General features: G+C 73.9%; 102 protein-coding genes, 2 pseudogenes and 1 riboswitch (1 of these 105 only partly in view). Of the genes and pseudogenes, 56 read left to right on the forward strand and 48 right to left on the reverse strand.

What is annotated here, in order from left to right:
- The 3 genes from AC3EN4_RS10580 to AC3EN4_RS10590 form a co-directional block, all read left to right on the forward strand.
- Positions 1-1014, forward strand: the 3' portion of a protein-coding gene (locus AC3EN4_RS10580) for a hypothetical protein (RefSeq protein ID WP_435205753.1). It extends 510 nt beyond the left edge of the window; the window shows 1014 of its 1524 coding nt (coding positions 511-1524); its start codon lies beyond the left edge, outside the window; it ends in the stop codon at positions 1012-1014.
- A 51-nt stretch (positions 1015-1065) separates the two neighbouring features.
- The gene (locus tag AC3EN4_RS10585; protein WP_422740512.1) at positions 1066-1404 is read left to right on the forward strand and encodes a hypothetical protein; all 339 of its coding nucleotides are present in this window, start codon (positions 1066-1068) and stop codon (positions 1402-1404) included.
- A gap of 202 nt (positions 1405-1606) precedes the next feature.
- Complete coding sequence (locus AC3EN4_RS10590; protein WP_435205754.1) at positions 1607-2191, forward strand: hypothetical protein; 585 nt, start codon at positions 1607-1609, stop codon at positions 2189-2191.
- A gap of 16 nt (positions 2192-2207) precedes the next feature.
- On the opposite strand, the gene AC3EN4_RS10595 is transcribed toward AC3EN4_RS10590, so the two are convergent.
- Complete coding sequence (locus AC3EN4_RS10595) at positions 2208-2498, reverse strand: DivIVA domain-containing protein (RefSeq protein ID WP_435205755.1); 291 nt, start codon at positions 2496-2498, stop codon at positions 2208-2210.
- Between the two features lie 195 nt (positions 2499-2693).
- Here AC3EN4_RS10595 and AC3EN4_RS10600 point away from each other — a divergent pair, with 195 nt between their 5' ends.
- Genes AC3EN4_RS10600 through AC3EN4_RS10610 form a run of 3 tightly spaced genes read left to right on the forward strand, consistent with a single transcriptional unit; the run spans position 2694 to position 5085 of the window.
- A complete protein-coding gene (locus tag AC3EN4_RS10600) occupies positions 2694-2933 on the forward strand; it encodes a winged helix-turn-helix domain-containing protein (RefSeq protein ID WP_355239263.1) in 240 nt (79 codons plus the stop codon).
- Positions 2933-3481, forward strand: coding sequence for a hypothetical protein (locus tag AC3EN4_RS10605; protein ID WP_435205756.1), 549 nt, complete (start codon positions 2933-2935; stop codon positions 3479-3481). Before AC3EN4_RS10600 ends, AC3EN4_RS10605 begins: the two co-directional genes overlap by 1 nt.
- Positions 3482-3540: 59 nt before the next feature.
- Positions 3541-5085: an NAD(P)-binding domain-containing protein gene (locus AC3EN4_RS10610; RefSeq protein WP_435205757.1), complete on the forward strand. Its 1545-nt coding sequence runs from the start codon at positions 3541-3543 to the stop codon at positions 5083-5085.
- Here the strand turns inward: AC3EN4_RS10610 and AC3EN4_RS10615 are convergent.
- The 4 genes from AC3EN4_RS10615 to AC3EN4_RS10630 form a co-directional block, all read right to left on the reverse strand.
- Entirely contained in the window at positions 5069-5668 is a 600-nt protein-coding gene (locus AC3EN4_RS10615; protein WP_435205888.1) for a nitroreductase family protein, read from the reverse strand. The two genes, AC3EN4_RS10610 and AC3EN4_RS10615, sit on opposite strands and share 17 nt — an antisense overlap.
- 130 nt (positions 5669-5798) lie before the next feature.
- Positions 5799-6956, reverse strand: a complete 1158-nt coding sequence (locus tag AC3EN4_RS10620) for a carboxylate-amine ligase (protein WP_435205758.1) — start codon at positions 6954-6956, stop codon at positions 5799-5801.
- A 74-nt stretch (positions 6957-7030) separates the two neighbouring features.
- Positions 7031-8161 (reverse strand): M20/M25/M40 family metallo-hydrolase, encoded by a 1131-nt coding sequence (locus AC3EN4_RS10625; protein ID WP_435205759.1) that lies wholly within the window; start codon positions 8159-8161, stop codon positions 7031-7033.
- Positions 8162-8252: 91 nt separating this feature from the next.
- The gene (locus AC3EN4_RS10630) at positions 8253-8813 is read right to left on the reverse strand and encodes a carboxymuconolactone decarboxylase family protein (protein ID WP_435205760.1); all 561 of its coding nucleotides are present in this window, start codon (positions 8811-8813) and stop codon (positions 8253-8255) included.
- A gap of 263 nt (positions 8814-9076) precedes the next feature.
- Between AC3EN4_RS10630 and AC3EN4_RS10635 the strand changes: the two genes are divergently transcribed.
- Positions 9077-10021 carry a DUF559 domain-containing protein gene (locus AC3EN4_RS10635; RefSeq protein ID WP_435205761.1) on the forward strand — a complete coding sequence of 315 codons (945 nt, stop codon included), beginning with the start codon at positions 9077-9079 and terminating at the stop codon, positions 10019-10021.
- Between the two features lie 73 nt (positions 10022-10094).
- Here the strand turns inward: AC3EN4_RS10635 and AC3EN4_RS10640 are convergent, their stop codons facing one another.
- Positions 10095-10865 (reverse strand): hypothetical protein, encoded by a 771-nt coding sequence (locus tag AC3EN4_RS10640; protein ID WP_435205762.1) that lies wholly within the window; start codon positions 10863-10865, stop codon positions 10095-10097.
- A 230-nt stretch (positions 10866-11095) separates the two neighbouring features.
- On the opposite strand from AC3EN4_RS10640, the gene AC3EN4_RS10645 reads away from it, so the two are divergent.
- From AC3EN4_RS10645 to AC3EN4_RS10725, 17 genes are all read left to right on the forward strand, one after another.
- Entirely contained in the window at positions 11096-11545 is a 450-nt protein-coding gene (locus tag AC3EN4_RS10645; RefSeq protein ID WP_435205763.1) for a ribonuclease domain-containing protein, read from the forward strand.
- Between the two features lie 36 nt (positions 11546-11581).
- Entirely contained in the window at positions 11582-11896 is a 315-nt protein-coding gene (locus AC3EN4_RS10650) for a barstar family protein (RefSeq protein ID WP_435205764.1), read from the forward strand.
- 295 nt (positions 11897-12191) lie between these two features.
- Positions 12192-13133: a hypothetical protein gene (locus AC3EN4_RS10655; RefSeq protein ID WP_435205766.1), complete on the forward strand. Its 942-nt coding sequence runs from the start codon at positions 12192-12194 to the stop codon at positions 13131-13133.
- Positions 13134-13168: 35 nt separating this feature from the next.
- Positions 13169-14338 (forward strand): hypothetical protein, encoded by a 1170-nt coding sequence (locus tag AC3EN4_RS10660; RefSeq protein ID WP_435205768.1) that lies wholly within the window; start codon positions 13169-13171, stop codon positions 14336-14338.
- 16 nt (positions 14339-14354) lie between these two features.
- Positions 14355-14783 (forward strand): hypothetical protein, encoded by a 429-nt coding sequence (locus tag AC3EN4_RS10665; RefSeq protein WP_355051244.1) that lies wholly within the window; start codon positions 14355-14357, stop codon positions 14781-14783.
- A gap of 28 nt (positions 14784-14811) precedes the next feature.
- Complete coding sequence (locus AC3EN4_RS10670; protein WP_435205769.1) at positions 14812-15066, forward strand: hypothetical protein; 255 nt, start codon at positions 14812-14814, stop codon at positions 15064-15066.
- 2 nt (positions 15067-15068) lie between these two features.
- Positions 15069-18284, forward strand: a complete 3216-nt coding sequence (locus AC3EN4_RS10675; RefSeq protein ID WP_435205770.1) for a hypothetical protein — start codon at positions 15069-15071, stop codon at positions 18282-18284.
- Complete coding sequence (locus AC3EN4_RS10680; RefSeq protein ID WP_435205771.1) at positions 18281-19759, forward strand: hypothetical protein; 1479 nt, start codon at positions 18281-18283, stop codon at positions 19757-19759. The genes AC3EN4_RS10675 and AC3EN4_RS10680 overlap by 4 nt, the downstream gene beginning before the upstream one ends.
- A 2-nt stretch (positions 19760-19761) precedes the next feature.
- Entirely contained in the window at positions 19762-20262 is a 501-nt protein-coding gene (locus AC3EN4_RS10685) for a hypothetical protein (RefSeq protein ID WP_053659787.1), read from the forward strand.
- Entirely contained in the window at positions 20262-20909 is a 648-nt protein-coding gene (locus AC3EN4_RS10690) for a hypothetical protein (protein WP_435205772.1), read from the forward strand. The genes AC3EN4_RS10685 and AC3EN4_RS10690 overlap by 1 nt, the downstream gene beginning before the upstream one ends.
- Positions 20906-22933 (forward strand): hypothetical protein, encoded by a 2028-nt coding sequence (locus AC3EN4_RS10695; RefSeq protein ID WP_435205773.1) that lies wholly within the window; start codon positions 20906-20908, stop codon positions 22931-22933. Before AC3EN4_RS10690 ends, AC3EN4_RS10695 begins: the two co-directional genes overlap by 4 nt.
- Before the next feature lie 10 nt (positions 22934-22943).
- Positions 22944-23267 carry a hypothetical protein gene (locus AC3EN4_RS10700; RefSeq protein WP_435205774.1) on the forward strand — a complete coding sequence of 108 codons (324 nt, stop codon included), beginning with the start codon at positions 22944-22946 and terminating at the stop codon, positions 23265-23267.
- A gap of 1 nt (position 23268) precedes the next feature.
- Positions 23269-23772, forward strand: a complete 504-nt coding sequence (locus tag AC3EN4_RS10705; protein WP_435205775.1) for a hypothetical protein — start codon at positions 23269-23271, stop codon at positions 23770-23772.
- Positions 23765-25201: a baseplate J/gp47 family protein gene (locus tag AC3EN4_RS10710; RefSeq protein WP_435205776.1), complete on the forward strand. Its 1437-nt coding sequence runs from the start codon at positions 23765-23767 to the stop codon at positions 25199-25201. The genes AC3EN4_RS10705 and AC3EN4_RS10710 overlap by 8 nt, the downstream gene beginning before the upstream one ends.
- 12 nt (positions 25202-25213) lie before the next feature.
- Positions 25214-27559 (forward strand): hypothetical protein, encoded by a 2346-nt coding sequence (locus AC3EN4_RS10715; RefSeq protein ID WP_435205777.1) that lies wholly within the window; start codon positions 25214-25216, stop codon positions 27557-27559.
- Positions 27560-27572: 13 nt separating this feature from the next.
- Complete coding sequence (locus AC3EN4_RS10720) at positions 27573-28700, forward strand: hypothetical protein (protein ID WP_422740484.1); 1128 nt, start codon at positions 27573-27575, stop codon at positions 28698-28700.
- 137 nt (positions 28701-28837) lie between these two features.
- A complete protein-coding gene (locus AC3EN4_RS10725) occupies positions 28838-29632 on the forward strand; it encodes an AfsR/SARP family transcriptional regulator (RefSeq protein WP_422740483.1) in 795 nt (264 codons plus the stop codon).
- Between the two features lie 15 nt (positions 29633-29647).
- Here the strand turns inward: AC3EN4_RS10725 and AC3EN4_RS10730 are convergent, their stop codons facing one another.
- The 9 genes from AC3EN4_RS10730 to AC3EN4_RS10770 all read right to left on the reverse strand — a co-directional run bounded on the left by AC3EN4_RS10730 (position 29648) and on the right by AC3EN4_RS10770 (position 40947).
- Positions 29648-31150, reverse strand: a complete 1503-nt coding sequence (locus AC3EN4_RS10730) for an FAD-binding oxidoreductase (protein WP_435205778.1) — start codon at positions 31148-31150, stop codon at positions 29648-29650.
- A 138-nt stretch (positions 31151-31288) separates the two neighbouring features.
- Positions 31289-31999, reverse strand: coding sequence for an HD domain-containing protein (locus AC3EN4_RS10735; protein WP_435205779.1), 711 nt, complete (start codon positions 31997-31999; stop codon positions 31289-31291).
- 82 nt (positions 32000-32081) lie between these two features.
- The gene (locus AC3EN4_RS10740; RefSeq protein WP_435205780.1) at positions 32082-33434 is read right to left on the reverse strand and encodes a pectate lyase family protein; all 1353 of its coding nucleotides are present in this window, start codon (positions 33432-33434) and stop codon (positions 32082-32084) included.
- A 112-nt stretch (positions 33435-33546) separates the two neighbouring features.
- A complete protein-coding gene (locus AC3EN4_RS10745; protein ID WP_435205781.1) occupies positions 33547-33879 on the reverse strand; it encodes a hypothetical protein in 333 nt (110 codons plus the stop codon).
- 213 nt (positions 33880-34092) lie between these two features.
- Positions 34093-35268 carry a Gfo/Idh/MocA family protein gene (locus AC3EN4_RS10750; RefSeq protein ID WP_435205782.1) on the reverse strand — a complete coding sequence of 392 codons (1176 nt, stop codon included), beginning with the start codon at positions 35266-35268 and terminating at the stop codon, positions 34093-34095.
- Positions 35269-35380: 112 nt separating this feature from the next.
- Positions 35381-36874: a mannitol dehydrogenase family protein gene (locus AC3EN4_RS10755; protein WP_435205783.1), complete on the reverse strand. Its 1494-nt coding sequence runs from the start codon at positions 36872-36874 to the stop codon at positions 35381-35383.
- Positions 36865-38169, reverse strand: a complete 1305-nt coding sequence (locus AC3EN4_RS10760) for an enolase C-terminal domain-like protein (protein ID WP_435205784.1) — start codon at positions 38167-38169, stop codon at positions 36865-36867. The genes AC3EN4_RS10755 and AC3EN4_RS10760 overlap by 10 nt, the downstream gene beginning before the upstream one ends.
- Positions 38166-39599: a glucuronate isomerase gene (gene uxaC / locus AC3EN4_RS10765; protein WP_435205785.1), complete on the reverse strand. Its 1434-nt coding sequence runs from the start codon at positions 39597-39599 to the stop codon at positions 38166-38168. The genes AC3EN4_RS10760 and uxaC overlap by 4 nt, the downstream gene beginning before the upstream one ends.
- Before the next feature lie 19 nt (positions 39600-39618).
- Positions 39619-40947, reverse strand: a complete 1329-nt coding sequence (locus AC3EN4_RS10770; protein ID WP_422740474.1) for a Gfo/Idh/MocA family protein — start codon at positions 40945-40947, stop codon at positions 39619-39621.
- A gap of 239 nt (positions 40948-41186) precedes the next feature.
- Between AC3EN4_RS10770 and AC3EN4_RS10775 the strand changes: the two genes are divergently transcribed.
- The 6 genes from AC3EN4_RS10775 to AC3EN4_RS10800 are packed head-to-tail and all read left to right on the forward strand — an operon-like array spanning position 41187 to position 47101.
- Positions 41187-42317, forward strand: coding sequence for a LacI family DNA-binding transcriptional regulator (locus AC3EN4_RS10775; protein ID WP_422740473.1), 1131 nt, complete (start codon positions 41187-41189; stop codon positions 42315-42317).
- Between the two features lie 19 nt (positions 42318-42336).
- Complete coding sequence (locus AC3EN4_RS10780; protein WP_435205786.1) at positions 42337-43680, forward strand: ABC transporter substrate-binding protein; 1344 nt, start codon at positions 42337-42339, stop codon at positions 43678-43680.
- A gap of 32 nt (positions 43681-43712) precedes the next feature.
- Complete coding sequence (locus tag AC3EN4_RS10785) at positions 43713-44696, forward strand: carbohydrate ABC transporter permease (RefSeq protein WP_422740471.1); 984 nt, start codon at positions 43713-43715, stop codon at positions 44694-44696.
- Positions 44696-45568 (forward strand): carbohydrate ABC transporter permease, encoded by an 873-nt coding sequence (locus AC3EN4_RS10790; protein WP_435205787.1) that lies wholly within the window; start codon positions 44696-44698, stop codon positions 45566-45568. Before AC3EN4_RS10785 ends, AC3EN4_RS10790 begins: the two co-directional genes overlap by 1 nt.
- Entirely contained in the window at positions 45552-46235 is a 684-nt protein-coding gene (locus tag AC3EN4_RS10795) for a hypothetical protein (RefSeq protein WP_435205788.1), read from the forward strand. Before AC3EN4_RS10790 ends, AC3EN4_RS10795 begins: the two co-directional genes overlap by 17 nt.
- Positions 46232-47101, forward strand: a complete 870-nt coding sequence (locus tag AC3EN4_RS10800) for a DUF6807 domain-containing protein (protein WP_435205789.1) — start codon at positions 46232-46234, stop codon at positions 47099-47101. Before AC3EN4_RS10795 ends, AC3EN4_RS10800 begins: the two co-directional genes overlap by 4 nt.
- A gap of 39 nt (positions 47102-47140) precedes the next feature.
- Here the strand turns inward: AC3EN4_RS10800 and AC3EN4_RS10805 are convergent, their stop codons facing one another.
- The 16 genes from AC3EN4_RS10805 to AC3EN4_RS10880 all read right to left on the reverse strand — a co-directional run bounded on the left by AC3EN4_RS10805 (position 47141) and on the right by AC3EN4_RS10880 (position 61567).
- A complete protein-coding gene (locus tag AC3EN4_RS10805) occupies positions 47141-47911 on the reverse strand; it encodes a hypothetical protein (protein WP_422740467.1) in 771 nt (256 codons plus the stop codon).
- Between the two features lie 45 nt (positions 47912-47956).
- Positions 47957-48415 carry a hypothetical protein gene (locus AC3EN4_RS10810; RefSeq protein ID WP_422740466.1) on the reverse strand — a complete coding sequence of 153 codons (459 nt, stop codon included), beginning with the start codon at positions 48413-48415 and terminating at the stop codon, positions 47957-47959.
- Positions 48412-49344 carry a carbohydrate-binding protein gene (locus tag AC3EN4_RS10815; protein WP_435205790.1) on the reverse strand — a complete coding sequence of 311 codons (933 nt, stop codon included), beginning with the start codon at positions 49342-49344 and terminating at the stop codon, positions 48412-48414. The genes AC3EN4_RS10810 and AC3EN4_RS10815 overlap by 4 nt, the downstream gene beginning before the upstream one ends.
- 9 nt (positions 49345-49353) lie before the next feature.
- Positions 49354-49899 (reverse strand): phage tail protein, encoded by a 546-nt coding sequence (locus tag AC3EN4_RS10820; RefSeq protein WP_435205791.1) that lies wholly within the window; start codon positions 49897-49899, stop codon positions 49354-49356.
- Complete coding sequence (locus AC3EN4_RS10825; RefSeq protein WP_435205792.1) at positions 49880-52528, reverse strand: putative baseplate assembly protein; 2649 nt, start codon at positions 52526-52528, stop codon at positions 49880-49882. Before AC3EN4_RS10825 ends, AC3EN4_RS10820 begins: the two co-directional genes overlap by 20 nt.
- Complete coding sequence (locus AC3EN4_RS10830) at positions 52525-52956, reverse strand: GPW/gp25 family protein (protein ID WP_422740462.1); 432 nt, start codon at positions 52954-52956, stop codon at positions 52525-52527. Before AC3EN4_RS10830 ends, AC3EN4_RS10825 begins: the two co-directional genes overlap by 4 nt.
- On the reverse strand, positions 52953-53291 hold the full coding sequence (locus AC3EN4_RS10835) for a hypothetical protein (RefSeq protein WP_422740461.1): 339 nt from the start codon (positions 53289-53291) through the stop codon (positions 52953-52955). Before AC3EN4_RS10835 ends, AC3EN4_RS10830 begins: the two co-directional genes overlap by 4 nt.
- Complete coding sequence (locus tag AC3EN4_RS10840) at positions 53291-54883, reverse strand: contractile injection system protein, VgrG/Pvc8 family (protein ID WP_435205793.1); 1593 nt, start codon at positions 54881-54883, stop codon at positions 53291-53293. The genes AC3EN4_RS10835 and AC3EN4_RS10840 overlap by 1 nt, the downstream gene beginning before the upstream one ends.
- Positions 54880-55902, reverse strand: a complete 1023-nt coding sequence (locus AC3EN4_RS10845) for a CIS tube protein (protein WP_435205794.1) — start codon at positions 55900-55902, stop codon at positions 54880-54882. Before AC3EN4_RS10845 ends, AC3EN4_RS10840 begins: the two co-directional genes overlap by 4 nt.
- Complete coding sequence (locus tag AC3EN4_RS10850) at positions 55902-57245, reverse strand: hypothetical protein (RefSeq protein WP_435205795.1); 1344 nt, start codon at positions 57243-57245, stop codon at positions 55902-55904. Before AC3EN4_RS10850 ends, AC3EN4_RS10845 begins: the two co-directional genes overlap by 1 nt.
- Positions 57220-57702, reverse strand: coding sequence for a phage tail protein (locus AC3EN4_RS10855; protein ID WP_422740457.1), 483 nt, complete (start codon positions 57700-57702; stop codon positions 57220-57222). Before AC3EN4_RS10855 ends, AC3EN4_RS10850 begins: the two co-directional genes overlap by 26 nt.
- Before the next feature lies 1 nt (position 57703).
- Positions 57704-58936 carry a phage tail sheath family protein gene (locus AC3EN4_RS10860; RefSeq protein WP_435205796.1) on the reverse strand — a complete coding sequence of 411 codons (1233 nt, stop codon included), beginning with the start codon at positions 58934-58936 and terminating at the stop codon, positions 57704-57706.
- Positions 58937-58960: 24 nt separating this feature from the next.
- Positions 58961-59659: a carboxypeptidase-like regulatory domain-containing protein gene (locus tag AC3EN4_RS10865; protein WP_435205797.1), complete on the reverse strand. Its 699-nt coding sequence runs from the start codon at positions 59657-59659 to the stop codon at positions 58961-58963.
- Positions 59656-60264, reverse strand: a complete 609-nt coding sequence (locus AC3EN4_RS10870; RefSeq protein ID WP_435205799.1) for a glycine zipper family protein — start codon at positions 60262-60264, stop codon at positions 59656-59658. Before AC3EN4_RS10870 ends, AC3EN4_RS10865 begins: the two co-directional genes overlap by 4 nt.
- Positions 60265-60276: 12 nt before the next feature.
- Positions 60277-60612: a hypothetical protein gene (locus AC3EN4_RS10875; RefSeq protein WP_435205800.1), complete on the reverse strand. Its 336-nt coding sequence runs from the start codon at positions 60610-60612 to the stop codon at positions 60277-60279.
- A 145-nt stretch (positions 60613-60757) separates the two neighbouring features.
- Positions 60758-61567, reverse strand: coding sequence for an LppM family (lipo)protein (locus AC3EN4_RS10880; protein ID WP_435205802.1), 810 nt, complete (start codon positions 61565-61567; stop codon positions 60758-60760).
- Between the two features lie 208 nt (positions 61568-61775).
- Here AC3EN4_RS10880 and AC3EN4_RS10885 point away from each other — a divergent pair, with 208 nt between their 5' ends.
- Both AC3EN4_RS10885 and AC3EN4_RS10890 read left to right on the forward strand, forming a co-directional pair.
- Positions 61776-62615, forward strand: coding sequence for a helix-turn-helix domain-containing protein (locus tag AC3EN4_RS10885; protein WP_435205803.1), 840 nt, complete (start codon positions 61776-61778; stop codon positions 62613-62615).
- Between the two features lie 64 nt (positions 62616-62679).
- Complete coding sequence (locus AC3EN4_RS10890) at positions 62680-63273, forward strand: dihydrofolate reductase family protein (RefSeq protein ID WP_435205804.1); 594 nt, start codon at positions 62680-62682, stop codon at positions 63271-63273.
- Positions 63274-63417: 144 nt separating this feature from the next.
- On the opposite strand, the gene AC3EN4_RS10895 is transcribed toward AC3EN4_RS10890, so the two are convergent.
- Positions 63418-64581, reverse strand: coding sequence for an FAD-dependent oxidoreductase (locus AC3EN4_RS10895; RefSeq protein ID WP_435205805.1), 1164 nt, complete (start codon positions 64579-64581; stop codon positions 63418-63420).
- Between the two features lie 68 nt (positions 64582-64649).
- Here AC3EN4_RS10895 and AC3EN4_RS10900 point away from each other — a divergent pair, with 68 nt between their 5' ends.
- Both AC3EN4_RS10900 and AC3EN4_RS10905 read left to right on the forward strand, forming a co-directional pair.
- Positions 64650-65279, forward strand: a complete 630-nt coding sequence (locus tag AC3EN4_RS10900) for a TetR/AcrR family transcriptional regulator (RefSeq protein ID WP_435205806.1) — start codon at positions 64650-64652, stop codon at positions 65277-65279.
- Positions 65280-65621: 342 nt separating this feature from the next.
- On the forward strand, positions 65622-66539 hold the full coding sequence (locus tag AC3EN4_RS10905; protein WP_435205807.1) for an FUSC family protein: 918 nt from the start codon (positions 65622-65624) through the stop codon (positions 66537-66539).
- A gap of 7 nt (positions 66540-66546) precedes the next feature.
- Here AC3EN4_RS10905 and AC3EN4_RS10910 read toward each other — a convergent pair whose 3' ends face one another.
- The gene (locus AC3EN4_RS10910) at positions 66547-67248 is read right to left on the reverse strand and encodes an alpha/beta hydrolase (RefSeq protein WP_435205808.1); all 702 of its coding nucleotides are present in this window, start codon (positions 67246-67248) and stop codon (positions 66547-66549) included.
- Positions 67249-67325: 77 nt separating this feature from the next.
- Positions 67326-68315, reverse strand: coding sequence for a LacI family DNA-binding transcriptional regulator (locus tag AC3EN4_RS10915; RefSeq protein WP_435205809.1), 990 nt, complete (start codon positions 68313-68315; stop codon positions 67326-67328).
- Between the two features lie 161 nt (positions 68316-68476).
- Between AC3EN4_RS10915 and AC3EN4_RS10920 the strand changes: the two genes are divergently transcribed.
- Together AC3EN4_RS10920 and AC3EN4_RS10925 are read left to right on the forward strand one after the other, a co-directional pair.
- The gene (locus AC3EN4_RS10920; RefSeq protein ID WP_435205811.1) at positions 68477-69739 is read left to right on the forward strand and encodes an MFS transporter; all 1263 of its coding nucleotides are present in this window, start codon (positions 68477-68479) and stop codon (positions 69737-69739) included.
- A gap of 73 nt (positions 69740-69812) precedes the next feature.
- Positions 69813-70709, forward strand: coding sequence for an aldo/keto reductase (locus AC3EN4_RS10925; protein ID WP_435205812.1), 897 nt, complete (start codon positions 69813-69815; stop codon positions 70707-70709).
- A 64-nt stretch (positions 70710-70773) separates the two neighbouring features.
- Here AC3EN4_RS10925 and AC3EN4_RS10930 read toward each other — a convergent pair whose 3' ends face one another.
- The 3 genes from AC3EN4_RS10930 to AC3EN4_RS10940 all read right to left on the reverse strand — a co-directional run bounded on the left by AC3EN4_RS10930 (position 70774) and on the right by AC3EN4_RS10940 (position 74239).
- Entirely contained in the window at positions 70774-71442 is a 669-nt protein-coding gene (locus tag AC3EN4_RS10930; RefSeq protein WP_435205813.1) for a hypothetical protein, read from the reverse strand.
- A 10-nt stretch (positions 71443-71452) separates the two neighbouring features.
- Positions 71453-73609, reverse strand: coding sequence for an RNA polymerase recycling motor ATPase HelR (helR, locus tag AC3EN4_RS10935; protein ID WP_435205814.1), 2157 nt, complete (start codon positions 73607-73609; stop codon positions 71453-71455).
- A 126-nt stretch (positions 73610-73735) separates the two neighbouring features.
- Positions 73736-74239: a hypothetical protein gene (locus tag AC3EN4_RS10940; protein WP_435205815.1), complete on the reverse strand. Its 504-nt coding sequence runs from the start codon at positions 74237-74239 to the stop codon at positions 73736-73738.
- 242 nt (positions 74240-74481) lie between these two features.
- Between AC3EN4_RS10940 and AC3EN4_RS10945 the strand changes: the two genes are divergently transcribed.
- Positions 74482-76746, forward strand: coding sequence for an ATP-binding protein (locus AC3EN4_RS10945; protein ID WP_435205816.1), 2265 nt, complete (start codon positions 74482-74484; stop codon positions 76744-76746).
- Between the two features lie 22 nt (positions 76747-76768).
- On the opposite strand, the gene AC3EN4_RS10950 is transcribed toward AC3EN4_RS10945, so the two are convergent.
- Both AC3EN4_RS10950 and AC3EN4_RS10955 read right to left on the reverse strand, forming a co-directional pair.
- Complete coding sequence (locus AC3EN4_RS10950) at positions 76769-77488, reverse strand: hypothetical protein (RefSeq protein ID WP_435205817.1); 720 nt, start codon at positions 77486-77488, stop codon at positions 76769-76771.
- Complete coding sequence (locus tag AC3EN4_RS10955; RefSeq protein WP_435205818.1) at positions 77481-78056, reverse strand: RNA polymerase sigma factor; 576 nt, start codon at positions 78054-78056, stop codon at positions 77481-77483. Before AC3EN4_RS10955 ends, AC3EN4_RS10950 begins: the two co-directional genes overlap by 8 nt.
- Positions 78057-78180: 124 nt before the next feature.
- Between AC3EN4_RS10955 and AC3EN4_RS10960 the strand changes: the two genes are divergently transcribed.
- The 13 genes and pseudogenes from AC3EN4_RS10960 to AC3EN4_RS11020 form a co-directional block, all read left to right on the forward strand.
- Entirely contained in the window at positions 78181-78516 is a 336-nt protein-coding gene (locus AC3EN4_RS10960) for a hypothetical protein (RefSeq protein WP_435205820.1), read from the forward strand.
- Between the two features lie 319 nt (positions 78517-78835).
- Positions 78836-79012: riboswitch (cobalamin riboswitch) on the forward strand.
- 258 nt (positions 79013-79270) lie between these two features.
- Complete coding sequence (gene cobN, locus AC3EN4_RS10965) at positions 79271-82939, forward strand: cobaltochelatase subunit CobN (protein ID WP_435205821.1); 3669 nt, start codon at positions 79271-79273, stop codon at positions 82937-82939.
- Positions 82936-85233 (forward strand): VWA domain-containing protein, encoded by a 2298-nt coding sequence (locus AC3EN4_RS10970; protein ID WP_435205822.1) that lies wholly within the window; start codon positions 82936-82938, stop codon positions 85231-85233. The genes cobN and AC3EN4_RS10970 overlap by 4 nt, the downstream gene beginning before the upstream one ends.
- Positions 85234-85324: 91 nt before the next feature.
- Entirely contained in the window at positions 85325-85936 is a 612-nt protein-coding gene (gene cobO, locus AC3EN4_RS10975; protein ID WP_435205823.1) for a cob(I)yrinic acid a,c-diamide adenosyltransferase, read from the forward strand.
- Positions 85930-87285, forward strand: coding sequence for a cobyrinic acid a,c-diamide synthase CobB (locus tag AC3EN4_RS10980; protein WP_435205824.1), 1356 nt, complete (start codon positions 85930-85932; stop codon positions 87283-87285). Before cobO ends, AC3EN4_RS10980 begins: the two co-directional genes overlap by 7 nt.
- On the forward strand, positions 87282-88022 hold the full coding sequence (cobI, locus tag AC3EN4_RS10985; protein WP_435205825.1) for a precorrin-2 C(20)-methyltransferase: 741 nt from the start codon (positions 87282-87284) through the stop codon (positions 88020-88022). Before AC3EN4_RS10980 ends, cobI begins: the two co-directional genes overlap by 4 nt.
- Positions 88019-88843, forward strand: coding sequence for a precorrin-4 C(11)-methyltransferase (gene cobM / locus AC3EN4_RS10990; protein ID WP_435205826.1), 825 nt, complete (start codon positions 88019-88021; stop codon positions 88841-88843). Before cobI ends, cobM begins: the two co-directional genes overlap by 4 nt.
- Positions 88840-89991, forward strand: coding sequence for a cobalt-precorrin-5B (C(1))-methyltransferase (locus AC3EN4_RS10995; RefSeq protein ID WP_435205827.1), 1152 nt, complete (start codon positions 88840-88842; stop codon positions 89989-89991). Before cobM ends, AC3EN4_RS10995 begins: the two co-directional genes overlap by 4 nt.
- Positions 89992-90107: 116 nt before the next feature.
- Positions 90108-91538: pseudogene (gene cbiE, locus AC3EN4_RS11000) on the forward strand (precorrin-6y C5,15-methyltransferase (decarboxylating) subunit CbiE); the annotation flags it as partial.
- A complete protein-coding gene (gene cobJ / locus AC3EN4_RS11005) occupies positions 91535-93262 on the forward strand; it encodes a precorrin-3B C(17)-methyltransferase (protein WP_435205828.1) in 1728 nt (575 codons plus the stop codon). The pseudogene cbiE and the gene cobJ, both read left to right, overlap by 4 nt.
- The gene (locus tag AC3EN4_RS11010) at positions 93250-93447 is read left to right on the forward strand and encodes a DUF362 domain-containing protein (RefSeq protein WP_435205829.1); all 198 of its coding nucleotides are present in this window, start codon (positions 93250-93252) and stop codon (positions 93445-93447) included. Before cobJ ends, AC3EN4_RS11010 begins: the two co-directional genes overlap by 13 nt.
- Positions 93444-94040, forward strand: coding sequence for a precorrin-8X methylmutase (locus AC3EN4_RS11015; protein ID WP_435205831.1), 597 nt, complete (start codon positions 93444-93446; stop codon positions 94038-94040). The genes AC3EN4_RS11010 and AC3EN4_RS11015 overlap by 4 nt, the downstream gene beginning before the upstream one ends.
- A pseudogene (locus tag AC3EN4_RS11020) lies at positions 94037-94921 on the forward strand (sirohydrochlorin chelatase); the annotation flags it as partial. The gene AC3EN4_RS11015 and the pseudogene AC3EN4_RS11020, both read left to right, overlap by 4 nt.
- Before the next feature lie 23 nt (positions 94922-94944).
- On the opposite strand, the gene AC3EN4_RS11025 reads toward AC3EN4_RS11020, so the two are convergent.
- The 6 genes from AC3EN4_RS11025 to AC3EN4_RS11050 all read right to left on the reverse strand — a co-directional run bounded on the left by AC3EN4_RS11025 (position 94945) and on the right by AC3EN4_RS11050 (position 100041).
- Positions 94945-97101: an ABC transporter permease gene (locus tag AC3EN4_RS11025; protein ID WP_435205832.1), complete on the reverse strand. Its 2157-nt coding sequence runs from the start codon at positions 97099-97101 to the stop codon at positions 94945-94947.
- Entirely contained in the window at positions 97098-97778 is a 681-nt protein-coding gene (locus tag AC3EN4_RS11030) for an ABC transporter ATP-binding protein (RefSeq protein WP_435205833.1), read from the reverse strand. The genes AC3EN4_RS11025 and AC3EN4_RS11030 overlap by 4 nt, the downstream gene beginning before the upstream one ends.
- Positions 97775-98299, reverse strand: coding sequence for a PadR family transcriptional regulator (locus AC3EN4_RS11035; RefSeq protein WP_422740425.1), 525 nt, complete (start codon positions 98297-98299; stop codon positions 97775-97777). Before AC3EN4_RS11035 ends, AC3EN4_RS11030 begins: the two co-directional genes overlap by 4 nt.
- Positions 98300-98389: 90 nt before the next feature.
- Positions 98390-98752: a fluoride efflux transporter CrcB gene (gene crcB, locus AC3EN4_RS11040; RefSeq protein ID WP_435205835.1), complete on the reverse strand. Its 363-nt coding sequence runs from the start codon at positions 98750-98752 to the stop codon at positions 98390-98392.
- Positions 98749-99225 carry a fluoride efflux transporter FluC gene (locus tag AC3EN4_RS11045; protein ID WP_435205836.1) on the reverse strand — a complete coding sequence of 159 codons (477 nt, stop codon included), beginning with the start codon at positions 99223-99225 and terminating at the stop codon, positions 98749-98751. Before AC3EN4_RS11045 ends, crcB begins: the two co-directional genes overlap by 4 nt.
- 57 nt (positions 99226-99282) lie before the next feature.
- Positions 99283-100041 carry a class I SAM-dependent methyltransferase gene (locus AC3EN4_RS11050; RefSeq protein ID WP_435205837.1) on the reverse strand — a complete coding sequence of 253 codons (759 nt, stop codon included), beginning with the start codon at positions 100039-100041 and terminating at the stop codon, positions 99283-99285.
- Positions 100042-100300: 259 nt separating this feature from the next.
- Between AC3EN4_RS11050 and paaK the strand changes: the two genes are divergently transcribed.
- The 3 genes from paaK to AC3EN4_RS11065 are packed head-to-tail and all read left to right on the forward strand — an operon-like array spanning position 100301 to position 103393.
- Positions 100301-101608, forward strand: coding sequence for a phenylacetate--CoA ligase PaaK (gene paaK / locus AC3EN4_RS11055; protein WP_435205839.1), 1308 nt, complete (start codon positions 100301-100303; stop codon positions 101606-101608).
- 53 nt (positions 101609-101661) lie between these two features.
- Positions 101662-102771 carry a nucleotide disphospho-sugar-binding domain-containing protein gene (locus AC3EN4_RS11060; protein WP_435205840.1) on the forward strand — a complete coding sequence of 370 codons (1110 nt, stop codon included), beginning with the start codon at positions 101662-101664 and terminating at the stop codon, positions 102769-102771.
- A gap of 55 nt (positions 102772-102826) precedes the next feature.
- Positions 102827-103393, forward strand: a complete 567-nt coding sequence (locus AC3EN4_RS11065; RefSeq protein ID WP_435205841.1) for a dienelactone hydrolase family protein — start codon at positions 102827-102829, stop codon at positions 103391-103393.
- Between the two features lie 46 nt (positions 103394-103439).
- On the opposite strand, the gene AC3EN4_RS11070 is transcribed toward AC3EN4_RS11065, so the two are convergent.
- The gene (locus AC3EN4_RS11070) at positions 103440-104132 is read right to left on the reverse strand and encodes a hemerythrin domain-containing protein (protein WP_435205842.1); all 693 of its coding nucleotides are present in this window, start codon (positions 104130-104132) and stop codon (positions 103440-103442) included.
- Positions 104133-104227: 95 nt separating this feature from the next.
- Positions 104228-107509: an ATP-binding protein gene (locus AC3EN4_RS11075; protein WP_435205843.1), complete on the reverse strand. Its 3282-nt coding sequence runs from the start codon at positions 107507-107509 to the stop codon at positions 104228-104230.
- Positions 107510-107614: 105 nt separating this feature from the next.
- Here AC3EN4_RS11075 and AC3EN4_RS11080 point away from each other — a divergent pair, with 105 nt between their 5' ends.
- Positions 107615-108433, forward strand: a complete 819-nt coding sequence (locus AC3EN4_RS11080) for a class I SAM-dependent methyltransferase (RefSeq protein ID WP_435205844.1) — start codon at positions 107615-107617, stop codon at positions 108431-108433.
- An 86-nt stretch (positions 108434-108519) separates the two neighbouring features.
- Here the strand turns inward: AC3EN4_RS11080 and AC3EN4_RS11085 are convergent, their stop codons facing one another.
- The gene (locus AC3EN4_RS11085) at positions 108520-110577 is read right to left on the reverse strand and encodes an AAA family ATPase (protein WP_435205845.1); all 2058 of its coding nucleotides are present in this window, start codon (positions 110575-110577) and stop codon (positions 108520-108522) included.
- Between the two features lie 193 nt (positions 110578-110770).
- Here AC3EN4_RS11085 and AC3EN4_RS11090 point away from each other — a divergent pair, with 193 nt between their 5' ends.
- Together AC3EN4_RS11090 and AC3EN4_RS11095 are read left to right on the forward strand one after the other, a co-directional pair.
- A complete protein-coding gene (locus AC3EN4_RS11090) occupies positions 110771-113671 on the forward strand; it encodes a helix-turn-helix transcriptional regulator (protein ID WP_435205846.1) in 2901 nt (966 codons plus the stop codon).
- A 136-nt stretch (positions 113672-113807) separates the two neighbouring features.
- Positions 113808-114578 (forward strand): DUF5995 family protein, encoded by a 771-nt coding sequence (locus tag AC3EN4_RS11095; protein ID WP_422740413.1) that lies wholly within the window; start codon positions 113808-113810, stop codon positions 114576-114578.
- Positions 114579-114938: the final 360 nt, after the last annotated feature.

The raw sequence follows: 114938 nt of genomic DNA on the forward strand, positions 1-114938 counted from the left end.
CTGGAAGAGGAGCTTGCCGCCCTGCAGGACGCCAACATGATCGTCTTCGACGGAGCCGCGGGCAGCCCGTTCGTCGGCAGCGGCACCGAGATCGGCCGATGGGCCCTGCCACCCGTCGACGTCAGCCGTAGCCGGGAAGAGAGTCGAGACGATACGAAACCACCTGCGACCTTCTCCATCCGAGAGCTGCACGACGATCTGTTGAGGCTCGCTCCGTCACGGCTCGGCCTGAGCGACATCGAGGTGACCAAGCGGATCTATGTGCGGGGGGACGTGCTGCCGGATTGTGAGGGCCTGTTCCATCCCGACGAGGTACGTCCGCCCTCCCGGCTGGACCAGACCTGGGTCGATCTGGGCAGCGACGCGCCCGGGGAGCAGGCCAGGACGTACGTGTGCCTGGCCAAGAGCCTCGTCGGTGGCGAGATCGTCGTCACCCTCTTCGTCCGCTACACCCTCGAACAGGGCATTCTGTCCTGCGAGTTCGCCGCGTTCGTCCTGCCGCCCATCTACCGCGGCCCAGCGCCCGCCACCGGGTTCCACGGGCTGTTCGACGATGATCTGACCCCGTTGCACGGGCGCTCCACCACCTGGGCCCTCGCCATCGCGGCGTGGCGCACCTACGTTGCCGAGCTGTTCCTGCGCTCAGACCGGGGCATCGATCTGGACGAGGCGCACGAGGACCGGACCCGGCATCACTACGAGGCACTCAAGGAGGGTCGACGCTACGACTACGGGGCGGCGTTCAGCGCCCGGGAACTGGCGGCGACCACGAGCATCGAGAACTATTTCGAAGTCGCGGATGTGCGTGACTGTCTGTTGCGGATGCAACGAGGCGTGATCGATTGTCTGGTCGGTTTCCTGCGGGACAAGGGGATCGACACGTCCGAGCTGGTCGCCGGACGGCAGCGGATCATCAACAACATCACCAACATCGGGGAGGTGTCCGGCCGGGGGAACATCTTCGGGAACCACGGACGGGTGTCCAATGTCGACCGCGTTGACCAGTCGGATTGATCGCTTGTCGCTCTGCTTCTGTTCTGCAGATCCGGCTGGAAGGATGAGTAGATGAGCCAGTTCAACTTCAGTGGTGACATCAGCGGCGAGGCGAACGTATTCGGGGACCACGCGCAGGTGCACAACCGGAGCAACGACTTCAGCCGAGGCTCGGACCTCGCCGGGCTCGTCGCCGCCCTGATCGAGGAGATCGCGAAGCACCGGACGGAAGTCCGCGAGGCCGATCGGCTGACAGAGCTGGCGGGCGCGGCAGCGGTCTACGCCGCCGAGCCGCGACCCAACGTGGAGGGCATCCGCAGCCTGCTACCGGCTCTGCTGGCCGGTGCCGGAACGGTGACCGCCGTCGCCGATGCCGTTCTGCGCGTCTCCCAAGCCGTCAACAGTCTGTGATGCACGTGCGCGTTGACCCGGCGCCCGCAACTCCAGCCGCCCGAGCGCGCCGATCTCGGGCGGCAGCGTGTCGATCTCGTTGCCGTGCAGGGACAACACCTCGAGGTCGGTCCGCTTCAGCAGGTCGGCCGGAAGCGACGTCCCGTACCGTCCGCCGGCGGCGGGTTGGCACGGCCCGCGCCGGTACGGCAGCCTCGGCAGCGTGGGCACCTTCCTGACGCAACTTCCGGCGCTCCTCGGTGTGCTGGTCGGCACCCTGGGCACGATCCTCGCCACCTCACTCGCCGATCGTCAGCGCTGGCGGCGCAGCCAGAGCGTGCGCTGGGACGAGCGCCGCCTCGACGCGTACGTCGAGTTCGCGCACGCCCTCAAGGAGAGTCACGCAGTGGCGTTGCGGATGACGGCCCACCTGCGGCCCGCCTCGCACAGCCACCCGATCAACCGGGAGGAGGGCCTGGCCCGACTCGCCGAGTCGGACGCGCGGCGCACCATCGTCTGGGAGAACCTGCTGCTTCTCGGCGACGAGCCGACGGTGCTGGCCGCCGCGAACTGGCGCGACGCGATCTGGCGGCTGGAGCGGCTGGCCCGGGGGATCGTCGACGTTCCGGACGACATCGTGGCGCAACTGGACGCCGTCAACGAGGCCCGCGACGGCTACTACCGGGCGGCCCGGCGGAGCCTCGGCGTCCGGGGTGGTTCGGTGGAGCAGTCCGCCGCGCTACGTCAGGCGCTCGCGAGCCGGACGCCCGAACCGGCTGAGAGCACCGTACGCGCCGACGACGTGTAGGGCCCGGGGAGCATGGTCACCAGTGGCCGGAGTTGGGTTGATCATGCGGCGGTCGGCACTCGCGAGCATGCATGGTCTGCCAGTCCCGCAGCGCCCGTCCGAGCCGGTCGTTCTCCTGACTGAGCAGCCGTACCGTCTCGTTCAGCGTGCTCAGCTCGTCGGCCACGCGGGCCTGGAACTCGCGTACCTCATCGGGGTCGACGCCGCACCGACGGGCGGCGAACTCGCGGGTCCGCACCTCGTACGGCGTCAGCCGGGCGGGGTAGCCGGCCGGCTGGGGTTGGCTTCCTCGATACACCTGAGACACGGCGCTCCTCCCTGTGGGCAGGTGGGGTCGGGGCGGGCGCACGCACCCGCCCCGACCGAGGGGAATGAGCCGCACTCGTTGCCACGCGAGGACCGGCTCGCACTTAAACATATATGCCTAAGCGAGCCATCGCAACGCTTAGTTGTCTGGCCAGTGCGTGTCGTGATCAAATTGGCGTGCCACGCGAGGAGTGCCATGCCACAGACACCGGACTACATCCGGATCTCGGAAGAGATCATTGGGGACCTGCGCAGCGGGAAGGTCAAGCCGGGGGACAAGTTGCCCTCGATCGCTGACATGTCTGACCGCTTCGACGTCAGCTCGTCCACCATCCAGATGGTCTACGTCCGTCTGGAAGCGCTGCGCGTGATCCGGCGGCACCAGGGCAAAGGCATCTTTGTGACCGATCCGAAGACCTGGATGCGCGAGCCGTAGTGGCGTGGGACATCTCGGAACACGCCGCCTACGCGGGTGGTCTCGCCACACGAGTGGCGGACCTGCGGCAGCGTTTTCCCGACGCGCTCGTGACGTGCGACGTTGCCGGCGACTTCTCCGGCCCGGAGCTCATCTGTTGGAACGCGCACCCGCGCGAGATCTGGGTGTGGGTGTTCGAGCCGGATGACGCTGCGGGGGCGCGGCGAGCTTCGGTCCGCCTGGAGCAGCTTCTCGCGGCTCCGCACGAGCTGACCGCTGTCTTGGACAAGCCGGTGGCGGCCGGTCCGAACGACGTCTTCGAGAGCGACTCCGTCACCGCGTCCAGTTATTTCGACGTGGATGGGCGGATTGAGGTCCGGAACGGGCACACAGACGGCATTCAGCTGTTCCGGGCCTTCGGTATCGACGGCTTCGACGACATCGACCAGCGGGTCGCGATCAACCTCGTGCTGGGTGCCGCCTACAAGGCGGACCGTGACTCCCGGAGGGCGCTGGGTTTCCAGCGCGATGGTCTCTCCGTGCACTCGCGCGGTGACGAACAGCATTGACACGCGTCGCTGGTCATCCCATGGTCGATAGATCTATCCCTCCGTCGAAGGGCCACAGGATGCTCAGCAGCGAACACCGGTACGTCATCGTCGGGGCGGGGCCCGCCGGCCTGCAACTGAGCTACTACCTGCACCAGCAGGGCGCCGACTACCTGACCCTGGAGAAGGGTGACGAGCCCGGCGGCTTCTTCCGGCGGTTCCCGCGTCACCGGCGGCTCATCTCGCTGAACAAGGTGCACACCGACAGCACCGATCCGGAGATCCGCCTGCGGTGGGACTGGAACTCGCTGCTCAACGACTCACCGGACCTGCTGTTTCCCCGCTTCAGCCAGGAGTACCTGCCGGCGGCCGACGACCTGGTGCGCTACCTCGCCGAGTTCCAGCGGGTGCACCAGCTCAACATCCGGTTCGGCACGACCGTCGAGCGGATCACGCGGACCGGCGACGGCTTCGTCGTGGCCACCGACCGGGGCGAGGTCCGCGCGCGCTGCCTGGTGGTCGCGACCGGCTGGGGCCGGCCCTTCGTCCCGGCCATCAAGGGCATCGAGCATGCCATCGGGTACGAGGACATGGTCGTCGACCCCACGGAGTACGCCGGACAGCGCGTCCTGATCATCGGTAAGGGGAACTCCGCGTTCGAGACGGCGTCGGCCATCCTCGGTCAGGCGTCGATGGTGCACCTCGCCAGCCGGCAGCCGCTGCGCCTCGCCTGGAACACCAAGCATCCCGGGGACGTGCGCGGCCAGTACGGCGCGATCCTCGACAGTTACCAGTTCAAGACCCTGCACTCGGTGCTGGACTGCACGATCGACGAGATCCGGCCGGTCGACGGCCGGTTCCGGGTGTCGATCACGTACACCCACGCCGAGGGGGAGACCGCCGAGCTGGACTACCACACGGTGCTGCGCTGCACCGGCTTCCGGATGGACACGAGTGTGTTCGACGAGTCGGCCCGACCCGACCTGGTGCGTGACGGCCGGATGCCCGGGTTGCGCCCGGACTGGCAGTCCAGCAACGTCGACGACCTGTACTTCGCCGGCACCATCGCCCAGGCCCGGGACGTCAAGCACGCGTCGTCGCCGTTCATCGACGGCTTTCGGTACAACCTTCGCACCTTCACCCGGCTGCTGCGCGAGCGGTACGACGGCGTGCCGCTGTCGTACACGACGACGCCGGCCGACCCGGTGTCGCTGACCAAGCTGATGCTGGACCGGGTCAACTGGTCGTCGGCGCTGTGGACCCAGTTCGAGTACCTCTGCGACGCCTTTGTCCGCGACGACGCCACCGGCGACCTGCGCCACTACGAGGACCTGCCGGAGGACTACGCGGTGCAGCGGTTCGCCGGGTCGCCGCAGTGGTACACCCTCGCCCTGCGGTGGGGACGCGACGACTACGGTGACGTCTTCGCCATCGACCGGCATCCGACCCCCGACCGGGCCCGGGAGAGCGCCTTCATCCACCCGGTGATCCGGCGCTACCGGGGCACGGAACTCGTGGCCGAGCAGCACCTGCTGGAGGACCTGCTGGCCGACTGGCGACGCCCGGACCGACACGTCGAGCCGCTGGTCGAGTTCCTGACCGGGGACCTCACCAGCGCACCATGATCTCGTCGAGGGGCTTGCGGGTCAGATCGGGGACGTGGGCGTCCGGGGTGGGGTAACCGACGGGCATCACCAGGTACGGGCGTTCCTCCGGCGGACGCTCGCACACCTCGTTGAGGAACCGCATCGGGCTGGGCGTGTGCGTCAGGGTGACCAGGCCGGCGTGGTGCAGCGCGGTGATCAGCAGCCCGACCGCGATGCCGACGGACTCCTTCACGTAGTACGGCTTCGGACTGTGCGGCCCCTGGTGCACCTCGAACACGACGATGACGGCGGGCGCGGTCTCCAGGAACGGCTTGTGCCAGTCGGTGCCGAGGCCGGCGATCGCGTCCAGCCACTCGGCCGAGGCGCGGCGGTCGTAGAAGGCCCGCTCCTCGGCCTCGGCCGCCTCGCGCAGCCGGCGCTTGCGGGCCGGATCGGTCAGTACGACGAACCGCCAGGGCTGCACGTTCGCGCCGCTGGGGGCGGTCGACGCCGCCCGGATGGCCGCTTCGATCACCCCGTCGGGCAGGGGGTCACTGGCGAAGTCCCGCACCGATCGGCGCTGCGCCATCCGCTGCGCGAACGCCTCCGCCTCCCGCACCATCTCCGCCGGTGGCCGACGGTGGTGCGGGACGGGGACCCTGGGTACCAGGTCTGTGTCGTTCACCTGTGGCCTCCCACGCTGTGCCGGTCGCCGGTGCGTCCAGCATCGCGGAGGCGGGGGTGACCTGTCGTTACGCAGACGTGCCCTCTTGGCCCGCGAGCACCTCGGGCGCGGTCCGGCCGGCGATCTCGTCGACCACGTCGGAGAGTCGCCCCCGCACCGCCCGAGCGGCCCGCTGACGGGTCGCGCCGTCGCCGTCGGTGGCCAGCCACGCCAACCAGGCCCGCACCCGCTCGCGGTCACCCGCCTCGTCGAGCGCCGGTCCGGCGCGGTCGACCAGGCGCTCGGCGAGGGCCGCCGCCGGGAGCAGCCGGCCGGTGGTGACGTCCACGCCGTGCCCGCCCATCCCGTCGCGGGCGGCCCGCCAGTACGCGAGCCGCATCAGCTCGGGCACCAGCTCCGGCCCCTCGTCGCCCCGGTCGACGGCCTCCCCGGCCACCACCACCAGGGCCCGCACCAGGGCCGCGAGGGCCGCGGACTCGGCAGCGGCCAGGGGTACGTCGGCCACCCGTACCTCGATCGTCGGATGGTTCGTGGACAGCCGCAGATCCCAGAAGATGGTGCCGGAGTCGACGATCGCGCCCGCCTCCAGCAGCGTGTCGACGTGGTCGTCGTACTCCCGGGCCGACGTGAGGTACGGCGGCGGCCCGGCCACCGGCCACCGCCCCCAGGTCACGCTGCGCCAACTCGCGTAGCCGGTGTCACGCTGCGCCCAGTAGGGCGAGTTGGCGGTCAGGGCGATGAACACCGGCAGGTGTTCGCGCAGGTGGTTGCCGATCAGGACGGCCCGGTCCCGGTCGGGCTGCTCGACGTGCACGTGTACGGCGCAGATCGCCAGCTCGTCGTGCAGCCCTCGGAAGGTGGCGTTGCCCCGGTCCTGTCGAGGGCCCTCGGTCATCGGCGGCGGGACGGCGTGGCCCAGCACCGGCGAGCCGCTGGCGATCACCCGCAGACCCGCCGAGCGGGCCGCGCTCTGCACGGCGGCGCGGCCCTCGGCGAGTTGCGCGGCGAGATCGTCGACGTGCCGGCACGGGTCGGTGCGGGTCTCGATCTGCAACTTGGTGATCTCGCCGCCGACCCGCGCGCCGAGCGCCGGGCGGGCGCCGTCCACCACGGTGGCCGCCTCCGGTACGACCTCACCCCGGTCGGCGTCCACGACGAGGAACTCCTCCTCGACGCCGACCGGGGTGAGGGCTGATCCCGAGCGCTGTCGCGTCGTCACAGGCATGCCGACCTCTCACTGCCGGTCACCCGCCGGCGATGAGAACGTTACGGGATGTCGCCGACGAGATACGGTCCAACTCAGTCCATCGTGGACAGTTTTTCGATGAGCCCGGCCAGCAGGGCCGTGCGTTCGGGCATCCGGTCCAGGCAGACGTACTCGTCGGCGGCGTGTGCCCCGCCGCCGACCGCGCCCAGACCGTCCAACGTCGGTACGCCCAGCGCGGCGGTGAAGTTCCCGTCGGACGCGCCGGCCGCGTACGCGCCGCCCAGCCGCGGTAGGCGCAGCCGGCGCGCGATGGACTGGGCCAGGTCCAGCAGGGGGCGTGCCAGCTCCGCCGGCATCGGGTAGCGGTTGATGCCGCCCTGCACGGCGAGTGTCGCCTCGGGCAGGTACGGGACGAGCCCTCGGATGGCGTGGTCGACGCGTTCCAACTCGTCCCGGGTCCAGGCCCGCACGTCGACGGCCAGGCTGGCCCGCTCGGGCACCGTGTTCGTCGTGGTGCCGGCGGAGAGCAGCGTCGGCGTGACGGAGGTGCCGCCGCTGTCCGCCGCGCCGATCGTGCCCAGCGAGAGAACCTGGTGGGCGACCTCGACCGTGGCGTTGACTCCGCGCTGCGGTTCCACACCGGCATGGGCCGCCCGACCCGAGACGGTGAGGCGGTAGACCGAGCCGCCCTTGCGGGCCACCTTCAGGTCCCCGTCCGGGGTGGCCGCCTCGCAGACCAGCACCGCGCCCGAGCGCCGCGCCTCGCGCTCGATGAGCGCCCGCGAGGTGCCGGACCCGCTCTCCTCGTCGCAGGTCAGCAGCACCCCGACCGGCGAGGTGTCGGCCACCAGGCGCAGCGCCGTGAACATCTGCACGATGCCCGCCTTCATGTCGCACACGCCGGGGCCCGTCGCGACGTCCCCGTGGACGGTGAACGGCCGGGACCGGATGGTGCCGATGGGGAAGACGGTGTCGAAGTGGCCGAGCAGCAGCACGCGCTGATCGACGGCCGGCCACAGCAGGTGCGGCAGCCCGTCGATCAGCACGCGCTGGGCGGGCCGGCCGAGCACCTCCTCGCCCCAGGCGGCGAGGAGGTCGGCGCAGGACGCGAGGTGGGGCAGCGAGCCCGGCGCCGACTCGTGGGCGACGAGGGTGCTCAGCCGGTCGACCATGTCGGCGTGGAGCCGCGTCGCGCCGTCGAGCAGGGCACGTGGGTGATCCATCGATCCCTCCAACCGCACGGCCGACGGGCCTCATCGTTCGTGCCCACCGACCATCGCAGGGGGATCGGGACGCGGTCACCCGTGTCCGTGCTCAGCCCGCCGCCGGGACCGACGATCCGTAGCCGACCTCGACGATCCGGTGCGCCATCGCGGCGTACACCTCCTGGCCCTCGGGCGCGAAGGTGCCCAACCCGTCGACGTACCTGTTGAACATGCAGAACGCGGCCGCGATCAGGACCGTGTCGTGGATCTCCAGGTCGGTGGCGCCCTCGGCGCGGGCGTCGGCGATCAGCTCCGGGGTGACGCTGCGCCCGCTGACCTGCACCGCGCCGGCGATACGCAGCAACGCCCGCAGCTTGGCCGAGATCGGGGCGGTGTCGAGGTCCGCGCGTACCCGGTCGACGAGGCTCATGCCCTCGTCGAGCTGCGCAGCGGCGAACGCCGAGTGCGACGCGCAGCAGAACGTGCAGTCGTTGCGTCCGGAGACGTACGCGGCGATCAGTTCCCGCTCGCCGGCCGGCAGCGAGTGCGGGGCGCGCAGCAGCACCTCGGCCAGCTCGTTGAGCGGCTTCGCCGTCTCCGGCCGGTACCGCATCGGCCCGGTGACGCCGGGAAACTGCTTCTCGTCCACCCCGAGATCGATGTACGCCATGGTGTCCTGCCCTCCAACCGTGGACCGTGGCCCGACCGGGACGGCCGCGTCTGCCCACGGTGGCTGCCCGAGCGGGGCGGCGTGCCGGACGCCGCGCAGCCACGATCTCACCCGCGCGGACGAACACCTTTCTTCGTTCATGCTCTGTCGCGCCGCATACCATGCCGAGACGCGGCCCGGGCGACCGTCCACAGGAGTGCGCATCGTCCACAGCAGCGCCCGTGCGGACAGTGGGCGGTGGTGCGGTACGGCAGCTTCGTCCTATGGATCCTCGACTGTGCGCCGTGCTGGCTTCCGGTGGTGGGTTGTGCACCTGGCGAGAGATGCTGCGGGTGGCACCCGGATGGAGCGTTCAGGCGGCGTGCCGGGCTGGTCGGCTGGTCCGGGCGCTGCCCGGGGTCTACCTGGACGCCAGCCTGCTCGCCGGTACGGGCGGAGGGACACCGGTCCTGGCCCGCGTCGAACCCGAACTGGCGCGGCGGGCGGCGCTCGCGTACGCCGACGGGCGGGGTGCGCTCAGCCGGCTGACCGCACTCGATGTGTGGGGCCTCCGCCGCCAGCCATCCGGCGAGCCGGTGTACGTCGATGTGCCCGCCGGCTCGGGTCTGCGTGACCGCCCGCACGTCGTTCTCCGTCACCGCACCGGATTCGCGGCCGAACCGCCGCAGGTGGTGGTGCGGGGCGGGTGGCCGGTGACGCGACTCGACCGGACCCTGGTGGACTGTTGGCCGCTGCTGCCACCGGGCGACCGCCCCGGCCCGGTCATCCGCGCGGTCAACGACCGGCTCACCACGCCACGGCGACTCGTCGTCGCGCTGGCCGAGGAGCCCCGGCTGGCCGACCGCGCGGCTCTGCGTGGCCTGGTTGACCGGCTCGCCGCCGGTTGCCGCAGCCCGCTTGAGATCTGGGGCCACGACCATGTGTTCACGGGCCCGGACATGCCGGCGTTCATCCGGCAGGTACGGGTGCGTGTCGGTGGCCGGACCATCTACCTCGACATGTTCGCCGAGGCCGAGCGGGTCAACGTCGAACTGGACGGTGCCACCACCCACGGGGACCCGGTCGAACGCGAGATCGACCTCCGCCGGGACGCCCTGCTGGCGACCAGGGGGATCCTCGTCGTCCGCTTCACCCGCCGACGTCTGCTGGCGAACCCCGCCGATGTCCGCCGGGAGACCCTGGCAATCCTGGCCGGCCGCCGCCCATGATCACTTGATGCTGAACAGTTCTCCGGAGCCTCTGACAACTGGTCACCATCAAGTGATCATGAACCCGTTGCGCTCAGGGGGTGGCACGGTGGTGCAGGAGTTCGGCGATCCAGCGTCCGGCTTCCCGCTGGGCGGCGAGCAGGTGCTCGCGGGCGTCCGCCAGCTCCTGGTCCGGGTGCACGCCGAGGTGGTCGTCGAGGATCGTCGCCCACCGCCGGCTCAACTCCTCGGCGTACGTCGCCCGGCGCAGCTGCTCGTCGAACTGGTACTCCATCCGCACCATCGCGTCGACGTGCGGTCGCAGCGCCGGCATGATCCGTTCGTCGAGGCGTACGGCGGCGTCGGGGCGGCAGGTGACGAGCACGTCCCCGCGCCGGTAGGACCACTCCGGGTCCTCGGCGAGCGCCCGCTGCAACGCCACCTCCAGGTCGGCGGCCCGGTGCGGCGGCAGGTCCCGGGCGGCGTCGGCGGCGAGTCGGGTCAGTCGCTGGATGGCGTGCGGTTGGAAGTACCCCACGTACCAGCTCAGCACCTCGGCCCGCAGGCTCGCCGGTGACGACCAGGCGAAGGTGGCACGGACGTAGAACGAGTAGACGTACCCCTGCGCGGGCACCGCGATCAGCCGGGGCGCGTCGCGCTGTTCGACGAGCGGGCCGGGCGGGGACGGGCCGGCCCCGGCGCCGACCGGTGCCTCGTCCTGGAGCGCGGCCACCAGTCGATCCCAGGTGCGCGCCCACCACCGCCAGCCGCGCACGCTGCCGTCCCGGGTGACCCGCAGCGCGCGGACCGTCCGCTGCCGCCACCGATCCGCGGGCTCGGGTTTCTGTTCGGGAGCCTCCCTCATGGCACCCCTTCACGGTCACGGGTCCGCGCGCCCGCAGCTCACGCTAACAACGGCTGACCGAAATGCCCGTCGCCGCGCCGATGTGCGACACAATGTCGGTTGCCCGGGGTTCACCGGGCATTGTGGAGCAGTTGGGCTGGTGGGGCTGTCGCCGCCCACGCTCAGCGGCCAGACTGGGCCGGACCCGCCAATCACGCGGGTCGATGGATCGGATGGTCTGGAGGCAGCCTGTGTCCACCCTCGTGTCCCCGCTGGCCACGCTCGGCGCGATCCGCCGGCGTACCACCACCCTCGCCCTGCTCCTCGCCATGGTCGCCGCCGTGCTGGTCGGCCCGTCCGTGGTCACCCCGCGGCTGACCGACTCCGCGTCGGCGGCGGTCTACAGCTCCTGCACCATCAGCCGCTGCGCGGACGCGCGCACCGCCCGATCCGGCTGGTCCGCCAAGGGCTTCCCGACCAGCCGCGGCTGGTACTCGTGGAGCGGCGGGCTGTCCAACTTCGCCGGCGGCCGGTTCTACAACTACGAGGGTCAACTGCCCACGAACGCCACCTACTACGAGTACGACGTGTACCCGCGCACCCAGGCTGCCGCCCGCGACGCGTACCGGATCGTGGTGAACCGCAGCACCGGGGTCACCTGGTTCTCGCCCAACCACTACACCGACTTCTACCGGCTCTGACCGACCCGGCGACCAGCCGGTCCAGGAGGCACGACCATGGACGACGACGCTCAGCAGGCCGGCACGGTGGTGCTGTCCGGGGCGGTGGCCCGCACCCGGCCCGCGCTCTTCGCCGCGTTGACCGAGGCGCTGGCCCTGCCGGCGTACCTCGGCGACACCTGGGACGCCCTCGCCGACGTGCTCCGGGACCGGCTGGACACCGGCCCGCTGACGTTGCTGGTCACCGACGCCGGCCAGCTCCTCGCCGATGAGCCGTCCGACCAGCACGCCCTGCTGCGCACCATGCTCGACGACCTCGCCGGCACCGCCCCGCATCCGCTGCACGTAGTCCTTCGCGAGGCTCCTCCGTGAGCTGGTGTCAGCCGCAGGTTTGACGACCTCGCACCGCGAGTGACGGAGCCCGGGGCGCGTGGTCCGAAGACTTGGATGCCGCAGAGTCATCAAGATGACTCTGCGGCATCTAGCTCTTGAGTACGCCCGCCCGCGCCGCGTCGGACCGCGCCTGTCCGCGTGCTCAGTTTCGGACAGTCGGGGTGGCATGCGGGCGTGGTGACGGTGGCGGTGACGCTCGGGTGACGGCCTCTTCGCGATCCTCGTGCCGAGCCGGGCGGCGTGGCCCCGGCGTGGGCAGCGGGGAGGCCGCAGCGTGGACTTCGTCGACGGTGTGCTGGTGCGGTTGGCCGATCCGGGCACCCGCGCCGCGCTCTTCGACGACCCGTCGCTGGCCCACCTGGTCGAGGCCGCGTACGACACCGAGGCGATGCCCGTCGCGCCCCCGTACGCGGCCGTCTTCGACGAGCTGACCCTCGGCTTCGCCGCCGCGCCGGTGACCCTCGCCGAGGGGGAGTGGCTGGGTGCCGGCGGTACCGCCCGTACCGAGCTGCGGGTACGTCTGCACGGCCTCGGCGGGCCGGCGCTGCGGATCGACGCGCTCTGGCGGGGGAGTCTCGTGGTGCGTACGAGCACCGCCCGGGACCGGGTCGAGGACCTGGACGTGGCGGTGCCGGCGTTCGACGTCGACCCGCAGATCATCGCCGACCTGGGCGCGTTGCCGGCCGATCCGGCGCTGCTGGAGACTGAGCGCCGTACCCGACTGGTGGCCCGGCTCCGGGCGGGCCTGCACCAGCCGGCTGCCTTCACCGACGCGCACCTGGACCGGCTGCTCGCCGGGGTGGGCGCGGCGAGCGCCGGTGACCTGGTGGACCGGATGCGCGGGCAGGTCGCGGGCGCGACCGTGCGGCTGCGCTACGCCGCGCCGCCGGCCACCCCGCCCACACCCCGCCCGCTGCCGTTCGCCGCCGCCGTGCTGATCCGCGACAAGGGCTTCTCCCTGGCCGACCTGCTCGTCGAGACGCGGCTGGTCCGCGCCCGGGCGGAGGAGTTGGGGCTGGACGTGCCCGCGCCCGAGGACGTCCGGCGGCGGCACCGGGTGGTCGCCGTGTGGGTGGTTCCCGTCGAGACGTTCGACGACGACGGCTGGCCCGGCGGCGACACCGGCACGGCCGCGCAGAAGCGGGCCGCCCGCTTCGCCCGCGCCGGCCAGTGGCTCGCCCGCAGCGGCATCGGGCTCGCCGCCGTCCCGACCTGAGATCAGACCAGCAGCAACTTCGTCCGGGAGGACCCGTGGCACCGACAGCAGCTTTCCCGTTCATCGAGGTCCGGATCGTGCCGCCACCGGCGCCGCTGGCCCAGCGCTCGCCGGGCGTCATCGCCGTGGTCGGCAAGGCACCGTCCACGGCCGACGGTGGCTCCGCTCCGGCGAACACGCCGGTCCGGATCGAGACCCTGGACGACGCGGTCACCAACTTCGCCCGCCGGCAGGCCGGCAGCGTCGTGCGCAACGCCCTCTACAACTCCCTCGAACTGGCGTTCCTCCAGGATCCGCGCCCGGCCAAGGTGTACGGCGTCAAGGTCGCGGGCGACGACTACGCCGCCGCGCTCGGCGGACTGGAGGCCGCCGACGACGTGACGATGGTGTCGCTGGCCAACGAGTCGACCGTCGGCAACCCCGCCGGAGCGGGCGCGCCCACCGGGCTGCACGCGCTCAAGGCGCACGTCGAGACGATGTCCGCCGCCGGTCAGCGCCGCATCGGCTTCGCCATGGTCAACCCGGCGACCGAGAAGAGCCCCAGCTACGTCGGGGACATCACCACCGCCGCGAACCCGCTCAAGAGCAGCACCAGCCGAATGGTGATGATCGCCGCCCGGGGCGCGGACGGCGACGCGGCCACCGCCGCGATGGCCGCGGTGGCGGGGCTTCCGGTGCACCACAGCATCGTGCTGAAGAAGATCCGCGGGGTCGCCATCCCGGTCGCCAAGCAGTACAGCCCGGCCGAGATCAAGGGCCTCTCGGAGGCCAACCTCACGCCGATCATCGACCCCACGCTGATCACCGGCGAGAGCCTGCACTTCGCCGACGGGCGGCTGTTCACCAGCGACGCGAGCCTGCTGCACGTCGACCTGGTCCGCACTCTCGACCAGATCGAGTTCATGCTCCGCGCCGGGCTCATCGGCCTGGTCGGCGACGCCCGCATCACCAAGCCGGGCATGACCCTGCTCAAGACCCAGGTGGACGGGATCCTCGGCCCGCTCAAGCGACAGGCCGTGATCGACGACTACCGCATCGAGATCCCGGTGCTGGACATCCTCACCATCCCCGAGGCCGCCCGTACCGCCACCGACACCTCGATCGTCACCGCCGCCCGGGCCGACCGCACCGTCGACCTCGTCGTCACCGTCACGTACGGCCCGGCCGTGAGCCGCCTGCTGGTCACGCTCGTGGCCAAGTTCTGACCGGAGGAACCAGACCATGGAGTGGAAGACCCGCCTCGCGGTGCAGTACACCAAGGGCACCGAGACGGTGTTGATCAGCCCGATCGACTCGTTCAGCCCGTCGTTCTCGCTCAACGTCGAGGCGCTGCACTCGTGCGAGGTGACCCACATGGGCGCCATCCACGCGCCCGTGTCGATGAACTTCACGATGACCGTCAAGGCGATCGGCGACGTCGCCGGCCGGCTCACGAAGCTGGCCCTGGACGGCGAGCTGTTCGACATCGCGCTGCTGGAGCACACCGGCGACGACTGGGCGTTCTCGTCCTTCGTGTTGCAGGACTGCCTGATCACCAGCGCCACACCGACCACCGCCACCATCTCCGGCGCACCGGCGGCCACCTTCAGCGGCTTCAGCCTGGCCGCCTCGGTCGACCCGAAGACCGGCGACCCGTCCGTCCTGCCGTAACCCCACCAGGATCAACCGGAGGTATCAGATGGCGACCGGAGCTGGCCGCGCCGCCCGGGTCACCCGTACCGGGCTGGCCCTGGTGCACGCGGGTGAACTGGTGTTGCCGGCGGTCGGCAGCGAGGCCGAGGCGGAGCAGGTGGCCGAGGACGATCGCGCTGTCATCGCGTACCACTTCCCGGTGGAGATCGAGGTGGTCGCGGCCGGCGGCGCGTTCGACGCCGACGCCGTCGCGGACCTCGCGCTGGCCCGCCTCGCCGAGCACCTGGACGGGCGGTTCTGACGGTGGCCATCTCGGTGCACGTGCCGGTGCGGATCCGGCTGGACGCCCGGTCGGTGACCGAGCGACCGGAGGCCGTGACCGACGCGCTCGCCGCCGCCCTGGCTCGCGCCCTGGAACGCTCCCGCCAGGAGGTGGTCGCGCCGCACGGCGGCTACCTCGAGGTACGCACCGACGCGCCGGAGATCCGCTGGACCGGCGCGGCCCGGGAACGGGTGTCCCCCGACGAGCGGCGGGCCTTCGAGGCACGGCTGCGTCGCCGCGTCGGGGAGGTGGTCGACGCCGCCCGGCTCGACCCGGGCCTGCCGCCCGGGGTGCCCCTGCCGCTGAGCGAACCGGCCACCGAGCTGTTCGATCCGCAGCGGATGCGGCACCTGCTCGCCGTGTACCGGGTGCCGTCCTACGACGACGGTGGCGACGCCGCCGAGGTGCCGGTGGACGGTCCCGAGCCGCCACAGGTGACCTACCAGTGGCTGCTGCGCCCGGCCACCTACCTGGCCGGTCACTTCGCCGAGCTGGCCCGCGAGGCGGTACGCCAGCACGGCGGCCTTCCGTCGGGCGCCCCGCAGGGGATCATCGCCCGCGTCATCGGTCCCGACGGGCGCCAGGTGTGGGCGATCATGGTGACCACCACTCCACTGTCGGTGCTCACCTTCGAGCAGTTCGGCGAGACGGTGTTCCGGGCCACCCCGCAACCACACTTCGAGGTCGAGGCGCGGGTACCCAGCCCGCAGCCGGGGACGGTGCAGCGGCGGCCGGTCGCCGACCGCAACGCCCTGGTCGCCATGGTGGACGAGGAGTTGAGCGGCGACATCCGGCGGCGGCTGCGGATCGCCTCGCCGCGTGGCGAGACCACAAGCGTCGAGGAGTACCAGACGCAGATCGAACGGGCCGTCGACGCCGAGGTGCGGCGGCGGGTCGACGCGATCCTCGCCTCGGTGGGCGGGGCGACCCCGACCAGCCTGGTGGTGGTCGACATCGGCGGGGTCTCCCTGCTGCTGGTCGGCACCGAGGAGACCGACGCCACGTTGCACTTCACCGGCACGGCCAACCTGTTGCCGATCAGCGTCGAGCAGCGCCCGGCGACCCCACCGGATGAGAACGCGCCGCCCGGCGGAGGCGTCGGCACAGGCACGGGGACCGGCACCGGGAGCGGAGCCGGCAGCGGCCCGGGTGGCACCGGACCGGGTGGCGGCGGCACCGGCGCGGGCGGCCTCGGCACGGGCACCGGCCCTGGCGGTGGGGCCGGTGGCACCGGTGACGGTGGCACCGCCGCGCGGCGGGGCGGGTTCGTCTTCGATCCGAGCAGCCCCAGCGCGCCGCCCGGCACCGAGGGCCGCCGGTTCCCCGCCGTCGGTGCCGGGCACTCCACGATGCCCGCCTGCACGTCGTTCAACGGCGAACCGGAGCTGGCCGCGCTCGGCCCGGACGGCGACGAGCTGCGCCGGCTCATGGACGACATCGCGTTCCGGTTGCAGATGGGCGAGCCGTGCCGCTACCCCGCGAACTTCTGCCTCCAGGCCGCCGCCGTGCTGCGCGGCCGGGCCGCCGCGATCAGCCTGCTCATCGGCTCGGCCGAGCGGGAGGCGTTCACCCGACCCGTGCCGGAGGGCACCGGGCGGCTCGGCCCGCTGGACTTCCGGCCGGTCGCCTCGCCGGCCGTGCAGTTCCTGCGCCACCTGGCCGGCGTCGTACCCCGCCTGGACCACCTGGCCCAACTCGTCATGCGCCGCTACAGCCAACCCGAGCACTTCGCCCGCATCCAGGGCGGCTGGATCGACACGTCCGCCTCCTGGAACCTGCACTTCGTGCAGGCGCTCAGCCCGGCCGTGAACGCCGCGGTGGGTGAGCTGTTCGTCGTCGGCAGCCAGGCCATGCTGGTGCAGCTCCTGCTCAGCTCGCGGACCGGCATCGAGGCGCGGATCGCCCGCTTCGAGGCGTACGCGCCGATCTTCGAGCGGTTGATCGTCTCCCAGCTCACCGACTACGCCGAGTTGCAGGGGCTGCGCGAGCGGCTGCGCCGCCACGAGGCCGCCCGGTGGACGCAGGCGCACACCGACCTGGGCGGCGGCACCCTCGCCACCCTGAGCATGGTGAACCCGTCCACCGCCTGGTACGGGGCCGCCCGCGCCATCTCCAACGCGTTCCTCGCCACCGAGGCGGCCCTGACCAGCCCCGGCGCGGCCGGCGAGATCATCGAACGGGACGGGGTCGCCCGCATCCGTGACTCGCACGCGGTGCTCTGGACCCTCGCCGAGATCGAACAGGCGCTCGTCATCCAGCGCGGCGAGGCCGAGGGCATCGATCCGCTGGTCAAACAGATCAGCGACCTGCCCGACGTGCTGGCCCGCTTCGCCGGGAACCGGTCGGCGATCCGCGACGAGCTGTGGCGGGTGTTGCAGGACATGCGCCGCCACAACACCGAGATGCTGGGCCGCGCCCGCACCGACGCGCGCTTCGCCTTCCGGTCCAGCCGGATCAGCGAACACATCCCGTCGGCCACGATCCCGGGTGGACGCTTCGCGTTGCAGGGCATCCACCTGGTCACCCACCAGCAGCTCGGCGAGTTCTTCGGCGGGAACCTCTACTACGCCACCGGCGTCGACAGCCTGTTCGGCACCGAGTTGGGCCGGGAGGCGCTGAGCGCGTTCGGGATCATGGTGGGGATCATCGCGCTGTCGCTGCTCTGCCCGCCGCTGGGCTTCGTGGTCGGGGTCGCCGTCGCCGCCGTCGACGTGGTGCACGCCCACCAGCGTGAGCGCCTCTACGGCTCCATGCTGGACCCGGAGCTGGTGCTCACCCGTACCGAGGTCGAGGTTGAGCTGTTCGCCGCGTACCTCGGGCTGGCGATGTCGCTGATCCCGGAGGCCGGCACCATCGGCGGCGCGGCCGTGCGCGGCGGCCGGGTCGCGCTGCGCTTCGGCGTCCGCGCGGGGCTGCGGGCCGCCCGGGGGTACGTGGTACGCCGGGTCACCCGGCAGATCGTCGAGGCCGCGTCCCGCGACCTGCTCCAGGGGTTCCTCACCGAGATCCTGCTCAACGAGGTCCTCGAACGCGTCGTGCAGAAGCTGATGGAGCCGATCCTCGCGTACGTGGAGCGGGAGGCGATGCTCAGCGGCGCCGTCGGCGGCCCGGAGGGCGCGCGGTTCATCCTCATGGTGCTCGACTCCCCGCCCGGTGGCGCCGCCGTCGGGCCGCGGGTGCCGGTGGTGCGGCCGTGACCGGGCCCCGCCGGTTCCGCGCCGGCCGGTTCCTCGACGCCGCCGCCGTGCACGCCGCCGCCGACGCGAACCCCCGGCTGCGGCGCTTCATGCGGACCATCGCCGAGCACAGCGAGGCCGGCGAGGTGCGGTCCCGGCGGCTGCTGGAACACCTCATCCGCCGCATCGTCGACGACGTCGGCGACCTGCACCTGGGCAACGCGCTCAACCGGCTGGAACGCATCGCCGTGCTGCGGGAGAACATCGCCGCGATCCTCGACCACGTGTTGGAGGGCGGCACCCTGCCCGAGGGGGTGCGGGTGGCCACCCTCGGCGAGTACTTCGACCAGCTCAGCACCGAGATGCGCGAGCTGAGCCGACCCCGCGAGGGCATCGTCGGCGACGCGCCGCTGCGGCTGGCCGACGACGCTGGCGCGTACGCCGACTCGCTGCTGCGCGAGTTCGAGGCCGGCGGCGGCGCGGCCGGCCGGCACGTCGAGCCGGCCGCGATCGTCGGCGACACGTTCCGGGCCATGCCGGCGGACCGGCAGGCGGCGCTGCGCCGGGCCGCCGAGCTGGAGCCGGCCGCGCTGTGGCGCGCGGTCGCCGCCGAGAGCGAGGCCGGCAAACGGACCGCCGTCGCCGACCTGGAAACCCACCTCGGTGGCCGGCTCACCCCCGACGAGGTGGCCCGGCTGCGCACCGCCGTCGACGACCTGGGCCGGGCGCGCTCGCGCGGCCTGCAGATGAGCGACGCCCGGCTCGCCGAGGCCCTCGCCCGCATCGGCGATCCGGATCTGCGGGCCGTGGTGGCCGGCGGCGACGTCTGGCTCACCCAGCAGCTCGCCGTGCACAACCCGGAAGCGCTGGCCACCCTCTGGCGGCGCTTCCGCGACGGCGGTGGACGCGCCGACGACGGTCCCGGCTTCCGCGCCTACCTGCGGCACGACATGGTCACCTACGGCCGGGGCGTCCTCGGCGAGTACAGCGCGGCGTTCTCGCTGAGCAGCATCGAACTGTTCCTCAAGGGACCGGACGCCAACGTCAAGGTCGCCGGCACCGACCTCGTCGGCATCGGGCACGACGGCTGGGTGTGGTTGGTCGACGACAAGTCCCACCGGGCCACCAGCGTCTCCGGGGTCAGCGCGCTCACCGACAACCTGGTGGTCAACCTGCGGCGCGACGCCGCCGACTTCCGGGACGCCATCGCCCGCCTCCAGCGCGACGACCCCGGCTTCACCCCCGACCCGCGCATCCTCGACGCGATCTCCCGGATGGAGGACGCCGCCGCCGAGATCGACCGGATCAACCGGCGCGGGTCCGCGTCCACCCGGCCCGCCCGGATCAGCGCGGCCCTGGCGGAGCGCCGGCTGCGGCTGCGCGTCACCAGCGCCGCGGGCGAGGTCCGCGAGATCACCCAGGCCCTGCGCGACCTGGGCCTGGCCGTCGAACCCACCGGCACGCCGGTGCCGCTGCCACCCACCGGAGGGCGCTGAGCATGGCCATCACCAGCAGCTTCATGCGGTACGGCACGGTGCCGTCGGCGATCATCAGCGACGGCGTGCTGCCGATCCCGCTGTGGGCGGTCACCGCGATCTCCCTGGCGCAGACGTACCACCTGCCGCCGATCGGCTCCACCGCGCACAAGGCCATCGTGGCCACCCACGACGACACCATCACGCTCACCGGGGTACTGGTCGGCGCGGAACGGTACGCCTGGAAGTTCGCCCTGGAGACGATGGCCGAGGCGAGCAAACGCGGCACCGCCCTGGCGGCGTACTCCGGGGGGAAGTTCGGCGGACTGATCCTGGTCACCTCCATGACCATTCGCACCGACATGCAGGTGCAGTCGCTGACCTTCAACGCCTCGGCCGCCCGCCGCGACGTCCTGGACACCACCATCACCCTCGTCCACGTGCCGCGTCCCAGCCTGCTCGGCAAGCTGCTCGACGTGGCCAGCATCGGAGTCGGCGCGCTCGCCGACGGGTTGGGCAACTGATGCCACCGTTCCCGATCGACCGCTACCTGCTGCCGGAGACACCGATCGAGGTGCCCGACGGGTTCACCGAGGTACGGCAGAGCCTCACCGCCGGCCTGCCGCACCGCGTCGAACTGGGCGCGGGCGTGCACGCGGTGCTGATCCTGCCCACCGGCCTGGCCCGGCAGTGGCTGGCCACCGACCCGCTCGCCGTGGTCAGCAGCTCCGCCGACGACCTCGCGCCCCGACCCGCGCCGCCGGCCACGCCCCGAACCCCGGCGCTGGTCGGCCGGGTGCCGCTGCGTCTCGTCGTCCGCCAGGGCACCCGCATCCTCGGCTCGGTGCCACTCGCCACCGGCCTGCGCCGGGTCTGCCCCGACGCGGGCACACCCACCGCCGTCGGCGTCACCCCGGTCGCCGTTGAGGTGCTGGTGCTGGCCTGGCTGCTGCACGCCGGAACGGTGCGCGGCTCCGGCGACTACGGCTCGCACCTGACCGTGGCGTGGCGGCGGACCGACCGCGCGGTGGACCAGTTCGGGCCGCCACCGATCAACGAGTTCGTCTGGCGTCGCCGCCCGCCCGCGCAGCGTGTCGAGTCCGACCTCGGCCCCGCGCGGCTGCGCTACCGCTACCTGCTCGACAAGAAGATGCGGAGGGTGCTGCGATGACGCTCACGCCGTTCCAGACCGGCCAGGTACGCCAGGGCGCCGTCGGCAACGACGCCGGCTGGACCATCACCTTCCACCGGGAGACCCCGACCGGCATCAGTCCGGACGCGGCGGTCACCCTGTCCAGCGCCGACTACTACGCGGCCATCGACGCCGCGCTGCCCGACGGGCTGGGTCCCGGCGCGTACACGGTGACCGTGCAGGGGCTCGTCGACGAGCACTTCGCCGCGCTGCGCACCGCCGAGGGACAGCCGCCGCTGGTGGCGAAGCTGCACCTGTACTGGCGTGACGCCAACACCTCGGTCGGCGCGTTCTTCACCAACCTGGTCGGGGTGAACGCCGGCCCGACCCCGGCCGAGCTGACCCAGGCGCTGGTCGCCGTGCTGCGGGTCACCAAGGTGCGCCGGCTCACCGGCGAGCGGACGTACGACACCGAGCTGACCCTCGTCGAGCAGGCGTACGCCCGGCTCGGGCAGCGGGTGGCCGAACGCTTCGAGGCGGCCACCTTCACCGCCGCGATCCGCGCCATCGGGGAGCGGACCCGGGTCGACGTGACGGGTTGGGGCGCGAACCCCGACGGCACGATGACCGCCGGCGCCACCGAGGCGGCCGGCGACGAACGGGTCGCCTTCGGGGCCGGGCTGCTCTACCGGGCCGCCCTGGAACGCCTCGGCGGCGCGTTGCAGCAGTCGCTCAACGCGTACGGGCGGGGGATGCTGCTGATCCGCGACGGCACCGTGCACGTCGGCAAGCGGCCCATCCCGTACCCGGAGGGCGAGCCGAAGCCGCTGACCCTCGCCACCGGCCTGCTGGCCTGCACCGAGAACGGCACCCAGGACACCGACCCGTACGCGGCCACCGAGACCGGCGGCACCGCCGCGCCGCGCCGTCGGGCGTGGACGTTGACCCTCAAGGGCCGCCCCGACCTGAAGCCCGGTGACCTGGTGCGCTTTGACCCGCCCGCCACCGACGAGGCCACCACGCTGGGCAGCGTCGGCGCGGCGCTGCTCGGCTCGTTCGCCGCCCCGTTCGCCCCGTCGACCGGCGAGCTGGGCGCGGGCTCGACGCTGCTCTACCTCAGTGCCGCCCGGCACACCCTGTCGCGTACCGCCGGCTTCGTCACCGTGGTGCAGGGCGTGGAGGTGGCATCGGGCGCGAGCGCGTGGGACACCTGGAGCGACGCGTCCGGGGTGGGGACCGCCGAGCCGGCCGGCCCCGCGTCGTCGCCGGGGGTGGCCGCCGCCGAGGCGGTGCGCCGGGCCGCCCGCGCCGCCCGGGGTGAGACGCGTGGCCTGGAGATCGGCGAGGTGCGCGCGGTCGCGACCAACGCCAGCGGCGCGGTCGAGCCGCCCGCGCAGACCGAGACGGTGTGGGAGGGCCTCGTCCGCCCGGACGGCCGGCCCAACGCCGCCCGCCGCCTACCGGTACGCCGGCAGCAGCCCGCGCCGCTGCCCGGGGTGACCTACCTGACCCCGTTCGCGTGGGGCGGTTGCGGGCTGATCCTGCCCCGCTACCCGGGCACCCGCGTGGCCCTGGCGTACCGCAACGGCGCGCCCGACGATCCGGTGGAGGTCGGCGCGCTCTGGCCCACCGGGCACGCCCCGGTCTCCGAGCCGGGGGACTGGTGGCTGTCCCTGCCGGTCGGGGTGGCCAGCAGCAGCCGCTCGTCCATCGCCGACACCGTGACCCCCGCCGACCACGAGGGCAAGGTGACGCACGACCTCACCGACGGCGACGGCAACCGGGTCATCGAGCTGGGTGAGCTGACGGTGCGGGTGGGCCGGGCCCAGCTCAACGGCCGGGGCCAGCGTCCGGCCCGCGCCGACGAGGCCGACAGCATCACCATCGAACACGCCGCCGGTGGGTCCTCGATCGTGATGAAGCAGGACGGCTCGATCACCATCACCGCCACCCAGATCGACCTGGACGCCGGCAACGGCGCGGTGAACATCAGCGGCGGCACCGTCAACATCGCCGCCGATGACGTCGACGTCCAGGTCAGCAACGCGATGAACGTCCACTGAGGAGAGGGACATGGCCTTCGTGCTCACCACGTCGAGCGACGTGCACTGCCCCAACCAGGGGAAGGTCTCTCCGACCGGGCAGGGCAAGCTGACCGTCGACCACAAGCCGGTGGTCCGCCTCGACGGCATCAACGGCAAGTCGGTGTCCGGCTGCACCATCACCACCAGCAACTCCACCAAGCAGTGCAGCACCGTGACGTCCGCGACCGGGGCGGCCGGCAAGCTCAAGGTCGGCAGCGTCGCCGTCGCGTTGGACTCGCTCAGCGGCGCCACCGACGGCTCCAGCCCCGGCCTGGCCGCCGGCGCCGGCCAGAGCAAGCTGAAGGCGGCCTGAGGTGGACCGTACCGAGCGCGAACGACAGGCCGCCCAGCGCCGCTACCTCGGCTGGGGCCTCGCCTTCGAACCCACCATGCCCGGCGTCGACCTGGCCCGGGACATCGTCTTCGACGACGGCCCGAACGGCCGGACGCTGGCCCTGGTGGAAGGCACCGGCAACGTGGCGCAGAGCCTCGCGGTGGCGCTGACCACGCTGCGCGGCTCGAACGTCTTCGACGCGACGTTCGGCTTCGACGGGCTCAACGCCCTCGCCGAGCAGATCGAGCCGAACCTCATCCGCGAGCAGGTCCGCGTCGGCATCATCACCCTGCTCGACCGCGATCCGCGGGTCCGCAGGATCGTCGACGTGAACCTCGACGACGGCCGGCTCGGCGCCGGCCGCGCCGACGACGCGTCGGCCGCCGCGCTGCGCGCCTCGCGCACCCTCCAGGTCCAGGTCCAGTTCGAAACCATCACCGACGACCGGCTCTCGGTGCGCCTCGGGGAGCTGCCCAGTGTCTGACTCGACCCTCCCGGCCGAGCTGGCCGACGTCCTCGCCGTCGACGCCGCCGCGCTGCGGGCCACCGGCTCGGCGGGCTTCGGCATCGTCGACACCGGCTTCGTGCCCAAGTCCTTCGCCCGGCTGCTCGCCGAGAAGCTGGCCACCGCCCGCCTGCTCTTCGGCGAGGACGTCGACCTGACCAGCGGCGCGGTGCTGCGCAAGGTCCTCGAACTCACCGCCCTGGAGGACGCCCGGATGTGGGCGGCGCTCGGGGCGGTGTACGACAACTCCTTCGTGGTGTCCGCGACCGCCGACGCGCTGACCCGCCTCGGTGAGGAACTCGGCATCGCCCGGCCGTACCTACAGGCCCGGGGGACGGTGAAGCTGAAGCTCAAGGCCGCCCTGCCGACCGGCCACAGCCAGCTCACGCTGCCCCGGGGCGCGCGGCTGTCCACCCCGGGCGGACACCACGTGGCCCTGGACGAGACGGTGGTGCTCTCCGCCGCCGTCGGCGAGCGTGAACCGGCCGTGGCCGCCTTCTATCCCGGCCCGGCGCACAACCTCGACCCCACCCAGGCCAGCCAGAAGATCGACCGCTGGAACCGCGCCGACACCCTGCTGGCCGACCTGGACGACGCCGAGCAGGCCGCCGGCAAGGAACTGGTCGAGATCACCCACACCGTCGCGCTCACCGGCGGCGAGCAGCAGGTCTCCGACGCCCGCTACCGGCAACTGCTGCTGGCCGCGCCCCGCTCCATCTGGACGGCCGAGGCGATCGGCCTCGCCGTGGCCACCGTTCCCGGCGTACGACAGGTGCAGGTCTTCGACGGTCGGGGCGGGCTGGACCTCAACCAGTCCATCTTCGGCAACTTCAACTTCATCGAGCGGGTCTTCAGCACCGAACGCGACCTGGGCAACCCGTACTACGTCACGGTGCTCGTCGCGCCGACCGCCGCCGCCATCTGGGACGGCCCGGACGGGCTGCACGCCGCCGTCGAGTCGGTCATCGAGGACCTGCGCCCGGTGGGCATCTTCGCCTCGGTCGACCGCGCCGACGAGGTCGGCATCGGCGTCGAGGCAGACCTCGTGATCCGGGGTCTGCCGCTGCCCACCGGCTCGACGGAGACGGTGAACGCCTCCACGGCCGCCACCGAGCTGCGCGCCCGGCTGCACGCCCGGCTGCGCCGGTACGTCGACGAGCTGCCCTTCGGCGAGCCGGTCCGCGTCGCCGAGGTGGTCTGGACGATCATGAACGAGCCGGGCGTCGCCGACGTGCGCAACCTGCGGCTGGTGCGCTTCCCGGCCGACTCGGCGGTGGTGGTGACCGCCAACGCGCCCACCGGTGACGGGGTGCAGCGGCTGCCGGTCGGCGACAACGCGGTGCTCGCCGCCAACCAGGTGCCCGTCTACGTCGACCGGGACGACCCCCGGCCGTTCCGGATCGTCTGAGCGGGGGCCGCGATGACCGACATCCGGGTACCCGTGGACGGCGCCGACCCGTCCGTCGAACGCAACCTCGTCGACCAGTTGGAGGGCCCGTACCCGGGGACCGTCCGGCGGGTCGTGGTGCCGCTGGCCGAGTCCGGCGCCGCCGCCGTGGACTGGACGAGTCGACACCCGCTGCTCACCGTCGTGCTGCGCCGCGACCTGGCCGAGGAGACCGTCCGGGTGACGGTCACCCTCGACCCGGGCGGCGCGGGGCAGCGGGTGCTGCCACCGGCGGTCTTCGCGCCCTGGTCCGCCGCCGGGGCGTCGGTGCCCGCGTACGTCCCGGACACCGCCGACGAGCCGCTGGTCGCGCCGTTCGCCGTCGCCGTGGCGGTCGAGCGGGCCGTCGAGGGGGCCGCCGCCACGGCGGTCACCGGGGCGGCGCGCACGGCGCTGGTCGAGCTGGCCGTGATCGAGGGCAACCTGGGACGGCTGCTCTACCTGGTGTCGTACGAGAAGCACCGGCTGCGCCGCGCGGCCCGGGAGGTGCACGCGTACCGGACCCTGGCGCACGCCCGGCGCGACGCCCTGGACCGGATCGGCGCGGATGTCGGGGTGGCCCGCTTCGTCGACGAGCTGGTCCACGAGCCGACCAACGACGAGGTGTACGCCCGCCGGCTGGCCCCGCCGGCCCGCGAGCCGGACGCGGCGTACGCCCACCGACTCGGGCTGTACCGGCGGTTCCTGCTACCCACCCCGGGCGCGGTCCGCCGCCTGCTCAACGGTCCCGGCGCGGACACCGACCCGAACACCGGCCTCTTCGCCGACCTGCCCGGGGGCGCGCGCTTCACCCTGCGCGAGGACGACGACCAGTTCGCGGTGGCGGTCCGGCTGGTGGCCGTCGGTGACCCGCAGCACCGCACCAACTTCCTCGCCCAGCTGCGCCGCGACCGCCTGGTGCTGCCCGCCAACACCCCGCCGAACAACACCGTGCACGCCGGTCGGGCGCTGCCGGCGAGCCGGCTGGCCGAGGTCACGGCGCTGCGCGCGAGCCTGCGCCAGTCGTACGCCTTCGACAGCTCGCACGCCCTCGCGCCCCCGCTGGCCGCCGCCCTGGACCGTGCGGGGCGGGTCTGCCGGGCACTCGGCTCGACGATCGTGTGGCAGGTCAGCAGGGCCCAGGACGACGCCGGTGGCAGCCGCTACGAGTTGGGTCTCGGCGTCGACGTGAGCTGGCCGACCCCGGCGCAGGCCACCGACCTGCGCAACCGGGTGTTGGACACCGGCCGGGCGGTGACCGCCGACCGGACCGCCGAGGCGCTCATCGTCGCCGCCCGCGCCGCCGGTGTGCCCGCCGTCTCGGCCGACGGCGAGCTGTCCTGGCTGTGGCGGGTGTGCGGGCTGCCGACCACGCACCGGCTCAGCACCACCGTGATGTACCTGTCGCACCTGCCCACCCGGGGGCTGGCGGTGACCGCGCCGCTGACCGCTTCGGTGGGCGTCGACGCGGCGGTGCAGGCGCAGTTCCACGCCCCGGGTGATCCGGGTGGCAACGTCCTGCTGCTGGCCGGGCTGTCGGCGGCCCGGACGGCCTGGACGGCTGCCGGGGAGCCGGCGTGGAACCCGTTGACCGACGCGGTGGCCCGGACTCGGTGGGCGGCCGTGCCGACCCGACCGGCCGGGCAGCCCGTCGACGCGGTGCTCGCCGCCGCCGGCCTGCCCGCGGTGCGTGATCCGGCGCCCGTGGTGGCCGCGCTGAACCGCCTCCCCGACGAGCTGGTGGAGACCATCGAACTGCCGGCGGCGCTGGCGTCCGCGCTGATCGCCGGGCAGCCGGCCGCCGCCGACCGGCTGGCCCGGCTGGTCGGCCTGCTGCGCGATGCGCACCTCGCCGCCGCGCTGCCGCTGGTCGAGACCGGCAACCGGGTGCTGCTGGTGTGCAGCGTCATCGGGCTGCCGCAGGCCGGAGTGAACCTGAGCGAGCGCCGGGCCACCGGGTTCCGCTGGTACACCGTGGGACTCGGCGGCGGCACGGCGGAGATCAAGGCGGTCGGCGCGCGGACCGCGCTGCGCCCCACCCACGCCGGGCTGGTCGCCGTGGTGGCGCTCTCCTACGTGCGGACCGGCCGGACCGATCCGTACGAGTTCCGGGTCGAGCTGCCCGACGGGGTGACGTTGACCCTCGAGCAGTACGAGCGGCTGATGAACGCCCTGACCAGGGTGTGCCCGCTCGGCGTGGAGATCAACACCTTCGGCATCCGCCGGGACCACGTCGACGTCGACGGCGACGGCACCGCCGAGCCGCTGCGCCCGGCCGTGGCCCGGACCTTCCGCACCTTCCAGCAGCGCCGGCACCGCGGCGTGTACGACCAGCTCTGAGAGGGACACCACGATGGCGAACGAGATCAACTACGACGGGGTGACCGTCACCGAGCTGTACGAGGCGTTCACCCGTGGCGGCATTCCTGCCTCGGACGCCAGCGTGCTGGTCTCCTCCTGGATCTACGAGAACGTCGGCACCGCGAAGCGGGTGTTCAGCTACGCCGAGCCGTTCCCAGCCGTCGAGCCGGGCTGCGCGCCACCGCCGTTCGCCCGCACGTTCGCGCACACCGACTGGGTGGACGGCGAGGACGTCGTACAGGCCGGCCAGACACCGGGGGAGCAGGGCTTCAACGAGCGGTTCCACCGTATCGAGCACGACCTGGACCACCTCGGCACCGACCTGGCCAAGGCGTTCACCTGCATGGCCGCGATGCGGGTGAGCCTGCGTCGGCTGCTCGACGAGATCCGCGCCGAGATCAACCGGCTGCACTCGACGGTGCACGAGAACAAGATCGTGCCCAGCCCGTACACCTTCGAGCAGATCCCCAACTACATCGGCGCGCTGGACTTCGGCAAGTACATGGGCACCACCATGTTCATGGACAAGAAGGTCAGCATCTGGCAGACCAAGGCCGGCACGATCGTGCTGCCCGCCGTGGAGACCCTCGGCGTGGACGTGGTGGTCGGCCCGAAGGTGCGCGGCGCCGCCCAGGTCGCCCGTTACGCCGTCGAGCACGGCGACGTGCGGCAGCGCTTCCCGCGCGAGGTGAAGCTGGGCGAGTTCATCCGCTTCTTCGGCGAGGACGAGGTGGCCGACGGCCGGACGATCCGCGACGTGCTCAAGGTGCTGCCGGCCGACAGCAGCTACCCGAGCCTGGACGCGATGATCGCCGAGGTCAGCGAGCGCGAGGCCGTCATCGTCCGGACCACCGTCGGGGCCCAGTCGGCGGTCTCCGCCGCCCTCGGCGTCGACGCCGGGCTGGAGAACGTCGCGGACGCCGACATCGCGATGCTCGCCGGGGTGCCGACCAAGGCCCGCGCCGCGCTGGCCCGCGCCGGGATCAGCACGCTCGGCAAGCTCGCCGAGGCGCCGGCCGAACGGGTGCTGGGCATCATGAAGGAGGCCGGGGTACGCGCCGAGGCCGGCGACGCCGCCGAGTGGACCGGGTACGCCCAGACGCTGAGCAAGCTGCGCTGAACGGCCGGCGACGACTCCGGCGAACGGTTGATCCGCGCCGTTCGCCGGGTCGGTGTGACGACACTGCGCTGGCGTACCGACCCTCCACACCCGAGCGTGGGACTCCCACGGAGCGATCGGGTACGAAGGGCACGCGGATGGCAGTTCACGAGGTGGCACAGGACCTCCGCTCCGGGGCGCAGGAGACCGAAGTGGCGCGACCACCGCGCTACGCGCTGCGGCTGCTCGGCGGGTTCGCCCTGGAACGCGACGGTCGGTCCGTCGCGGTGCCGCAGGGCGCCCGCCGACTGCTCGCGTACCTCGGCGTACGCCAGCGGTGCGCCCGCTGGGAAGCCGCCGGCACCCTCTGGCCGGGCTCGCACGAGGAACGGGCCCGGGCGAACCTGCGCACCATGCTCTGGCGACTGCACCGGGCCACCTCCGAGCCCCTGGTCGAGGAGGACGACCGGCTGGCCCTGGCCGCCGGCGTGACCAGCGACGTGGCCACCCTCGGTGCGGCCGCCGCGGCGCTGCTGGCCGGCGGTGTGCCGGCCGGCGTCGGTGTCGGGGTGCCCGCGCTGGCGACCGGCGAACTGCTGCCCGGCTGGTACGACGACTGGGTGCTGACGGAGCGGGAGCGGCTGCGCCAGACCCAACTGCACGCGTTGGAGGCCCTGGCCGAACGGCTCACCGCGCAGGGACGCCTCAGCGAGGCGGTGCAGGTGGCGCTGACCGCCGTGCACCTGGAGCCGCTGCGGGAGAGCGCCACCCGGGTGCTCATCGGTGTGCACCTGGCCGAGCGCAACCTCAACGAGGCGGTCCGGCGGTTCGAGCTGTTCCGCGCCGACCTGGGCCGGGAGTTGGGCATCGCCCCGACCCGGTGGCTGGAACAGCTCGTCCGCGCCGGCCTGACCGGCGTGACCGTCCCGGAGGCGGTCCGCCGGCACCGTTGACGCCGGTCGCCTTGGTCAGTGCGTGGCGGGCGGGATGCTCTGCTCGTACTGGAAGACGTTGTGCGGGTCGTACGTCGCCTTGATCCGGCGCAGCCGGTCGAAGTTGCGTCCCCAGTAGGCCGTCTCCCACTCGGCCATCCCGACGTTCGGCACGTTGACGTACGCCCCGTCCACGTACGGCCGCAACGCCTGGCTGAACTCGGCGATCCAGGCCTGGGCGACCGGGGTGAGGGCGTCCCCGCTGTCGGGCTCGCCGCGGGTGCCCCAGCCCGCACCGGGCTCGGAGTAGAACAACGCGTCGCGGTGCGGGAAGGCCGTGCCACCGAACGGCTCCTGCCGTTGCGCGCCGGTGCCGAAGGCCTGTGTGAAGAAGTTGCTGTCGTCGGTCGGAGCCTTCCGCATGAACTCGCGGATCACGTCGATCGCCCTGTCCGGGAACGGTTCCCTGGTGAACTGGGAGAAAAACTTCCAGTTCGCCGGCTCGTCCTCGGTCGGGATCTGGAAACCGGCGTACACATCCCCCCAGCCGCCGATCTGCACGGTGACCGTGGGGTCGCCGATGGACAGTATCGGCCCCAACAGCTTCCTGGCCTCGGCCTCCGACCCTTCGGCGAGCACTCCGAACAGCAGGATCTCGTTCCGGTGGATCTCCAGTTGGGTGCCGAGGCGCGGGTCGCTGAACGGCGCGGTGCGTTGCCAGGTGTCGAAGACGCCGTGCAGGTCGTCGAGGCCGGACCAGGTCGCCTGGAGGTAGGCGACGCTGCGGAGCGGGGCGACCTTGTAGGTCAGCGAGGTGACGATCCCGAAGTTGCCGTTCCCAGCGCCGCGCAGCGCCCAGAGCAGGTCCGCGTGGTTCCACGGGTCGACCTTGAGGACCCGCGCGCCGTCGGCCCCCGCCGGGACGACGATCTCCGCTCCGATCAGGTTGTCGCAGGCCATCCCCAGGTAGCGGGTGAGGAACCCGAAGCCGCCTCCGAGGGTCGCGCCGGACAACCCGACGGATCCCTCCGTGCCGGTCGTCGCCGCGAGGTCGTACTCCCCGAGCGTCGTCACCGCCTCCAACTGGTTCAACCCCGCGCCGACCGTCGCGGTGCGAGCTGCCGGGTCGATGTGGGTGTCCTTGAGTTCGCTGACGTCGATCACGATGCCGTTGTCGACGTTCGACCAGCCCTCGAGGCTGTGCCGTCCGCTGCGGACCCGCAGCGCGACGTTGTGCTGCCGCGCCCAGGTGAGGGCGTTGACCACGTCCCGGGTCTCCTGCGCGAACACGATGACCAGCGGATAGTGCACGAACAGCTCGTCCCACCCGAGGCTCGCGGTCGCGTAGTCCGGGCTCTGCGGACGCACGATCCGGCCGGTCAGTTCGGCCGGCGGGAACCTGTCATCGGACGGCCGGCCGGCGGAGGACCGGCCGTCCGCCGCGATCGCGGAGCTGCCGGCGACCACGGCGGGGAGCGCGACCGCTCCGGCGCCGGCGGCCGTCGCCTTGAGCAGGTCGCGCCGGGAAAGGTCACGCATGGTCCGAGTCCTCTCGATCGGGGATGCCCGGACAAACAAGACGAATGCCTCATCCGGTGCGAACCAACCGTACGGTCGAGGACGTGAGCGCAACTCTGAGAATCTGTCGCGGAACCCGGTCGGGTGACGGGCCGGCCGTCAGTTCGGGGCCGGCTGGTCGAGGATCGCGCTGAAGCGCTCCTCGGCGAGGTCGAGCTGGTCGAAGATGTGCCGCTTCACCGCGGGGGTCAGCGGCGTGTCCGGCCGGCTGATCAGGTCGCGGAAGAGCGGTACCAGCGGCCGGTACTTGCGGGCCGACGAGACGACCTTCGGCCCGATCGTGTGGATGACCCCCACGCCGTTGTCGGTGAAGTCCGACACCTTGATCACCCGTGCCCACGGTTCCCGTTCCAGGCTGACCGCGAGGTGCTCGCGGTACTGCTCGTTGCGGTCGCGGTGCGGGTCGTACACCGGGTTGGTGACGGCCGCGACGAGCGTGGCGACGCGCGGCCCGAACCGCGCGGAGAGCGCGGCCAGCGCGGCGTCGGCGCCCCCGGTGGCCAGCTCATCCGGGTGGTCCTCGACCGCGTCGTGCAGCAGACCGGCGACGACCACGTCCACGTCCCGCACCTGGTAGTGGTGCATCAACCGGATGGCCACGCGTAACAGGTGGTTCAGGTACGGCTCACGCACACGCCGGTCGTCGCGGTGCAGTTCGGCGGCGAGGTCGAGCGCGGCGGTCAACCGCGCCCGGTCGGCGTCCTCGAACTGCTGGACCTCCAGGCGGAAGCGCTCCAGCAGGCCCGGTTCGCCGTGGATCTCGGTGATCGCGTGCATCGGCATGCTGCTCAGGTGCGGCGGGAAGTCCATGGGTCACTTATAGCCGATCTTCTCCACGTCGATGGGCCGGTAGGTCGCCCACCCGACCGCGAGTTCTCCGCGCGCCGATCCGTCAGACCGGCAGCCGGTCGGCACCGGCGAGCGGGCCCACGACAAGCGGCACCAGGGGAGCGGGTAGGACCGGGTCGCGCCGCAGGGTGGGCGTCCAGCCCGCGTCGGTGCCGAGATCGGGGTCGTGCGCCGCGTTGTACGCCGCCAGCAGGTCGGCCGGTCGTGCCGGCCCGTCGCCCTGGCGAATCCACGAGCCCCGCTCGGTCAACGCCGTGCCGCCCCAGTCGTGGAGCAGGTCGGCCGGGTCGACCGCCGGGTCCAGAGCGAAGAAGTTGTTCTCGGCGTACAGCGCCGACTGCACCCCGACGCCGAGCGCGTACTCGAAGTCGTCTCCGCCGAGCCGGTACTGGTTGTTGTAGACGTCGACCTGGCCGAAACGCACCCGGGGGAGCCGTTGCAGCACACCCTCGAAGAGGTTGTGGTGCAGGGTCACCTTCAGCCGATCCACGTCCGGGCCGACCGTGTTGGACGAGCCGATCAGCAGCACCTTGTCCCGCCCGGTGAAGCGGTTCCACGACGCGGTGACCAGGCTGGCGGTGTGCGTGACGTCCAGCGACCCGTCGTGCACCTGGTACGGCCGTCCGAAGTAGGTCGGCTGGCCGCTGTCCGGGTTGTCGCCGTCGGTGAAGGTGTTGTGGTCGATCCACACGTTCTCGCTGCGACGGACCGAGATCTGGTCGAACTGGCTGTTCCAGTTGCCCGCCTCGCCGTCCGTGGGTGACCAGGCGGGGAAGCAGTCCCGGGCGTCGACGAAGGTCAGGTTCCGGACGATGACGTTCGACGCCCGGTCGACCATGAGGGTGAGACCGGTCAGCCGCGCGCCGCGCAGCCCGACGATCGTGGTGTTGGGCCCCACGTTGATCTGGGTCTGCCGGGTCTGGTTCGCCACCGACCGCACCCGGGCCTCCTCCAGCGGTCCGGCCGGCGCGACCCGACCCCACACCGCCGGGTCGTACGCGGCCAGGTAGTCCGCGAGCCGGTACCCCGGGTCGGCCAGCTCAGCGCAGGTCAGCGGGGTGCCGTCCGCCCCTTCGAAGCCGTCGACGGTACCGTCCACGTAGATCAGTTTCGGGGTGGCGTCGGTGGCGTTCGTTGCGTTGTCGCCGCCCAGGGCGTCGACAAGTTCGGCCCTGCTGCGGACCACCCGCGTCCGGTCGTGCGCCGCCGCCGAACCGCCTGTGGTGCCGACGCCCTCGGCCGCCCAGCCATCCCGCTCCGGCAGGGCCTGCCCACCGAGGTGACGGGCCGACCAGGGCAGCCGGTCGGGGGCTGTCGAGTCGGAGTGGGAAGCGGCGGCCGGTGCGCCGACCAGCAGGAGGGCAAGCGCCATCGCGCCCACGAGGGGTGTACGCATTGATTGTTTCCGTTCGCTGGTGGTGGTTCGGCATGCACCAGGAACGGTAGGTTCACGCTTTTATGTCGGTCAATATAAATTGTTTGCAGAAATGTTGCAGCCGTGCCTGCGGCTAACGTGCGGCCTCGTGCCGCGCGGGTCGCACCTGCCGGAAAGCGACCAGCAGAGCGGCGACCAGACCAGTCACCAGCAGGATTCGCACCGTGGTGGACAGCACCGCGTCACCCGGGGAGTGCGGCGGGAAGATGTCCTTGACGAGCCAGCCGACCCCCAACCCCAGCCCCAGGCAAGCGTGCATCGCAGCCCGCAGGCGGGGAAGCGGCTGCAGGCGGCCGAAAATCCGGGGCGCCGCCATGCCGCCACGGCTCCTGGCGAGCAGCACGGCGGCGACGGCCAGGTTGGCCACGGCGACCGCGACGGCCAAGGCCAGGTCAACTGTTCCCATGTGGACGCAGTTTATTGCACGGATGCTCGCTCCGAAGGTCGCCTCTGCTGACGTCGGGCGCCTGCCCAAAGTGTCGGAGGAGGGGCGGGCGTCTACCCACCGCCTCCTTTGCTCTGCTTCAACCCACGCAACACCTGCGGGGCAAAAGTGTTGCCTCGGTTGAAGCAGAGCAAAGGACAACCGCAGCACCCTCGCCACCGGACGGCGCCACCGCTACGCCAGGTCCGCGCGGTACGCCGGCACGGCCCACGGCACGCCCTGCTCGCTGGGCAGGGCGCCCTGCTCGGCCGCCCGACGCAGTACCTCGACCACGCCACGGATCCGCACCACCCGCTCGTCACCGTCGCCCACCACGTCGACCAGGTCGCCGTCGAGCAGTCGGGGCTCGGGGGCGGACCACAGCGCGTCCAGCAGCGCGGTGAACGGCGCGGTACGGGCCAGCGGCGCGATCAGCGGCGTCCCGGGCGGGTCGATCCGGTGGGCGAGCAGGTTCTCCAGCAGGCCCTGCCGACCGGGGACGTGGCGGGGTGCCGCGTCCCCGGGCAGGCGCAACCGGTCGGTCGGATATTCCAGTACGGCCTGCCCGGTCGTACCGGTCACCGTCACCTCGCCCGCCACGAATCGCGCGGAGGCCAGTGTGACCGCCGCCAGTACGGGTGGGCCGGCGCGGAACCGGACGCGCAGCACGGCCGTGTCCTCCACCTCGATCGGTCGTACCCGGTACCGCTCCACCTCGATCGCGACCGGCGACGGCGGCGCCCCGCCCAGCGACTCGGCGACGGCCAGGCACTGCATCACCGCGTGCGCGAGGGGATTCGCCAGCGCGCCGTCCAGCACGGGCCGGCCGTCCACGCTGCGGCGGCCGGCCCACGGGGCGCGGGCGTAGTAGGCGTCCGGCCGCTGCCACGCGGCGACCGTGGCGATGCCGGTGACCGTGCCGAGGCGGCCGGCGGCCAGCGCGTCGGTCAGAGCGGTGAGCGCCGCCGAACCGAGCGCCTGGAAACCGACCTGGGCCACCCGTCCGGACGCCGCGAGCGCGTCGCTCAGCTCGCGGTGCTCGGCCATCGACAGCACCGGTGGTTTCTCCAGCAGCAGGTCCGCGCCGGCCGCCAGGGCGTCGAGGGCGATCGGCAGGTGGGTGTGCGGCGGGGTGCAGATCACCACCACCTCCGGGCGGGTGGCGCTGAGCATCGCCCGGTGGTCGGTGAACACCCCGACGCCGGGCGGCACGGGCGCCTCCCGCTCGTCGCGTACCGGTCGGACGTCGACCAGGGCGACGAGCCGCAGCCGGCCGTCGGCGTGCAGCGGCGCGATCACCCGCCGGTGCCAGTGGCCGTGCCCGTTCGCCCCGATCACCGCCACCGTCGCCGGCGGCACCAACCCGTTCACGCGACCACAGCCGCTGCCACCGCCGCGCCGACCGAAGCCACCGTCGTGCCGGCCACCGTCGTGCCGGCCACCGTCGTGCCGGCCACCGTCGTGCCGGCCACCGCCGCCCGGCTCACCGGACGCCGGCCAGGGTCGCCTCGACGCCGTGCCGGCCGAGCGCGGTGAGCCAGGCGATCACCTCGGCGCGTACCTCGTCGTCGTCGGCGACCTCGACCGGGATGACCTCGCGCAGCGCGAAGACGGCGTCCACCGCCCCGGCCGGGCTCTGCGCGCCGGCGTCCAGGGCGGCCCGGATGGGCCCGGCGAGGGGGTCCTGCAACGGCAGCGGGCGGCCGTCGTCGGCGTACCCCAGCGCGAAGCGCAACCAGGACGCCACGACCAGCGCGCCCCAGCGCGCGGACCGTCCGGACGCGCGCAGGTCGGCGATGGTCTGCAGGATGCGTTGCGGCAGCTTCTGCGAACCGTCGATGGCGACCTGGAGGGTGCGGTGCCGGATCGCCGGGTTGCCGAACCGGGCCAGAACCTGCTCGCCGTAGTCGACGACCCGGACCCCGTCCGGCGGGGTGAAGCTGGCCGCGACGTCCTCGGCGATCAGCCGGCGCAGCACGTCGGTCAGGTGCGGGATCGCCAGCGCGTCCGCGATGGTCTCCCGCCCGGCCAGCGCGCCGAGGTACGCCACGGCCGAGTGCACGCCGTTGAGGGCGCGCAGCTTCAGCCGCTCCCACGGCCCGGCGTCGTCGGTCAGCACCGCCCCGGCGTGTTCCCAACCCGGCCGGCCGCCGGGGAAGTCGTCCTCGATCACCCACTGCGCGTACGGCTCGGCGGCCACCGCGGCCAGGTCGGTGACGCCGAGCGCCCGGCGGGCCGTGTCGATGGTCTCGGGCGTGCTGGCCGGCACGATGCGGTCCACCATGGTGCCCGGGCAGGTCACGTTGGCGGCCACCCAGTCGACGAGCCCGGTCGGCACCCCGGCGGCCCGCTCGATCCCCTGGTCGACCAGGCCGCGCAGCCGTCGGCCGTTGGCCGGCAGGTTGTCGCAGCTCACCAGGGCGATCGGCCCGGCGTCCGCGGCGGCGCGGGCGGCCAGTCCGCGCAGCAGCAGACCCGGCACGGTCGTCGGGGGTCGATGACCGGCGAGGTCGGCGGCGAGCGCGGAGTCCGGCGACAACCGGCCGGTGACCGGGTCGAGCTGGTACGCCTTCTCGGTGACGGTGAGCGTCACGACGCGGACCGCCGGGTCGGCGAGCAACGCCACCACGGCGTCCGGGTCGCTCGGCGCGTGCCGGACCCCGCTCAGCGCGCCCACCACCCGGGTGCTGGTGTCGGCGGCGGACAGGGCGCTCACGCTGAACAGGTTGTCCTGGGCGGCGAGCGCGTCGACCACGGCGGCGCTGCGCGGGGCGACGGCCACGATGCCCCAGTCGCCGCCGGCCGCGCCGACCGCCGCCTCGGTGTAGACCGCCTGGTGCGCGCGGTGGAAGGCGCCCAACCCCAGGTGTACGACGCCGGTCGGCACGGTGCCCGGGCGCACGAGCGGACGGGACTCGACGGGCAACTGGCGCAGCACACCCAGGCCGAGGCGGGACGCGCCGACGGTCACCGCCATGCCGGACCGTCCGGGAACCGGAACTCGGCGATCGACGCCGGTCTCATGGTGGCGCTGTAGCCGGGGCGGTCCGGCAGCAGGTAGCGGCCGCCGCGGGTGCGGACCGGGTCGACGAAGTGTTCGTGCAGGTGGTCGACGTACTCGATCATCCGGCCGTCGAGGCTCGCGCCCACCCGCAGGTAGTCGAAGATCGCCAGGTGCTGGACGTACTCGCAGAGCCCGACGCCCCCGGCGTGCGGGCAGACCGGCACCCCGAACTTCGCCGCGAGCAGCAGCTCCGCGAGGACCTCGTCGACGCCACCGACCCGGCACGCGTCGACCTGCATCACACCGATCGCCTCCGCCTGGAGGAGCTGCTTGAAGATGACGCGGTTGGCGGCCACCTCGCCGGTGGCGACCCGGCACCGGCCGCCGGTCAGCTCGGTCACCGCGCGGGCGATCCGGGCGTGACCGAGGATGTCGTCGGCGTGCGTCGGCTCCTCGATCCAGTACGGGTCGACCTCGGCGAGGGCGGTCATCGCGGTGATCGCCTCGTCGACGTCCCAGACCTGGTTGGCGTCCATCATCAGCAGCGCGTCCGGGCCGATCTCGGCGCGGATGATCCGGGCCCGGCGCAGGTCGTCAGCGAGTGGGCCGCCGACCTTCATCTTCATCGCCCGCCAGCCGTCGTGGTACGCCTGCCGGGTCAGCGCCCGTACCTTCTCGTCCGGGTAGCCGAGCCAACCGACCGAGGTGGTGTACGACGGAAAACCGTCCCGTTCCAGCGTCGCCGACCGGTCGGCTAGGCCGTCGCGTCCCTTGTCGAGGATGGTCGCCGCCTCGTCGGGCGTCAGCGCGTCGGTGATGTGGTGGAAATCGACGCTGGCGACCAGGTCGTCGGTGGGCAGCTCGGCCAGGAACCGCCACATCGGCTTGCCGGCGATCCTGGCCCGCAGGTCCCACACCGCGTTGACGAGCGCGCCGGTCGCCATGTGGATGACGCCCTTCTCCGGGCCCAGCCAGCGCAACTGCACATCCGCGCTGAGCGAGCGCCAGAACGCCACCGGCTCGGCGGCGATCTCCTCGACCGTCCGGCCCTCGACGTGGTGGGCCAGCGCCCGTACCGCCGCGCAGGTGATCTCGTTGCCGCGCCCGTTGGTGAAGGTGAACCCGGTGCCCACCGGCCCGGCGTCGGTGCCCAACTCCACGTACGTCGCCGAGTAGTCGCCCCGGTTGATCGCGTCCGACCCGTCGCCCCGGGCGGCGGTCGGGAACCGTACGTCGTGCACGTCGACGGAGGTGATGGTGACGGTCACTGGTGTGCTCCCTCGAAGTGGAAGACCCGCTTGGGCAGCCGGTACGCCAGGTCGACGATCGTCTCGGCGGCCTCGTCCAGGCCCAGCCGGTGCTCGGCGACCAGCCGGGCCAGGAAGCCGGCGTCGACCCGGCGGGCCACGTCGTGGCGGACCGGGATGGAGCAGAACGCCCGGGTGTCGTCGACGAACCCGGTGGTGTTGTAGAAGCCGGCGCTCTCGGTGACCGTCTCCCGGAACCGTCGCAGCGCCTCGGGGGAGTCCAGGAACCACCAGGGCGCCCCGAGCAGCAGCGCGGCGTACCCGCCCGCGAGGGGGGCCAGTTCGCGGGTGAAGGTGTCCTCGTCGAGGGTGTAGAGCACCACGGTCAGCCGCGGGTCGTTGCCGTACCGGTCCAGCAGCGGGGCGAGCGCGTGCACGTACTCGGTGGCCTGCGGCACGTCGCCGCCGACGTCCCGGCCGTGCCGCTGGTACAGCCAGCGGTTGTGGTTGCGCACCGCGCCGGGGTGCAGCTGCATCACCAGGCCGTCGTCGAGGGACATGCGGGCGAACTCCATCAGCATGTGCGCCCGGAACGCCTCGGCGTCGGCGGCGTCCGCCGTGCCGCGCAGCCCGCGGTCGTACAGCCGGGCGGCCTCGGTCGGGGTCAGGTCCAGGGTGCGCGCGGTGGGATGCCCGTGGTCCGACGAGGTGGCGCCGGCCGCGACGAACGCCGCCCGGCGGGCCTGCAGAGCCGCCAGATAACCGGGGTACGTGCCGGTGTCCTCCCCGGCCAGCGCGCCGAGCCGGGCCACGTTCGCCGACCAGCCGTCGAACTCCATGTCCACCACGTCGTCCGGTCGGAACGTGGTGACCACCCGGCCGCCGGGACCACCCCACCCGTCGGCGGCGAGCTTGGCGTGCGCCGCGAGGTCGTCCAGTGGCGACTCGGTGGTGGCGAGGACCTCGATGCCGAAGCGCGCGAACAGCGCCCGGGGCCGGAACTCCGGCTCGGCGAGCCGCGCGGCGATCTCGTCGTAGACGGCGTCGGCGGTCTCGGGACGTAGCGGGGTGTGCACCCCGAAGACGGTGCGGAAGGTCTGTTCCAACCACAGCCGCGACGGGGTGCCCCGGAACAGGTGCCAGTGCGCCGCGAAGCGCCGCCAGATCACCCGCCCGTCGGCCTCCACCGGGTCGCCGTCGCGGGTGGGCACCCCCAGGTCGGCCGGGGGTACGCCCTGACTGAGCAGCATTCTGGTCAGGTAATGGTCGGGCACGATGAGCAGCCGCGCCGGGTCGGGGAACGGTCGGTCCTCGGCGAGCAGGGCCGGGTCGACGTGCCCGTGCGGCGAGATGATCGGTTGCCGCGCCGCGAGGGCGTACAGCTCCCGGGCCAGCGCGCGCTGGCCGGGCTCGGCCGGCAGGAGCAGGTCGGTGAAATCGGACGTCGGCACGGGGCTCCTCGTCTGCTGGTCAGCGGGGGGTGAGCAGGTCGGCGACGCGCACGGGTCGGCCGGTCTCCAGGGACCGGTTGGCGGCCAGGCCGGTGAGCAGGGCCGCCGCGCCGTCCTCGGCCGTCGCGGCGCGGCCCAGCGGATCGGGTCGGCCGCCGAAGAGCACCGCGGTCATCCGGGCGTCCGCGCCGCCGTGCCCGTGCCGGGTACGACCCTCGACGGGGATCCGCCGGGGCGGTGCCCAGAACGGGCGCACGGTGAGTGTCGTGCCGCCCCCTTCGGCGGGCGCCTCGACGCCGTGCAGGGCCGCCCCCTTGACCGCGCCGGCCGTGCCCCGGTCGACGTAGTCGTTCTCGGTGACCTCCAGTTCGAGGCGTCCCCGGCTGCCGTTCACCATCACCCGGTAGCCCTCCCAGGGGGCGTAGGCGGTGAGGTGGTACGTCATGGTCGCGCCGGTGGAGTAGCGGGCGAGCACCGCCATGTCGTCCTCGATGCTCACCCCGGGGGCGAACACGTTGCGGTCGCGCTGGTAGCCGTCCTCGGCCTCGGCGTCGAGGTACAGCTCGCGCAGCCGGGGATGCGCGTCGAGCCGCAGCGCGAACGGGTCGTCGACGGCCGCCGGGGCGCCGTACGCCCGGTCGTAGTCGCGGGCGTAGCCGTGCCGGCGGCCGTCCTCGCCGTAGAAGAAGAGCCGGCCCGCCGCGTACACCTCGACCGGGGTGGCGGCCAGCCACCAGTTGACCAGGTCGAAGTGGTGGCTGGCCTTGTGCACCAGCAGGCCGCCGGAGGTGGCCTTGTCGCGGTGCCAGCGGCGGAAGTAGTCGGCGCCGTGGCGTACGTCGAGCAGCCACTCGAAGTGCACCGAGCCGATCTCGCCGACCGCGCCCTCGGCGAGCAGCCGGCGGACCTGCTCGTGCAGCGGGTTGTAGCGGTAGTTGAAGGCGACCGTGACCCGTTTGTCGGTCTCGGTCACCGCGTCCAGGATGCGTCGGCAGCGGGTGGCGTCGACCGTCATCGGCTTCTCGGTGACGACGTCCCGGCCGGCACGCAGCGCGGCCACCACGTACTCGTCGTGGGTGACGTCCACGCTGGTCACCAGGACGGTGTCGACGTGCTCGGCCGCCAGCATCGAGGCGAACTCGCCGGCCGGGTACGTGGGCACCGGGGGGTGTCCCAACTCGCCCAGCCAGCGGTTGTGCGCGTCCATCCGGGCCTGGTTGACGTCGGCGAAGGCGACCAGTTCGGCGGAGTCGGCGTGGTCGAGCACCAGGGCCCGGACGAACATCTCCGCCCGCGCACCGGTGCCCACGACGGCGTACCGGACTCGTCCGCCGGATGTCGGTGACATGCGATCGCCCTCCGGATGACCCCTGCAAAGGTTTGCAGTGAAGTAACCACGATCGATCTGATGGCGTCAACGACACCGGCACAATCGGTGGCAATTATGGGTTTTTGCGGGGTTGAAGGTCACCAATGGGTGCGTCGACGCAACAGAGCTGCAAACATTCACCGTTGACAGTGGAGCAACCGTTTGCATTAATTGGCGGCACCCGCGTGACCACCGCCCACTCGGACGAAGGGGCCGCCGTGCCAGTCACCATCCGGGACGTCGCCCGCGCCTCCGGGGTGCACATCTCCACCGTGTCCCGCACCTTCTCCGCCCCACACCTGGTCAATCCCGAGACCCGGGTCCGGGTGCTGGCCTGCGCGGAGGACCTGGGCTACCGGCCGAACCGCGCCGCCCGCGCCCTCATCACCGGGCGTACGCACAACATCGGGCTGATCATCGCCGACATCGCGAACCCGTTCTTCCCGCCGCTGATCAAGGCGGCCGAGGGCCAGGCGCGGCACCGCGACTACCACGTCTTCGTGGCGGACACCAACGAGGACCCGACCGCCGAGGAGGAGTTGGTCCACGCCCTCGCGAAGCAGGTCGACGGGGTGCTGCTGTGCAGCCCGCGGATGAGCAACAGCCTGATCGAGCAGCTCAGCCGCGAGGTGCCGCTGGTCGTGGTGAACCGGCAGGTGTCCGGCCTGCCCTGCGTGCTGATGGACGTCGGGCAGGGCGCCCGGGCGGCCGTCGAGCACCTGATCGGTCTCGGTCACCGGGACATCGCCCTGCTCGGCGGGCCGCGCAGCTCGTGGACCAACCGGGAGATGCGGCGCGCCGCCACCACGGCCGTCCGGGCCGGTGGCGGGGAGTTGACCGTGCTCGGCCCCAACGCGCCCACCGAGACCGGCGGCTCGGCCGTGGCCGAGCAGGTGCGGCGCAGCGGCGTCACCGCCGTGCTCGCCTACAACGACCTGATGGCGATCGGCCTCATCGAAGGGCTGGACGCGCTCGGGGTCCGGGTACCGCAGGAGGTGAGCGTCGTCGGGGTCGACGACATCGCCCTGAGCCGGCTCACCCGACCCAAACTGACGACGGTGGCCACACCCACCGGGGCCGCCGGCCGGACGGCCGTCGACATGCTGCTGCAACAGGACATCGAGTCACCGCGCGGCGCGCGGGGGCCCGGTACCGGCACGGCGGTCGGCGTCCGTCGTACCACCGCACAGGTAATGCTCCAGACCGACCTGGTCATCCGCGACTCGACCGGTCCGGGCCCGCACGCCCGACCGGCCCGTCCCCTGGCCGCGTCCCATGGCCCGGACCCGCACTGCCCTGCGGGCCCGGGCGTCCCGACTGCGGCCACCGGTGATGCCGTCGCCTCCTAAAGCCGAGGAGTGAGCGCACATGCACCCCGCAACGTCCCCCACCACTGGCACGCCCGTCGGGCGTCCTCACGGTACCCCGCTGCCCCGGCGACGGTTGCTGCGCGGCCTGCTCGCCGCGACCGTCGCCGCGCCGCTGCTGTTCGGCGCCGCCGCCTGCGGCGACGACGGCGCCGCCGACCCGGACGCCCCGGTCAAGCTCTCCGTCTTCTGGTGGGGCGGCGACGCCCGGGCCAAGCTGACCGAGGACGCCCTCGCCCTCTACACCAGGAAGCACCCCAACGTGACCTTCGAGAAGACCTGGCAGGCCAACCAGGGCTACTTCGACAAGCTCGCCACGCTCACCGCCGGTGGCAACCCGCCGGACCTGTTCCAGATCGACGACAACTACCTCGCCGAGTACGCCGCCCGCAACACCACGCTCGACCTGAAGACCTACCAGGACTCCGGCAAGCTCGACGTGTCCAAGTTCCCCAAGAGCCTGCTGGAGTACGGGGTGGTCAACGGCAAGCTCGCCGGGGTGGCCGCGGGGGAGAACACCCAGGGCCTGGTCTACAACAAGACGCTGTTGGCGAAGCACAACCTGCCCGAGCCGACCACCGGGATGAGCTGGGAGCAGCACATCGCCTGGGCCGAGGAGGTGTCGAAGAAGACGGGTGTGCCCGGCACCCAGGACCCGAGCGCCGACTACAAGGCGTTCTGGGTCTGGCTGCGCCAACAGGGCAAGGACCTCTACAAGGGCAACGAGTTGGGCTTCACCGCCGACGACGTGACCGCCTGGTTCGACCTGTGGAAGGGCGCGCGGGACCGCAAGGCCACGCCGACCGCCGACGTCATCCACGAGGGCAACTCCAGCGACGTCACCAAGCAGTTGGTGGTCACCGGCAAGTCGGCCACCTCCTGGGTCTGGGCCAACCAGATGCCGGACCTGAAGAAGAACACCAAGGACGAGCTGGGGGTGATCGCCTACCCCGGTGATCCGAGCGCGCAGTGGGCCCGGGCCTCGATGTACTGGTCGGTCTTCAAGGGCAGCAAGAACCGGGACGTCGCGGTCGACGTGATCAACTTCCTGAACAACGACCAGGAGGCGGTCAAGCTGCTCGGCACCGACCGCGGCCTGCCCTCCAACCTGGACCTGCGCCGGGTGGTCAGCGACGACACCACCGACCCCGCGATGAAGCAGTCGATCGCCGTCGAGGCGGAACTGACCCAGAAGTTCGGCGCGTCGCCACAGGTGCCGATCAAGGGCCACAGCAAGGTCAAGTCCGAGCTGATCAAGGCTGCCGAGAACGCCCAGTACGGCCGGGCCACCCCCGCACAGGCCGCCGCCCAGTTCGTCGAGGCGTGCAAGGCCGCCATCGCCTGACCCGCCCCAGGAGGCGAGGAGAGGAGCCGTTCGTGGCGTTGACCACGGCGCCCGACCCGACCCGACGCGGCCCCGGATCCGCCCGGACCCACACCACCCGGCGTGGGTCCGGCAGCGTCCGGCACCGCGAGGGTCTGGCGGGGTACGTCTTCCTGTCGCCGTGGCTCATCGGCCTGATGGGTGTCACGGCGGTTCCCATGCTGCTGTCGCTTTACCTGAGCTTCACCAACTACGACATCCTCACCCCGTTCTCGGAGGTCCAGTGGGTCGGGCTGGCCAACTACGAGCGGATGTTCACGGCCGACCCGTCGTACTGGCACGCGGTCCGGGTCACCCTGACCTTCGCGCTGGTCGCCGTACCCCTCAAGCTGGCCGCCGCCCTCGGCGTGGCGCTGCTGCTCAACCGCGCGTGGCGCGGCGTCGGGTTGTTCCGGGGCCTGTTCTACCTGCCGTCGCTGCTCGGCGGCAGCGTGGCGCTGGCCATCGTGTGGGTCAACATGTTCAACCGCGACGGGGCGTTCAACTCGCTGCTGAGCCTCGTCGGCATCGAGGGCCGGCCCTGGGTGAACGACCCGGACTGGGCCCTGGAGACGTTGATGGTGCTCGCCATCTGGCAGTTCGGCGCCCCGATGGTGATCTTCCTGGCCGGGCTCAAGCAGGTGCCCACCGAGCTGTACGAGGCCGCCTCGGTGGACGGGGCCGGTCGGTTCCGCCAGTTCCGCAATGTCACCCTGCCGATGCTGTCCCCGGTCATCTTCTTCAACCTGGTGTTGGAGACCATCAACGGCTTCCAGGGCTTCACCGCCGCGTTCGTGCTCAGCAACGGCACCGGCGGCCCGGTCGACTCCACCCTCATGTACACGTTGAACCTCTACATCACCGGCTTCACCGACCTGGAGATGGGCTACGCCTCGGCGATGGCCTGGGTGTTCCTGCTCGCCATCGCGGCCATCACCGCGATCTTCTTCAGCACCGGGCGGTTCTGGGTGCACTACTCCGACGGCGAGGACCGGTGATGGCGACGATCGACGTGCCGACCGCCCGGCGCCGGGCCGGTGGCCGGACCGTACTGCGGCTGCTGATCCTGGTGGCGATCGTGGCCGTGGTGCTCTACCCGCTGATCTGGATGGTCGGCACTTCCGTGAAGTCCCAGGAGGAGATCGTCAACAACGTCGGGCTGCTGCCCGAGCGGTTTACCCCGGGCAACTACACCGCGGGATGGTCCAACTTCGACGTCGGCTTCGGCCGGTTCTTCCTCAACAGCGCGCTGGTCAGCCTGCTCACCGTCGTCGGCAACGGGCTCTCCTGCCTGCTGGCCGCGTACGCCTTCGCCCGGTTGCGGTTCCGGCTGCGCGGCCTCTGGTTCGCCGTCATGATCGGTACGCTGCTGCTGCCCCAGCACGTGCTGATCGTGCCGCAGTACATCCTGTTCCGCACCCTCGGCCTGGTCGGCGGCGAGTGGCCGTACCTGCCGCTGCTCATCCCGCAGTTCCTGGCCACCGAGGCGTTCTTCGTCTTCCTCATGGTGCAGTTCATGCGGGGCGTCCCGCGCGAGCTGGACGAGGCGGCCCGGATCGACGGCGCCGGCCCGTACGGCATCTTCCGGCACATCATCCTGCCGCTGAGCCGCCCCGCGCTGGTCACCACCGCGATCTTCTCGTTCATCTGGACCTGGAACGACTTCTTCCGCCAACTGGTCTTCCTGTCCCAACTGGAGGACTACACGGTGCCGGTGGCGCTGACCCTGTTCATCGACTCGACCAGCCAGAGCGCGGTCGGACCGATGTTCGCCATGTCGGTGCTGTCGCTGCTGCCGGTCTTCCTGTTCTTCGTCGCCTTCCAACGGATGCTCGTCGAGGGGATCAACACCAGTGGCATCAAGGGCTGAACCCGTCAACGTCGGCGGTCGCCGGGACTGGCGGGACGTCGCCCGCGACGCCGCCGACCTGGCGCTGCTCGGCATCCTGCTGACCCTCGCGGCGGCGCCGCTGCTCACCGCCGCCGCGGCGGCCGGCACCGCCAGCGCGGCGGTGCACGACTGGACGCGTACCGGGAGCTGGCCGTCGGCGCGTACGACCCTGCGCCGGTTCGGCCGCTCGGCGCTGCCCGGGGTGCCGGTCGGCCTCCTCGCGCTGGCCGTGCTCGGGCTGCTCGCGGCCGACCTGGCGGCGCTGGCCGCCGGGCGGGTACCCGGCGGTCCGCCGGTGCTGGCGGTGACCGGGCTGGTCAGCGCCGCACTGGCCGGGTACGCCGGGCTGGTCGTCGTCGAGGCGGGCCGCAACGGGGGCGGGCGGTGGCGGGTCGCGGCCCGGTCCAGCGCCCGCGCCTGCCTCGACGCGCCCGCCCGGTGGGCCGCCCTCACGGGCGTGACGGCGCTGGCCGGGCTGCTCGCCGTCCTGGTCACGCCGGTGGCCGTGCCGATCCTCGCCGGCTACACCCTGGCCGCCCTGCACGCCGTCGCCAGCCGGTTGCCGGTTCCCACGGACGTCGGTCGCGCCTTCGCCGCTGACGGCGGCGGCCGCGAGCCGGCCGCCGCCCGGCCGGAGCTGCCGTGAGCACCGATCCCACCGCCGTCACCGAGGAGCCCGCGCGGCTGCTGGTCGGCGCGACCGAGGTGGCCCGGTACGTCGTCGACCCGGCGTTGGACGCGCGGCACGGGCCCCGCCCGTACCTGCACCCGGTCCGCACCCTCGGCGGCACCGTCGTCACCGACGCGCTCCCCGCCGACCACGTCTGGCACCTCGGGGCCTCACTCGCCGTGCAGGACGTCGACGGCGTCAACCTGTGGGGCGGGCGCACCTACGTGCGCGACGTCGGCTACACCTGGCGCGACGACCATGGACGGATCGTCCACACCGGCTGGTCGCGGCGCTCGGCCGACCTGCTGGCTCACCAGGCCGAGTGGCGCGACCCGCACGGACGGGTGCTGCTGACCGAGCGCCGTCGACTCGCCGCGTCGGCGGTGACGCCGGATGTCTGGCGACTCGACCTGGACTCCGCGCTCACCGCGCCGCCGGACAGATCCGTGCGCCTGGGTAGCCCGGCCACCAACGGTCGACCCGGCGGGGCCGGCTACGGCGGGTTCTTCTGGCGGGCCGCCGCCGACGGTGAGCCAACGGTGTGCACCGCCGACGCGGCGGGGGAGGAGGCGGTCAACGGCAGCACGGCCCCGTGGCTGGCGCTGGCCGGGATCGGGCCGGGCGGTGGGGCGTACACCCTGGTCTTCGCGGGCCTCGGCCCCGGCGACCGGTGGTTCGTGCGGACCGCGATGTACCCCGGTGTGTGCGCAGCCTTCGCCTTCGACCGTCCCGCGGAGATCCCCGCCGGAACCACCCGCCACGGCCGCTACCAGGTGTGGATCGCCGACGGCGCCCTACCCCCCGACCGCTGCGCGACCCTCGCCAGCGACCGTCGATCATGAAGTTGTTGTCCCGACACGCCGGGCGCGGTGACAATAACTTCATGATCGACCGGGTAGGGCGGCGGGTACGGCGGCGGCGGTGACACGGATGGCCTTGACTATCGCCGGGATCGAGCCGATCAGCAGCACCAGGCCCCAGATGATGGCGATGATCGCGAAGACCAGCGCCGCCACGTCGTCGACGATGCTCACCAGGATCACCGGCACCAGGTTGTGCAGGAATTCCAGCACGACGGTGCACAGCAGGGTGGTGATGATCAGCAGGACGAGGCCCTTGTTCTGCAGGAACCGGGGCTGGGCCAGCACCAACATCCCCGCCCACACGAGCTTGAGCAGCAGCGCCAGCCCGAGCAGCACCGCCGCGTCGCCCACCGGGAAGAAGCCCCACAGCGCCAGGTACGCCAGGGTGCCGAACGGCGCCGCCAGGAACAGCGACACCATGATCATTAGTTCCACGAACGCGATGATCAGCAGGACGAGCGAGCCCAGGATGAGCAGGATCGAGAAGATCAGCGTCGCGACGCCCTGGATCCGACCCTGCACCCGCTCGGGCACCACCAGGCTCAGGCAGAACAGGCCGGTGGTCCACACCGCCACCGCGTCGATCAGCGCGAGATAACTGGTGCCCCGGCCGGACGGTTCGCTGACCCCGGCCGCGTCCACCTGCACGCCGAGGTCCGCCGCGCCGACCAGCAGCGCGCCGGTCGCGTCGCCACCGCCGGTGAGCAGCGACGATCCCACCTCGACGAGGAGCACCAGCGTGACCGCGACCAGCGCGAGCAGCAGGAAGGGCTTGCGCAGGTCACCCATGGCGGGCCTCCGTACGGTCGAAAAGCGCGCTGCCGGGGCCGGCTGTCACTCGGCGGCGACGGTGACCGTGCATCCGACACCTCCCGGGCAGCCCAGCAGCACCGTGGCCGCGTCGTCGACGGCGATCCGAGCGACCGCCTCGCCGCCGTCGTCCGGCTCGACCTTCGAGCGCACGGTGAGGTCGGCGTCGCCGGGCGCCGGCGCGGTCACCACGAACGGGCGCGCGCTGCGCAGCACCAACGTCCGGAGTTCACCCGGGTCGGCGACCCGCACCGCGCAACCGCCGACGAAGGCGAGCACGTCGCCGGTACGGTCGCAGTCCGCCTGTACGGTCGCCGGGTCGATCGTGCCGCTTCCTCCGGCCAGCCGGCCCAACCGCTGCACGAACCCCGGCCGATCGCCCGCGCGGCCCTGGTCGCCGCCGCCGATGCCGACGGCGAGCGCGAAGAACGCCACCAGCAGCACCGCCAGGGTCACCAGGACGACCTTCTGCCGACCGCTCATCGCTGTGCGACCGCCCCGGTCACCTCGGTGAAGCGGATCTGGTCCACCCCCGCGAAGTACCTGTCGAAGCCCTGCGTCTTGCCGACGGCGACCAGGGTGAGCGTGTGCCGGCCCGCGCCGAGGCGGACGGTGCCCACGTCGGTGAAGTCCTGCAGGACGACCTTCGGGGTGAAGCCGAAGAAGGTGCTGCCGAGCTGCACGCCGTCGACCTGCCAGATGGTGTTGGCGTAGTCGAAGCTCGTGGTACGCGTGGTGGAGAACCGCCACACGGCGTCGGCGGGCAGGTCGACGGTGACGCTCACCCGGTCGCCGGGCGCCAGGCCGGTGAAGAACAGTTGCGCGTCGCCCGACCAGGTCACGTCGCAGCAGTTCGGCTGTGCCCCGACCGCCGCGGCGGTCTTCGCCGGGGACTCCACCCGAGCGCCGTCGACCAGGCTCTCCGCCTCCACGGTCACCACCCGTGGCGCGCCCGGCGTCGGTGGGCCGTCGGAGCGGGTGAGCAGGTAGCCGACCACCCCGGCGACCACCAGCACCAGCGCCGCCGCGGCGGCGATCCACGGCCAGGGCGTCCGCTTCGGCGCGGCGACCGCCCGGACCTCGTACGTCACCCGGCCGCTGGAGCGCGAACTCTCCTCCGGCGCGGTGTTCGCCGAGTACGCGAACCCGGTCATGTCGTAGCGGCGCGGCGCGGTGCCGGCCGGCACCGCGAGGCGGACCAGGAACGAGACCGATCCCGGCCCGGGCACCACCCGCTGCGGGTCGGTGACCGTGAACCAGGCCCGCTGGCTGCCCTCGCCGGGCGCCACGTCGAAGACGACGGTGTCCGGCGCGACGCCGGGGTTGGAGACGGTGAAGGTCAGCTCGCCGTGGTTGGCGGCGTCCAGGGTGAACTGCGACGCGGCGGCGGCGACGGCCCATTCGGTGGTCATGACGGCTCCTTAAGCGGACGGTGCCGGGGTCGGCTGATCCGGTGGTGGCGAGGCGGCGAGGACGACCTCGGCGGTGGTCGCCGCGGGTTTCTCCGCCTCGACGATGCGGGTGATCACGGCGAGGTGGTCGGCGGCGGCCGCCGGCACCCGCACCACGATGTGGAAGGGCCTCTCGTCGGGCTCGTCGATGGCGAAGCCGCTCACCCCGGTGGCCACCTCCAGGGCGCGGCGCATCCCGTACGGGGTGCCGCGCCAGCGGGCCAGCAGCGCGCCGTGGGCCACCAGGTCCCGCAGCCGCCCGACCGGCAGGGGTAGCGGCGCGTCCGGTCGGTGCGACGCCACGACGTGGTCCATGGCCACCCAGCGGGTCAGCCGTACGACCATGTCGTCGGGTGCCCGGTACGGGTCGAACAGGGCGTCCACCTCGGCGAGGATCGCCTCGTCCGGGGCGTGCAGCCCTTCCATCACGTCCAGCAGCGCCCAGAGCACGCTGCCCGGCACGCACGCCCGCTGGTACGCGGCGGGCAGCAGCCGCTCAATCGCCGAGCGTCGCATCCTGGCGCACCACCTCGATGTCGTGCTCGCCGGAGCAGAGCAGCCACGTGTCCGGGACGGTCACCACGTCGGCGGTGGCCTGGTTGGCGCTGGCGGTCCAGGTGACCGCGTCGGCACTGCGGTAGACGCCGCGCTCGCCGCCGGCCAGCACCAGCCGGTCCGCCGCCGGGCCGCCCGCGCCGGAGGCCGCCGGACCGCCCGCGCCGACGCCCGCAGCGCCAGGGCCGCTCACGGCGACGGCGTCCACCGGCACGAACCGGGTGCGGTCGCGCAGCGGCAGCCCGCAGTTGACCGAGACCGGTTGCCACTGCGGCTGGGCGGCCAGGGTGTCCAGCCGCAGCACCCCGCCGCTCTGCGTGGCGGCCACCGCCTGCTGCCCGGCGAACGCGAGATCCCGGCAGGTGCCGCCGAGCCAGCCGGCCTGCACCGACTGCCACTTGACGTCGGACTCGAACAGTCGGGTGCGGTGGCAGCCCTGCCCGGGTTTCTTCGGGTCCGGCTCGCCCGCGCCACTCCACAGCAGCGTGGCCGGCCCGTCGTACTGCACGGCGAGGACCCGGTTGTCCACGTTGGCGAGCCCGACGTGCGCGAAGCTGCCGGGCCGGCCGCCGGCCGTCGACAGGTACACCCCGAAACTCGCCTGCGCCGCGACCGCCACACCGGGCGCGCCACGCTCGGAGACGAAGGCGCGGACGGCGTAGAAGCCCCGGTCGGCGTCGGACGGGTCGACCAGGATCTGCAACGGCACCGCGCCGGGCAGCAGCGACACCTCGTACAGCCCGGTGTCGGTCGCCACCAGCAGCGCTCCCGCGCCGTCGCGGTCCAGCCACGCCACGTCGGAGATCCGCGAGTCCAGGTCGGCCAGCAGTGACCAGGTCTCACCCAGGTCGGTGCTCAGGTGCACCCGGGAGCCGCCGGAGGCGCGCAGCGTCACCACGGCCACCGAGCCGGGACGGGCCACGATGCCCGGCCGCACCGGCGCGGGGGCGGGTGCCACCCGCAGCACCGTCTCCTCGTCGAACCGGCCGGCCGGCTCCCAACCCGAGCCGGCGTTGCTGGACCGGAACAGCACCGGGCCGCGCCCGGCGTACCAGGTGCGCGGCTGGTACGCGTCGACGGCGAGGGCGCGCACGTCGGCGTCGGGCGCCTCGTCGACCACGAACCGCACCGACTCGACGTACCGCACGCCCGGCTCGGCCTGCTCCAACAACCGGTACACGTTTGACGCCCGCAGCGGCTCACCGAACGGCCATCCGCCCGGGTTCAGCGCGGTGGGCAGCGGGCTGAGCGTCTGGTGCAGCCGGTCGTGGATGCGCCGCCGGACCGCGTCCACGTCCTCCTCCCGCCGCACCACCACGCGGGCCCGCACCGACACCGCCTTGAACCGCGCCCAGCTGGCCCGCGAGCGGATACCGACCATCCGGCGCTGTTCCAGGTCCGCCTCGACGCGGTGCCGGGCCTCGGGCACCTCGTGCTCGCGCAGCACCGAAACCGGCAGCCGGCCGCCCGGGCGCGCCGCGGGCGGCACGTACGGCACCAGCACCACCTCGACCTCACCCGGGCGGGCGAAGCTGTAGACCGCCGAGCGGGTGAACGCGCGGGCCCGCGCCACCGCGCCGGAGCCGGTGGCGAGCACCTCGAAGTCGCGGGCGGTGACCGCGCGCTGCTGGGCGAAGAACTCGTACGGGCCGCGGAGCAGCACCGACTCCAGGGCCTCCATCTCCCGGCCGCCGGCCGCCGGGGCGGGGTTGTCGACGCGTACCCCCGGCAGTGGATCGCGCAGGGTGGTCAGCGTGCCGGCGGCGACGTTGCCGGCCGGACCGCCGCCGGCCCGGTACCAGAGGCGGACCTGCCGCCCGGCCGGCGGCACGGCCGCCACCGGCGTCGGCCCGGCGGAGCCGCCGGTGGGCGGTCGCAGGTCCAGCGCCGGGGCGAAGGTGACGGTGCCCGAGCAGCGGTCCACCAGGTACGCCTTGGCCTGCGGGCCGAGCCCGGCGAAGCTGTCCACCGGCTGCCAGATCTCGAACGTGCGGCCCTCGTGCTCGCGGGCCGCCGCCCCCAGCTCCACCGAGCCGGTCGGCACCTCCACCCCGAGCAGCAGGTCCAGCGGCTCGCCGGTGTGCGCCAGGGGGGCGCGGGCCGCGCGCAGCACCTGACCCGGCTGGCCGGTGCCGACGCCCAGCAGTTCCGCGTCCACCGGCTCGCAGTGGTGCATGCGCACGGTCACCGAGGACTCCCCGGCCGGCAGCGCCGCCGGCTCGGTGCTGACGAACACGACGGGCCTGGGGTCGGCGCCACGCGCCGCCGCGACCCGCAGCCCGGCCGGGATCCGCACCGCCGAGGTGTCCGTGCCGGTGCGGGTGAACACCACGTCCGCCCAGGCCGCGGTGGGCGCGTGCCGGGCCACCCCGAGCAGGTTCAGGAACTGCACGTACGCCTTCTCCGGCAACTGGTTCAGCCGGTAGATCATCACCTCGGTCAGGTGCGCGAACGCCTCGACCAGCGCCATACCGGGGTCGTGCGCGGACAGGTCGGTCCAGGCGGGGCAGGACTGGCGGATGCGCTCACGGGCCTCGGTGACCAGGTCGAGGAACCCGCGGTCGTCCAGGTGCGGCACGGGCAGCGTCATGACGATTCTCCCGGTTCGTCGTCGGCGGGGAGCAGGTCCACGGAGAACACCAACTGGCCGGGCGTCAGGCTGGCCCGCACCCGGTAGTCGAGCCGGATCACCAGTCGCCACGGGTCGTCCGGATCCGGTCCGGCGTCGACGTCGACGACCTCGACCCGGGGTTCCCAGCGGGCGATGGCCTGCCGGACGTAGTGGATCGCCAGCCCGGCCGTGGTGTCGTCGTTGGGCGCGAAGATCAGCCGGTGCAGCCGGGAGCCGTACCCGGGTCGCATCAGCCGCTCGCCCGGTGTCGTCGACAACAGCAGGAACAGCGCCTGGCGTACGCTCTCGTCGCCCTCGGTCATGGCCAGGCCACCGGCGGCGGTGACCGCCAACCCACCGCCCCGGCCGGCGTCGAAGCCGGCCCCGACGAACCGGAACGCCCTCACCGGTCCGCCCCCAGGAAGCGCTGCCGGGGGTCGCGGACGGTGTGGTACACGGCGTTGGGCGGGGTGCCGTCGGTGAACCCCTTGAGGTGCGACAGCACCACCCGGTGCCCGTCGACGCGGAGCCAGTCGCTGTAGCCGACGCGGACGGTCAGCGTCTTCGCGCAGGGCTTGATGGTCGGGCCGTAGTTCGGGCAGGCGACGATCGTCCGTCCCTCCGGGTCGTCGTCGACCAGCACCGGCACGGCGGTGACGGTCACCCAGCGCTGCGACGGTCGGTTCTCGACCCGGCCGTCGTGGTCACAGACGATCACCGAGTCGCGGTGGATCCACCGCATCAGCCGCCTCCTTCGTGGTGGGCGCGGGCGAGCGAACGGGCCTGCTGCGCCGCGGTGGTCGGATCCTCGGTCGCCTCGGCGTGCAGGAAGTCGACGCTGCGGGCGCGGACCACCATGGCCCGCCCCGGCGCGGAGATCACCAGGTCGGTCGCCGCGTGCAGGGTGGCCAGGTCGGGGGTGAGTTCCAGCCAACTGCCGCCCTCGGTGCCGAGCCGCAGGCTGCGCTGGACGTCGTCCACGACGATCGACTGCCCGCCGGCCGTACGCAGCGTCCAGCGCCGGGCCCGGCCGTCGTCGATGCCGGAGTCGTACGGCTCTACCGCCCCGAACAGGGAACCCAGCACGATGCCCGCGACCGGTTCGCCGCCGGGCAGCACCACCAGCACGGTGTCGTCCGGGTCGGGGAGCGCCACCAGGCCCTTGCCGCGCCCCGCGCCGGGGCAGAGCACGCCGAGCCAACCGGCGTCCAGGTCCCCGTACGCGGGCAGGGTCAGCCGGACCCGGCCCAGCCCGTCCGGGTCGGCCACGTCGGTCACGGTGCCGAGGGTGACGACCGCGCCGCCGGCCGTCGCGGGCGGCACGGCCGGCGGGACGGTCGAGAACCGGGTGAGGTGCCCGTCGCCGTCGACGGTGTGCACCACCTCGGTCAGCACGTACGCCCCCCTGAGGGGGTCGGGCACCCCGGCCAGGTCGATCCGCCGGCCCGGGCGCAGCGCCGGATCGCCCTCGGTGACCCCCTCGGCGGTGCACAACGCGGCGGCGCGCAGGTCGAGCCGCGCCTGGGCCAGCGCGGCCACCTCGTCGTCGCTGCGCCCCGGCTGGTCGACGGCGGTGCGTACCCCGTCGGCACCCACGTCCGCCGGGTCGGGACGGTCACCGGCCGGCCGGCCGCACCGTGCCTCGTCGGCCCGCTGGCTGATCGGCTCGGCCCGCTGGGGGTGCCACCCCAGGGCGGCGCTCCCGCCGGCGGCCCGGTCCGCGTTCGTGGCGAGCCGCAGGGTGTGCACCCCCGCCCCGAGGGTCAGCGGGACCGGCTCGCCGTAGCCGGCGAGGGTGACCAGTCGTACGCCCTCGCCGTCGGCGACCAGGTGCAGACCGGCCCGCCCGGCGACCTCGCAGAGCAGCTCCAGGTCGCTGTGCCGGTGCTGCACCAACCGTTCCAGCCGGGGGCCGTCGTCCTCGGCCGTAACGCTCAGCCCCACCGCGCCGCACAACTCCCGGGCCAGCTCGGCGGCCGTCACCGAGGTGAAGACCCGCAGCTCCTGCCGTTTGCGCAGCCGGTGCACCGCGTCGTACGCCCGCAGCCGCAGCACGGCCGCGCCGTCGGCGGCGTACTCGACCTCCACACCTGTCACCTCCCCGCCGAACAGCGCGTCGGCGTGGTCGGCGAGCCGCACGTCGAGGGTCGTGCCGGGGCGTACGGCGGGGTCGAGGGCGGCGACGCCGGCACCGGTAGCGAGCACCAGTTCGGCCTGGGTCGGCTGGTCGAGCCGGGCGGCCACCCGCAGCGAGCGGATCCGCTGGCGGGCCACGGCGGTCAGCTCGACGCCGTCCAGCAGGACGGTCAGCGCCCGGGGCGCGACGCTGGTCACGGCGTACCCCCCGGGCCGGCTACGCCGCCGCTCGACGCGGTCCCGCTCGCGGCGGCCGGTCCGGTCGGGCCGGGCCAGGTCGCGGCGGCCGTTCCGGCGGGGCCGGACCCGCTCGCGGTCGGGCCGGGCCAGGTCGCGGCGGCCGTCTCGGCTGGGCCGGCCCCGCTCGCGGCGGCCGTTCCGGCCGGGCCGGGCCAGGTCGCGGCCGCGATCGAGGCGGCCCAGCTCGCGGCGGTGGCGACGGTGGCGTCCACGAACGACCCGCGCGCCCGCGCGGTCGTGCCGAGCGTGGACTCCGGGCCGCCCGCGTCGACCGGGGGAACCGCGAGGGTCGTACCGGCCGGCACCGCGAGCGGGTCGGTGATCCGGTTGTGTTCGGCCAGCAGCCGCCACCGCAGCGGCGACCCGAGCGCGTCGTTGGCCAGCAGGTCGAAACGCACCCCGGCGTGGCCCGGCTCGGTGGCGCCGTCGCCGGCCGCGACCACGGCGCTGCCCGGCGCGGCGGCCGGTGTGCTCGCCGCGGCCAGCTCCTCGGCGAAACCGGCCTGCGCCTGGTCGGCGGTCTCGGCGGCCCGCACCAGCTTCAGCCGCAGCCAGGAGCGCCGTGGCGAACCGGTGCCGGTGAACGCGTCGAACCGCTCGGCCACCGCCACGATCACGCCCGGCACGTTCCACGTCTTGCCCCAGACCAGCCGGACCAGCGGCGGACGCAGCCAGCCGTGCTCGGCGGCGGAGTTCTCCGCCAGCATCCACAGCGGCCGGGTCAGCATCCGTACGTCGGTGGGTCGGGCCTGGGCCTGGACGAAGTCGACGTCGAAGAGCAGGTCCAGCACCAGTTCGGTGCGGCCGCCGCCGGTGAAGACCAGCGGGTCGTCGGCCAGTCCGGAACCGGTGAGCTGCGCGGCGCCCGCACCCCGGTGGCGTACGCCGGCGAGCCGGGTCACCTGCACGGTCTCCGGGTTGAGCAGGCAGTCCACCCGCTCCCCGGTGGAGTCGACGAGGAAGGCGACGCGTTCCATCAGCCGCCCGCCTGCTCCCGGTCGAGCCGGCGCTCGTGGTCCGCGTCCAGCGCCGTGCCGGGCACCGTCCACAGCGGTCCGTCGTCCGGAAGCGCCGGCCACGGGTCCACGCCGGGCCGGCCGGGGGCCGACGGGAACGCCGCGTCCACCGGCCACCGCCCGCCGTCGTCGACCTCGGTCACGTCCGTCCCGTACGCCGGTGGACCGTCCCACCACCCGACCTCGCCGCCGCGCTGCCCGAACCGCACACCGGCGTGCCGGTCGCGGTCTGGCCGGGCGTGGTGCGGCAGGGCCTCCGCCGGCCCCCGATACCGGTCCGTCCGCTGCTGGTCAGGGAGCCGCCGGGCGTGCTGCTCCGGCAACTGGCCGGAGGAGTCGTGGGGGTGGTGGTCGGCGACTCGCTCCCGGTCGGCCTGCAGTTCGGGGCGCTGCCGGCCGTGCTGCTCGGGATGCCGGTCGGGGTGCGACCGGACGGGCTCCTCGCCGGGCCGGCCCTGCCTGGCCGGCTCGCCCGGCAGGGCGGGCCAGGATGATCCGCCCATCCTCCCGTCGCCGCGCGCGGGCCGCGTCGCCGTCACGTCCAGAGTGGATCGGGCCGGACGTCCGCCCTCGTGGTGGGGACCCGGCACGGTCTCGCCGGGTGTGGGGGGCAGGTCTGTCGCGGTCTGTTCACCTCGGTCTCGGGTGGCCGGGCTGGACGTCGCCGTCCCGGGGTGGGCGACACCGGGCATTCGGAACGGCCGGCCACCGCTCGCCGAACTGTCCCGCCCGTTCGCCGCCGTAGAGCCGGAGGAGCGAGTCGTCCCGCTCGACGGCTCCGAGCCGACCGGGGCCGCTGGTCGAAGGACTGGAAGCCGTCGTTCGGACCCGCCGTCCGGGCGTCCGGGACCGGCGGTCCGGGGATCGGGCTGGGCCTGCGCACCGGCGCCGCCCGACCGGGCGTGCGGGTGCGGGTCGCCGGACCGGCGGTGAGCGGCGGCAGCCGGCCGGTCGGTCCGGCCCGCGCGGTGCCGGGACGCCGGACCGACCGGGCCGAGCGGGTCGACTGGGCCGCCCGGACTGTCGGTGCGGTCCGGCCGTCGTTCCGGGGCCGCGCCCGGCGGAGTCTCGTCCCGGGCCGGCGCGGCCTGGTCGAGGTCCAGCTCGCGGAGCAGACCGGGGGCGTGCGCGGCGACCAGGTCCACCCAGTGCTGCGGCGGCTCGCCGAGACGACGTGGCACGTCCGCCGGACGTGCCGGCTCGGCGGCCGGGTTGTCGACGCGTCCGGCGAGGCGCTGCACCGCGCCGGCCGCCGCGCGGAGGCGACCGGCCAGCCAGCTACGCGGGCGTCGGCGCGGCGGCACCGCCGGCCTCCAGTTCGAGGCCCTCGTAGCGCAGCGTCAGCGACGCGATGGCGATCTCGTGGCTCACCGTGTTGAGGTGCGCCCCGCGCCACCGGGTGGGCCACGCGTCGATCAGGTTCCAGCGCAGCACCTCGGCGGTGCCCGCCGCGTCCAGCAGCACCACCGAGACGTTGCGGCGGTTGAGGGTGCCCTTGGCGGTGGCGTTCACCCAGTCCCACAGCTCACGCGACGCGGTGAGGCCGAAGTGCAGGGTCACCGGCTCGTACTCGGCCTGGCCAGGGACGATCCGCGTCGGTCCGGGGCCGTGCTCCCGGTACGGCTGTCCGGGGATGTTCACCTCCAGCCCGCTCATCTCGGTGAAGTGGCCGTTGGTGACGCCGTTGATGAGCAGCCGGAAGTTGTACGCCCGGTACGGGTCGACGGGCGCGCCGGGCTGCGGGGTGGCGGGGGTGGCCATGTCAGCCTCCGATCGTCTCGGTCTCGGTGCCGCCGGCCCACTGGCTGAGCTTGAACACCACGAATTCGGCGGGCTTGACGACGGCGATGCCGATGTGGGCGATCACCATGCCGGCGTCCCGGACGTCCGGCGGGTTGGTCTCCTCGTCGCACTTGACGAAGAACGCCTCCTCGGGGCTGCGCCCGAGCAGCGCGCCGTCGCGCCAGACGCGGGTGAGGAACGCCCCGATGTCGCGTCGGATCGAGCGCCAGAGGGTGAAGTCGTTCGGTTCGAAGACCATCCACCGGGTGCCGTTGGCGATGGCCTGTTCGATGGCGATGCTGAGTCGCCGGACGTTCAGGTAGCGCCACTCGCTGGCCTCGGCGGCGAGCGTACGGGCGCCCCAGACGCGGATGCCCTCGCCGGCGAAGTAGCGGATCACGTTGACGCCCTTGGGGTTGAGCACGTCGTGCTCGGGGCGGGTGACGCGGTAGCCGAGGTCGACGGCGCCCCGGACCGGTTCGTTGGCCGGCGCCTTGTGCACGCCGCGCAGGGCGTCGGTGCGGGCCCAGATGCCGGCCAGGTGCCCGCTCGGCGGGGTGAGCTCCAGCTCCCCGCTGATCGGGTCGCGGACCTGCACCCAGGGGTAGTAGAACGCGGCGAACTCGGACTGCCGGGGTCGGTACGCCGGCCCGTCGCCACCGCCGGACCCGCCGGGCTGCGCCGGGCCGCCACCCTCGGCGGGTTTCGGGGGTTTCCCGGACGACGGGGTGGCGACCCGGGTCAGCGCGGAGATGTCGTCGATGTCCGGGGCCGGGTCGCAGATCGCCACCATGGTCCGGGTCCGCTCGGCCATGCTGAGCAGCGCCTCGTGGGACACCGGGTCGTGAAAGCCGGGGGCGGCGATGATGGAGATCTCGTCGACGGCCTCCAGCAGTTGCAGGCCGCCGCGTTGCTTGCCGGTGCCGGTGATCGCGCCGCCCTCGCCGACGTTGACGACCCAGCAGCGCGCGCCCCCGTTGTCCAGGAAACCGAAGACCGCTCGCGCGAGGGGGGTGCTCTCGACCTGGTCGCCGTCGGCGAAGAGTCGCAGGAACTCGGTCCAGTTGTTGACCGGTACGGCCTTGCCCAGGTGGGCGCCGCGGTTCGGGGCGACGCCGACGAACGCGGCGATGCTGGTGCTCACCGGTCCGATCGGTCGGGCGCCGCTGGGGACCTCCTCGACGTAGATGCCGGGGGAGAAGTAGCTGGGCATCGGTCCTCCTGTGCGGGGTGGGCGTCAGTGGGTCGGTGGCGCGCAGACGATGACGATGTCGTCGTCGTCCGCGTCCACGTCGGCGGTGAGCACGAGTCCGCGACCGCTGAGCCGCAGCCGTACCGGACCGGGGTGTTCGGGGTCGTGCGGCACCCCGGCGATCAGGAAGCGGCCGTCCGGCCCGGTGCGGGTCGCGGACGCCGTGCCGGGCACCTCGACGCGCATGGCGGCGAGCGGCTGGTCCTGCGGGCCGACGACCCGGCCGGCGAGGGCGCGGACCGCGACCTGACGCAGCCGCAGCGGTCGCAGCACCGGCGGCGCGGCCGGTGTCGGGTGGTCCACCTGAGCCGGTACGTCGATCAGCAGCGCCGGGCGGGGCGCGGCGTCCAGCGCGCTCCACAGCGCCGGCGCGCCGGCGTCCAGCACCACCGGGTAGCGGCCGTCGCGGGTCGCGGCGGCGAGCACCCGGTCCAGCGCGGCGAGCCCGGCCGGGCCGGCCACGCAGAGCAGGTAGCGGACCGCGAACCGGTACGGCTCGCGGACCGCGCCGCTGGAGCGGGTCTGCTGGGCGGGGCGCAGTTCGAGGGGCCACAGGGTCAGCCCGGCGGCGTCGGCGTCCGTCCGGGGTGGACCGATCGGGACGGGTTCCCCCGCCGCGCCGGTCAGCCATTCGACCAGCTCCGCGGTGGCTGTCTCGATCGGTCCGCGCCCGTCGACGGTCATCGCGGCGGCGTCCCCTGGATGCGGTACGCGATGGCCTCGTTCCAGACGTGCGGGTAGACGCCGATCTCGAAGTAGCGGGTGAACCGGTTGATCGGCGCGTTGGTGTGGTCGTGGTAGAGCAGCCAGACCGGCGCGACGGTGAAGAGCACGTAGTTCGCCAGCACCAGCGGGATGTAGAGCGGCCCGAGCAGCCGCGCCTGGAAGATGTGCACGTCCTCGTGGCGCTGGATGCCGGAGGTGGCGCCGGCGCAGACGGTGCCGATGGTGGTGGCGTAGCGCGGGGAGACCCCCTCCACCACGCAGACCCGGCCGCTGGCGGCCGACGTGGGCCGGTCCAGCGAGTGCCCGAAGACGAGGTGCACGGTGAGGTAGACGGCCCCGACCACCGTGTTGAGCAGGCTCCAGGTGTGGTCGACGACGAAGAGGAGAATGCCGCGGGCGTCCGGGGCGTACACCCCGGCGGAGGTGACCGCCCAGCCGAACACCGCGCCGACCAGCAGGCCCACGACGGCCCCGACGAGCAGACCGATCGGGCCGCCGGCCAGGAGGCCGAGGACCGCGCCGACGGCCATCTGGATCACCGCGCTGAGGATTCCGAAGATCATGACGGCATCCCCTCAGACCCAGGAGCGGAAGACGCGGGGCTCACGACCGCTCGCGAGCTGGGTGGGTGTCGCCTGCCGGTTGCCGGGCGGGAACTGGTTGACGCCGAGCGCGGCCGAGAAGATCACCAGCGCGTTGAAGAACGCGATGACCCACTTCTCGGCGCCGACGTCGTCGGCGAACGCCGCCGACACGTAGGACAGCAGCAGCGCGATGGCGATGGCGATCCACTTGCGGAGCTTGTCGCCGCTCGGGCCGATCAGGCCGCCGATGACGTTGGTGGCCAGCAGGGTGGCGGCGCTCGCGCCGGCGAGGCTGCCCAGAGCTGCCCAGGTGAAGAGATCGTTCACGGCGATCCCCCCTTTTCTGCGATGGTGCGACCGGGGATGTGGTGGTGGTGCGGCCGGCGCTCCGCTCGGGGAGCACCGACGCCGGTCGCCGTCGCGGGGCGGCCGGGGCCGGGACGTGGCCGGTGTGCGCCGGCCACCGGATGGATCAGCCGGGCCCGGGCGCGCCGGCGGGCGGCCCCGGCGGGGTCGGGTCGGGCGGGGTCGGGTCGGGCGCGGCCGGACCGGTTGCCGCCGGCGCCGTCGGGCGACGGCGACGCAGCAGCAGGAGTACGACCACCGCGGCGAGCACCAGCAGCAGGAGTACGCCGCCGACGACCAGCGGCCAACCGAGACCGCCCGAGTCGCTGTCGGCGGCGGCCGGTGTGGTCGAGGGGCGGGCCGGCGCCTCGGCGACGGCGCGCAGTTCGAGGGGCTTGTCCTGGTTGGCGTCGACCTTCCAGGTGACCGATCGGCCGTTGACGGTGCCATTGGTGTCGATCACCCGTCCGGGAAACGTCACCGAGATCTCGAACGACATCAGCTTGAGGAATGCCTGCTGCTGTTGAGGATTCTGCTGGGCGATTTTCCCGCCGTATTTGTTCGGGTCCAGCGGTAACGTGAAACGGTAGAAGTCGCCGTCGCGGACCAGTTTGAGGCTCTCGCTGTCGAAGCTCGCCAGCGACGCCTTGCGGTAATTGATCTGGGTGCCGAAGAGCTTGCCGTCCTCGTAGCCGGTCTCCTCGCCCGGAGGCAACGCCGGAATGTTCTGCCGCAGCTCGGCGAAGGCGGCCGGGATGTTCTTGTTCCGGGAGCTCAGCAGGGACTTCTGGGCCGTCAGCAGCAACTGCCCGTCGACCGTGTCGTCCGCGTTCACGGTGAGGCCGATGTTGAGTTGCATGCAGCCGCTCAACGCGGCGAGAAGAAGGAGACACACCGCCACGCGGAGTGCCCTGCCGCGGTTGACGCTCCTGTTCATGCGCTCAGTGTGTGTGATCCAATTCACCACGGGCAGTCAGCGATTGGTCACAAGGCAGTCGCCGATTGTACCGGCACTCTGTCGTATCCGGCCGAGGTCGGCAGCGGTCCCGAAGAATAGACTGGAATTTTGCGGCCGGTCCACGTCCGCCGCCTCGGAACCGCATCCCGGAGCGCGGCGCCGGCGGGGCGTCGGCGATGCTGTGGACGTGCAGTACGTGTCCAGAGTGCCGCAGCCGCCGCTGGACGGGCTGATCGACGACCTCTACTACTTGGAGGGCACGTCGCCGTACGCCCGGCTGACGCTGCCGCCGATGCCGGCGGCGTTCCTCGTGCTCAACCTCGGGGCGCCGTTCCGCATCCGCGCCGGCACCGACACCGAGGCCGTCGAGTACGCCGACGGTTGCGTGGTCAGCACGCCCACCCGCGCCGTGGAGTTCGGCTATCCACGCTGGACCCGGTCCGTCGGCGTGCACTTCAAACCGTGGGGGCCGGCGTCGTTCCTGCCGATGCCCGCGGCGGAGCTGTGTGACCGGCCGGTGACGGTCGAGCAGGTGTGGGGCCGGCCCGCGACTGCCGAGCTGCGCGACCGCTTGGCCTCGGCCGACGGACCGCAGGAGATGCTGACGCTGCTCGAGCACGAGTTGCTGCGGCGGCTGTGCGACCGCGCCGGCCTGGGGCTGGTGCGCCACACGAGCGGCGTCCTCGAGGCCACCGGCGGGGTGGTGGCGATCGGCGACCTGAGCGCGTCGGCCGGCGTCAGCGGCACCCATCTCGCACAGCGGTTCAAGGAACTCGTCGGCGTCACGCCGAAGCGGCTGGCCCGTACCTACCGCTTCGCCGCCGCCGTGTTCGCCATCGACCCCGCCGGCCCGGTCGACTGGGGAGAGGTCGCCGGTGGCGCGGGTTACTTCGACCAGGCCCACTTCGGCCACGAGTTCCGGGCGTTCACCGGGCTCACGCCGACGCGGTACCTCGACGTCCGGCGGCGGTTCCTGCGCGAACATCCCGGCCACACGCTGGACGGTTGGCCGCTGCCGGCCGATTGATTTCGTACAAGACCGGCGGCTCTCGGCCCGCTACCGTGAGGGCACCCAAGGCGGAGGAGGCCCGGTGGGCGCGGTGGTCCTGTACAGCTCGGTGTCGGTGGACGGGTTCGTCGCGGACGACAAGGACCAGCCCGGGCCGCTGTTCGACTGGTTGACCAGCGGTGACGTGCCGTTGGACGACAGCGGCGTGCTGAGGGTGTCCCAGACGTCCTACGACTACACCAGGCCGCACTGGGACCGGATCGGGGTGACCGTCGTGGGCCGCCACGTCTTCGACCTGACCGACGGCTGGGGCGGCGAACCGCCGAGCGGGATCGAGCATGTGGTCGTCGTGACGCATCGTCCGGCGCCCGAGGGCTGGAACCCCGAGGCGCCGTTCCACTTCGTCGACGGCGTCGAGGCGGCCGTGGCCAAGGCGCAGGAGCTCGCGGGTGACCGCATCGTCGAGGTCGCCGCCGGCGACGTCGGTGGCCAGGCGCTCGCCGCGGGTCTGGTCGACGAGGTGCGGATGGACGTCGTACCCGTGGTGTTCGGTTCCGGCAAGCGCTACTTCGGGTCGGTCGACGCCCAGCACCTGCTGGAGGACCCGGACGTGGTGATCCAGGGCGACCGGGTGCTGCACCTGCGCTACCGGGTGCGCCGCGCGGACCGACCGTAGCGACCAGCATCCGGTGAGCCGGCGGGACCGTTGCGGTTCGGTGCGCTGCCACACGCCGTAGTCGACCGAAGGTGTGGGCCAGGGATTGCGGTCGCTGTCTCTGCCTGATCGTGGCTCGCCGTGATGGGTCGAGCGGTCGCCCGCTCAGCCTACCGGTGGTCGCCAGTCGACCTGCCGGGTCATGCCGCGCAGGACGGCGCTGGCCGGGATCAGTCGCAGCGCGGCGTCGCGTACGGCCAAGGCGAGCGGGTTGCGCAGTTGCTGGCCGTACCGACCGGCGCGCAGCGAGGCTCGCGCGATGGCCTGGCTGCGCGGGCGGCGCTGCTGGTCGTACGCCGCCAGGGCGGCCGGCAACCCCCGCGCCCCGCCCGAGCAGGCCACGCCGAGCACGACGGCGTCCTCGATCGCCTGGCCGGCGCCCTGCCCGAGGTTCGGCGTCATCGCGTGCGCCGCGTCGCCGAGCAGCGCCACCCGGCCCCGCACGTACGACGGCAGTGGAGTGGCCAGATGGTGGATGTCGTTGCGCAGCACCGCCTCGGGTGGGGTGGCCGCCAGCAACGCGGGGATGGGGGCATGCCAGGCGCCGAAGTGCTCCCGTACGGCTGCCTGTTCGTCGGGGGCCTGGCCACCGGGTGGGGCGTTGCGTGCCGCGTACCAGTAGACCTGGCCCGCGCCGAGCGGCACCATGCCGAACTCGGCGGCCGGGCCCCAGGTGATCGCGGTCGGGACCGGGTCGGGGAAGGCGATGGCCGCCCGCCAGGCCGTCGAGCCGGCGTAGACCGGGGCCGGGGTCTCCGGCCAGAGTTGGGCGCGCAGGCGGCTGTGCAGGCCGTCGGCGCCGACGATCAGGTCGGCGTCGAGCGTTTGTGGGCCGTCTGGACCGTGGTAGCGCACCGTGGCGCGGTCGGCCTCGGTCTCGACGTGCTCGACCTCGGCTCCGGTGTGCAGCGACGTCGCGGGCAGCGCCTCGCGCAGGATGCGGTGCAGGGTGGCCCGGTGGATGCCGAGCGCGGTGGTGCCGAGCTGTCGGGCCATCTCCGCCGCGTCCATCCGGGACAGCCATCGGCCGTGCCGGTCGCGGATCCCGCCGGGGGCCTCGGCGTGCACGCTGGACCGCAGCGCCGGGCTCAGGCCGAGGGTGTCCAGCGCGCGCAGCGAGTTGGCCATCAGGGTCAGCCCGGCGCCGACCTCGCGCAGTTCGGCGGCGCGTTCCAGGACGGTGACCCGCCAGCCGCGCCGGTGCAGGGCGAGCGCCGCGCTCAGCCCGCCGATGCCGCCGCCGACCACCACCGCGTGCGAGTCGCTCATGTCGTCCGCCCTTCTACATCTGTAGAAGAGCGATACTACATCCGCACCTAGGGAAGGAGGAGAGCCCTGTGACGGCCCGCGCCCACCGGATCGCGCGCCTGACCGACGCGGCCATCGAGCTGATCGCCGACGGCGGCATGCGGGCGTTGACCCACCGGGCCGTGGACGCCCGCGCCGAGCTGCCGCCCGGCACCACCTCGGCGTACCTGCGCACCCGCCAGGCGCTGATCGAGGCGGTGGTGCAACGCCTCGTCGAGCGGGACCGGGTCGACCTGGCCGCGTACGACCTGCCGACCGAGCCGCCCGCCCCGCAGCCCGGCCCCCGCCTCGGCAGCGACGACCTCGACCAGCTCGCCGCCGGGGTGGCCGAGGTGCTCGACCGCTGGCTGAGCGTCGGACGCAGCCGCACGCTGGCCCGCTACGCGTGCCTGCTGGAGGCGGTCCACCGCCCCGAACTGCGCGGCATCCTGCAACACGGCACCGGCATCCGGGCGCAGTCCCGCGATCTGCTGACCCGCGCCGGCGCCACCGACCCGGACCGGCAGGGCGACCGGTTCGTCGCGTACGTCGACGGGCTGCTCTTCGACCGTCTGGTCGGCGCGGGCGCGCTCACCGCACCGCCCCCCGGCACCCCGGCCAGCCGTGCCGACCTCGCGGACGCGGTCCGTACGCTGCTACGCGCCCTGACCGGGAGCTGAGCGGGGGATCGTGCGACAGGCGGCCCGGTCGGCGGGTCCGCCGCGCGATGGTGGACGATCGCGGGAGGGCGAGCCGGCGGACGCCGGTTGTCGCTGATCGCCCAACAGGGCGTCGGTCGACCGGTGGGAGGTGGCGATGGCGTGGTTCGACGGCCCGCGGGTCGCCGGTCACCGGTTGCGGCAGGGGTGGCGGCCGGTGCTGGAGGCGACCGTCGCGGCGACCGTGGCCTGGCTGCTCGCCACCCGCCTGCTCGGGCACCCGCAGCCGTTCTTCGCGCCGGCCGCCGCGCTGATCGTCCTCGGTCAGGCCCGGGGCAGCGCATCCGGCGGGCCGTCGAGGTCGTGCTCGGGGTGGCCGCCGGAGTGCTCGTCGCGGACCTGGTCGTGCAGGCGCTGGGCCCCGGCAGCACCTGGACGGTCTGCACCGTCATCCTGCTCACCGTCCTGCTCGCGGTGGCCTTCGGCGCCACCGGCGTCACCCTCGTGCAGGCCGCCGTCTCCGCGCTCTACCTGGTGGTGGTCGCCCCGCCGGACGGGTCGCTGGTGCCGTTCCGCTTCGTCGACGCGCTGGTCGGCGGCGCGGTGGCGCTCGCCGTCAGCCTGCTCGTCGACGCCCGGCACCCGCTCGCGCCGCTCGCCGCCGAGGTGCGGCGTACGTTCGACGAGCTGGCCGGTCTGCTGGGCGAGATCGCCGACGCGCTGGACGGGCGCGACGAGCCGGCGGCGGTGGCCGCCCTGACGCGGGCCAGGGGCATGGACGCGCGGGTCGACGGACTGCGCGACGGGGTGCTCGCCGCCGGCGAGGCGCTGCGGCTCAACGTGCGCCGGCGCCGGCACATCGGCCGGCTGCGGTCGGTGGACGAGTCGGTCCGGCAGATCGACTACGTGGTCCGCAACGTCCGGGTGCTGGCCCGCGCGGGCGTGACGCTCAGTCGACTCGGTACCTCCACCCCGTCCGAGTTGGGCGACGCGCTGCGCTGCCTGGTGGCGGCGGTCCGGGAGGCCGGCGCGGCGCTCGCCGCCGACCTGGACGGGCAGGAGGAGGTCGCCGACCGGCACGCCCTGCGGGCGGACGAGGCCGCGCTGGACGCCGTCCGTACCGCCGGACGACTCTTCGGCTCGACGCAGACCCTCCCACTGGCCATGATCATCGGTCAGGTCCGGGCGGCGGCCATCGACCTGCTGCGGGGCGTGCACCCCGACGACGACGTCGCCGTCCTGGCCCGGGTGGACGCGGCCCTCGGCCTCCCCGCCGTCTGAGCGGCGATCACCCGGTGAGCCACCCGGTGGCCTTCGCGCGGACCGGGGCGGGGAGGTCGTGGCCGCCCGGGAACTCCTCGTAGGTGACGTCGTAGCCGATCCGGCGCAGGTGCGGCACGAAGCGGCGGCTGCACACGTCGATGGGCAGGACCCGGTCGTCCACCCCGTGCGAGACGAAGATCCGTGGCCGGCCGCGGATGACCGGCGGCGCGGCGAAGCCGGGGGAGAACGCCAGCACCGCGTCGACCAGGTCGCCGTTGGCCAGGCCCAGCGAGAGCGCGTACGACGCGCCGTCGGAGAACCCGCCGAGCGTCACCCCGCCCACCGGGTAGCCGTCGAACGCGCTGGCCAGCAACGCGTCGATGTGCCCGACGTCCACCCCGAGGCCACCGGCGATCAGGTCCCAACTGGTGGCCGACGACTGCGGTGCGATCAGCAGCAGCCGGTGCGTGTCCGCGACCGGCAGCAGCAGGTCCAGCCCGTGCCGGGCGGAACCACCCGCCCCGTGCAGCAGCACCACCAGCCGGTACGCCGCACCGTCGGCGGCCGGCTCCGGCACGTACGCCATCGCGGGACGGCCGCCGTCGCCACCGGGCAGCGGCACCAGGCCGGTGGGCCCGGTCAGCACCGGCGGATGCGGGCGGGTGGTCAGCCGGCCGTCCCGGGAACCCTGCGCGGGCGCCCGGCTCGGCGGCGCGGGGTCGGACACGGGCCACCAGCTCCTCGTGGTCGACGAGAGGTGCGAGGCGGTTACCCGGCCGGCGGCCCGTTAACCGGCGGGCGCGCTCAGGCGCTGTCGCGGGCCACCAGGTCGGACGGGAAGAGCGTCACCGGCGCTCCCGGGCGACCGGCCAGCACGGCGGTGGCCGCCGCGGCGGCGATCCGGCCCACCGGGTGACTCGCGGTGGTGAGCGCCGGAGCGGTCATGCCGGCCAGCGGGATGTCGTCGAAGCCGGCCACCGCGACATCGCCGGGCACCCGCACGCCGTCCTCGCGCAGCGCCGCGATCACCCCGAGGGCCGCCTCGTCGCTGATCGCGTAGATCGCGTCGAGGTCCGGCCAGCGGCGCAGCGCCTCGCCGGCCGCCTCGCGGCCCCGCGCCGCCGTGAAGTCTCCCGGCACCACCCGCTCCGGCAGGCCGGCCTGGCGCATCAGGTCGCGGTACGCCCCGACCGGCCGCTGCGCGCACGGCAGCCAGCGCGGACCGGTCACCAGGGCGATCCGGCGGCGACCCGTCGCGTACAGGTGACGCAGCACCGCGTCGGTGCCGGCGGCGTTGTCGACGTCGAACGACGGCACCGTGGCCGAGCCGATGCCGATCGAGGCGACCCGGCCGTGCAGTGCCCGGGGGACCGCCGCCAGCAGGTCCTCGGTGGTGTTGACCAGCACGACGCCGCAGACGCTGCGGTCGGCGGCGAGCTGGTCGAGCCCGTGCGGCTCGTCCAGCGGCAACCAGTGCAACGCCACCCCGACGCCGGCCGGCGCGCACACCCGGGCGGCCGAGCCGACCACCCGGTGGACGTACGGGTCGTCCAGCACGGCGGCGCTGGACGACAGGGCGGCCACCACCAACCGCACCCCACCACCGCGGACCAGCGCCCGGGCGGCCGGGTTCGGCACGTAACCGAGCTGGCCGGCGGCCGTCGCCACCCGAGCCCGGGCGTCCGGCGAGGCGAACCCCGTGCCGGCGATCACCCGTGAGGCGGTGGACCGGGACACTCCGGCGGCCCGGGCGACGTCCTCCAGAGTTGCCGGGCGCTGCGCCGCTGCCGTCATCGTTCCTCCCCGACGGCGTACGCCCGCCGCGGGCGTACGCCTGCCAGGAATCATCCCCCGACCTGCGCGCTCCCGGTAAGGGGCACCAGCCCGCTTGTGGTGGTAGCGCTCTCAGGTGTGCGATCGTGCCAGGAGATCACCCCTAGGAAGAGGAAACCCCCTTGAGTGCCCCCACCAGTCCCGCCGTCGCCCCGGACACCACCGTGTCGGCGCGGGCAGTCCGGCTCGCCCGCAACGGCGTCGCCCTCACCTTCACCCTGAACGGCCTCGCCGTCGGTAGCTGGTTCTCCCGGGTGCCGGCCGTCCGGGAGGCGCTGGACCTGTCCGCCGGCCGCCTCGGGCTGCTGTTGCTGGCGCTGAGCGTCGGCGCGTTGCTCGCCATGCCGACGTCCGGGCTGCTCGCCCAGCGTCTCGGCTCGGCCCGCACGGTGACCCTCGCCACCGTGCTGGTGGCGGTGGGCCTGGTCGTGGCCGGGTTGGGCGCGACGGTCGCCGGGTCGGCCGTCGTCGTCGCGCTGGGGATGGTCGCCTTCGGCTACGGCTCCGGGGCCTGTGACGTGGCGATGAACGTCGAGGGCGCGGCGGTGGAGCGTCGGTTGGGGCGTACCGTCATGCCCCGGTTCCACGCGGCCTGGAGTCTCGGGTCGGTGGCCGGCGCGGGCGTCGGCGCCGGGGCGGCCCGCCTGGACGTGCCGGTCGGCGCGCACCTCGCTGTGGTGGCCGTGGTGGTCCTGGTCGGCACCTTCCTCGCGTCCCGGGCGTACCTGCCGCAGCCGGTCGGGGACGCGGCCGACGGGCCGACGGACACCAGCCCGGCCGCCCGTCGGCGGGCTCAGCTCGCCGCCTGGCGCGAGCCCCGCACCCTGCTGATCGGGCTGTTCGTGCTGGTGGCGGCCTTCGCCGAGGGCAGCGCCAACGACTGGCTGGCGGTCGCGTTCGTGGACGGCCGGGACCTGAGCGAGGCGGCCGGGGCGGCGGTCTTCGGCGTGTTCGTCGTCGGCATGACGCTCGGCCGGACCGCCGGCACGGTCGCGTTGGACCGTTGGGGGCGGGTGCCGGTGCTCAGCGGCACCATCCTGCTCGCCGCCGCCGGCGCGACGCTGGCCGTGCTGGCCGGCTCGGGACCGGTGGCCATCGTCGGCGTCGCGCTGTGGGGGATCGGCGCGTCACTCGGCTTCCCCGTCGGCATGAGCGCGGCGGCCGACGAGGAGGCGCACGCGGCGGTACGGGTCAGCGTCGTCGCGGTGATCGGCTACACGGCGTTCCTGGGTGGCCCGCCGTTGCTGGGGCTGCTCGGCGACCACGTCGGTGTCCTGCGGGCGCTGCTGGTGGTGCCGCTGCTGCTCCTGCCGACGCTGGCCCTGGTGCCGGCGCTGCGCCCGCCGCGCGCCGCCGAGCAGGCTCCGGCAGCACAGAAAAACTAACCCGGATCGGGGCGTACCGGTATCGGGCGCGCGGCCGAGTGCGCCGCGCGCCCGAGCTGGCTACGGTCGCCCGATGCCAACCGACGAGATCACCGCCGCCGCGGCGGGCAGCTGGACCCTGGGCGACCGCCCGGTGCGCCGGATGGGCTTCGGCTCGATGCGGATCACCGCGAACCCCGACCCTGGACCCGCGGTGGCGCTGCTGCGCCGCGCGGTGGAGCTGGGCGTCAACCACATCGACACCGCCGCGTTCTATGTCTCGCCCGGCGGCACCCTGCGGGTGGGCACCGGTCCCGCCCGGTTTGCCACCGAGCTGATCCGGGCAGCTCTCGCCCCGTACCCCGAGGATCTGGTGATCGCCACCAAGGTCGGCTTCGGCTACGACCCGGTGGCGGGGTTCGGCGAGGCGGTCACTCCCGCGCAGCTCCGCGCGCAGGTCGAGGAGAACCTGCGTCGCCTCGGCCGCGAGCAGCTCGACGTGGTGAACCTGCGGCTCGGCCGGGGGGCGGGTCCGGCGCCGCTGGCCGAACGGTTCGGCGCCCTGGCCGAGCTGCGCGCCGCCGGCCTGATCCGGCACCTCGGGCTGTCCAACGCGCGGCCCGAGCAACTGGACGAGGTGGCCGGCATCGCGCCCGTGGTCTGTGTGCAGAACAACTACGGGGTGGACGCCTACCGGGAGCAGGACGCCTTCGTCCGGGCCTGCGGTGAGCGGGGGATCGCCTACGTGCCGTTCTTCGCGCTGGCCGGAACGGGCCGGGAGAAGGGCGCGACCGCCGCGCCGGGCGCGGCCGTCGAGGCGGTCGCCCGCGAGCACGGCGTCACGCCCCAGCAGGTACGCCTGGCCTGGACCCTGCACCAGGGCCCCCACGTCCTGGCCATCCCCGGCACCGGCGACCCGGCACACCTCGAGGAGAACATCGCCGCCGCCGCCCTCCGCCTGACCCCGGATGACCTGACCCGCCTGGGCTGACCGACCTCGTTCCCGGTGATCATGAAGTTATTGCCGTCGATGCCGGCGTGTCGCGCCGATAACTTCATGATCGCCGGAGCCAGACGCGGAGCGGGCCCGCCGGGACGAAGCCGGCCCGCAGGGGCGGGGGGAGGTCCGGCGCGGACTCGTAGCCGACCAGGGGCACGCCGGGCCGGGTGGCGACGACCGCCCGCCAGATCTCGTCCAGGTCGGCAGTGTGCGCGAACACGTTGGAGACGCCGCACGGATCGTCGCCGCTGAGCACCGCACCACCGACGACCGTGCCCTCCGGGTCGTGGCGGGCCAGCACCGCGACGCGTGGATCGGTCAGCAGCGCTGGTCGGAACAGGCTCCCGCCGCCGTGCGCGCTCGCCCAGGCCGCCAGCTCGTACGCGGTGGTGACGCGGGTGAGCGGCGGGCCGGGCGGCGGATCGGCCGGTGGGCGGTGGATCCACTGCGCGTCGAAGAGCACCCGGAACCCGTACGGCGTCAGGTCGAGGTCGGCGAAGCTGTCCTTCACCGACGCGCCCGCCCCGGCGTCGATCCGCGCCAGCAGCGCTGCCGGGTCGACGTCGGGGCGCAGGGTGACCGCGTCCGGATACCACTGTGGGGAGCGGCGGGGCACCGACCACGCGTCGGCGTCGATCCGGCCGGTGAGTCCGTGGCTGGCGCACATGGCGGCGCACCAGCGCGCGTTGTCGCGGGCCGCCGCCTTCCGCACATCGTCCGGCACGTCCGGCAGCCTAATCGGTGAGGATGACGAGTTGCCGGGTCGCGCGGGTCATCGCCACGTACCTGTCGACGGCCCCCTGGACGCCCGCGCCGAACAGGTGCGGGTTGACGAGGACGACCAGGTCGAATTCGAGCCCCTTGGCCAGCTCCGGGGTCGACGACCGGACCCGGTCCGTGGGCGTGAACGTCGGGTCGCCGATGACGCAGGCGATCCCCTCGGCGTGCTCGGCGAGCCAACCGTCCACGATGGCGTCCCGGTCGGCCACCGACGCGTGGATGACGGGGACCCCGTTGCCGCGGATCGAGGTCGGCACGTTCGCGTCCGGGAGTACGGCCCGGATGACCGGTTCGGCCTGCGCCATGACCTCCCGGGGCGTCCGGTAGTTGATGGTCAGCGAGGTCAGGGTCACCCCGTCGAGGCCGACGCGGGCGAGGCGTTCCGCCCACGACCCGGCGAACCCGTGCCGGGCCTGGGCCCGGTCTCCGACGATGGTGCAGCTGCGCGACGGGCACCGCGACAGCAGCATCTGCCACTGCGCGTCGGTCAGCTCCTGCGCCTCGTCCACCACGATGTGCGCGAACGGACCGGCCAGCAGATCCGCGGCGACGCCGGGCAGGACGGCCTCGTCGACAAGCGCGTCCTGCAGGTCCAGTTGACGCAGGCTCGACAGTACGCCCTCGCCGTCGTCGTAGGTGTGCGCCTCGATCAGCTCGTCGACGACCGTCGCCATGCGCGCGCGCTCGGCCGCGAGGGTGGCCGCGCGACGGCGGGTACGACCGGATGCCTCCGCGTCGCCGAGCCGCTGCCGTGCGGCGTCCAGCAGCGGCAGGTCGGACACCGTCCACGCGCGGGCGTCGGCGCGCTGGAGCCGGCGGACGTCGTCGGGGCCGAGCCAGGGGGCGCACCGGCGCAGATAGGCGGGCACCGACCACAGGTCCGCCACGATGTCGGCCGCGTCGAGCAGCGGCCAGGCCCGGTTGACCGTGGTACGGAGTTCCGGGTCGCGCCGCAGCGCCGCGCGTACCAGGTCCTCGGGCTCGTCGCCGTCGTACCTGCCGAGCAGGATGCTCAGCAGTTCGTCCCAGATCTCGTCGCGGGCCTCGTTGTGCGGGGTTCCCGGTCCGGGTGCCTCGAACGCCTGGGCCCAGTCGTCGGCGCTCAGCCGCAGGTCGGTGTCGCCGGCCGGTACGGTCAGCGCCGTCGTCGGCGGTTCCTCGTAGAAGCGCACGGCCGCGTCGACCGCCCGTACCAGCTCGGCCGAGGACTTGAGGCGGTCCACCTCCGGGTCGGTCTCGACGGTCGCCGTGGCGCCCTCGGGTACCAGGTCCCGCAGGGTGCAGGTCTGCACGTCCTCCTCGCCGAGGCTGGGCAGGACATCGGCGACGTACGCCAGGTAGGGCTGGTGCGGCCCGACGAACAGCACGCCGCCGCGCCCCTGCCGCAGGCGCGGGTCGGAGTAGAGCAGGTACGCGGTGCGGTGCAGGGCGACGACGGTCTTGCCGGTGCCGGGACCACCGTCGACGACGAGCGCGCCGCGTGATCCGGCCCGGATGATGGCGTCCTGGTCGGCCTGGATGGTGCCGAGCACGTCACGCATCCGGGCCGACCGGTTGCCGCCGAGGCTGGCGATGAACGCCGACTGGTCGTCCAGCGCGGCGTGCCCCTCGAACCCGTCGGGGGTGAACACCTCGTCCCAGTAGTCGCTGATCCGGCCGAGGGTCCAGCGGTACCGGCGTCGGCTGGCGAGGCCCATCGGGTCGGCGTGGGTCGCCCCGAAGAACGGCGCGGCGGCCGGTGAGCGCCAGTCGAGCAGCAGCCGCCGGCCGTCACCGTCGCTGAGGCCGAACCGTCCGATGTAGACGGGCTCGGGGTCGTCCGCGGGCACGATGCGGCCGAGGCACAGGTCCAGACCGAACCGCCGCAGCGCCCGTAGGCGGGCGGTCAGCCGCCGGACCTCCTCGTCCCGGACGACCGCCTGCCGACCCTTGCCGGCGGGTGCCCGGCGCTCGGCGTCGAGGCGGTCGGACAGGTCGACGATCGACTGCTGAAGGCTCGCCGCGATCGCGGCGAAGTGCTGCTCGTCCCGGGCGATGAGCGCCGGGTCGGCCTTGGCGGCCAGGTTCTCGGGAAGGTCGAACACGCTGGCCGCCGCCGACGACACGTTCATATTCAGGGCTCCCGTTTCCGCAGGTCATGGCCGTGGACGGGCCATTCTGCGGCACGGCGGGGGCCTTGCCGCAAGTCCCCCCATGCGGTATATGTTGGATATGGCGGAAGGTCCTGTTCCCCGTCGTCAGGGCTTCCGTTCGGCGTAGACAAGATCCATCGTGTCGGTGCGCCCGGCCCAGCTCAGGTCGAGACGCCAGCAGCCTGCTCGGGGCATGTCGATGATCGACGGCCCTGGCCCTCCGGCGACCTCGTGGGTCACTCTCGTGTCGGTGCCGTCCAGCGTGGCGGTGATCTTCAGCGTGGTCGACGCGTCCGCGGCCGGCGAGGTCGTGGCGGTCCGGGCCACCCAGAGGATCTTGTTGCTCGACCCGTCCGGCCGGACCTGCGCCAGCGGATGGCCGAACAGCACCGCCACGATCTCGCCTCCTGCGCCGAAGACGTGCGGCATGCGGGTGTCCCCGTGGAACCCCTCGTCCGCCCAGTCGGGCAGCGACCCCGTCTCGACGCGCCCCGCGCAGCCGGTCGGTGTGGTGGAATCCCGGTCCGCCGCAGGAGCGGCCGGCCCCGCGACCGTGCAACCCGCCAGCAGCAGGACCGTCCCCAGCAGAAGCCTGCCCCAGGTGACCATGGCGTTACCTCTCGACGACGTGTGCCCCACACCAGGAAGACACCACCTCGGTCGAACGGGTTCCTCTCCGCGACGTCGCCGGACCGCACGCCGGCCGTGTCCCGAACTGTTCCGCCCACCGGTTGGACAGCGACCGACCGGGGTTGCGCACGAATTCCGCGACCCGGACCATGAAAAGAATGGTTGGCGGGGGGCCTGACGGAGCCCGCGACGCGGCGGAGTTCGTGGGTCTGCTCCGTCGGTTGAAGGAAGACTCGGGCTGCACCTACCGGCAGTTGGAGCAGCGAGCGGCCCGGCGCGGAGTGGTGCTGGCCCGCAGCACCATCGCCGACACCCTGCGCCGCGACGCACTGCCCCGACCGGACACGTTGATCGCCTTCGTCCGTGCCTGCGCGCCGGGCCAGGACGTCCATCCCTGGCTGGCGGCCCGCAACCGGCTGGCCATGGCGTCCGCCGCGACCGCCGACCTGGACAGCGGCAGTGTGCGGGCGCCGGTGCCGCGACAGTTGCCCGCCCCGCCCGCGCTGTTCACCGGCCGAACCGACGAGTTGCGCTTCCTCGACGCCACCATCGGCCAACCGCACCCGTCGAGCCGGACGGTCCTGATCTCCGCCGTCGGCGGTGCGGGCGGGATCGGCAAGACGTCGCTGGTGTTGCAGTGGGCCCACACCAACGCCGACCAGTTCCCGGACGGGCAGCTGTACGCCGACCTTCGCGGGTTCGGGCCGGACCCCACACCGGTGCCGGCCACCGTGACGCTGCGGGGCTTCCTCCAGGCCCTGGGCGTGCCGCCCGGCTCCGTACCGGACCCGGTGGACGCACAGGCGGCGTTGTTCCGCAGTCTGGTCGCGAAACGCCGCATGCTCGTCCTGCTCGACAACGTCCGCGACACCGATCACGTCATCCCGCTGTTGCCCGGCAGCCCGACCTGCACGGTCCTCATCACCAGCCGGCACCAGCTCCGCGGCCTGGCCGTCACCCACGGCGCGAGGACACTCACCCTGGACAAGCTGTCCGAGACCGAGGCGCGGGACCTGCTCGGCGCCCACCTCGGCCCAGGCCGGGCGGACCAGCACCGCCAGGCCCTCGACGCGCTGGTGCGGCACTGCGGCGGCCTGCCGTTGGCGCTGGCGATCGTGGCGTCCCGGGCCGCCAGCTATCCCGACCACCCGCTCGACGGTGTGGTCCGTGACCTGCACGACAGCAGCGTCCGCCTCGACGCCCTGACCACCGGAGAGCTGCGGGCCGACCTCCGCGCGGTCTTCTCCTGGTCGTACCGGGCACTGAGCCCGCCGGCCGGCGCGTTGTTCGACCTTCTCGGTCTGGTTCCGGCGGTCGACATCAGCCTGCCCGCCCTGGCGAGCCTGGCCGCCACCTCCACCCAGCGGGCACAGGAGTTGGCGCGGGAGTTGGAGGACACGGCGCTGCTCCGGCAGCACGCGCCCGGCCGCTTCCGGATGCACGACCTGGTCCACCTCTACAGCGCACAGCGGGGCCGGGCCCGACCCGGTGGCGAGGACCAGGAGGCGGTACGCCGGCTGGTCGACTTCTACCTGCACACCGCCTGCGCCGCCGACCGGCTCCTCGATCCGCGCCGCCATCCACTCGTCCTCGGCCCACCGTCGCCCGGCTGCACGCCGGTGGCGCTGACGGACGCGAGTGCGGCCATGTCCTGGTTCGACGCCGAACACGAACGCGTGCGCGAGAGTCAGCGCCTGGCCATGGAACGGCAGTGGTTTGCACAGGTGTGGCAACTGGCCCGGACGTTGGTGACCTTCCACGCCCGCCGTCGGCAGGTCACCGACCAGCTCGCGGTGTGGCGCATGGGCCTCGCCGCCACCGAGCAGAGCGACAACATCTCGGCGAGCGCCATGGCACACCGCTATCTGGGCCAGGCCCACAGCCAGAACGGCCAGCACGACGAGGGCGTACGTCACCTGCGCCTGGCCGTCGACCGTGCCCGCGAGGCCGGCGACGCCGCCGAGCTGGCCCGGGGCCACTACGCGTTGAGCGTCAGCGCGGACCGCGTCGGTGACCCCCGTCAGGCGCTGGTGCACGCCCATGAGGCGTTGGTCGAGTTCCAGGATCTCGGCGACATGGTCGAGGTGGCGCGGGTCCTCAACGCGATCGGCTGGGAGTGCGCCCAGTTGGCGCGCTACGAGGAGGCGCAGGACAGCTGCACCCGGGCCCTGACCCTGTTCCGGGAGCACGGGCACCCCGACGGCGAGGCGGACACCCTGCACAGCCTCGGCCTGATCGCCGGCAACACCGGCCAGCAGCACTCGGCGTTGGCCTACTACCGGCAGGCGCTCGCGGTCTACCACGACGTCGGCAACACCCGGGGCGAGGCGGACTGCCTGGAAAGCCTGGGGGAACTGCACGAGAGCCTCGGGCAGCACGGCGACGCGCGCGACGCCTGGCAGCGCCTGGTCGTCCTGCTGCGCGTGCAGGGCCGCGAGACGGAAGCCGTCCAGGTCGAGCACCGGATGGGCCTGCCGCCGCGTTGAGATCCCGGAAGGGCCACGGTGGTCAGGGAAGCGACCGGGCGATCTCGAGCGCCTCGGCCATGTCGCGGGCACCCTCCAGCCGGTAGGTCACGCCGGCCTGCTCCCAGATCAGGGTCGACGCGGCGAGTCGGGCGGTCTCCCGGCGGATCTGGCCCGACCGGTCGACGTAGGACAGCACGTGCGGACCGTCCACCCAGACGGCTAAGTCGCCCTCGACCTGCGTCCACTCCACTCCCGGCCGGCTGGTCCTCTTGTGGAAGGCCAGGTCGAGGCGACCGTCGAACGCGTCGAGGCGGACGCCGCCACCCTGGTAGAGCAGCGTCGCGACCCGGTAGGCGCCGGCGCCGTCCGGGTCGGCGACCGACACCCGCTCCGGTGGGCCGAGCGCGGCGGGCACCCGGACCGGGAAACGTACCGCCCGGCGCGCCTCGTCGAGCCCCACCGTCCGCAGCGACGGCAGGGGTGACGGCTCGTCCTGCGGCGACGACGGCGTGGACGACGTGACGATGCCGACGCCGGCGAAGCGCAGCACCTCGCCGACCGCGTCGGCGACGGCGGCACGCGTTGGCGGCAGCGCCGCGACCAGCAGGGCCGCCAGCGCCGCCGCGGCCAGGGAGCGCCACCGTCGCCATCTGGGTACGCGTCCGACGAGCCGATCGTGTACCCGTGCGGTGACGTCCGGCGCGGCGGGCGTCTCCAACCACCCGCCCAACTCCCGCAGCTCCGCCTCGAGGTCATCCATGGTGCACCGCCTCGTCGGTGAGCAGGGCCCGCAGCTTCGCCAGTGCCCGTGAGGTACGCGACTTGACCGTGCCCCGGGGCCAGCCCAGCATGACGCCCGTCTCCTGCTCGCCGAGATCGAGGAAGAACCGACAGACGATCACCTCGCGGTCGCGTACCGGCAGTTGCCGCAGGGCCGCCACCAACGCGGCCCGACGCTCGCCGGCCAGGACCGCGCCGACGGCATCGTCCTCGGCGATCTCGGGTGGGGGGTTCGCCGCCGCGCGCAGGACCAGGCCGTCGCGGCGCGTGCGGGAGCGGTGCAGGTTCCGGGTCTCGTTGGCGACGATCGCGAGCAACCAGGAGCGGAAGGACGACTCGCCCCGGTAGCGGGACAGCTTGCGGTAGCCCTTCACGAACGCCTCCTGGACGACGTCCTCGGAGTCCGATCCCGCGCCGAGCAGCACCGCCGTCCGGTACGCGGACGCGGTGTGCCGGGCCACCAGGAGGTCGTACGCCTCCAGGTCGCCGGCTCGGGCGCGGGTGACGAGCACGTCGTCGTCCAGGGGAACCTCCGGTCGGACTCGCACTGATGACACCACCCGCCCGCGTCGGGTTCCGCCCCGCGGGAGTCAGATTTCTCCCACCCGGCGTGCAGCGGATTGCCAGGAATCGGTGCTGAACTGGGAGTGGCGTCGAGGAGAGGGGCAGGGCATGGGCTGGTTCAACCGGCGGTCTCGCAGCGGCGAGGGGACCCCGACGAAGCTGGACCGAGAGGCCACCCGGGACGACCTCGCCGCGCTGGAGGCGTTCGTCGCCAGTCGGCGGGGTGTGGAGTTCTACCTGGAACCGGAGACGACCGCCACCGACACCACGGTGGTCGCGATCGCCCACGACGGGGAGTGGATCCGGCGCCGTACCGGCACGCCCCGCGCGGCGGGCGACATCGCCCGTAAGCACGCGGTGCCGCTGTACGAGGCGGCCCGCACCGGCTACCCGGAGCGGATGCGGGTGTGGAATCGGGCACACCCGGAGCGCCACGCCCGCTGAGATCCGCCCCGCACGGTCCACCGCACCACCCTTGCTCCCGGCGGAGCCGCCGAGCGCCGACGGTGCCCGGCCTGCGCGGTTGCTCCGTGCCGGCGATCGCGCAGCCCAGGGCGTGTGTGGCCTCCTTTGCTCTGCTTACCTATAGGCAACGGTTAGACGCCGTCACTGTCGCTCATAGGTAAGCAGAGCAAAGGACGCCGAGCAGGGATCCGGGGCGTCGCGGCGTGCCGCTACGCGGTCGCGTCGCCCGCCCAGGTGTCGGTGGGTCACGCCCGTGCGGCGGGCCGGGGCGGCGTTGACCGGCAGCGCAAGGGTGTGGCAGCATTCGCGGCCTGACGGCAGTGAAGGAAGTCGGTGCGAATCCGACGCGGTCCCGCCACTGTCACCGGGGAGTGATCCCCCCTCGTGAGTCACGGCCGTGTGTCTGCGGTTGGAAGGCCGGGGGAGAGCATCGATCCGGAAGCCAGGATACTTCGGCCGTCGGGACGTACCCCAGGGCGTGGACACCCGAGGAGGACCCGATGACGCATGGCGTCTCCATCATCGACGGCCGCTGCCGTCTCACGTATCGCGACCGTGCTGTCGCCGCGATCGGCATCGTCTCCGTTCCCCGCTGAGGTCCGCACCACGCCACCCGTCGCCGCCGGCCCCACGCCGGTGAGCGGTCGCGGTGCCTGCTGAACCCCGCGCCTACCCGCACGTCGTCGCCCAATCGCTGCCGCGAGCGCGTCGACGTTACCGTCCGGAGCCTGCCGTGCGCATTCTGCTGCTCTCCACCGCCGACACCGACCTGCTGGCCGCCCGCGCCAGCGACGCCGACTACCGGCTCGCCAACCCCGCCCGGGTGGCGGCCGACGCCGTACCCGCCCTGCTCGATGGGGTCGACCTCGCCGTCGTACGCCTGCTCGGCGGTCGGCAGGCGTGGCCGGACGGCCTCGCCGCGGTGCTCGCCAGCGGCGTACCCGCGGTCGTGCTCGGCGGCGAGGCGGTGCCCGACGCGGAGCTGATGGCGGTCTCCACGGTGCCGTCCGGCGTCGTCGCCCAGGCCCTCGCGTACCTGGTCGAGGGCGGGCCGGACAACCTGGGGGAGCTGGCCCGGTTCCTCTCCGACACGGTCCTGCTCACCGGCGAGGGGTTCGCCGCGCCCACGCCGACCCCGGCGTACGGCGTGCACGGCGCGCACCCCGGCGAACCCGACCGGCCGACCATCGGAATCGTCTTCTACCGGGCGCACGCACTGGCCGGCAACACCGCCTTCGTCGACGTGCTGGCCGAGGCGGTCCGCGCGGCCGGCGGCAACCCCCTGCCGATCTTCTGCGGCTCGCTGCGCGGGCTGACCGCCGGCGCCGGCCCGCTCGGGCTCTTCGCCCGCTGCGACGCGCTGCTGGTCACCGTCCTCGCGGCCGGTGGCGCGGTCGCCGCTGACGCCTCCGGAGGCGGCGACGAGGACGCCTGGGACGTCGGCGCGCTCGCCGCCCTGGACGTGCCGGTCATCCAGGCGCTCTGCCTGACCAGCACCCGCGAACAGTGGGCCGGCAGCGACGCCGGGCTGTCCCCGTTGGACGCGGCGATGCAGGTGGCCATCCCCGAGTTCGACGGCCGGATCGTCACCGTGCCGTTCTCGTTCAAGCAGGTCGACGCCGACGGCCTCTCGGTGTACGCCGCCGACCCGGAGCGGGCCGCCCGCGTCGCCGGCATCGCGGTCCGCCACGCCCGCCTGCGGTACGTGCCGAACCCCGACAAGCGGATCGCCGTGGTGCTCAGCTCGTACCCCACCAAGCACTCCCGGGTCGGCAACGCCGTCGGGCTGGACACCCCCGCCTCGGCGGTCCGGCTCTTCGCCGCGCTCGCCGAGGCCGGCTACGACCTGGGCCACGCACCGCCGCCCACCGACGGTGACGCGCTCATCCACGCGCTGATCGCCGCCGGCGGGCACGACGTGGAGTGGCTCACGCCGGAGCAGTTGGCCGCCGCCGAGGCCCGGATCCCCGGGGCGACGTACCGGCGGTGGTTCGACCAGGTGCCGGCGCAGTTGCGCGAGCGGATGCGGGAGCACTGGGGTGAGCCGCCCGGCGAGCTGTACACCGACGGCGGCGACATCGTGCTGGCCGGGCTGCGCTTCGGCAACGTGGCGCTGCTGATCCAGCCGCCACGCGGCTTCGGGGAGAACCCGATCGCCATCTACCACGACCCGGACCTGCCACCGAGCCACCACTACCTGGCCGCGTACCGCTGGCTCACCGCGCCGGTCGCGGACGGCGGCTTCGGCGCGGACGCCGTGGTGCACCTGGGCAAGCACGGCACCCTGGAGTGGCTGCCCGGCAAGGGTCTCGGCCTGGCCGCCGACTGCGCGCCCGACGCCGTCCTCGCGGACCTGCCGCTGGTCTACCCGTTCATCGTCAACGACCCCGGTGAGGGCACCCAGGCCAAGCGGCGGGCGCACGCCGTGGTCGTCGACCACCTGGTGCCGCCGATGGCCCGCGCCGAGACCTACGGCGACCTGGCCAAACTGGAGCAACTGCTGGACGAGTACGCCACCGTGCAGGCGCTCGACCCGGCCAAGGTGCCCACCGTGCGGGCGCAGATCTGGGACCTGGTCCGCGCCGCCGAGTTGCATCACGACCTGCACGCCGAGGCGATGCCCGACCCGGACGACTTCGACGACTTCGTGCTGCACCTCGACGGTTACCTGTGCGAGGTCAAGGACGTGCAGATCCGCGACGGCCTGCACATCCTCGCCGACGCGCCCACCGGTGAGCCCCGGGTCAACCTGGTCCTCGCGGTGCTGCGCGCCCCGCAGGTCTGGGGCGGCGCGTACGCCCTGCCCGGCCTACGGCAGGCCCTCGCCGCCGCGTACGCCCTCGACGAGCAGGCGCTGCTCGCGACGCCCGGGCAGCGGATCGCCCTGCCGGCCGCGCTGACCGACGCGGTGGACGGCCCGGCCGGTACGGCCGCCGACGCGATCGACCTCATCGAAGGACTCGCCCGGCGGCTCGTCGTCGGCATGGAGACCCTCGACTGGGCAGCCGACGCGGCCGAGGTGGTGGTCGCCGAGGTGACCGGCCAGCCGATCCCGGACGCCGCGGCGGTGCTGCGCTTCGCCGCCACCGAGCTGGTACCCCGACTCGACCGCACCACCGACGAGCTGCGGAACACCCTCGGGGCGCTGGACGGCCGGTTCGTGCCGCCCGGCCCGTCCGGCTCGCCCACCCGGGGTCTGGTCAACGTGCTGCCCACCGGCCGGAACTTCTACTCCGTCGACCCGAAGGCCATCCCCAGCCGCAACGCCTGGGACGTCGGCGTGGCCCTGGCCGACTCGCTGCTGGCCCGGCACCTGGCCGACACCGGCGCGTACCCCCGTTCGGTGGGGTTGACCGTGTGGGGCACCAGCGCGATGCGCACCCAGGGCGACGACATCGCCGAGGTGCTCGCGCTGCTGGGCTGCCGGCCGGTGTGGGACGAGCGGTCCCGGCGGATCACCGGCGTCGAGGTGGTGCCGACCGCCGAGCTGGGTCGGCCCCGCGTCGACGTCACGGTCCGCATCTCCGGCTTCTTCCGGGACGCGTTCCCGCACGTCGTGGCGCTGCTCGACGACGCCGTGCGGCAGGTCGCCGCGCTGGACGAGCCGGACGAGGAGAACTACCTGCGCGCGCACGTCGCCGCCGACGTGGCCGAGCACGGCGACGAGCGGCGGGCCACCGCCCGGATCTTCGGCTCCAAGCCCGGGGCGTACGGCGCCGGACTGCTGCCCCTGATCGACGCGCGGACCTGGCGCGACGACGCCGACCTGGCCGAGGTGTACGCGGTCTGGGGCGGGTACGCGTACGGCCGGGGCCTGGACGGTCGGGAGGCGCGCGCCGACATGGAACGCTCCTTCGCCCGGATCGCCGTCGCGGTGAAGAACCAGGACACCCGCGAGCACGACATCGTGGACTCGGACGACTACTTCCAGTACCACGGAGGGATGGTGGCAATGGTCCGCCACCTCACCGGCACGGCACCGGCGGCGTACGTGGGTGACTCGGCCATGCCGCACGACGTGCGCACCCGCACCCTGGGCGAGGAGACCCGGCGGGTGTTCCGCGCCCGGGTGGTCAACCCGAAGTGGATCGCCGCGATGCGCCGGCACGGCTACAAGGGCGCGTTCGAGCTGGCGGCCACCGTGGACTACCTGTTCGGGTACGACGCCACCGCCGGAGTCGTGGACGACTGGATGTACGAGCACCTGGCCGCCGCGTACCTCTTCGACGACACCACCCGGGAGTTCCTCAGGCAGTCCAACCCGTGGGCACTGCGGGGGATCACCGAGCGCCTGCTGGAGGCCGCCGACCGAGGGCTGTGGGCCAAGCCCGAGCCGGCCACCCTCGACCGGCTCCGCGACGAGTACCTGGCCAGCGAGGGCGACCTGGAGGATCGGGCATGACCACCTACCCGTTCAGCGCCGTGCTCGGCATGGCCGACATGCGGCTGGCGCTGCTGCTCAACGCGGTGTCCCCGGCGATCGGTGGGGTCCTCGTCCGGGGCGAGAAGGGCACCGCCAAGTCCACCGCCGTCCGGGCCCTCGCAGCGCTGCTGCCGCCGGTGCGCCGGGTCGCCGGCTGCCGCTTCGGCTGTGACCCCGCCGAACCCGACCCGGCCTGCCCGGACGGCCCGCATCCCGCCGCGGCGGCGGCCGAGACCGGGCCGGCGCGCCTCGTCGAACTGCCGGTCGGCGCCGCCGAGGACCGGGTGGTCGGGTCGCTGGACCTGGAGAAGGCGCTCGGCGAGGGCGTCCGCGCCTTCGAACCGGGCCTGCTCGCCGCCGCGCACCGGGGTGTGCTCTACGTGGACGAGGTCAACCTGCTGCACGACCACCTGGTCGACCTGCTGCTCGACGCGGCCGCGATGGGCCGCAGCCACGTCGAGCGCGAGGGCGTCTCGGTCAGCCACGCCGCCCGGTTCCTGCTGGTCGGCACCATGAATCCGGAGGAGGGGGAGCTGCGTCCGCAGCTGCTCGACCGGTTCGGGCTGACCGTCGAGGTGAACGCCAGCCGGGACCCGGAGATCCGGGTCGAGGTGGTCCGCCGCCGGCTGGCCGCCGACGCCGACCCGGCCGGGTTCGCCGCCCGCTGGGCCGCCGCCGACGCCGAGATCGCCGCCCAGGTCGCCGCCGCCCGCCGCCGGCTTCCCGGGGTACGCCTGCCCGACGCCGCGCTGCGGCAGATCGCCGAGGTCTGCGCGGCGTTCGACGTGGACGGGATGCGCGCCGACATCGTCACCGCACGGACCGCCCTCGCCCACGCCGCTTGGCACGGCCGGGACCGGGTCACCAGCGACGACGTCCGGGTGGCCGCCCGGCTCGCCCTGCCGCACCGTCGCCGCCGCGACCCGTTCGACACACCCGGGCTGGACGAGAAGCGCCTCGACGAGGCCCTGCAACGGGCCCAGGACGCCCACCCCGACGACCCGGACGACGGCCCGCACGACGGCGGCCCGTCCGGTCCGCGCCCCGACGGCCCGTCCGGGCCCCGCCCTGACGGCCCGGACGCCGGCTCGGGCGGCGGTTTCGGCGGCCCGGGTGGCCCGGGCGACCTCGACGGTGCGGGCGGTCCGGGCGGTGCGCACCACCGCGACGGGTACGGGCCGGACGCTCGTGGCCGTGACGCCGGTGGCGCCGCCCGCGACTCGACCGCGCTGGGCGGTCCGGAACGACACGGCTCCGCCGGCGGGGACGAGCGCGACGCCAGCGGGGACGAGCGCGGCACCGGCGGGGACGAGCGCGGCGACGGTCCCGAGCCATACGCCGCCGACGCCAGCGTGGACGGGTCCTCCGATCGGTCGCCGGCCGACAGCCGGGGCATGCGGCGTCGACGGGCCGGAGGCGCGGGGCCGAGCGACGCCGGCGACGATCGAGACTGGGAGGGCGGGAGCGTGGCCGTACCCCGGGGTGGCCTGCGGGCTCGGCTGCTCACCGCGCCCGGCGTCGGTGACGGGGTGCCCGGCCGACGGTCGCGTGCCCGGACCGGGCGTGGCCGGACGACCGGGGCGCGCCTGCCGGCGGGCCGGGTCGGCGCGCTGCACCTGCCGGCCACCGTGCGTGCCGCCGCGCCGCGCCAGGCGTCTCGGGGAAGGCTGGCGGGTCCGCTGCTGCTGCGCCCGGACGACGTGCGCGAGGCGGTCCGGGAGGGGCGCGAGGGCAACCTGGTGCTGTTCGTGGTGGACGCCAGCGGGTCGATGGGCGCCCGGCAGCGGATGACCGCCGTGAAGGACGCCGTGTTGGCGCTGCTCACCGACGCGTACCAGCGACGGGACAAGGTCGCCGTGATCGCCTTCCGGGGCACCGGAGCGCGAACGCTGCTGCCGGCCACCTCTTCGGTGCTGGCCGCGTCGACCCGGCTGACCGAACTGCCCACCGGCGGGCGGACGCCCTTGGCCGAGGGCCTGCTCGCCGCCGTCGACCTGCTGCGCGTAGAACGCCTACGGGATCCGAAGCGCCGCCCCCTGGTCCTGGTGGTCACCGACGGCCGAGCCACCGCCGGCCCGCGCCCCCTGGACCGCACCGCGGCAGCCGCGAGAGTCCTGGCGGCAACAGGTGCCCCCTGCGTGGTCATCGACTGCGAGTCCGGCCCGATCCGCCTCAACCTGGCCGCCCGCCTGGCCACCCAGCTCAAGGCCCCCCGACACCCCCTGGACACCCTCACCCACCCCCGCGATCTTGCAGTTTCTGTCGCGGCATAAAGGACTCAAGGACACAAATGACCAACAGAAACTGCAAGATCGCGGGAACCACGGCGGCGGGACGCGCGGCCGCGGGACGGGAGGCGCGCTGATGCCGCAGGGACAGCCGAGCCACGTTCCCGCCGACGGGTTGACGACCCGGCAGCGGCGGAACCGGCCGCTGATCATCGTCCACACCGGACAGATGAAGGGAAAGTCGACGGCCGCCTTCGGGTTGGCGCTGCGGGCCTGGACGGCCGGCCTGCCGGTCGGGGTGTTCCAGTTCGTCAAGAGCGCCAAGTGGCGGGTGGGGGAGGAGACCGCCTTCCGGGCGCTCGGCGAGGTGCACGAGCGTACCGGCCAGGGTGCCCCGGTCACCTGGCACAAGATGGGCGAGGGCTGGTCCTGGATCCAGCGCGGCGGTGAGGCCGACCACGCCGCCGACGCTCTGGAGGGGTGGCGGCAGATCCAGCGTGACCTGGCCGCCGAGCGGTACGGGCTGTACGTGCTGGACGAGTTCACCTACCCGATGAAGTGGGGCTGGGTGGACGTGGACGAGGTGGTCGCCACCCTGGCCGAGCGGCCCGGCTTCCAGCACGTCGTCATCACCGGTCGGGACGCCGACCCGCGCCTGGTCGCCGCCGCCGACCTGGTGGCCGAGCTGACCAAGGTCAAGCACCCGATGGACGCCGGCCAGAAGGGCCAGAAGGGCATCGAGTGGTGAGCACACCGTGGGCGCTGCCCCGGGTGGTGGTCGCCGCGCCGGCCAGCGGCCACGGCAAGACGACGGTCGCCACCGGCCTGCTGGCCGCGCTGCGCCGGCGCGGCCTGACCGTCAGCCCGCACAAGGTCGGCCCGGACTACATCGACCCTGGATACCACGCTCTCGCCGCCGGCCGGCCCGGCCGCAACCTGGACCCCTTCCTGGTCGGCGCCGAGCGGATCGCCGGCCTGCTGCGGCACGGCGCGAGCGTCCCCACGCCCGCCGACATCGCCGTGGTCGAGGGCGTCATGGGTCTGCACGACGGCGCGGTGGGCCGCCGCGACTTCGCCTCCACCGCGCACGTCGCCCGGCTCGTCGACGCGCCCGTGCTGCTGGTGCTGGACACCACCGCGCAGGGTCGCTCGGCCGCCGCGCTGACCCTCGGCATGGCCGCGTTCGACCCGGCCGTGCGGATCGGCGGCGTGATCCTCAACCGGGTCGGCTCGCCCCGACACGAAACGCTGCTGCGCGACGCGCTCGCCGAGGTGGGCGTACCGGTGCTCGGGGCGGTCACCCGCGCCGCCGAGGTCGCCGCGCCGGCCCGGCACCTCGGGCTGGTGCCGGTCGCCGAACGGGCCCCCGAATCGCTCGCCATCGTCACCGCGCTCGCCGAACTGGTCGAGGCCACCGTGGACCTCGACGCCGTCCTCGACCTGGCCCGCACCGCCGGGCCGCTGACCGTCCCCGCGTGGGACCCGGTCCAGGCCGTCGGCGGGCCGGCGGGCATCGGGCGGCCACGGGTCGCGCTCGCCGGTGGTCCGGCCTTCACCTTCTCGTACGCCGAGACCACCGAACTGCTCACCGCCGCCGGCGCGGACGTCGTCACCGTCGACCCGCTGCGCGACCGGTCGCTGCCCGCCGGCACCCGCGCGGTCGTCGTCGGCGGCGGCTTCCCCGAGGCGTACGCGGAGGCGCTGGCCGGCAACGGCACGCTCCGCGCCGAACTGGCCGACTTCGACGGGCCGATCGTGGCCGAGTGCGCGGGGCTGCTCTACCTCGGGCGGTCGCTGGACGGCGTACCCATGTGCGGCCGGCTGGACCTGACCGCCCGGATGACCGGCCGGCTCACCCTCGGCTACCGCGAGGCGTTCGCCGTCACCGACTCCCCGGTGGCCCGGGCCGGCGAGCCCGTACGCGGGCACGAGTTCCACCGCACCACCACCGACCCCGGACACGGCGAGACGCCGGCGTGGCGCTGGAACGACACCCCGCACGGCTTCGTCAGCGGCCGGGTGCACGCCTCCTACCTGCACACCCACTGGGCCGGGTACCCCGTGGCCGCCCGCCGCCTCGTGGAGGCGTGCCGATGACCGCCACGTTGACCGGGGTGGGCGTCGGCCCCGGTGACCCGGAACTGCTCACCGTCCGGGCGGTGCGCGTCCTGCGCGCGGCCGACGTGGTCCTCGTACCCGTGATGGCGGACCGGCCCGGTGCGGACGCCGGGCGGGCCGAGACGACCGTGCGGGAACACGTCCCGGCGGACCGGCTGCGGCGGCTGCCGTTCGCCCTCGACGACCGGGGTGGGGTGACCGCCCGCCGCGCGGCGGCCTGGGACGACGCCGCCCGGACGGTCGTCGAGGCGATCGACGCGGGCGCGGAGTCGCTGGCCTTCGCCACCATCGGCGACCCGAACGTCTACTCCACCTTCGGCTACCTGGCGCAGAGCGTCCGCGCGCTGCGCCCGGCCGTGCGGGTGGCGACGGTGCCCGGCGTGACCGCCATGCAGGAACTGGCCGCGCGCAGCGGCGTCCCGCTGGTCGAGGGGCGCGAACCGCTCACCCTGCTGCCCGCCACCGCCGACCCGGCGCTGTTCGCCGACGCCCTGGCCGGCCCCGGCACCGTGGTCGTCTACAAGGGCTGGCGGCGGCACCCGGAACTGCTGGCCGAGCTGCGCCGGCAGGGTCGACTGCCCGACGCGGTGCTCGGGCGCGCGATCGGCCTGCCCGGCGAGCGGATCGGCCCGGTCGACGAGGCCGGGCCCGACCTGCCGTACCTGTCCACGCTGCTGGTCCCGGCCCGCCGCACCCACCGAGGAGGAAAGCTGTGACCAGCGACGGCAAGGTGTGGTTCGTCGGCGCCGGACCGGGCGCGGCGGACCTGCTGACCCTGCGGGCCGCCCGGGTGATCGCCACGGCGGACATCGTGATCTGGGCGGCCAGCCTGGTGCACGGCGACGTGCTCGACCACGCCCGCCCCGACGCGGAGATCATCGACTCGTCGCAGCTACCCATCGAGGGGGTGCTGCCGCTCTACGAACGCGCCGCCGAACGCGGGCTCACCGTGGCCCGCATCCACTCCGGCGACCCGGCGCTGTGGGGCGCGGTGCAGGAGCAACTGGACCTGTGCCGGGCGCTCGGCCTGGCCGTCGAGATCGTCCCCGGGGTGTCGTCGTTCACCGCCGTCGCGGCACTGGTCGGACGGGAGCTGACCGTGCCCGAGGTGGCCCAGTCGGTGATCCTCACCCGCCTCGAAGGCGGCAAGACGCCCATGCCGCCCGGTGAACGGGTCCGGGACTTCGCCCGGCACGGCACCACCATGGCGCTGTTCCTGTCCGCCGCCCGCTCCGGGCAGGTGCAGGCCGAACTGCTGGCCGGCGGCTACCCGGCGGACACCCCGGCGGTCGTGGCGTACCAGGCCACCTGGCCCGACGAGCTGGTCGTGACCTGCACGGTCGGCACCCTGGAGGCCACCGTCAAGCAGCACAAGCTGTGGAAGCACACCCTGTTCCTGGTCGGTCCGGCCCTCGCCGCGACGGGCACCCGCTCCCACCTCTACCACCCGGGCCACTTTCACACCTTCCGTCGCGCCGAACCGGCCGCCCGCGCCGAACTGCGCCGCGCCCGCGCCGGAGAAACCGGAACCCCGTGACGTACGCCGAGCCGCCGCTGCGCGAACCGGACCTGCCGCGTACGGCGAAGGTCCGGCCCACCGCGCTGCGGACCGGCTGGACCACCGGCGCGTGCGCCACCGCTGCGGCCAAGGCCGCCGTGACCGCCCTGGTCACCGGCGAGGTCCAGCCGGAGGTGGAGATCGGCCTGCCGGCCGGGCGACGGGTGCGTTTCCCGGTGGAGCGCTGCGAGGTGACCGGCACCCCACCGGTGCGCGCGGAGGCGGTGGTGGTGAAGGACGCCGGTGACGACCCGGACGTCACCCACGGCGCCGAGCTGACCGCCACCGTGGACTTCACCGACGTCCCCGGGCTGCGGTTGGCCGGCGGCGCGGGCGTCGGCACCGTCACCAAACCCGGCCTCGGGCTCGCCGTCGGTGGCCCGGCCATCAACGACACGCCCCGGCGGATGATCGGCGAGGCGGTGGCCGAGGTCGTCGACCTCACCGAGGTCGGCGTACGCGTGGTGATCAGCGTGCCCCGGGGCGAGATCATGGCCCGCAAGACCACCAACCGGCGGCTCGGCATCCTCGGCGGCATCTCGATCCTCGGCACCACCGGGATCGTCCGGCCCTTCTCCACCGCCTCCTGGCGGGCCAGCGTCGTGCAGGCCGTGCACGTCATGGCCGCCCAGGGTGAGCGGACCGTGGTGCTGTGCACGGGTGGGCGTACCGAGCGGGCCGCCCGGGCGCTGCTGCCCGACCTGCCCGAGGTGTGCTTCGTCGAGGTGGGTGACTTCACCGGCGCGGCGGTCACCGCCGCCGTCGAGGACGCGATGACCGGCGTGGTCTTCGTCGGCATGGCCGGCAAGCTCGCCAAACTCGCCGCCGGCATCCTGATGACCCACTACACCCGCTCCACGGTTGACCTGTCCCTGCTCGGCGCGATCACCGCCGACGTCGGCGGCGACCCGGCGCTCGTCGCCGCCGTGACCGAGGCGAACACCGGGCGGCACGCGTACGAACTGTGGGAGGCCGCCGGTCTGCTCGGCACGGCCGGGGATCTGCTCTGCCAGCGGGTCCAGGCGGTGCTGCGCCGCTTCGCCGGGCCGACGGTCACCGTGGACGTGGCGATGGTCGACTTTGCCGGCGCACGCGTCGTCGCCTCCTCGGGCCGGTGGCCGCGATGAGCCGACCCACCGGGACGGACCGGGACGCGCTGGTATCGGACACGCCGACGACGGGCCCCACACCGGACGCGCGGGGATCGGCCGCACCGGCGGCCAAGCCCGCCCCGGACGCGCTGGTGACAGTGGTCGGGCTGGACGCCGCCGGGGCTCCGCCGCACCCCGCCCTCGCCCCCGCACTGACCGGCGCGGGCCTGGTGGTCGGGGCGGTCCGGCACCTGGCCGCGGTGCCCGTACCGGCGAGCGCGCAGACCGTCGTCCTCGGGCCGCTCGCCCCGGCCCTGCGCCGGCTGGTTGACGCCATCGCCAGCGGGGTGCCGGCCGTCGTGCTGGCCAGCGGGGACCCCGGCCTGTTCGGGATCGTCCGGCGGCTGCGCGCGGCCGGGCTGCCGCTGCGGGTGGTGCCGGCGGTGTCCAGTGTGGCCGCCGCGTTCGCCCGCGCCGGACTGTCCTGGGACGGCGCCGCCGTGGTCACCGCGCACGGCCGTGACCTCCGACCGGCGCTGAACGCCTGCCGGGCGTTGCCGCTGGTCGCGGTCCTCACCGCGCCGGGCGCCGGTGCCGCCGAGCTGGGCGCGGGTCTGGTCGGCTGGCCCCGTCGCCTGCTGGTCGCCGAACACCTCGGCACCGACGCCGAACGGGTCCACGTGGTGACCCCCGCGCAGGCCGCCGCCGGCACCTGGCCCGACCCGCACGTCCTGCTCAGCATCGCCGAGCCGCCGCCCACCCCGCCCGCACCCGTCGTGCCGACCGCGAAGCCGCTGCCCGTCCCGCCCGCACCCGCCGTGCCCGTCCCGCCCGCACCCGCCGTGCCCGCCCTGCCCGCACCCGCCGTGCCCGCCCTGCCCGCACCCGCCGTGACCGCGCCGCCCGCACCCGCGCCGCCCGCGCCCGCCGCCACGCCGGTGACCGTCGTGCCGACGGTGCCCGCCGTGCCCGCGCCCGACCCGGTCGCGGTCGGTGGGATGCGCGTCGACAACCAGCCGGCCGCCGCGCCGGCCGGTGGTTGGGCGCTGCCGGAGAGCCGGTACGCCCACCGCGACTCCATGATCACCAAGTCGGAGGTGCGGGCCCTGGTCGTCGCGCGGCTGCGTCCCCGACTGGGCCGGCTCGTCTGGGACGTCGGCGCGGGCAGCGGCTCGGTCGGCATCGAGTGTGCGCTGCTCGGCGCGGCCGTGCTCGCCGTCGAGCAGGACCCGGCGTCCGCCGCGACGATCCGGGACAACGCCGCCACACACGCCGTCGACGTGCGGGTCGTCGTCGGGCGCGCCCCGGCGGCGCTGGACGGGTTGCCCGAGCCGGACGCGGTTTTCGTGGGCGGCGGTGGCGTCGACGTCCTCGCCGCCGTGCTGGCCCGTCGGCCCGCACGGGTCGTGCTCACCCTGGCCGCGCTGGACCGCGTCGCGCCGGCGGTGCACCTGCTGCGCGCCGCCGGCTACTCGGTCGAGGGCAGCCAGCTCGCCGCCGCCCGCCTCGCCGACCTGCCCGGCGGCTCGATCCGACTCGCGGCCACCAACCCGGTGGTCGTCCTCACCGGGGAGCGCCCGTGAACGACACCACCCCCGCCCGGATCGGCCTGGTGGCGGCCACCGCAGCCGGCCGCCGGCACGCCGACATCCTCGCCGCCGCCTGGCCGCACGCCCGGCCGGTCGAGGCCGCCAGCGTCGCCGACGCGCTACGCGCCGCGTGGGCCGACTGTGACGCGGTGGTCGCGTTCCTGGCCACCGGCGCGGTGGTCCGCGTCCTCGCGCCGCTGCTCGGCGACAAGCGCACCGACCCGGCCGTGGTGGTCGTCGACGAGGCGGCCCGGCACGCGGTGGCGCTGCTGGGCGGTCACGCCGGTGGCGGCAACGACCTCGCCGAGCGGGTCGGCGCGCTGCTGGACGCCCGACCGGTGGTCACCACGGCCACCGACGTGGTCGGGCTGCCCGGGCTGGACACCCTCGGCTGGCCCGTGCAGGGCGCGGTCGCCGCGGTGTCCCGGGCCATCCTGGACGGCGAACCGGTCGAGCTGGTCGCCGACGCCACCTGGCCGCTCCCCGCCCTCCCGCCGAACGTGCGTGTCGTCCACCCCGACGCCACGGCCGAGGGCCGCTACCGGCTGCTGGTCACCGATCGGGTGGTGCCGACCGACGCGCGGACCGCCGTGCTGCGCCCGCCGTCGCTGGTCGCCGGCGTCGGGGCGAGTCGGGGCGTACCGGCCGCCGAGGTGGCCGAGTTGCTGCACCGGGTGCTGGCCCAGGCCGGCCTCGACCCGGCGAGCCTGCGCTGCCTGGCCAGCGCCGACATCAAGGCCGCCGAGGCGGGCATCCGCAGCACCGCCGACACGCTTGGCGTACCCCTGGTGACCTGGCCTGCGGCGCGCCTCGCGGCGGTCGACGTGCCGCACCCCAGCGAGGTGGTCCGGGCCGCGGTCGGCACGCCGAGCGTGGCGGAGGCCGCGGCGCTGCTCGGCGCGGACGGCCGGACCGACGACGCGACGCTCCTGGTGGGCAAGACCGCGACGGCGATGGCGACCGTGGCGGTGGCGCGGCACGCGCCACGCGGCCGGCTCGCCGTCGTCGGCCTCGGGCCGGGCGCGGCCGACCTGCGCGCCCCGCGCGCGGCGGCCGAGCTGCGCCGCGCGTCGGTGGTGGTGGGCCTGGACCAGTACGTCGACCAGGTCCGTGACGTGCTGCGGCCGGGTACCCGGGTGCTCGCCAGCGGACTCGGCGCGGAGGAGGCGCGGGCCCGCGCCGCCGTGGCCGAGGCCGCCGCCGGCCGCGCGGTCGCGCTGATCGGGTCCGGCGACGCCGGGGTGTACGCGATGGCCAGCCCCGCCCTGGAGTACGCCGACGAGCGCATCGACGTGGTGGGTGTGCCCGGGGTGACCGCCGCCCTCGCCGCCGGTGCGCTGCTCGGCGCGCCGCTCGGCCACGACCACGCCTACGTCAGCCTCTCCGACCTGCACACGCCGTGGGAGGTCATCGAGCGGCGGGTGACCGCCGCCGCCGAGGGTGACTTCGTGACCGTCTTCTACAACCCGCGCAGCCGGGCCCGGGACTGGCAGCTCGGCAAGGCGCTGGGGATCCTCGCCGCGCACCGGCCGTCGGACACCCCGGTCGGTGTGGTACGCAACGCCAGCCGCCCCGGCGAGCGGGTGCACCTGGCGACGCTGGCCACGCTCGACCCGGCCATCGTCGACATGTACAGCGTGGTCGTGGTCGGCAACAGCGACACCCGGCTGGTCGCCGGGCGGATGGTCACACCCCGGGGGTACCGGTGGCGCTCGTGACGATCGACGCCTGCCAGGGCTGCGGCGCGTGCCTGCGCACCTGCCCCACCCACGCGATCCGGCCGGTCGCCGGCGGCCTCACGGTACGCGCCGACCGCTGCACCGGCTGCCTGGAGTGCCTCGAGATCTGCCCGGTCGACGCGATCCGCGTGACCGCACCCGAGCACAATGGAGGGACCCGATGAGCCGGGCCGTGCACCCGATCGAGGTCGAGTCGTACCGCATCCTGCGTGAGCGCGTCGACCTGTCGCACCTGCCGCCGCTGAGCCGCGCGGTCACCGAGCGGGTGGTGCACGCCAGCGCCGACCTGGCGTACGTCGACGATCTGGTCTGCGACGAGGCGGCCCTCGAATCGGGGTTGGTCGCGCTGCGCGCGGGCGTACCCGTGGTGACCGACGTGGCGATGGTCGCCGCCGGCATCACCCGGGCCGGTCTGGAGCTGGTCTGCCCGGTCGCCGAGCCGGCCGCCGCCGAGCTGGGCCGCGCGGCTGGCATCACCCGCTCGGCGGCGGCCGTACGGATCGCCCTGGACCGGGTCGGTCCCGGCGCGGTCTGGGTGGTCGGCTGCGCGCCGACCGCCCTGGTCGAACTACTCACCCTGGACGCCGCGCCGGCGCTCGTCGTCGGTCTGCCGGTCGGCTTCGTGGGCGCCGCCGAGTCGAAGGCGGCGCTGCGGGCCAGCGGCCTGCCCGGGGTGTCCAACGTGGGCGAGAAGGGCGGTTCGGCGGTCGCCGCCGCCGCCCTCAACGCCCTGCTCTACACCGAGGAGAAGTCATGACCGGTCTGGTCATCGTCGGGCACGGCACGCGCAGCGCGGCCGGGGTCGACCAGTTCGCCGCACTCGTGCAACGGGTCCGTCAGCGTGCGGACATCGGCGACGTCGAGGGCGGCTTCATCGAGCTGTCCCGCCCGCCGCTGACCGACGCCGTCGGCGCGCTCGTCGCGCGTGGACACCGCGCCCTCGTCGCGCTGCCGCTGGTGCTCACCGGCGCCGGGCACGGCAAGGGCGACATCCCCGCCGCCATGGCGCGCGAGCAGCAGCGGCACCCCGGGCTGACCTACCGCTACGGGCGTCCGCTCGGCCCCCACCCGTTGCTGCACACGGCCCTCGAGGAGCGCATCGACGCCGCGCTGGCGGGCGCCGACCGGGCCGGCACCTGGGTGGCGCTGGTCGGACGGGGGTCCACCGACCCGGACGCCAACGCCGAGGTCGCCAAGGTCGCCCGGCTGCTCTGGGAGGGGCGCGGGTACGCGGGCGTCGAGCCGGGGTTCATCTCCCTCGCCGAGCCGTCGGTGCCGGCGGTGCTGGACCGGCTGCGCCGGCTCGGCGCGCGGCGGATCGTCGTCGCACCGTACTTCCTGTTCGCCGGGGTGCTGCCGGACCGGATCGTCGCCCAGTCGGCCGAGTTCGCCGCCGCGCACCCCGACCTGGACGTCCGCGTCGCCGAGGTGATCGGCGACTGCGACGCCCTCGCCGACCTGGTGCGCGAACGCTATGACGAGGCGTTGGGCGGGGACATCCGGATGAACTGCGACACCTGCGCCTACCGGGTGCTGATGCCCGGCTTCGCGGACAAGGTGGGCCGCCCGCAGCAACCGCACGACCACCCCGACGACCCGGTCGGCCACCACCATCACCACCATGGGCACGGGGTGATCGCGGTGGCCACCGGGCCGTAGGTTCACTCGCTGCGGGCCGTCTCCGGACCGGTGACGCGTTCCAGCAGCGGCATGGTCGAGGCGATCACGCCCAGGCAGGCGGCCAGGCCGATCACGACGATCACGGCGAAGCGCGGCGGCGGCGCGACAAGCGTGTAGCCCATCTGTGCCCGCAGGAAGAGGTGCGCCGCGAGCAGGCCCATCCCGATGGCGACGGCGGTGACGGCGAGCATCGGTACGGCGCTCTCCAGCGCGACGACCCGGCGCAGCATCCGTACCGGTGCGCCGCTGAGGCGCAGCAGGCTGAACGGCCGCCGCCGTTCGGTCAGGCCGCCGATCACGCTGACCGCGAGGCTGCACCCGCCGAGCGCAAGGCTGGCGATGATGACGACGTTCGCCAACTGCTCCCAGCCGCGCAGCGTGTTGGAGAAATTCGTCTCGTAGTCGCCGGGCACGTTCGGCCCCACCCAGAAGGTCGGGAAGGCGATCTCCAGCACGGTGCGGACCCGCTCGACGGCGGCGGCGGAGCCGTCCGTGCCGACGACCATCGCCCCTACCGGTAGCCGTTGGAGGTCGTCGAGGGTGAGCGACGCGGCGGGCCAGACCGTGGCGGACGACGCTGATTCCCGCCAGCGGCTCAGGCCGTACGGCACCTCGATGACGCTCGCGCCGTCGGCGCACCGGCCGTACGCGCTCGGCAGGTCGGCGCAGGCGATCACGCCGACCTCGCCGGAGGCCGTCACCTGCGGGTTCTCCCGGATGGCGGTCGCGGACCGCACCCCGTTTATCGCCTTCAGGTCGGCGAAGAGGGTGTCCGGCACCGTGGCCCTCTTCTCGTCGAAGACGGTGGTCACCGTGCTGGCGTCGGTGGAGCCGACCGGGGCCGGGCCGCGTTCGTCGACGATCGTGGTGATCACACCGACGGCGACGCTCGTGACGAACAGCGCGAGCATGATCCCGCTGATCGCCCGGAAGCCGGCCTTCGGGTTGTCCGCGAGCCGCCGGGCGGCGATGAGCGTGGCCGGGCGATCGGCACGCCGGGCCAGGATCCGCGCGCCGACCATCGTCAGCCACGGTCCGGCGACGACCAGGCCGGCCATGATGAGCAGCAGACCGGGTAGGAACATCGCCGTCTGCCCGTCGGCGGTCGCGGGCCGATAGCCGAGGGCGGCCACCAGCACGGCCACTCCGGCGAGTGCCGGGATCAGCCGGTACGCGCGCGGCGCCCGTGGGGTGACCCGCCGGGTGACGCCCAGCGGCGAGATCCGTACGCGGCGCAGCGAGATCCGGGCGGCCACCGCCGCGCCGGCCGGTACGCCGAGCGCCACGGCCAGGATGTCCCACACCCCGAGCGACAGGTCGCCGGGGAAGAACGGCATGCCGGTGAACGGGATGGCCGCGAGTGGGTCCCGGAAGGCGAGGAACAGGCCGAAGCCGACGGCGGTGCCGGCGACGGCCGCGACGGCCGACTCCACGGCGGCGACCGTGGCGATCTGCCGGGGCGTCGCGCCGACCAGGCGCATGGCGGCGAAGCGTTGCTCCCGGCGGGCGGCGCTGAGCCGGGTGGCGGTGCCGATGAAGATCAGCACCGGGAAGAGCAGCCCGCCGGCGGCCACCCCCAGGATGAGGTTCACCGTGGTCTCGGGGAGTGCGGGCGTCTCGCCGACGCTGCGGACCTGCCTCGCGTTGGGCAGCGCGGAAACCTGCTCGGGTGTGCCGCCCACGATGGCCAGGAGGGTGTCCGGTGAGGTCAGCCCGGCCGGGCCGACCACGCCGACGTCACGCCCCGGGTAACGGTCGGCCAACTCGACGGCCGGGTGGGCGGCCAGCAGGTCACGCAGCGCGGGCGAGGCGTAGAACTCGCCCGGCCCGGGGGTGCCCGGGACGCCGACCGGGACGGGCGCGCTCGGCCCGCCGGCGGCCACGTCGATCCGGATGATCTGTCGACCCTGGAAGTAGTCGTCCCGGGTCGACCACCAGAGCGGGTCGGCGGCGCCACCGCCCACGTCGCTGGGGTAGATCGACGCGTACCGGGTGAGCTGGGAGTTGGTGGCGTTGACCCCGGCCAGGGTGGCCAGCAGCAGCCCGCTGCCGACCGCGACGGCGGCGGCGATGACGAGCAGGCGGGTGAGCGCCTCCCGGCCGCCCGCCACGGCGAGGCGCAGCGCGAAGCCGATCACGACGCGATCCGCTCCGGCGCGGTGACGCGCCCGTCGCGGACCATGACCTCGCGGTCGGCGTACGCGGCGATCCGGGGTTCGTGGGTCACCAGGACGACCGTGGTGCCCTGCTGCCGGGCCGCGTCGACGAGCAGGTCCATGACGTGCTCGCCGGTGAGGGAGTCGAGCGCGCCGGTCGGCTCGTCGGCGAAGAGCACCCGCGGCTCGGCGACCAGACCGCGGGCCAGGGCGACCCGCTGCGCCTGCCCACCGGACAGCTCACCCGAGCGTCGCTCCTGGAGGCCGTCCAGGCCGAGGCGCGCGAACCAGGCTCGCGCCCTGGCCAGCGCCGGTGTCCGGCGCACGCCGCTGAGCAGCAGCGGCAGGGCGACGTTCTCGACCGCGGTCAGCTCGGGGACGAGTTGACCGAACTGGAAGACGAAGCCGAAGCGGTCGCGGCGCAGGCTGCTGCGGGCGGTCTCGGCCAGGGTGTCGACCCGCGCCCCGTCGAAGAGGATCTCGCCGGCGTCGGGCACCAGGATGCCGGCCAGGCAGTGCAGCAGGGTGGACTTGCCCGAGCCGCTGGGGCCCATGACGGCGACGATCTCACCGGCGTCCACGGCGACGCTGGCGCCGCGCAGGGCGGGTGTCTGTCCGAACGCGAACGTCACGTCGCGGGCCTCGATGACGGCGCTCACGGCCGTACCTCCTTGCGTAGGGCGTCCAGGCGGGCGCCGGTCATCTCGATCCATCGGAGGTCGGCCTCCAGGTGGTACAGGCCGTGGTCGGCGAGCAGCGCGTCGACCAGGTTGCCGGCGCGCTTGATCTCGGTCAGCTCGCGCATCCGGCGCAGGTGCGCGCGGCGCTGGGTGTCGAGGTACTCGTCGGCCGGACGGTCGGTCATCAACGCGAGCACGACCTTGGCGAAGAGCACCGTCTGGAGGTGCGGCTCCGGGTCGACGGGCTGGGTCAACCACTGCTCGACCTCGGTCGCGCCCCGGTCGGTGATGACGTAGCGCTTGCGGTCCGGGCCGGCGCCGGGTGCGACGTCGCTGATCACCACCTTCCCGTCCCGGGCCAGTCGGCTGAGGGTGGAGTAGACCTGGCCGAACGGCAGCGGCTTGCCCCGGCCGAAAAAGGCGTCGTAGTCGCGCTTCAGGTCATAGCCGTGGCTGGGCTCTCGTTCGAGGAGGCCGAGCAGGGTCAGTGGCACGCTCATGCTGAGGAGAGTACACCGAGGGTATACCTCGCGTATATACGCTCGGGGTGTTCGTCATCGCCCCCTGGTCGGGGTCCGTTGGAGGAGGGGTCAGGCCGTCAGGGCGTGGGTCAGGACGTAGCCGGCGCTGGCCGCGGCGAGCCCTGCGGCGACGCTGCCCGCCACGTTGGCCAGGGCGAGCAGCCGACGGCCGCCCCGGGCCAGCCGCAGCGTCTCGTAGCTGAACGTGGAGTAGGTGGTCAGCGCTCCGCAGAATCCGGTGCCGAGGAGCGCGCTGGCCGCCGGCCCTGCCGGTACGCCGACGAGAGCGCCGAGCAGCAGCGAGCCGACCACGTTGACGGTCAGCGTGCCCCACGGGAACGCCGAGGTGTGCCGGGACTGCACGGCCCGGTCGGTGAGGTATCGCAGGGGCGCGCCGACGGCCGCGCCCAGGGCGATGAGCAGAACGGTCACCGGGCCGCCCCGCCGCGCAGGAGTCGACCGGTGACGGCGTCGCCAAGCGCGACCGCGACGAGCGCCCCGAGCAGCGTGGCGGCCAGGTAGGCCAGCGCGGTGCCCGGAGCGCCCGCGATCAGCGCCTGCTGGATGTCGACCGCGTAGGTGGAGAAGGTGGTGAAGCCGCCGAGGATCCCGACCCCGAGGAACGGGCGCGCGAGCGGGTGGCCGCCACCGAGGTGCCCGAGCGTCGCCATCAGCACGCCGATCAGCAGGCAGCCGGTCGTGTTGACGCCGAAGGTGGCCCACGGGAAGCCGGTCGGCGGGTGCGGGGCGAGGTGTTGCAGGCCGGCCCGGGCCAGCGCGCCGAGCACACCACCGGTCGCGATGGCGGCGAGGACGGTCGCCGGGTGCGCGGTCAGCTCACCCCGGTCGGCGGGGACCCGCAGGTCGACGTCGGGGTCGGTGCGCGGGTCGAGTGGTTCTGCCACGGGTGCTCAGCGTACTGTCGCCGGTCGGGCCTCAGCGCACTGCCGCCGCTCCCTGCTTCAGCGTACGGCCACGACGGCCGCGTCCACGCCGCCTCGCCAGAGGGTGCCGACCTCGGTGAAGCCGGCCGCCGTGAGGGCGGCCAGGTGCCAGGAGACCGGGGGGTTCCACTCGGGGCTGTGCCCGGTCGGGTAGATGCTCTGCCGCTGGGCGACCAGCGGGGCGAGCGCGGGGTCGGCGCCGGCCCGGGCCCACCAGTCCGACCAGGACAGCACCGAGCCGGCGGCGTAGCGGGCGTCGCGCCGCTCGCGCGCCCGGTCCAGCAGCCGCTTGGTCAGCTCCGGGAGCGCGTCGTCGGGCATGTGGTCGGCGTTGACGAGGACGCCACCCGGGCGCAGCACGTCGCGCAGCTCGGCGTAGAGCTGCCCGAGCCGGTCGGCCGGCAGCCAGTGCAGGGCGGTGGCGGTCAGGACGGCGTCGTACTCCCGGTGGGGGAGCGCGGCATGCCAGTCGGGCGCGCCGAGGTCGCTGGTGACGATGGTGGCGCGACCGCCCAACGTGGCGCGGGCGATGGCGAGCAGCGCCGGGTCGAGGTCCACCACCGTCACCTCGGCGGCGGGGAAGCGGGCCAGCGTGCGCAGCGAGATGGTTCCGGTGCCGCCGGCCAGGTCGAGCACGCGCGGCGGTCGGCCGTCGACGACCGCGTCGGCGGCGTCCAGCATGGCGGTGAACCGGTGTTCCCGGTCCGGCAGGTACGCCTCCTGCTGACGGTCCCAGCTCTCCTGCCACGCCCACGGATCGGTGATGTAAGGACTCATAACGAGGAGGCTAGTTACCGCGCCGGAGCGGTGTCCAGACCTTGTTGCACATATTTTGCAATTGCGAGAAGATGGCAGAGCGATGATCGAAGCGACGCCGGGTCGGGCCGACGCCTGACCCGGCGTCGTCGTGTCGGCGGTCGGAGCGTGCCCCGGCCAGCTCCGCGTCGGCCGCCCGCTGACCGGCGGGTCAGCCGGGCGGCGACCGGCGTACGGTACCGGCAGCCCCACCGGGACCGCCGCACCAAGGAGGCACGCGATGCAGGACCGCACCCCGTCACCGGAGGAGCTGGAGCCCATCGAGCGCGCCGGCGTGGACGAGCTGCGCGCCCTGCAACGCGATCGGCTGCGCTGGTCGTTGCGGCACGCGTACGACAACGTGCCGCACTACCGCCGGGCCTTCGACGCCGTCGGCGCGCACCCCGACGACTGCCGCGACCTCGCCGACCTGGCCCGTTTCCCGTTCACCGGCAAGGCCGAGCTGCGCGAGAACTACCCGTTCGGCATGTTCGCCGTGCCCCGGGAACAGGTGGCTCGCCTGCACGCCTCGTCCGGCACCACCGGCCGGCCCACCGTGGTCGGCTACACCCGGGACGACCTGCGTACCTGGGCCCGGTTGATGGCCCGGTCGATCCGCGCCTCCGGCGGACGGCCCGGTGACCGGGTGCACGTCGCGTACGGCTACGGACTCTTCACCGGCGGGCTCGGCGCCCACTACGGGGCCGAGGAGCTGGGGTGCACGGTCATTCCGGTCTCCGGCGGCATGACCGAGCGGCAGGTCATGCTGATCCGCGACTTCGAGCCCGAGATCATCATGGTGACGCCCAGCTACATGCTCGCCATCGTCGACGAGATGCGGCGCCAGGGCGTCGACCCGCGCGCCACCTCGCTGCGGGTGGGGATCTTCGGCGCGGAGCCGTGGACCGAGGACATGCGCCGCGAGATGGAGCACCACCTCGACATCCACGCGCTGGACATCTACGGCCTCTCCGAGGTGATGGGCCCGGGCGTGGCGACCGAGTGCGTCGAGACCAAGGACGGGCTGCACCTCTGGGAGGACCACTTCTATCCGGAGATCATCGACCCGGTCACCGGCGCGGTGCTCCCCGACGGCGAGCAGGGCGAGCTGGTACTCACCTCGCTGACCAAGCAGGCGATGCCGGTGGTGCGCTACCGCACCCGCGACCTCACCCGGCTGCTGCCCGGCACCGCCCGTCCCATGCGGCGGATCGAGAAGATCACCGGCCGGACGGACGACATGATGATCGTGCGGGGGGTGAACGTCTTCCCCACCCAGATCGAGGAGCTGATCCTGCGGACGCCCCAGCTCTCGCCGCACTTCCAGTGCGTCCTCGACCGCCGGGGCCGGCTGGACACCCTCACGGTACGGGTCGAGCGGCGCGCCGACGTGCCCGCCGACGCCGCCGAGCGGGCCGGCGTCGCGCTGGTGGAGCTGGTGAAGAACACGATCGGGGTGAGCGTGGCCGTGGACGTGCTCGCCCCGGACGCGGTGGAGCGGTCGATGGGCAAGATGCGCCGCATCGTCGACCAGCGCGGCGCCGGCTGACCCGCCGGTCACCGGGACATCGGTCCGACCGGTGTCGACATAGGATCGCGGCCATGCGTGTGCTGGTGGTCTCCGCCCCGCTGGTCGGGCACGCCTTCCCGCTGGTGCCGCTGGCGGTCGCGCTGCGCGACGCCGGCCACGACGTGGTCCTGGCCACCGGTGGCGGCGCGCTGACCGCCGCCGACGCCGGGCTGGCCGTACACGACATCGCGCCGGGCTTCGACTTCGGCCGGATCGCGCTGCGGGTCTTCCCCCGCCACCCGCTGATCGCCCGCGCCGAGCTGGCCGGCACCGCGGGCACCCGGGGCGCGGGTCTGCTCTTCGGCGCGCTCAACGACCAGCTCACCGACCCGGTCGTCGCCCTGGCCGAGCGATGGCGACCGGACCTGGTGCTGCACGAGCCGTTCGCGGTCGCCGGGGCGGTGGCCGCCGCCCGGCTGGACGTGCCGGCCATACGGCAGGAGAACAGCCTCTTCGACGGCCGCGAGCTGGTCCGGGCCACCGTCGCCCGGCTCGACGCCGCGCTGCGCCGGCACGGCCTGACCGGGCTGCCCGCCCCGGCCGCCGCCCTCGCCGTCGCGCCGCCCAGCGTCGCGACCCAGCACGGTTGGCCGATGCGCCACACCTCCTACGTCGGCGGCGGCACGCTGCCGGCCTGGCTGCGCGAGCCGGGTCCGCGACCGCGCATCCTGGTCACCCGCAGCACCCTGACCGGTCCCGGGGACCGGGGTCCGATGCCCGCCGTGGTCGCGGCCGCGCCCGACGTGGACGCGGAGATCGTGCTGGTCCGACCCGACCGACGTACGACGGCCCGACCGTTGCCGGCCAACGTCCGGGTGGTCGACTGGATCCCGCTCGACGAGGCGTTGCCGGCGAGCGCGGCGCTGGTCCACCACGGCGGCGCGGGCAGTGCGCTCGGCGCCCTCGCCGCCGGCCTGCCGCAGCTGGCCGCCACCGGGCCGGGGGACCGGCGGCACAACGCCGATCTGGTGGCCCGCCGGGGCGCCGGTATCGCGTCGCGCCCCGCCGACATCACCGCGCGCACCCTGACCCGGCTGCTCACCGACGAGACGCTGCGGACCGCAGCCGTACAGGTCAGCCAGGAGATCGCCGCGATGCCGCCGCCGTCGGCCCTGGTCGCCCGGCTGGCGGCCCTGGTCTGAGCCCACCCCCGCGTGTCCCCGCCGGTCGGCGGCCCGGCGGCGGCAGGATGACCGGATGCGACACGTCGTGCTGTTCCACTCCGTGTACGGGCTGCGGCCGGCCGTCCGCGCCGCCGCCGACCGGTTGCGCGCCGCCGGGCACCAGGTCACCACCCCCGACCTGTACGGCGTCCCCGCCGCCGACACCGTCGAGGAGGGCTTCGCCCTGCTCGACAAGATCGGCCACGAGGTGGTGCTCGACCGGGCGCGCGCCGCGCTGGGCGACCTGCCGCCGCAGGCGGTCCTCGCCGGCTTCTCGATGGGCTCCGGGGTGGCCGGGGCGCTGCTCGCCGAACGCCCCGACGCCGCCGGCCTGCTCCTGCTGCACGGCACCGGCGGCGCGCCGGACGTGGTCCGGCCCGGCCTACCCGTGCAGTTGCACGTCGCCGACCCGGACCCGTACGACGCGCCGGACGAGGTGGACGAGTGGCAGCGGACGATGACCGCCGCCGGCGCCGACCTGACGGTGTTCCGCTACCCCGGCGTGGGCCACCTGTTCACCGACCCGGATCTGACCGAGTACGCCCCGGAGGCCGCCGCTGCGGCCTGGCCCCGGGTGCTGGCCTTCCTGGCCGACGCCTGACCGCGCCACCCCCTCGTCGGCATGGTCGCCTGCACCAGCCGACCGTTCACCTCGCGTTCGCGCCGATGCGCGGAGGCGTGGCCGTGCCGTGGACGCGCTTGGCGTACGTGCGGTAGAGGCGTGGTGCGATGATCGGCATGAGCAGCCGTGCCGGCAGCGGGGCGTGCGAGAGCACCGCCTTGATCACCGCAGGGTCACCCTCGTACATCCCCATCCCGAAGATCAGCGGCAGGTCCTTCTTGGGGGTGTCGTTCAGCCCGTGCTCGCCGAGCTTGGCCCATTCGGCCGCGGTGACGTACCGCTGCGCCAGCGGCAGGATCTCGGCCTCCTCCAGGGCCATGTGCTCGACGGCCGCAGCGCGCAGCTGCTCCATGGCGTCGGCCACCGCCGCGCCGTCCTGTCCGGTGTGACGCCATGCGGGGAGCAGGGCGACGACCGCCTCGTACGCCTGCTCGATCGCGTGGTGCTGGGCCTGCATCGCGGGAACGACGGCCGCCGCCTCCGCGCCACCGCGCTCGGCGAGCAGCGGCCAGAGGAACAGGTCCTCGCCCTCGTGGTGCAGGTGCAACTGCCGGCACAGGAGCGCGGCGTGGGCGCCGACGAGGTCCGCGCGCTTCGCGTCCCCCGGCCGTACGCCGCGGACGAGCTGAGGGAGCAGGCCGAGTTCGCGACGGAACATGATGTGCACCATGTACATGTCGCGGACGTCGGCCATCGCTTCCTGGTGGGTCTGGTTCACGGTGCCCTTTCCAAGGGTTCGGTGGGTCGAACAGGACGATCATTCGCGCCGCCACTTGACAACCACTTGAAACCCACTTGGAGAACCGGTGCCAGTCAGCCGGCCAGCGCCGTCGTCGCCTGGGTCAGCCAGTGCGGCGACCCCCATCGGCGGGCCAGGGTGGCCGCCAGCTCGAAGTGCCGGACCGCCTCGTCAGTGCGACCCGTCAGCCGGAACAGCTCCCCGAGGGTCAGCGCGACGGGTCGCACCACGGCCGCCGTGGTGGAGAGCCCGGCCAGTTGATCACGGAACGGGAGCAGCGCGTCGATCACCGGCTGCGCCAGATCCCGCCGGCCCAGCGCCACGATGACCATCGCCCGTACGCTCAGCAGGGACGACTGGAAGTAGTCGGGGCGGTAGGTGTGCCGGCCGATCGGCATGGCCCGGGCCTCGTCCACCCGACCGCTCTCGATCAACGCCAACGCCAGCAGGTCGTCCACGATCGGCCCCAGCGACGGCCGCATCCGGCGGGTCGCCTCCACGTGCTCGCCGAACCGGCCCTGGCTCATCAGCAGGGTCGCCACGGCGAAGTAGTGGAAGGCCTCGGCGTGCAGCGATCCCTGCCGCCGCATCTGCTCGGCGACCTCGTCGTAGTGCCGTCGCGCGGTCCCGAAGTCACCGGCGACGTGCGCCAGCACGGCCAGGGAGCACAGGTGGAGAACCTGGGCCTCCTTGAGCTGGTACGTCTCGGCCAACCGGCCCTGCCGGACGACGCTGGCGGTCAGCTGCTCCGGATCGTTGAGCGCGGCGGCGCAGTGCCCGACCAGCTGCTCGGCGACCCAGCGCCAGGTCACCAGGCCGTGCGCGTCGGCCAGGTCCCGCAGCTCCCGCGCCAGCTCCAGGCGCTGCGGCGCCGCCAGCTCGTAGTTCAGGGTGCGGGCCCGGGCGGCCAGGCCGAGGGCCCGTAGCTCGGGGTCGTCCAGCCGCCGGGCGATCGCCAGGGCCTCCCGGCCGGCCGCCACGCCGCGCGGGTCCGCCTCACCGTCCAGCTCGGTGGCGAGCGCGTCCAGCAGCCGGCACCGGGTGACCGGGTCCAGGTGGTCGGTGCGCAACAACCGCGTGAGCAGTTCGACGGCGGTGTGGTCCACGGCGCCGTACTGGTGGCGCAGCCAGGGGCTCGGGACGGTCCACGCGGTGAAGGCCGCGACGAGCAGCTCGTCGCGGCCGGCCGCGACGGCGATGTCCACGGCCCGGGTCCGGCTCTGTTGGGCGGCGGCCACGGCGCCGGCCCGGGCCTGGGCGCGCAGCAGCCGGCCCAGCAGGTCGACCCGGAGCGCGTCCCGGTCCCCGGGCACCGACGCGGCGGCGTCGACGGCGTTGTCGAGCAGTTCGATCGCGGTGTCGTACGCGTACCGGCGTTCGGCCAGCTCGGCGGCGCGGACGGCGTACTCGACGGCCAGCGGCGCGGTGTCCGGCGACGCGGCACGCGAGTAGTGGTACGCCAGGGCCGGATAGTCGTCCGGGTGCAGCCGGCGGGTGACGGCCGCGATCCGGGCGTGCAGGCGGGTGCGACGTAGCTGCGGCAGGTCGCGGTAGATGGTGTCGCAGACCAGACCGTGGACGAAGCGGACCCGTCCCGGCGCCGGCTCGGTGAGCAGTCCGGCGCTCAGCCCGGCTTCCAGCCCGCCCAGCACGACGCTCTCGTCGCTGCCGGCGGCGTCGACGAGGGTCCGTACGTCCGCCTCCCGCCCCACGGTCGCGGTCAGGCGCAGCACCGACACCGCTGCGGACGGCAGATGGGCGAGTCGCCGGCGCAGCACGTCGCGGACACCCTCGGGCACCTCCGAGGTGGCGACCAGGGTGCCCTCGGCGGCGAGCAACCGGGCCGACTCGCGGACGTAGAACGGGTTGCCGCCGGTGCGTTCGGCCAGCGCGGCCACGGTGTCCGGGTCGACGGTGGTCCGGGCCAGCGCGCCGAGCAGCCGTTCGACCTCGGGTGTCGTCAGACCGCGCAGCGCGATCCGGTGGGGTGACCGGCGGGCCAGGACGGCCATGGTGTCGGCGAGTCGTTCGGTGTTGTCGGCGGGTCGTAACGCCGCCACGAACAGCACCGCGCCCACGGTCGTCCCGGTCACGCTGGTCAACAGCAGCAGCGTCTCGGCGTCCGCGGCGTGCAGGTCGTCGAGCACGACGGCGACCGGCCGGCCGGCGGCCGCGGCGTCCAACCAGGCGGCGACGGCACGGTGCAGCCGGAACCGTCCGGCGGTGACGTCCCCGCCGAGGTCCCCGTCACCCTCGGCCAGCAGCGGCGCCAGCGCCGGCGCGAGCGCACCGGGCGGCGTCTCGCGGGCGAGCTGGCGCAGCGCTTCGACCCACGCCCAGGCCGGTGGGGCGCCCTCGACCTCGGGGCAGCGGCCCAGGGCGACCAGCCAGCCGGCGGCGGTCAGGTCCTCGGCGAACCGGCTGAGCAGCCGCGTCTTGCCGGCGCCGGCCTCCCCGCTGACCAGCGCGACGCGCGGCCCACGCGCCCGCGCCTCGGCGGCTGCCTGCCCGAGAGCCGCGAGTTCGGCCTCCCGCCCGACGAACGTCTCCTCCGGCCGTCCGGCGTCCGCGGGCGTCGTCGCGGCAGCCGGCGGGAGCAGGTCCAGGCGTTGGCCCAGGATCGCGGACTCGACCTCGGCCAGCGCCGGCCCCGGGTCCAGGCCGAGCTGGTCCGCCAGGGTCGCCCGGGCCCGCCGCAGCGCGGCGAGGGCGTCCCCCTGCCGGCCGGTCCGCCACAACGCCAACGCCAGCAGCCGCCAGCCCTCCTCCCGCAGCGGCGCCTGGCGGGTCAGCGCCTCGGCCTCCGGCACCGCCTCGGCGGGGTCACCGCCGCGCACGGTCACGTCGACCAGCAGCTCCCGGGCGACCAGGCGCAGCTCCTGAAGCCGCATGACCTCCGGCTGCGCCCACGGCTCGGCCGCGAACTCGGCGTACGCCGGGCCGCGCCACAGGTCGAGCCCGGTGCGCAACAGCCGGCGTGCGTGCTCCGGGTCGGTGCTGCCGACCGTACGGGCCTCGGTCAGCAGCGACTCGAACCGGCCGGCGTCGACGGCGTCGGCCGGCACCCGCAGGGCGTACCCGGGTGGCACGGTGACCAGGTACCGCGCCGGCGCGCGACGCTCGCGGGTCGGCTCCAGCACGCGCCGCAGGTGTGAGACGTACGCCTGGAGGGAAGCGATCGCCCGTGGCGGCGGATCCCCCCGCCACAGCAGCTCGATCATCCGGCCGACGGAGACGACCTCGCCGCGGGCGGCCAGCAGCAGCGCGAGCACGGCGCGTTGACGGGGGCCGCCGAGGTCGGTCGGTCCGCCGGTGTCGACGTCGACCTCGAGCGGCCCGAGCACCCGTAGCAGCATGACTGCGTCAATCCTAGTCACCGGCGTCGGGCGATCCGCCGTCCCCACCGAACCCCCGGGACTCCGTTACGGTGGGGCACCGTAACGATCCATGGGGGTACGGCTGTGGCGACGACCGCCTTCGACGAGCACGAGCGGCGGCGGTGGGCCGGGCGGGCGGTGGCGTTCGACGGCAGTTTCGCGCTGCTGTGCGCGCATCCCGCCCGATCGTTGCTGGACGCCGCGGGCGTCGGCGTCGGCAGCCGGCTGCTCGACGTCGGCACCGGATCGGGGACCGTCGCCGCTCTGGCGTGCGTGCGCGGCGCGCGCGTGGTGGCGGTCGATGCGGAGCCCAGCATGGTGGACCTGGCGCGCCGTCGCCTTCCGGACGCCGAGCAGGTACGCCTCGCGGCGCTGCCGCGCCTCCCGTTCGGCACCGGCCGGTTCGACGCGGCGGTGGCGAACTTCGTGATCAACCATGTGGGCGATCCGGCCGCCGCGATCACCGAGCTGCGGCGGGTCGTGCGGTCCGCGGGTCGGATCGCCGTGACGACGTGGCCGCACCCGCCGCCGCAGGCGCAGCGGCTGTGGGGCGAGGTGTTCGCCGCCGCCGGGGTGGCACCGGCCGCGCCCGTGCCGACGGTCGACCCGGACCGGAACTTCCCCCGTACCGTGCAGGGGTTGGCGGGCCTGCTCGACGCGGCCGGCCTCGCCGACGTGCGCTGCGAGACGGTCACCTGGGTGCACCGCACCAACCCCGAGGCCTGGTGGAGCGGCCCGGCGAACGGCATCAGCGGACCGGGGCTGGTGATGGAGGCCCAGCCGCCGGCCGTGCTCGCCCGCATCCGTGCCGCCTACGACGAGCTGACCGCCGCCTACCGTGGCGCGGACGGGCTGCTGGCCCTGCCCACCGCCGCGCTGCTGGCGTCGGCCTCGGTGCCGTAGCACGGCGGCCCGCCACCGCCGGGGACGTCGCCGTCAGGCCGAGGCGGCCAGGTCGCCCGGGGAGAGCGTCACCGCCCGGCCCGCCGTCAGGCCGAGGCGGCCAGGTCGCCCGGCGCGAGCGTCACCGGTAATCGGAATCCGGTCCGGACGCCGCTCGCGCGGATCGCCGCCCGGTTCTGGCCGACGGACACCTGCATGCTCGGCCGGGTCGGCGGCCCGTCGGCCCCGGTGACCACGCGTAGTCGGCGACGGACCGGCGGGCGGTCGACCGCACCGGTCGGCGCGGCGGGCCCGGCGGCCGGGGCGGCCCGGAGCGGCCGGAGCACCGGCGGGCGGTTCGGCGTCGCCACCGCCGGGGTGGACACGCGCCGCTGCTGACCGGCTGCCGGCAGCGCCACGAGAGCGCCGGTGGCGTCGGACGCCGCACTCGCGCCGGCCCGCCTTCTGAGCACGGCGCGCATCGCGTGGGGAAGGCGCTCGGCGGCGACCTGACGCAGCGCCGGCGCGACGAACGCGTAGCCACGGGCGCGGTCGTCGCGCAGCAGTCCGGCGGAGACGAGGGCGCGCAGCAGGGGAGCGGACCGCCCCGGCACCCACCCGAGAGCCCGGTCGACGGTCGAGCCGGAGAGCGGACCGGTGAGGGTGCCGGCGGCCATCAGCACCGCCCGGCCGTCACCGCCGAGCCGGTCCAGTTCGGCGCTGGCACTGCGACGTACCGGCTCGGGCAGAGTCACCGGGTCCGCGCCCGACGTGATCGAGGCGACGTACGCGGCAGCGTGCCCGGGCCGGCCACCGACCAGCGGTAACAGTCGGTCGACCAGGGCCACCGGCTGCCCGGCGCGGGCCAGCAGGTGACGCAGCAGGCGACCGGACTGGACGGCGGCCAATGGGCGGATCGGCACCCGCCGGGCCGGGCCCGGCCGGGTGTCGGCCCACTGCGGCTGGTGCACGGTGAGCACAGCCAGCGGCACGCCGCGCGCCGTGGCCGCGCCGAACAGGTCGTGCAGGAAGCGGCTCACCGCCGGAGCGGCACGGTCCACATCGTCCACCGCCACCACCAGCGGCCGGTCGGCGGCCAGCCGCAGCAGGACGTCGCGGCAGAGCGCGGCGGCGGCCACCGCCTCGGCCGAGGCGTCCGGGTTGGCCAACAGCCCGTGCAGCGCCGGCACCGCCGCCGCGACGCGGTCCGGCGGGTACAGCGGCGTCAGAGCGGCGGTCAGGCGGGCGCGGACCGCCGCCGGGCCGTCGCCGGGACGGATTCCGGCCAGGACGCGGACCAGTTCGGCGACCGGAGCGAGGACCTGATCGGGGTACGGCGGGCAACCCACCACGCACCAGCGCACCGGTACCCCGTCCACCGTGCGCAGCGTCCGGCTCAGCTCGTGCAGCAACCGGCTGCGGCCGCTGCCGCTCGGGCCGACGAGGGAGACCCACAGCGGTTCGCGTGCCCGCAGTGCCCCACCCACCTGCTCGCCGATGCCGGCCAGTTCGCGGCGACGCCCGATGAGTGGACCGTCGTGCCGGTCCGCGCCAGGTCGGGCGGGACCGGTGGCGTGCCACACGGGCATCGGCGCCAACCGGCCGGCCACCGGCATCGGCGCGAGTTGACGCTGGACGATGAGTCCGGCGGTGGCCCGCGCGGTGGCCGCGCACAACGCGACGCCGCCCGGTGCCGCGTACCCCTGTAGGCGGGCCGCGGTGGTGATCACCGCGCCGCTGGCCACGCCGTGGCCGCCGCTGACCGCGTCGGCCAGGTCGACCACCACCTCGCCGGTGGCGATGCCGACGCGTACCCGCAGGGTGATGTCGCCGAGGATCGGCCGGCGGTCCAGCGCGGCCTGGATCTCCAGCCCCGCCCGCACCGCCCGGTACGCGTCGAAGCCGTCGGAGTGCCGTGCCCCGAACAGCGCCATCACCGCGTCGCCGACGTACTTCTCGACCACCCCGTGCCAGCGGCGCAGCACCCCGGCGACCCGCTCGAAGTAGGCCCGTTGCAGCGCCCGGACGTCCTCCGGGTCGAGCTGGTCGACAAGTGCCGTGGAGCCGACGATGTCGGCGAAGAGCACGCTGACCGTGCGTCGTTCCTCGGGCACCGGCCAGTGTGGGCGGTCGGTCCGTGGCGGGTCGGCGACGATAGTGATCATGGGTGGCGCACCCGACCTTCCCAGGTGATGGGCTGATGACCCTCGGAGATTGGCATCCCTGGGCTGACGGGGGATCGGCAGAACGACGTATGTCGGCCACCCGCAACCTTTAGTCGCAATGTCGACGCGAGGAGTACCACAAGCGGCAGATGGCCGTAGAACGGTCCGGGGGCGTGTGATTAGGCTGCGTGCCATGGCCAGCGATGTGGACACCGCACCGCTCGTGGGCCGGACCGAGCTGGTGCAGACGGTTCGGTCGGCGCTGCTCGGTGACGTGGCACAGGGACAGACGGCCGCCGTCTTCCTGACCGGCGAGAGCGGTGTGGGCAAGACCCGGATCCTCGGCGAGGTCGGCACCCGGCTGCGCGAGACAGGCGCGCTGGTGTTGACCGGCAGTTGCCTGGACATCGGCGACGCCTCGCCACTGCACCCGCTGCTCCAGGCGCTGCGGCGCTTCGACGCCGACCTGACCGCCGCGCAGGCGCGCACCTCCTCGGCCGTGCGTGGGCTGTTGCAGGTGTTCGCCGACGAGACCGGCGGCCCGGACGGCGCGGGCACCCTGCTGGAGCGGGTCTCCCGGGGTCTGCACCTGATCGCCGAGGGACGACCGCTGGTGCTGATCCTCGACGACCTGCAGTGGGTCGACCGCAGCACCCGGCAGCTCCTGCTGTACCTGCTGGCCGGCCTGGGTGACCTGCAACTCTCGGTGTTGGCCGCGGTCCGCGCCGAGTCGTTGCAGGGCGCGCATCCGCTGCGCCGGGTGCTCACCGAGCTGCGTCGGCTCCGGACGGTCCGGGTGCTCGACCTGTCACCGCTGGACCGTGCCGGCACCGAACAGCTCGCCGCAGCCGTGGTGGGCCGGCCGCTTCCCGTCGAGGCGGCCGAGCAGGTCTGGCAGCGCAGTGGCGGCAACCCGTTCGTCATCGAGGAGCTGGCCCGCGACCTGCGCGACGGGCGGGACGGGCTGTCCGAGACGCTGCGGGAGATCTTCCTCGACCGGGTCGACGCCCTGCCGCAGCACGCGCACGCCGTGGTGCACGCCGTGGCCGCCGGTGTCGAGCCCGTGCAGCACTGGCTGCTGGCCGAGGTGCTGCGGCTTCCCGACGGCGAGCTGATCGAGGCCGCCCGGGCCGCGGTCGCGCACCGGTTGCTGGTCAGCGCCGACGACGGCTACCGGCTGCGGCACCGGCTCGTCGCCGAGGTGCTGGCGCACGAGCTGCTGCCCGCCGAACGCTCCGGGCTGCACCGCCGCTACGCCGAGGCGCTGACCGCGGCGCCGGGCGAGCTGCATCAGGCCCGGCTGGCGCATCACTGGCGGCTGGCCGGCGAGCCGGCGCGGGCGTTGCCCGCCGCGGTGGGCGCCGCGCAGGAGGCCGAGCGCCTGCACGGTTACGCCGAGGCGCACCGGCACTGGACGGCCGCGTTGCAGCTCGCCGGCGACTCCGCCGCGCCGGAGGTGGACCGGGTCGAGCTGCTCGGCAACGCGGCCGAGGCGGCCCACCACAGCGGTGAGCACGCCCGGGCGTTGGCGTTGCTGGAGGAGCTGGCCGCCGTGCGGGGCGGCGGGCCGAGCTGCGCGCTGCACATCCGCCGGGCGCGGTATCTGGCCGCCGCGGGGCGTTCCGCCCTCGCGGAGAAGGAGTACGAGCGGGCCCTCGACGCGGCGGACTGCTCCCCACGGGACCGGGCCACCGCCGCCGCTCGGCTCGCCGAGTTGTTGCTGCACCTGGGCCGGTACGCCGACGCGGGCCGGCGTGCCCGGGAGGCGCTGGCGTTGGCCGCCGAGGTGGAGGGGTCCACCACCGAGGTGGTGCTCGCCAGCTCGGCGCTCGGTTTCAGCGACGCGTACCTGGAGGACCCGGACGCCGGGCTGGCCGTCGTGCGCCAGGCCCTGGAGACCGCCGAGCGTTCCGGCCAGCCGGAGGACGTGGCCTGCGCGTACCTGCACCTGGCGGAGTTGTTGACCGGGCCGCTGAACATCCTCGAGGAGGGTGTGGTGGTGGCCCGCCGGGGTGCCGAGCGGGTGGCCGAGCTGGGCCTGGGCCGTACCTACGAGACCCGGCTGTTGGCCATCGCCACCAACGGGTTGTTCCGGGTGGGCCAGTGGGCCGAGGCGGAGAAGGTGGTGGCGGCGGCGCTGCGGCACCGACCGTCCGGAGCGGACGCCGTCGAGCTGCTGCTGGCCCGCTGCCGGCTGTCGGTGGGCTACGGCGACATCGCCGCCGCCGACCGGGACCTCGACGCGGTGGCGACCGTGCTGGCCGGCGGTGGTGCCCGCCACGTCATCCCGCTGCTCACCCTGCGCGCCGGCCTGTCGATGTGGGAGGGCCGGCACGACGTGGCGCGGCAGGCCGTGCAGCGGGGTCTCACCGAGAGCCGGTCGGACGACGTGACGATCCTGTCCGCGCTGGTCTGGCACGGGTTGCGCGCCGAGGCGGAGGCGCACGCGAGTCGCACCGTCGAGGTGGACCCGACGGCGGTACGTCGCCTGCGGGACGTGGCCGAGCGGGTCGCCCGCAAGAGCGCGTCCGCGGCCCGCCCGGTGCGGTCGGTGGTGGACGGCTTCCTGGCCCTGTGCGCCGCCGAGGTGAGCCGCCTCGATGGCAGCGACCCGGAGCTGTGGGCCGCCTCGGTCGCCGAGTGGGACCGGCGTAACCACCCGTACCCGGCGGCGTACTCGCGGCTGCGTCAGGCCGAGGCCCTGCTGGCCCGGCGCAGCCGGGTGGCCACCGCGGGCAAGCTGCTGCGGGAGGCGTACCGGGTGGCGCAGGGGCTGGGTGCGGTGCCGCTGACCTCGGAGATCCGCGAGTTGGCCGGGCGGGCCCGGGTGTCCCTTGAGGAGCGGGACAGCGCCGACGGCACGCGCGCCGCCGGGTCGGTCGAGCCCGCCGACGACGAGTTGGCGACGCTCACCGCGCGGGAGCGGGAGGTGCTCGCGCTCGTCGCCGAGGGGTTGACCAACCGGGAGATCGGGCAGCGGCTGTTCATCAGCGAGCGGACCATCGGCGTGCACGTGTCGCACATCTTCGACAAACTCCAGGTCCGTACCCGCGTGCAGGCCAGCGCGATCCACCTGCGCAACGCACGCGGCTGACCACACCACTACGTATCCCCGGCGCCGGTGTGCGCCGGGGATACGTCGTTCTACTGATCCCGGCGGCGGTTGCCGGCTGAAAGGCTGTGCCCCGTCGACGGCGTCGCGGGGGCGCAACGACCATGATGGAGGAGAGATGACCGAACCGGTCTGGGGGCCCGTGCACCGGGACATCGTCGACCTGCTCGCCGATCACCCGGCGGACGTGCCGGCGGTGGTCGACCATCTCACCAAGCTTCAGGATCTGCTGGTGCGGTTGCCTCCGTTGGAGGAGAGCTGCCCGCTCGCCGACTTCAACAAGCTCTACCTGACGATCACCAGCAGTGTGCTGGACGGCCTGTACGACGACCGGTTCGTCGACCCGGTCTTCCTCTCCCGGCTGGACGTCGAGTTCGCGGCCCGCTACTTCGACGCCCTGCGGCTCTGGACCGACTCCAGCCCGGGGACGCCGAAGGCCTGGTCGTGTCTGTTCGAGCGGATGCGCGGGCCGGACGCCCGTCCGCTGCCCTCGGCGGCGGCCGGTGTGAACGCGCACATCAACTTCGACCTGCCGTTCGCGTTGGTGACGACGTTCGACCATCTCGAGTCGGAGCCGGTCGACGGGACCGACCAGCACCACGACTACCTCGAGATCAACAACATCTTCGCCGACAAGATCCCCGGTCTGCGCCGGGGTTACCTGGAGCGGTGGCAGCTGCTCATCGACATGCTCAACGGCGACATCGACGACTGGTACCAGGGGGAACTGGTCGAGTACACCCGCGATGTCGCCTGGCGCAACGCGCAGAAGATCTGGCGGTGCCGGCACGATCCGGACGCCCGAGAGTGTGAGCGTCTGCGGCTGGACGACAACGCCGCTGCGCTCGGACGGTTGCTGCTCTCGCCCCTCGGGGCGTTCCTGCAGTAGCCGGGACGGGGGGTCCCCGCGCTCCGCCCGTGGGGGCGGCGGAGCGCGGGGGCGCAATCCGCCCCGCCCGCTCCACCTACCCGCGCGGCCCGTCGGCACCCACCGGCGGCGGCCTGGGAAGTCAGCCGGTCGGCCCGGGGGGGTGTCGACCGTCTGCCGTCGTCGGCCGGCCCGGGGGGTGCCGGCCGGCGGCGGGGGAGCGGCGGGAGCGGAACATCCACGGGTGTCGGCCGGCGTGTTCCGGGTACGCCCGCGCCATGACCGTCCTGGCCCGGCGTCGTCCCGCCGCCCGACCTCGTCCCGCGCGGCCCGGTCCGCTGCGCCCGGGGGGCCCGGTGTCGCGGCCCGCTGCCCGGCCGG

This window comes from Micromonospora sp. bgisy143 (assembly GCF_057708145.1).

Excerpts from the sequence above, each read along its gene's own strand:
- AC3EN4_RS10745 (WP_435205781.1), bottom strand. The coding sequence starts at position 33,879 with ATGGGAACAGTTGACCTGGCCTTGGCCGTCGCGGTCGCCGTGGCCAAC.
- AC3EN4_RS11090 (WP_435205846.1), top strand. The coding sequence starts at position 110,771 with ATGGCCAGCGATGTGGACACCGCACCGCTCGTGGGCCGGACCGAGCTG.
- AC3EN4_RS10825 (WP_435205792.1), bottom strand. The coding sequence starts at position 52,528 with ATGACGCTGCCCGTGCCGCACCTGGACGACCGCGGGTTCCTCGACCTG.
- AC3EN4_RS10780 (WP_435205786.1), top strand. The coding sequence starts at position 42,337 with ATGCACCCCGCAACGTCCCCCACCACTGGCACGCCCGTCGGGCGTCCT.
- AC3EN4_RS10600 (WP_355239263.1), top strand. The coding sequence starts at position 2,694 with ATGCCACAGACACCGGACTACATCCGGATCTCGGAAGAGATCATTGGG.
- AC3EN4_RS11050 (WP_435205837.1), bottom strand. The coding sequence starts at position 100,041 with ATGAGTCCTTACATCACCGATCCGTGGGCGTGGCAGGAGAGCTGGGAC.
- AC3EN4_RS10715 (WP_435205777.1), top strand. The coding sequence starts at position 25,214 with ATGACCGACATCCGGGTACCCGTGGACGGCGCCGACCCGTCCGTCGAA.
- AC3EN4_RS11065 (WP_435205841.1), top strand. The coding sequence starts at position 102,827 with ATGCGACACGTCGTGCTGTTCCACTCCGTGTACGGGCTGCGGCCGGCC.
- AC3EN4_RS10755 (WP_435205783.1), bottom strand. The coding sequence starts at position 36,874 with ATGGCGGTGACCGTCGGCGCGTCCCGCCTCGGCCTGGGTGTGCTGCGC.
- AC3EN4_RS11095 (WP_422740413.1), top strand. The coding sequence starts at position 113,808 with ATGACCGAACCGGTCTGGGGGCCCGTGCACCGGGACATCGTCGACCTG.
- AC3EN4_RS10730 (WP_435205778.1), bottom strand. The coding sequence starts at position 31,150 with ATGCGTGACCTTTCCCGGCGCGACCTGCTCAAGGCGACGGCCGCCGGC.
- AC3EN4_RS10820 (WP_435205791.1), bottom strand. The coding sequence starts at position 49,899 with ATGCGACGCTCGGCGATTGAGCGGCTGCTGCCCGCCGCGTACCAGCGG.
- AC3EN4_RS10735 (WP_435205779.1), bottom strand. The coding sequence starts at position 31,999 with ATGGACTTCCCGCCGCACCTGAGCAGCATGCCGATGCACGCGATCACC.
- AC3EN4_RS10630 (WP_435205760.1), bottom strand. The coding sequence starts at position 8,813 with ATGGCGTACATCGATCTCGGGGTGGACGAGAAGCAGTTTCCCGGCGTC.
- AC3EN4_RS10670 (WP_435205769.1), top strand. The coding sequence starts at position 14,812 with ATGGCGACCGGAGCTGGCCGCGCCGCCCGGGTCACCCGTACCGGGCTG.
- AC3EN4_RS10740 (WP_435205780.1), bottom strand. The coding sequence starts at position 33,434 with ATGCGTACACCCCTCGTGGGCGCGATGGCGCTTGCCCTCCTGCTGGTC.
- AC3EN4_RS11075 (WP_435205843.1), bottom strand. The coding sequence starts at position 107,509 with ATGCTGCTACGGGTGCTCGGGCCGCTCGAGGTCGACGTCGACACCGGC.
- AC3EN4_RS10725 (WP_422740483.1), top strand. The coding sequence starts at position 28,838 with ATGGCAGTTCACGAGGTGGCACAGGACCTCCGCTCCGGGGCGCAGGAG.
- AC3EN4_RS10940 (WP_435205815.1), bottom strand. The coding sequence starts at position 74,239 with ATGGTCACCTGGGGCAGGCTTCTGCTGGGGACGGTCCTGCTGCTGGCG.
- AC3EN4_RS10625 (WP_435205759.1), bottom strand. The coding sequence starts at position 8,161 with ATGGATCACCCACGTGCCCTGCTCGACGGCGCGACGCGGCTCCACGCC.
- AC3EN4_RS11085 (WP_435205845.1), bottom strand. The coding sequence starts at position 110,577 with ATGATCACTATCGTCGCCGACCCGCCACGGACCGACCGCCCACACTGG.
- AC3EN4_RS11015 (WP_435205831.1), top strand. The coding sequence starts at position 93,444 with ATGAGCCGGGCCGTGCACCCGATCGAGGTCGAGTCGTACCGCATCCTG.
- AC3EN4_RS10915 (WP_435205809.1), bottom strand. The coding sequence starts at position 68,315 with ATGACGGCAGCGGCGCAGCGCCCGGCAACTCTGGAGGACGTCGCCCGG.
- AC3EN4_RS10790 (WP_435205787.1), top strand. The coding sequence starts at position 44,696 with ATGGCGACGATCGACGTGCCGACCGCCCGGCGCCGGGCCGGTGGCCGG.
- AC3EN4_RS10895 (WP_435205805.1), bottom strand. The coding sequence starts at position 64,581 with ATGAGCGACTCGCACGCGGTGGTGGTCGGCGGCGGCATCGGCGGGCTG.
- AC3EN4_RS10700 (WP_435205774.1), top strand. The coding sequence starts at position 22,944 with ATGGCCTTCGTGCTCACCACGTCGAGCGACGTGCACTGCCCCAACCAG.
- AC3EN4_RS10685 (WP_053659787.1), top strand. The coding sequence starts at position 19,762 with ATGGCCATCACCAGCAGCTTCATGCGGTACGGCACGGTGCCGTCGGCG.
- AC3EN4_RS10585 (WP_422740512.1), top strand. The coding sequence starts at position 1,066 with ATGAGCCAGTTCAACTTCAGTGGTGACATCAGCGGCGAGGCGAACGTA.
- AC3EN4_RS10960 (WP_435205820.1), top strand. The coding sequence starts at position 78,181 with ATGGGCTGGTTCAACCGGCGGTCTCGCAGCGGCGAGGGGACCCCGACG.
- AC3EN4_RS10950 (WP_435205817.1), bottom strand. The coding sequence starts at position 77,488 with ATGGATGACCTCGAGGCGGAGCTGCGGGAGTTGGGCGGGTGGTTGGAG.
- AC3EN4_RS10640 (WP_435205762.1), bottom strand. The coding sequence starts at position 10,865 with ATGAGGGAGGCTCCCGAACAGAAACCCGAGCCCGCGGATCGGTGGCGG.
- AC3EN4_RS10845 (WP_435205794.1), bottom strand. The coding sequence starts at position 55,902 with ATGGAACGCGTCGCCTTCCTCGTCGACTCCACCGGGGAGCGGGTGGAC.
- cobI (WP_435205825.1), top strand. The coding sequence starts at position 87,282 with ATGACCGCCACGTTGACCGGGGTGGGCGTCGGCCCCGGTGACCCGGAA.
- AC3EN4_RS10620 (WP_435205758.1), bottom strand. The coding sequence starts at position 6,956 with ATGCCTGTGACGACGCGACAGCGCTCGGGATCAGCCCTCACCCCGGTC.
- cobO (WP_435205823.1), top strand. The coding sequence starts at position 85,325 with ATGCCGCAGGGACAGCCGAGCCACGTTCCCGCCGACGGGTTGACGACC.
- AC3EN4_RS10970 (WP_435205822.1), top strand. The coding sequence starts at position 82,936 with ATGACCACCTACCCGTTCAGCGCCGTGCTCGGCATGGCCGACATGCGG.
- AC3EN4_RS10835 (WP_422740461.1), bottom strand. The coding sequence starts at position 53,291 with ATGCGGTGGATCCACCGCGACTCGGTGATCGTCTGTGACCACGACGGC.
- AC3EN4_RS10880 (WP_435205802.1), bottom strand. The coding sequence starts at position 61,567 with ATGAACAGGAGCGTCAACCGCGGCAGGGCACTCCGCGTGGCGGTGTGT.
- AC3EN4_RS10860 (WP_435205796.1), bottom strand. The coding sequence starts at position 58,936 with ATGCCCAGCTACTTCTCCCCCGGCATCTACGTCGAGGAGGTCCCCAGC.
- AC3EN4_RS10805 (WP_422740467.1), bottom strand. The coding sequence starts at position 47,911 with ATGGGTGACCTGCGCAAGCCCTTCCTGCTGCTCGCGCTGGTCGCGGTC.
- helR (WP_435205814.1), bottom strand. The coding sequence starts at position 73,609 with ATGAACGTGTCGTCGGCGGCGGCCAGCGTGTTCGACCTTCCCGAGAAC.
- AC3EN4_RS11060 (WP_435205840.1), top strand. The coding sequence starts at position 101,662 with ATGCGTGTGCTGGTGGTCTCCGCCCCGCTGGTCGGGCACGCCTTCCCG.
- AC3EN4_RS10870 (WP_435205799.1), bottom strand. The coding sequence starts at position 60,264 with ATGATCTTCGGAATCCTCAGCGCGGTGATCCAGATGGCCGTCGGCGCG.
- AC3EN4_RS10610 (WP_435205757.1), top strand. The coding sequence starts at position 3,541 with ATGCTCAGCAGCGAACACCGGTACGTCATCGTCGGGGCGGGGCCCGCC.
- AC3EN4_RS10615 (WP_435205888.1), bottom strand. The coding sequence starts at position 5,668 with ATGGTGCGGGAGGCGGAGGCGTTCGCGCAGCGGATGGCGCAGCGCCGA.
- AC3EN4_RS10695 (WP_435205773.1), top strand. The coding sequence starts at position 20,906 with ATGACGCTCACGCCGTTCCAGACCGGCCAGGTACGCCAGGGCGCCGTC.
- AC3EN4_RS10865 (WP_435205797.1), bottom strand. The coding sequence starts at position 59,659 with ATGACCGTCGACGGGCGCGGACCGATCGAGACAGCCACCGCGGAGCTG.
- AC3EN4_RS10770 (WP_422740474.1), bottom strand. The coding sequence starts at position 40,947 with ATGTCACCGACATCCGGCGGACGAGTCCGGTACGCCGTCGTGGGCACC.
- AC3EN4_RS10690 (WP_435205772.1), top strand. The coding sequence starts at position 20,262 with ATGCCACCGTTCCCGATCGACCGCTACCTGCTGCCGGAGACACCGATC.
- AC3EN4_RS11035 (WP_422740425.1), bottom strand. The coding sequence starts at position 98,299 with ATGAGCGTGCCACTGACCCTGCTCGGCCTCCTCGAACGAGAGCCCAGC.
- AC3EN4_RS10855 (WP_422740457.1), bottom strand. The coding sequence starts at position 57,702 with ATGGCCACCCCCGCCACCCCGCAGCCCGGCGCGCCCGTCGACCCGTAC.
- AC3EN4_RS10720 (WP_422740484.1), top strand. The coding sequence starts at position 27,573 with ATGGCGAACGAGATCAACTACGACGGGGTGACCGTCACCGAGCTGTAC.
- AC3EN4_RS10650 (WP_435205764.1), top strand. The coding sequence starts at position 11,582 with ATGGACGACGACGCTCAGCAGGCCGGCACGGTGGTGCTGTCCGGGGCG.
- paaK (WP_435205839.1), top strand. The coding sequence starts at position 100,301 with ATGCAGGACCGCACCCCGTCACCGGAGGAGCTGGAGCCCATCGAGCGC.
- AC3EN4_RS10665 (WP_355051244.1), top strand. The coding sequence starts at position 14,355 with ATGGAGTGGAAGACCCGCCTCGCGGTGCAGTACACCAAGGGCACCGAG.
- AC3EN4_RS10815 (WP_435205790.1), bottom strand. The coding sequence starts at position 49,344 with ATGACCACCGAATGGGCCGTCGCCGCCGCCGCGTCGCAGTTCACCCTG.
- AC3EN4_RS10810 (WP_422740466.1), bottom strand. The coding sequence starts at position 48,415 with ATGAGCGGTCGGCAGAAGGTCGTCCTGGTGACCCTGGCGGTGCTGCTG.
- AC3EN4_RS10925 (WP_435205812.1), top strand. The coding sequence starts at position 69,813 with ATGCCAACCGACGAGATCACCGCCGCCGCGGCGGGCAGCTGGACCCTG.
- AC3EN4_RS10635 (WP_435205761.1), top strand. The coding sequence starts at position 9,077 with ATGGATCCTCGACTGTGCGCCGTGCTGGCTTCCGGTGGTGGGTTGTGC.